Source organism: Aestuariibacter sp. A3R04, from assembly GCF_018860805.1.
Lineage (GTDB): Bacteria > Pseudomonadota > Gammaproteobacteria > Enterobacterales > Alteromonadaceae > Alteromonas.
In genome coordinates this window covers 691,186-776,325 of sequence record NZ_JAHKQR010000001.1, presented here as the reverse complement: position 1 = coordinate 776,325, position 85,140 = coordinate 691,186, and the positions used below count along the sequence as shown (strand labels likewise).

General features: G+C 47.6%; 79 protein-coding genes and 1 pseudogene. 50 read left to right on the top strand and 30 right to left on the bottom strand.

Going from position 1 to position 85,140, the window contains the following annotated elements; translation table 11 throughout:
- Window positions 1–252 precede the first annotated feature (252 nt).
- Window positions 253–798 (bottom strand): oligoribonuclease, encoded by a 546-nt coding sequence (gene orn / locus KO518_RS03315; protein ID WP_216024367.1) that lies wholly within the window; start codon window positions 796–798, stop codon window positions 253–255.
- An 84-nt stretch (window positions 799–882) separates the two neighbouring features.
- Between orn and rsgA the strand changes: the two genes are divergently transcribed.
- The 4 genes from rsgA to KO518_RS03295 all read left to right on the top strand — a co-directional run bounded on the left by rsgA (window position 883) and on the right by KO518_RS03295 (window position 4,497).
- Window positions 883–1,917: a small ribosomal subunit biogenesis GTPase RsgA gene (rsgA, locus tag KO518_RS03310; protein WP_216024366.1), complete on the top strand. Its 1,035-nt coding sequence runs from the start codon at window positions 883–885 to the stop codon at window positions 1,915–1,917.
- A 135-nt stretch (window positions 1,918–2,052) separates the two neighbouring features.
- Complete coding sequence (gene asd / locus KO518_RS03305; protein ID WP_216024365.1) at window positions 2,053–2,925, top strand: archaetidylserine decarboxylase; 873 nt, start codon at window positions 2,053–2,055, stop codon at window positions 2,923–2,925.
- 3 nt (window positions 2,926–2,928) lie between these two features.
- A complete protein-coding gene (locus KO518_RS03300; protein WP_216024364.1) occupies window positions 2,929–3,801 on the top strand; it encodes a DMT family transporter in 873 nt (290 codons plus the stop codon).
- Window positions 3,802–4,497 (top strand): glycerophosphodiester phosphodiesterase family protein, encoded by a 696-nt coding sequence (locus KO518_RS03295; RefSeq protein WP_216024363.1) that lies wholly within the window; start codon window positions 3,802–3,804, stop codon window positions 4,495–4,497.
- 3 nt (window positions 4,498–4,500) lie between these two features.
- On the opposite strand, the gene KO518_RS03290 is transcribed toward KO518_RS03295, so the two are convergent.
- The 4 genes from KO518_RS03290 to KO518_RS03275 all read right to left on the bottom strand — a co-directional run bounded on the left by KO518_RS03290 (window position 4,501) and on the right by KO518_RS03275 (window position 8,174).
- Entirely contained in the window at window positions 4,501–4,926 is a 426-nt protein-coding gene (locus KO518_RS03290; RefSeq protein WP_216024362.1) for a MerC domain-containing protein, read from the bottom strand.
- 78 nt (window positions 4,927–5,004) lie between these two features.
- A complete protein-coding gene (locus tag KO518_RS03285) occupies window positions 5,005–5,835 on the bottom strand; it encodes a divergent polysaccharide deacetylase family protein (protein WP_216024361.1) in 831 nt (276 codons plus the stop codon).
- 151 nt (window positions 5,836–5,986) lie between these two features.
- The gene (locus KO518_RS03280) at window positions 5,987–6,997 is read right to left on the bottom strand and encodes a D-cysteine desulfhydrase family protein (protein ID WP_216024360.1); all 1,011 of its coding nucleotides are present in this window, start codon (window positions 6,995–6,997) and stop codon (window positions 5,987–5,989) included.
- Between the two features lie 7 nt (window positions 6,998–7,004).
- Window positions 7,005–8,174 carry a murein hydrolase activator EnvC gene (locus tag KO518_RS03275; RefSeq protein ID WP_371742228.1) on the bottom strand — a complete coding sequence of 390 codons (1,170 nt, stop codon included), beginning with the start codon at window positions 8,172–8,174 and terminating at the stop codon, window positions 7,005–7,007.
- 203 nt (window positions 8,175–8,377) lie between these two features.
- Here KO518_RS03275 and KO518_RS03270 point away from each other — a divergent pair, with 203 nt between their 5' ends.
- From KO518_RS03270 to gpsA, 4 genes are all read left to right on the top strand, one after another.
- Window positions 8,378–8,803, top strand: a complete 426-nt coding sequence (locus KO518_RS03270) for a rhodanese-like domain-containing protein (protein WP_216024359.1) — start codon at window positions 8,378–8,380, stop codon at window positions 8,801–8,803.
- A gap of 11 nt (window positions 8,804–8,814) precedes the next feature.
- Window positions 8,815–9,072, top strand: a complete 258-nt coding sequence (gene grxC, locus KO518_RS03265; protein ID WP_216024358.1) for a glutaredoxin 3 — start codon at window positions 8,815–8,817, stop codon at window positions 9,070–9,072.
- A 63-nt stretch (window positions 9,073–9,135) separates the two neighbouring features.
- Complete coding sequence (gene secB, locus KO518_RS03260; RefSeq protein WP_216024357.1) at window positions 9,136–9,648, top strand: protein-export chaperone SecB; 513 nt, start codon at window positions 9,136–9,138, stop codon at window positions 9,646–9,648.
- Window positions 9,649–9,651: 3 nt separating this feature from the next.
- Window positions 9,652–10,656: an NAD(P)H-dependent glycerol-3-phosphate dehydrogenase gene (gene gpsA, locus KO518_RS03255; protein WP_216024356.1), complete on the top strand. Its 1,005-nt coding sequence runs from the start codon at window positions 9,652–9,654 to the stop codon at window positions 10,654–10,656.
- Window positions 10,657–10,713: 57 nt separating this feature from the next.
- On the opposite strand, the gene KO518_RS03250 is transcribed toward gpsA, so the two are convergent.
- The 8 genes from KO518_RS03250 to KO518_RS03215 all read right to left on the bottom strand — a co-directional run bounded on the left by KO518_RS03250 (window position 10,714) and on the right by KO518_RS03215 (window position 19,447).
- Window positions 10,714–12,078: a TolC family protein gene (locus KO518_RS03250; protein ID WP_216024355.1), complete on the bottom strand. Its 1,365-nt coding sequence runs from the start codon at window positions 12,076–12,078 to the stop codon at window positions 10,714–10,716.
- Entirely contained in the window at window positions 12,079–14,025 is a 1,947-nt protein-coding gene (locus tag KO518_RS03245; protein WP_216024354.1) for an ABC transporter permease, read from the bottom strand. It abuts the gene before it with no gap.
- Window positions 14,012–15,208, bottom strand: coding sequence for an efflux RND transporter periplasmic adaptor subunit (locus KO518_RS03240; protein ID WP_371742227.1), 1,197 nt, complete (start codon window positions 15,206–15,208; stop codon window positions 14,012–14,014). Before KO518_RS03240 ends, KO518_RS03245 begins: the two co-directional genes overlap by 14 nt.
- A gap of 109 nt (window positions 15,209–15,317) precedes the next feature.
- Window positions 15,318–15,782, bottom strand: a complete 465-nt coding sequence (gene trmL, locus KO518_RS03235) for a tRNA (uridine(34)/cytosine(34)/5-carboxymethylaminomethyluridine(34)-2'-O)-methyltransferase TrmL (protein ID WP_216024352.1) — start codon at window positions 15,780–15,782, stop codon at window positions 15,318–15,320.
- Window positions 15,783–15,895: 113 nt separating this feature from the next.
- Window positions 15,896–16,099 carry a hypothetical protein gene (locus tag KO518_RS03230; protein WP_216024351.1) on the bottom strand — a complete coding sequence of 68 codons (204 nt, stop codon included), beginning with the start codon at window positions 16,097–16,099 and terminating at the stop codon, window positions 15,896–15,898.
- A gap of 287 nt (window positions 16,100–16,386) precedes the next feature.
- A complete protein-coding gene (locus KO518_RS03225; RefSeq protein ID WP_216024350.1) occupies window positions 16,387–17,373 on the bottom strand; it encodes an alpha/beta fold hydrolase in 987 nt (328 codons plus the stop codon).
- A gap of 5 nt (window positions 17,374–17,378) precedes the next feature.
- Window positions 17,379–18,743 carry an ATP-binding protein gene (locus KO518_RS03220; protein ID WP_216024349.1) on the bottom strand — a complete coding sequence of 455 codons (1,365 nt, stop codon included), beginning with the start codon at window positions 18,741–18,743 and terminating at the stop codon, window positions 17,379–17,381.
- Window positions 18,740–19,447, bottom strand: coding sequence for a response regulator (locus KO518_RS03215; RefSeq protein WP_216024348.1), 708 nt, complete (start codon window positions 19,445–19,447; stop codon window positions 18,740–18,742). The genes KO518_RS03220 and KO518_RS03215 overlap by 4 nt, the downstream gene beginning before the upstream one ends.
- A gap of 307 nt (window positions 19,448–19,754) precedes the next feature.
- Here KO518_RS03215 and KO518_RS03210 point away from each other — a divergent pair, with 307 nt between their 5' ends.
- Complete coding sequence (locus tag KO518_RS03210) at window positions 19,755–20,537, top strand: Spy/CpxP family protein refolding chaperone (RefSeq protein ID WP_216024347.1); 783 nt, start codon at window positions 19,755–19,757, stop codon at window positions 20,535–20,537.
- 54 nt (window positions 20,538–20,591) lie between these two features.
- Here KO518_RS03210 and KO518_RS03205 read toward each other — a convergent pair whose 3' ends face one another.
- Window positions 20,592–21,002: a methylglyoxal synthase gene (locus KO518_RS03205; protein WP_216024346.1), complete on the bottom strand. Its 411-nt coding sequence runs from the start codon at window positions 21,000–21,002 to the stop codon at window positions 20,592–20,594.
- Window positions 21,003–21,375: 373 nt separating this feature from the next.
- Here KO518_RS03205 and KO518_RS20065 point away from each other — a divergent pair, with 373 nt between their 5' ends.
- The 8 genes from KO518_RS20065 (at window position 21,376) to KO518_RS03170 (ending at window position 29,883) form a co-directional block, all read left to right on the top strand.
- Window positions 21,376–21,501, top strand: a complete 126-nt coding sequence (locus KO518_RS20065; RefSeq protein ID WP_256444216.1) for a hypothetical protein — start codon at window positions 21,376–21,378, stop codon at window positions 21,499–21,501.
- A 109-nt stretch (window positions 21,502–21,610) separates the two neighbouring features.
- Window positions 21,611–22,630, top strand: coding sequence for an N-acetyl-gamma-glutamyl-phosphate reductase (gene argC / locus KO518_RS03200; RefSeq protein WP_216024345.1), 1,020 nt, complete (start codon window positions 21,611–21,613; stop codon window positions 22,628–22,630).
- Window positions 22,627–23,391 (top strand): acetylglutamate kinase, encoded by a 765-nt coding sequence (gene argB / locus KO518_RS03195; protein WP_216024344.1) that lies wholly within the window; start codon window positions 22,627–22,629, stop codon window positions 23,389–23,391. The genes argC and argB overlap by 4 nt, the downstream gene beginning before the upstream one ends.
- A 20-nt stretch (window positions 23,392–23,411) precedes the next feature.
- Window positions 23,412–24,323 carry an ornithine carbamoyltransferase gene (locus KO518_RS03190; protein ID WP_216024343.1) on the top strand — a complete coding sequence of 304 codons (912 nt, stop codon included), beginning with the start codon at window positions 23,412–23,414 and terminating at the stop codon, window positions 24,321–24,323.
- A gap of 13 nt (window positions 24,324–24,336) precedes the next feature.
- Window positions 24,337–25,539 (top strand): argininosuccinate synthase, encoded by a 1,203-nt coding sequence (locus KO518_RS03185; protein ID WP_216024342.1) that lies wholly within the window; start codon window positions 24,337–24,339, stop codon window positions 25,537–25,539.
- Between the two features lie 15 nt (window positions 25,540–25,554).
- A complete protein-coding gene (argH, locus tag KO518_RS03180; protein WP_216024341.1) occupies window positions 25,555–26,937 on the top strand; it encodes an argininosuccinate lyase in 1,383 nt (460 codons plus the stop codon).
- A 7-nt stretch (window positions 26,938–26,944) separates the two neighbouring features.
- Complete coding sequence (gene argA, locus KO518_RS03175; RefSeq protein ID WP_216024340.1) at window positions 26,945–28,258, top strand: amino-acid N-acetyltransferase; 1,314 nt, start codon at window positions 26,945–26,947, stop codon at window positions 28,256–28,258.
- A 611-nt stretch (window positions 28,259–28,869) separates the two neighbouring features.
- A complete protein-coding gene (locus tag KO518_RS03170) occupies window positions 28,870–29,883 on the top strand; it encodes an aldo/keto reductase (protein WP_216024339.1) in 1,014 nt (337 codons plus the stop codon).
- Window positions 29,884–29,932: 49 nt separating this feature from the next.
- On the opposite strand, the gene KO518_RS03165 is transcribed toward KO518_RS03170, so the two are convergent.
- Together KO518_RS03165 and KO518_RS03160 are read right to left on the bottom strand one after the other, a co-directional pair.
- Window positions 29,933–31,624, bottom strand: coding sequence for an NAD-dependent malic enzyme (locus KO518_RS03165; RefSeq protein WP_216024338.1), 1,692 nt, complete (start codon window positions 31,622–31,624; stop codon window positions 29,933–29,935).
- Window positions 31,625–31,678: 54 nt separating this feature from the next.
- Window positions 31,679–34,321 carry a penicillin-binding protein 1A gene (locus KO518_RS03160; RefSeq protein WP_216024337.1) on the bottom strand — a complete coding sequence of 881 codons (2,643 nt, stop codon included), beginning with the start codon at window positions 34,319–34,321 and terminating at the stop codon, window positions 31,679–31,681.
- Between the two features lie 141 nt (window positions 34,322–34,462).
- On the opposite strand from KO518_RS03160, the gene pilM reads away from it, so the two are divergent.
- From pilM to KO518_RS03110, 10 genes are all read left to right on the top strand, one after another.
- Window positions 34,463–35,530, top strand: a complete 1,068-nt coding sequence (pilM, locus tag KO518_RS03155; RefSeq protein ID WP_216024336.1) for a type IV pilus assembly protein PilM — start codon at window positions 34,463–34,465, stop codon at window positions 35,528–35,530.
- Window positions 35,518–36,102 (top strand): PilN domain-containing protein, encoded by a 585-nt coding sequence (locus KO518_RS03150; protein WP_216024335.1) that lies wholly within the window; start codon window positions 35,518–35,520, stop codon window positions 36,100–36,102. Before pilM ends, KO518_RS03150 begins: the two co-directional genes overlap by 13 nt.
- Window positions 36,099–36,707, top strand: coding sequence for a type 4a pilus biogenesis protein PilO (locus KO518_RS03145; protein ID WP_216024334.1), 609 nt, complete (start codon window positions 36,099–36,101; stop codon window positions 36,705–36,707). The genes KO518_RS03150 and KO518_RS03145 overlap by 4 nt, the downstream gene beginning before the upstream one ends.
- Entirely contained in the window at window positions 36,704–37,255 is a 552-nt protein-coding gene (locus KO518_RS03140; protein ID WP_216024333.1) for a pilus assembly protein PilP, read from the top strand. Before KO518_RS03145 ends, KO518_RS03140 begins: the two co-directional genes overlap by 4 nt.
- Complete coding sequence (locus KO518_RS03135) at window positions 37,248–39,029, top strand: type IV pilus secretin PilQ (protein ID WP_216024332.1); 1,782 nt, start codon at window positions 37,248–37,250, stop codon at window positions 39,027–39,029. Before KO518_RS03140 ends, KO518_RS03135 begins: the two co-directional genes overlap by 8 nt.
- Window positions 39,030–39,296: 267 nt before the next feature.
- Entirely contained in the window at window positions 39,297–39,812 is a 516-nt protein-coding gene (gene aroK / locus KO518_RS03130) for a shikimate kinase AroK (RefSeq protein WP_216024331.1), read from the top strand.
- Window positions 39,813–39,837: 25 nt separating this feature from the next.
- The gene (aroB, locus tag KO518_RS03125; protein ID WP_216024330.1) at window positions 39,838–40,905 is read left to right on the top strand and encodes a 3-dehydroquinate synthase; all 1,068 of its coding nucleotides are present in this window, start codon (window positions 39,838–39,840) and stop codon (window positions 40,903–40,905) included.
- 73 nt (window positions 40,906–40,978) lie between these two features.
- Window positions 40,979–42,760, top strand: a complete 1,782-nt coding sequence (locus KO518_RS03120; RefSeq protein WP_216024329.1) for an SPOR domain-containing protein — start codon at window positions 40,979–40,981, stop codon at window positions 42,758–42,760.
- Complete coding sequence (locus tag KO518_RS03115; protein ID WP_216024328.1) at window positions 42,760–43,212, top strand: YaiI/YqxD family protein; 453 nt, start codon at window positions 42,760–42,762, stop codon at window positions 43,210–43,212. The genes KO518_RS03120 and KO518_RS03115 overlap by 1 nt, the downstream gene beginning before the upstream one ends.
- A gap of 273 nt (window positions 43,213–43,485) precedes the next feature.
- Window positions 43,486–44,355: a Dam family site-specific DNA-(adenine-N6)-methyltransferase gene (locus KO518_RS03110; RefSeq protein ID WP_216024327.1), complete on the top strand. Its 870-nt coding sequence runs from the start codon at window positions 43,486–43,488 to the stop codon at window positions 44,353–44,355.
- Between the two features lie 33 nt (window positions 44,356–44,388).
- Here KO518_RS03110 and KO518_RS03105 read toward each other — a convergent pair whose 3' ends face one another.
- The 3 genes from KO518_RS03105 to KO518_RS03095 all read right to left on the bottom strand — a co-directional run bounded on the left by KO518_RS03105 (window position 44,389) and on the right by KO518_RS03095 (window position 45,910).
- Window positions 44,389–44,604: a DUF2970 domain-containing protein gene (locus KO518_RS03105; RefSeq protein WP_216024326.1), complete on the bottom strand. Its 216-nt coding sequence runs from the start codon at window positions 44,602–44,604 to the stop codon at window positions 44,389–44,391.
- Between the two features lie 14 nt (window positions 44,605–44,618).
- Window positions 44,619–44,903, bottom strand: a complete 285-nt coding sequence (locus tag KO518_RS03100) for a hypothetical protein (RefSeq protein WP_216024325.1) — start codon at window positions 44,901–44,903, stop codon at window positions 44,619–44,621.
- A gap of 263 nt (window positions 44,904–45,166) precedes the next feature.
- The gene (locus KO518_RS03095) at window positions 45,167–45,910 is read right to left on the bottom strand and encodes a TorF family putative porin (RefSeq protein WP_216024324.1); all 744 of its coding nucleotides are present in this window, start codon (window positions 45,908–45,910) and stop codon (window positions 45,167–45,169) included.
- Window positions 45,911–46,244: 334 nt separating this feature from the next.
- Here KO518_RS03095 and rpe point away from each other — a divergent pair, with 334 nt between their 5' ends.
- The 8 genes from rpe (at window position 46,245) to KO518_RS03055 (ending at window position 54,802) form a co-directional block, all read left to right on the top strand.
- Window positions 46,245–46,925 carry a ribulose-phosphate 3-epimerase gene (gene rpe / locus KO518_RS03090; protein WP_216024323.1) on the top strand — a complete coding sequence of 227 codons (681 nt, stop codon included), beginning with the start codon at window positions 46,245–46,247 and terminating at the stop codon, window positions 46,923–46,925.
- A 30-nt stretch (window positions 46,926–46,955) separates the two neighbouring features.
- On the top strand, window positions 46,956–47,966 hold the full coding sequence (trpS, locus tag KO518_RS03085) for a tryptophan--tRNA ligase (protein ID WP_216024322.1): 1,011 nt from the start codon (window positions 46,956–46,958) through the stop codon (window positions 47,964–47,966).
- 24 nt (window positions 47,967–47,990) lie between these two features.
- A complete protein-coding gene (locus tag KO518_RS03080) occupies window positions 47,991–48,584 on the top strand; it encodes an aminodeoxychorismate/anthranilate synthase component II (protein ID WP_216024321.1) in 594 nt (197 codons plus the stop codon).
- Between the two features lie 115 nt (window positions 48,585–48,699).
- Window positions 48,700–49,923 carry an HDOD domain-containing protein gene (locus tag KO518_RS03075; protein ID WP_216024320.1) on the top strand — a complete coding sequence of 408 codons (1,224 nt, stop codon included), beginning with the start codon at window positions 48,700–48,702 and terminating at the stop codon, window positions 49,921–49,923.
- Window positions 49,924–50,223: 300 nt separating this feature from the next.
- Complete coding sequence (locus KO518_RS03070; protein WP_216024319.1) at window positions 50,224–51,429, top strand: aspartate aminotransferase family protein; 1,206 nt, start codon at window positions 50,224–50,226, stop codon at window positions 51,427–51,429.
- 25 nt (window positions 51,430–51,454) lie between these two features.
- Window positions 51,455–52,492 (top strand): arginine N-succinyltransferase, encoded by a 1,038-nt coding sequence (astA, locus tag KO518_RS03065; protein ID WP_216024318.1) that lies wholly within the window; start codon window positions 51,455–51,457, stop codon window positions 52,490–52,492.
- A 15-nt stretch (window positions 52,493–52,507) separates the two neighbouring features.
- On the top strand, window positions 52,508–53,977 hold the full coding sequence (gene astD, locus KO518_RS03060; RefSeq protein WP_216024317.1) for a succinylglutamate-semialdehyde dehydrogenase: 1,470 nt from the start codon (window positions 52,508–52,510) through the stop codon (window positions 53,975–53,977).
- Between the two features lie 18 nt (window positions 53,978–53,995).
- Window positions 53,996–54,802, top strand: a complete 807-nt coding sequence (locus tag KO518_RS03055) for a DUF1338 domain-containing protein (protein ID WP_216024316.1) — start codon at window positions 53,996–53,998, stop codon at window positions 54,800–54,802.
- Between the two features lie 93 nt (window positions 54,803–54,895).
- Here the strand turns inward: KO518_RS03055 and KO518_RS20160 are convergent, their stop codons facing one another.
- The 3 genes from KO518_RS20160 to parC form a co-directional block, all read right to left on the bottom strand.
- Entirely contained in the window at window positions 54,896–57,040 is a 2,145-nt protein-coding gene (locus tag KO518_RS20160; RefSeq protein ID WP_371742225.1) for a putative bifunctional diguanylate cyclase/phosphodiesterase, read from the bottom strand.
- Window position 57,041: 1 nt separating this feature from the next.
- Window positions 57,042–57,581 carry a heme NO-binding domain-containing protein gene (locus KO518_RS03045; protein ID WP_216024315.1) on the bottom strand — a complete coding sequence of 180 codons (540 nt, stop codon included), beginning with the start codon at window positions 57,579–57,581 and terminating at the stop codon, window positions 57,042–57,044.
- Between the two features lie 83 nt (window positions 57,582–57,664).
- The gene (gene parC, locus KO518_RS03040) at window positions 57,665–59,965 is read right to left on the bottom strand and encodes a DNA topoisomerase IV subunit A (RefSeq protein WP_216024314.1); all 2,301 of its coding nucleotides are present in this window, start codon (window positions 59,963–59,965) and stop codon (window positions 57,665–57,667) included.
- 188 nt (window positions 59,966–60,153) lie between these two features.
- Between parC and KO518_RS03035 the strand changes: the two genes are divergently transcribed.
- On the top strand, window positions 60,154–63,285 hold the full coding sequence (locus KO518_RS03035) for a hybrid sensor histidine kinase/response regulator (protein ID WP_216024313.1): 3,132 nt from the start codon (window positions 60,154–60,156) through the stop codon (window positions 63,283–63,285).
- A gap of 9 nt (window positions 63,286–63,294) precedes the next feature.
- Here the strand turns inward: KO518_RS03035 and KO518_RS03030 are convergent, their stop codons facing one another.
- The gene (locus tag KO518_RS03030) at window positions 63,295–63,990 is read right to left on the bottom strand and encodes a DUF2982 domain-containing protein (RefSeq protein ID WP_216024312.1); all 696 of its coding nucleotides are present in this window, start codon (window positions 63,988–63,990) and stop codon (window positions 63,295–63,297) included.
- A gap of 297 nt (window positions 63,991–64,287) precedes the next feature.
- Between KO518_RS03030 and KO518_RS03025 the strand changes: the two genes are divergently transcribed.
- The 3 genes from KO518_RS03025 to KO518_RS03015 are packed head-to-tail and all read left to right on the top strand — an operon-like array spanning window position 64,288 to window position 67,693.
- Window positions 64,288–65,307: an aspartate carbamoyltransferase gene (locus KO518_RS03025; RefSeq protein ID WP_216024311.1), complete on the top strand. Its 1,020-nt coding sequence runs from the start codon at window positions 64,288–64,290 to the stop codon at window positions 65,305–65,307.
- Window positions 65,307–66,590, top strand: coding sequence for a glutamate-1-semialdehyde 2,1-aminomutase (hemL, locus tag KO518_RS03020; RefSeq protein ID WP_216024415.1), 1,284 nt, complete (start codon window positions 65,307–65,309; stop codon window positions 66,588–66,590). The genes KO518_RS03025 and hemL overlap by 1 nt, the downstream gene beginning before the upstream one ends.
- An 11-nt stretch (window positions 66,591–66,601) precedes the next feature.
- Window positions 66,602–67,693, top strand: a complete 1,092-nt coding sequence (locus KO518_RS03015) for an adenylate/guanylate cyclase domain-containing protein (RefSeq protein WP_371742233.1) — start codon at window positions 66,602–66,604, stop codon at window positions 67,691–67,693.
- Here the strand turns inward: KO518_RS03015 and KO518_RS03010 are convergent.
- Window positions 67,683–68,618, bottom strand: coding sequence for a Dyp-type peroxidase (locus tag KO518_RS03010; RefSeq protein ID WP_216024310.1), 936 nt, complete (start codon window positions 68,616–68,618; stop codon window positions 67,683–67,685). The genes KO518_RS03015 and KO518_RS03010 overlap by 11 nt on opposite strands.
- Window positions 68,619–68,686: 68 nt before the next feature.
- Window positions 68,687–70,390 (bottom strand): gamma-glutamyltransferase, encoded by a 1,704-nt coding sequence (gene ggt, locus KO518_RS03005; RefSeq protein ID WP_216024309.1) that lies wholly within the window; start codon window positions 70,388–70,390, stop codon window positions 68,687–68,689.
- A gap of 148 nt (window positions 70,391–70,538) precedes the next feature.
- Between ggt and KO518_RS03000 the strand changes: the two genes are divergently transcribed.
- Window positions 70,539–71,564 (top strand): glycosyltransferase family 2 protein, encoded by a 1,026-nt coding sequence (locus tag KO518_RS03000; RefSeq protein ID WP_216024308.1) that lies wholly within the window; start codon window positions 70,539–70,541, stop codon window positions 71,562–71,564.
- A 102-nt stretch (window positions 71,565–71,666) separates the two neighbouring features.
- Here KO518_RS03000 and KO518_RS02995 read toward each other — a convergent pair.
- The 3 genes and pseudogenes from KO518_RS02995 to glnK all read right to left on the bottom strand — a co-directional run.
- A pseudogene (locus tag KO518_RS02995) lies at window positions 71,667–71,937 on the bottom strand (catalase-related domain-containing protein); the annotation flags it as partial.
- A gap of 366 nt (window positions 71,938–72,303) precedes the next feature.
- Window positions 72,304–73,539, bottom strand: a complete 1,236-nt coding sequence (locus KO518_RS02990; protein ID WP_216024307.1) for an ammonium transporter — start codon at window positions 73,537–73,539, stop codon at window positions 72,304–72,306.
- A 30-nt stretch (window positions 73,540–73,569) separates the two neighbouring features.
- Window positions 73,570–73,908, bottom strand: coding sequence for a P-II family nitrogen regulator (gene glnK / locus KO518_RS02985; RefSeq protein WP_216024306.1), 339 nt, complete (start codon window positions 73,906–73,908; stop codon window positions 73,570–73,572).
- A 257-nt stretch (window positions 73,909–74,165) separates the two neighbouring features.
- Here glnK and KO518_RS02980 point away from each other — a divergent pair, with 257 nt between their 5' ends.
- The 4 genes from KO518_RS02980 (at window position 74,166) to KO518_RS02965 (ending at window position 76,759) form a co-directional block, all read left to right on the top strand.
- A complete protein-coding gene (locus tag KO518_RS02980) occupies window positions 74,166–74,966 on the top strand; it encodes a hypothetical protein (RefSeq protein ID WP_216024305.1) in 801 nt (266 codons plus the stop codon).
- A 68-nt stretch (window positions 74,967–75,034) separates the two neighbouring features.
- Window positions 75,035–75,952 carry a DUF808 domain-containing protein gene (locus tag KO518_RS02975; RefSeq protein WP_216024304.1) on the top strand — a complete coding sequence of 306 codons (918 nt, stop codon included), beginning with the start codon at window positions 75,035–75,037 and terminating at the stop codon, window positions 75,950–75,952.
- A 15-nt stretch (window positions 75,953–75,967) separates the two neighbouring features.
- A complete protein-coding gene (locus KO518_RS02970) occupies window positions 75,968–76,105 on the top strand; it encodes a hypothetical protein (RefSeq protein WP_216024303.1) in 138 nt (45 codons plus the stop codon).
- Between the two features lie 360 nt (window positions 76,106–76,465).
- Entirely contained in the window at window positions 76,466–76,759 is a 294-nt protein-coding gene (locus KO518_RS02965; RefSeq protein ID WP_216024302.1) for a hypothetical protein, read from the top strand.
- A gap of 208 nt (window positions 76,760–76,967) precedes the next feature.
- Here KO518_RS02965 and mrcB read toward each other — a convergent pair whose 3' ends face one another.
- Window positions 76,968–79,298, bottom strand: coding sequence for a penicillin-binding protein 1B (gene mrcB / locus KO518_RS02960; protein WP_371742224.1), 2,331 nt, complete (start codon window positions 79,296–79,298; stop codon window positions 76,968–76,970).
- Between the two features lie 152 nt (window positions 79,299–79,450).
- On the opposite strand from mrcB, the gene KO518_RS02955 reads away from it, so the two are divergent.
- On the top strand, window positions 79,451–79,687 hold the full coding sequence (locus KO518_RS02955) for a DUF6489 family protein (RefSeq protein WP_216024301.1): 237 nt from the start codon (window positions 79,451–79,453) through the stop codon (window positions 79,685–79,687).
- Window positions 79,688–79,702: 15 nt separating this feature from the next.
- The gene (locus KO518_RS02950; RefSeq protein ID WP_216024300.1) at window positions 79,703–81,478 is read left to right on the top strand and encodes a class I poly(R)-hydroxyalkanoic acid synthase; all 1,776 of its coding nucleotides are present in this window, start codon (window positions 79,703–79,705) and stop codon (window positions 81,476–81,478) included.
- A 54-nt stretch (window positions 81,479–81,532) separates the two neighbouring features.
- Here KO518_RS02950 and KO518_RS02945 read toward each other — a convergent pair whose 3' ends face one another.
- Entirely contained in the window at window positions 81,533–81,931 is a 399-nt protein-coding gene (locus KO518_RS02945; RefSeq protein WP_216024299.1) for a DUF4168 domain-containing protein, read from the bottom strand.
- A 223-nt stretch (window positions 81,932–82,154) separates the two neighbouring features.
- On the opposite strand from KO518_RS02945, the gene phaR reads away from it, so the two are divergent.
- The 4 genes from phaR to KO518_RS02925 all read left to right on the top strand — a co-directional run bounded on the left by phaR (window position 82,155) and on the right by KO518_RS02925 (window position 85,041).
- Window positions 82,155–82,571 (top strand): polyhydroxyalkanoate synthesis repressor PhaR, encoded by a 417-nt coding sequence (gene phaR / locus KO518_RS02940; RefSeq protein ID WP_216024298.1) that lies wholly within the window; start codon window positions 82,155–82,157, stop codon window positions 82,569–82,571.
- 172 nt (window positions 82,572–82,743) lie between these two features.
- Window positions 82,744–83,349, top strand: a complete 606-nt coding sequence (gene phaP / locus KO518_RS02935) for a TIGR01841 family phasin (RefSeq protein ID WP_216024297.1) — start codon at window positions 82,744–82,746, stop codon at window positions 83,347–83,349.
- Between the two features lie 26 nt (window positions 83,350–83,375).
- Window positions 83,376–83,723, top strand: coding sequence for a phasin family protein (locus KO518_RS02930; RefSeq protein ID WP_216024296.1), 348 nt, complete (start codon window positions 83,376–83,378; stop codon window positions 83,721–83,723).
- A 100-nt stretch (window positions 83,724–83,823) separates the two neighbouring features.
- A complete protein-coding gene (locus KO518_RS02925; RefSeq protein WP_216024295.1) occupies window positions 83,824–85,041 on the top strand; it encodes a polyhydroxyalkanoate depolymerase in 1,218 nt (405 codons plus the stop codon).
- The last annotated feature ends 99 nt before the right edge of the window (window positions 85,042–85,140 follow it).

Sequence of the window (85,140 nt, the reverse complement as noted above, 5' to 3'; positions counted from 1 at the left end):
CCAACTGAGCTATTCCCGCTTTGTTTGCAAGTCTAGTGTTAATCAAACATATTTCTTCGTCACCTTGCCAAGCTTGGCAATCACTTCGTGACGAGGTACATGCTCTACCAACTGAGCTATTCCCGCATTACTACAAAACTTTCAGTCAAATTCACGAAACAGGTGCCTTCGCGAAAGTGGAGCGCATTTTACAAAAATAATAACAATGCGCAACCCTTATTTTGCTTTTTTTTGGAAAAAGAGAACTTTCGGTTAAATCGTAAACACTTTTTCCCGATAGAATTTTAACTCAGCAATGGATTCGCGAATATCGTCCAGTGCCAGGTGCACTCCCTGCTTCGTAAAACCGTTCAAAATTTCCGGCTTCCACCGTTTAACCAGTTCTTTGATAGAACTGACATCAATACTGCGGTAGTGAAAATATGCTTCCAAGGTTGGCATATATTTAACCATAAAACGACGATCCTGGCCGATAGTATTTCCACACAACGGAGACTTGCCTGCCGCAACATACTGGCTCAGAAAGGCAATAGTTTGTTCGGCAGCTTCAGCTTCGCTAATCATACTCTCTCGACACCTCGCGGTTAAACCACTGTTGCCGTGCACCCGCGTACACCATTCATCCATACCGTCGAGAATATCGTCGGGCTGATGTATAGCGATTACCGGCCCTTCAGCCAGTACGTTGAGTTGGGGGTCAGTTACGATTGTGGCAATCTCAAGCACTTTACAGGTTTCCGGGTCGAGTCCCGTCATTTCCATATCTATCCAGACTAAGTTGCCATCGTTTATTGTCATGCTTTATTCCTCGTGATTAGCGTGGCACACCGGCCAGACAAACGGTATCATGGATGATAGTATACGTTAACTTTGCAGGAAATCGTGGCAAAAAAACCAAAACTAACCCAGCGCCAAAAACGTCAGGTGGCAGCGAATAGAGCCCGCAGGCTCAAAGACAAAGTCCTGGAATCGAAAAACGACCTCGATACAGCAACGCTCACCCCAGGGCGCGTAGTGGGGCGTTTTGGAAAACACGCTGATGTGGAAAACGCCGAAGGCACTGTTTTCAGGTGCCACATTCGTCGCACTATTGATTCTGTCGTCTGTGGCGATGATGTACTCTTTGACACCGGAACTGAAGGTGATTCAGGTGTCAGCGGCGTCATTGAAATTGTGCGCGACCGTCGCTCTGTTCTTACGCGGCCCGATTATTACGATGGTGTGAAACCAATCGCAGCCAATATCGATCAGATCATCGTAGTAAGTTCAGTGAAACCAGACTTATCGCTGAACATCATCGACCGTTACCTCGTTGCTTGTGAAGACATTGGCATCTCTCCTATCCTCATTCTGAACAAAACTGAATTACTCACCGATGAGGAATTCATAGACGCTAAGCGTCAACTGACCATTTACGAAACCCTGGGTTACCCCCTTGTGTATACCAGTTGTAAACAAGGCGATGGTATTGCCGATCTCAAAGCTTGCTTAAATGACAAAGTAAGTGTGTTTGTTGGCCAATCAGGGGTTGGAAAATCCAGTCTAATAAATCAGGTACTGCCTGATGCCGACGAATTGGTAGGGGAAATCTCAGATAATTCAGGCTTAGGCCAACACACCACTACGGCGGCTAAGCTATTGCATTTTCCCGACGGTGGGGATCTTATTGATTCGCCCGGCGTTCGTGAATTTAGTCTGTGGCATATGCCCATCGAGCGGATCACATGGGGTTTCGTCGAATTCCGGGATTATTTGGGCGGCTGTAAATTTCGCGATTGCAAGCACCTTAACGACCCGGGCTGTCTCATACGCTCAGCTGTTGAGGAGGGCAAAATCAGCCAAGCGCGATTTGACAGCTATCACCGTATTTTGGCGACCATGGACGAGCATCGCCCAAGTTACACAAATCCATTTTAAACAGTTGATTAGCGATTCCAAAACGGCTTATATCAAACTTTGATGGTCCATAACTCGAAAGTGCATAATCCCAACGGATTTTGCGCTACAATTGCCCGCTGAAAACCCTCACATTTGTCATTATCTGGAGAGCTTGTGCTGGATTGGTTTAAAGTTAACTTACAATACGTGTTGCCCAAACATTTACTGTCCCGACTGGTTGGAAAATTCGCCGCCGCTGAAGCTGGCAAACTCACAACATTATTCATCAAATTCTTTATAAAAAAATACAACGTGGATATGGATGAAGCCTTGTATCCTCACCCTGACCATTACAAAACGTTCAATGAGTTTTTTACCCGGGAGCTAAAATCAGACGCTCGGTCCATAGCCGAAGGTGATGACGTAATTGTTCAGGCAGTTGATGGCACCATAAGCCAATTTGGTAATATTCGCCATGACAGTCTGTTTCAGGCCAAGGGACACGATTACAGTTTAACTACCTTGCTAGGTGGTAAACCCGAACTGGCCCAGCCATTTAAAAACGGCAAGTTCGCCACCGTTTATCTTGCCCCCCGAGACTACCACCGCATCCACATGCCGTTGGACGGCACGCTTACCGACATGGTTTACGTGCCGGGAGAGCTTTTCTCCGTAAATCCATTGACCGCAGAAAATGTGCCAGGGTTGTTCGCTCGCAATGAACGCGTCATCGCGTTTTTCGATACGCCGGCAGGAAAAATGGCGATGGTTCTGGTTGGTGCTACCATAGTGGCGAGCATTGAAACTGTTTGGGCTGGTACCGTCACGCCGCCAGCAGGTAAAAACGTTCAACACTGGCAGTACGAGCAAGACTCAGAATCAAGCGTGTCTCTGGAAAAAGGGGACGAGTTGGGACGTTTCAAACTGGGCTCGACCATTGTTGTGTGCTTCGAAAAAGACAGTATTGCATTTGAAGATATGTCACCCGGAATGGTGACTCGTCTTGGAGAGCCTTTCGCAGTTATGCCAGTAAAAGAGCCTTCTTAACGAATGGACCCCGTTAAACGGAGTCTGATAACGCTTCATTTCACCGTTATCTTACTAGGAGCAACTGGCTTATTTGCCAGTATTATCCCCTTGAGTGCGACCGATATTACCTTCGGTCGTTCTTTTTTCGCATGCATTTGCTTGTTTCTCTTTCTACGCTTTTCCAAAACCTCGATGAGGCTAAAAACCGCCAGGGACTACGGCACAGCAATGTGTCTGGGTGTAATCATGGCTGTTCACTGGGTGACGTATTTTGCCGCTATGCAGCACGCCGGGGTGGCCGTGGGTATGATAGCGTTATTCACTTTTCCGGTAATTACGGTACTCATCGAGCCCTTATTTGAAAAGATCCAGCTCGTCTGGCAAGACCTGTTTAGCGCCTTAACCGTACTGGCAGGCGTCGCCTTGTTGGTACCTGAAATATCGCTTGAAAACGACGTAACTTTAGGTGTGATGATCGGTGTGTTTTCGGCCGTTCTCTACGCATTGAGAAATCTACTGCACAGACAGCGTTTCTCCCATTACTCCGGCGCGAAAGCCATGGCCTGGCAAATCCTTATTGTTGCGGTATGCCTGTTGCCCTTTTCAAGCCCGGAACTACCGGATGCAAAAGTGGAAACCTGGTTGCTTTTATTGCTTCTTGGTTCGTGCTTTACCGCCTTGCCCCATGCACTCGTTGCCAGCTCACTGCGTTATTTACGGGCTAAAACATTTTCGCTTATCGCCTGCATGCAACCCATGTACGGGGTATTGCTCGCCATTGTTCTATTACAGGAGTCACCTGGCTGGAAAGCACTGATAGGCGGCGTATTAGTCACTTCAGCTTCGTTGTACGAAACGCTGAACGCTCACAAGCTCCACAAGAGAAGTAACTAAATGGATATCTTCGCCCATCGCGGTGCTAGCGGCGCCGCACCTGAAAATACACTACAGGCTTTTACGTTGGGCTTTGCACACGGCGCAACAGGTGTTGAGTTCGACACTTATGAAGTGGAAGACAAGATTGTGGTTATTCACGATCGTCATCTCAATCGCACCACCAATGGCACGGGAAGGGTTGAAAATGCTACGTTGAGCTATTTGCGGTCGTTGAACGTCGGCGGCGGCGAACCCGTACCATTTTTAGAAGAAGCGCTGAATACAGTGCCCGAGGGAAAGTACTGCAATATTGAAATAAAGGCAGTAAGGTGCGTTGAATCTTGGGCATCCATTTTCGAACAGGCCTGTGAAACGTCAGCTATGGCGGCAGAGAATGTTATAGTTTCCTCGTTTAATCACCCCGTGTTGCGCAAGCTTACTCGCTTGCGCCCAGACTTAAAAATAGGCTTGCTCACCGCCAGCTACGAACTCGATATTCCCACCTTTGTAAAGGCACTAAACCCATGGTCAGTAAACGTGGCTCTGGACGTAGTATCTCAGCCCTTAGTCGACGCCATTCACAGGCTGGGATGTCGGGTATTTGTATATACCGTGGATATGCCTGAAGACATCTTACTGATGAACAACTGGGGTGTAGATGGAATTTTTACCAACTATCCAAAACGCGCCACCACACTTCTGGCTGCGTGTTAACACTTACTTAGTTGCGTGAGCAGAAAACAGACTGTTGCGACAACATTCACATTGACGGCACAAGCGCATGTTAATCCAGTGACCGGAAACTATTAGCAGGGCACCAGCAGTAATGGTTAGTGGCTCAAAATGATGTCCGAAAATATCTTTGAACCAATAAATTAGTCCGCCGCTAAACAGCAAGCCAAGAGGATAGAATTGCCCGTGAAAACGCAGGGCGCCATTAGTCAAAGCCACCGCACCTATGAACATAGAAATGGTTAAAATAGTTCGTTCAAACCAAACCTGTGCAAAAAAAGTGGAGCCTATGAGAGGAATGAGTGGCAGCAACACAGGTAATGACAAGCAATGCAGCGCACACAAACCGGATATCCACATACCCAATCTGTCTAATTTCGTCGAGTTGTCAGCTTCGTCGATCGGCGTCATAGTCCTGCTCATCATCAAAAGGGACGTTATACTATAACAACCCGAGAGAAAAGCAAAATAACAATCGTCCTTTTTCCGCTAATTTGGCGCAACTAGTGGTGCTGTAACAGTATTTTGTTTTGCCATCATTGTTCCCGGACGCGATGTGAACAAATCACTGACTGAGGCCAATCGAACCCCCGTTGTTTCCAGCTCTGGTAGCTTCTTTCGCAAAAAACGCAACGTACTTGGATGGGGATGTGCAATAGCCACTGCAACGCCCTGCTTTTTAGCTAATAGCAATAGCCGCTGATACTCTTTTTCCATGGCTTCATCAGTTCGTACATGATCTAAAAAAACATGACGTCTCGCCGTTGGTACACCTGCGTGTTGAGCTGCATCTTCGGCCACGGTGTTTACTGACGTACGGCTGTCGATAAAAAACAAATCCCGTTGTTTAATCATCGTCATCAGCGACTGCATAGGGCCAACAAGGCTGGTTAGCCTGCTCCCCATGTGATTGTTCACACCAATCGCATACGGAACCTTTGTAAGGGCCTGCTCAAACAGCCGCTGCATCTGCCTGTCATACATTCCCACTTTGAGGCCATCGGGGCCCATGTCCTGGCCATCATATGACTCCATCGGCATGTGCAACATGATGTCCCGCCCTTGGGCATGGGCCAGTTCAGACAATTCGGCAGTCAGTGGAGCATCAGGTAAAATCGAGAACGTCACTTCCCTGGGCAGGTCCAAGGCCCTGTGATCAGAGTCGCGATGTCCGATATCGTCTAAGATCAAGACGATTTTTGGTTGGACACTTGCAGCTGTAACTGGCAGACAAAAGAGTGTAAACAACACACTCAAAAACAACGCAAACCAATCAAACAACTGACGGTCAGTTCTTTTGAGTAAACAAATTTTTAGCAAGCGCACGCCTATTATAATTGTAAAGTGCCCGTATTCCTTTTGGGCGATTTTATTTAGTATTTAGATCCATACACAACGAGAATAACAGCGATTTTCAAAATTTGAAGGTTGATAACAGATTTTTTTGCACTTTTTTTGTAAAAAACAACGTTTAAACAGGCTGCAGTGTATCGGGATAAGCATGTAGTGCAGTGGCGCCCCCCGTGTGTAAAAAAATAACCTTGTCTGAGGTTTCAAAGTCCCCTCTACGAAAGCCGGTAACAACGGCAGCGAGTGCTTTAGCTGAGTATACCGGATCGACCAAAATCCCTTCAGATCTGGCCATCAATTGAAGGGCCTCGTTACCTTCCTGTGTGGGAATGCCGTAGGCCTCTCCCTGGAAGCCTTGCACCAACTCAAAATCAGGTTTAGCCTGCAGAGATAATGAAAAGGTCGATATCATTTCATCAACAATGCTTTTCACGTTGTCAAGTACAGCTGCGCGGTCTGGTTTATATACATTTACACCAATCACTTTAAAGGGGTTTCCCAATATAGCGTTGCCAACAACCAGGCCCGCTTGAGTTCCACCGCTTGCACTAGCGTGAAAAATAAAACATCGCCCCCGCCCAAGGAATGCATCACACTGCTGGGCCAGCTCTTCCACAGCGTTAGCGTAACCGAGGGCACCAATGGCATTCGATCCTCCCGTGGGAATAAAATACGGGCGCTTGCCTTGTCGCGCTTTGTGTTCGATAAGTTCTGTTACTTTTTGTTGCTGCATCGCGGTGTTGTCAACGCGGTGAATAGTCGCACCGAGAAACGCGTTCAGCAGTAAATTGCCATTGTGCTTGTATACATCCAACGTCCTGGGCACCGACGTTGTTAACACGACATCGCATTCCAGCCCCAGCGATGCGCAAGCCGCTGCCGTTTGCCTGACGTGATTCGACTGTAGCGCACCAACGGTTATTACAGACGTTGCCCCTTTTTTTAGGGCATCACCCAGTATAAATTCCAGCTTGCGGGTTTTATTTCCCCCTTGCGCCAGACCCGTGCAATCGTCCCGTTTAATCAGTAGTGACGAAGCAGGCGCCCCTATTTCACCAGCAAAACGAGAAATAGCCGATAGTGGTGTGGGTAAAAATGCCAACGACGTACGTGGCAACTCGGAAAGTTGCATAAAATGCCTATAAATCAAGCCAACTCGAGGGGTTTAGAGCCTTGCCCTTGTGACGAATTTCAAAATACAAATTGGGCGATGTCTGCCCACCACTTTGCCCAACCAAGGCGATAGTTTCACCACCGGCAACCATTTCGCCAGCCTGTTTGAGAAGGGCCTGGTTGTGCCCATAGACGCTCATGTACCCTTTCCCATGATCGATAATGGTAACCAAACCAAACCCCCGCAACCAGTCAGAATATAACACTCTGCCGCGAGACACCGCCCTCACTGAACTGCCTTCAGCGCCTTCAATGATAATCCCTTTCCATCGAACCTGCCCTTGCCGGCGGGAACCAAAGAGCCGTTGTACTCTGCCTGACACTGGCTTTAACAACTTACCTTTGGAACCGGAAAGGCCCTCCAATTCAGTATTGGCAAGCTCAGCACTGCGCCGCGCTTCCTCGATGGCGGTGACCAATGCGGCTTCATTCTGTTTTAATTCATTGACCTTAGCTGCATCAGAGGCGATTTTTTGATTGAGTTTTGCCAGTGTGCTTTTTCTGTCTTGTTGTCTGGCAAGCATCACTTCTCGTTGCTGTTTTTGTGTGGTCAATAGTATGCTGAGTTCTTCTGCCTTCTTCGCCAACCCCTCGGTGACTGTTTCCAGCCTGGCCACGTTAGTTTTGAAGCGAGTGATTTCTGCCAGTCTCGCCTTACTTACGTACTGGTAATAGGTCAGTACCCGCTCGAATGTACTGGCCTCATCCTGATAGAAGAGCATTTTGGCATAATCGTAATTTCCGGCCATGAATGCACTCCTTAGTTGGCTTGCCAGGGCATCCTGTTGCTGAACAATGGCTTTTTTAAGCGCTCGCTGCTCCGCTGTCAGTCTTTCTTGCTGAACCCGATTGTCAGCCAAAGCTTCCGAGGTGGAATTCAGTGCCCGCGCCACTTCTGCAATCTCCAGTTCAGATCGCTTTAAAGCACTCATCAATTCATCCGCATTAGCTTTGTTGGCAGCCAGGGTAGCCTGACGCGCTTTGAGTTCGGCCTGTAACTCAGCAAGCTTCGCCTCGGCCTGCTCTTGAGCAAACACGGGGGTTGACATCAGCAGCAGGCAATTGAGCAGGCACAGTAACGTCAGCCCACATATCCGGGGAAAAACAGAGCGAGAATGATTACTGTGATATGTCATGGTATCCGCGTACAGTCTTTGCGCACTTTTTTCCGGCGAGCATAAGGAATTTGTTTTAGTAACACCATAATATATCAACAAGATAGAGGATTCATCTGCATTCTACTGTATATCGTTAAGCGTCAAAGCTGGTTTCTAACCCATTTTTCTATATACTTTGCAGTCGTTTTTAGTCGTCCAAGCACATTAAAGGTTTTTTTGAAATGGAACAGCTCGTCGAATTCGCTGGCAATAACATGTTACTGGCTGGCGCCTGGGTTGCCTTAGTTGGCATGTTGATCTTTAGCTATGTCTCAGCCATTGGCTCTTCTGTAAAAGAAGTGAATACCCATGAGATGACCATGCTAATAAACAAAGAAGACGCCGTTGTTCTGGACACACGAACACAAAAAGAATTTAAAGCCGGTCATATTTTAGGTGCAAGGCAAATTAAGCCAGAAGAACTACGCGAGAAAAACTTTAAAAAACTTGAAAATGCAAAGGACAAACCCATTATTGTTGTTTGTGCTATGGGTAACACTGCACGAGGCGTGGCTAGCGCGATGACGAAAGCCGGCTTTGACAATGTCAAAGTACTCAAAGGCGGCATGAACGCCTGGTCTTCTGCAGGGCTCCCCGTTTCTAAGTAAAGGAGCTATTTGTGAGCAAAGTTGAAATTTACACCAAAGGATATTGCCCTTATTGCCACCGAGCTAAGGCTTTGCTATCTCAAAAAGGTGTTGAATTTAAAGAAATCGCCATCGATGCTGACCCAAGTATGCGCGAAGTGATGATAGACCGAGCGAATGGCGGCTATACGGTGCCACAAATATTCATCAATGATACCCACATAGGTGGATGTGATGATTTGTTCGCCCTCGAATCAAAAAACAAACTGGATGCGTTACTGGCTCAGTAGTGCTCCAATCTATACATTTATTGCAATCCAGCAAGTATTGACGTTACAGGATCAAAAATAATCATGGCTGAAGAAAATCAAAACACAACCGGTGCAGATGCGGGCCAACAACAAGCCGCACCTCAGTTTAATATCCAACGTGTTTACACTAAGGATATTTCGTTTGAATCACCCAATGCACCAGCAGTGTTTCAAAAGGAATGGAAACCAGAAATTAAGCTGGATATCGACACTTCAACGGACAAAATGGCAGAAAACGCTTTCGAGGTTGTGTTATCAGTTACCGTTACTGCCACAATTGGCGAAGAAACTGCGTTTTTGTGCGAAGTAGAACAGGCTGGAATTTTTGCCGTTGCCCCAGAAATGCCTGATCAGGCGAAAGCACACCTGTTGGGTTCTTATTGTCCTAACCTACTGTTTCCGTACGCACGCGAAGCAATCTCTAACTTGGTTAACCGCGGAACATTCCCGCCACTGAATTTGGCGCCTGTTAACTTTGACGCTATTTTTGCTGCGTATATGCAGAAGCGCGCACAACAGGCACAAGAGGAAGGCGCTCAGAAGCTGGACGCATAATCAATGTTGAACGCGCGTTCAGTATCAGTGCTCGGGGCGGGGTCGTACGGCACCGCCCTCGCTTTTTGTCTTGCCCGCAATGCTATCCCTACTTTCATTTGGGGCCGTGACACTGCGCACATGCAAGCATTGGCGAATGACCGGGAGAACGCACGGTATTTACCCGGCGCCGCGTTTCCCGACAGTCTGCAGGTTGAGCCTGATTTAGTTGCTGCCATAGCGGCAAGTAGAGATATATTAATTGTTGTACCAAGCCATGCCTTCAAGGATCTGCTGGTTACCATTAAACCCATGTTGAAGCCGGAACACCGATTAATATGGGCGACCAAAGGGCTTGAACCCGGCACGGGCAGACTACTTCGAGACGTCGCCTTAGATGTCCTTGGGGAGGCCTATCCCCTGGCGGTTTTATCCGGACCAACCTTTGCCAAAGAGATGGTAGCAGGCTTACCTACCGCTATTTCTTTGTCGTCTACCAGTCAAGCATTGGTTGATGATTTTGCCCAGAAATTGCATTGCAGCCGATCGTTCAGAGTTTACAAAAACCCTGATTTTATTGGTGTTCAGTTAGGGGGCGCAGTCAAAAACGTCATAGCCATTGGCGCAGGACTTGCCGATGGTCTGGGCTTTGGCGCAAATGCGAGAACAGCGCTCATTACCCGGGGGCTTGCTGAATTAACCCGACTGGGCGTGAAACTCGGCGCTCAACCCGAAACCTTTATGGGGATGGCAGGCCTTGGCGATTTGGTGCTAACCTGCACCGATAACCAATCTAGAAACCGTCGCTTTGGATTAGCCCTTGGCAGCGGAAAAGACGTAGAAACTGCCATTCGAGACATCGGGCAAGTAGTTGAAGGTTACCGCAACACTGAGGAAGTTCACATTCTCGCCGAAAAATACGGTGTTGAAATGCCCATATGCGAACAAATTTACGCGGTGCTCTATCATGGGAAATCACCAAAAGAAGCTGCACTGGCTTTACTCGCCAGAGATTTAAAAGCCGAATAAACCTGCAGCGCGTGCTGAAGGTATTGCCTACAGCACATTCTCGTTAACGTTAGACAGTCATTCCACTACAGGTCTTCCACCTGCCTCGATATACACATTAACAGCGGCGTTTAGCGTTTGCTGATAACTGCTGATCAATGCCAATTGTGCCTGAAACCAGCTTCTCTGCGCGCTCAGCAAATTCAAAAAATCAGTATCGCCCGCTTTGTAGCGAATTTCCGCCAAGCGATACAAGCGTTCATTATTAACAACCGATGCCTCATTTAAGGCATAACTTTGCTTTTGAAATTTGTAATTATCAAGAGCATCGAGAAGGCCCTTAGCAGCATTTAAGGCAGTGACGCGATAATTATTCCACGCCAGTTCCAAATCAGTATCCGCGATTTTTTTACCAGCCTCAATTCTGCCTCCAGCGTAAAGCGTAGCAACACTGCTTAACGCGGCGCCCAAACTCCAGCCAGATGCCAAATCCAGGATTTCACTTACTCCGACGTCGGCACTTAAACTCAGCCCTGGCAAACCTTGTATGCCCGCCTGATAGACGCCAATATCAGCCTGGCGCAATGCAATATCCGCTATTTGCATATCAGGTCGCGACATAAGGACAACCGCAGGTTGGTAGAGTTCAATTTCCGGCAGTGACAACGCCTGTATTGTTGCTTGCGGCAACCTAGGTGCCATACTTTCATCACCGAGTAAAACGGCAATTGCACGCCCACTGAAACTGCGTTCATTGTGAAGCCTGAGTAATTCGCCTTTCGCTGAAAGTAAAGTATTTTGCTGTTGACTTACTTCAATGCCTGATGCGTCACCCTCCTCGAAGCGGATGTTCACTAAATCATATAGCCGTGTCGCAGCTTCAAGGTTCTGTTCCGCAATCTTTATTCGCTGACTAAGCGACAACCAGTTCACGTACTCGCTTATCAGCAACTGCTGAACTTGTAGCGCTACGTGTTTCATCGAATACGATTGAACATCTATATCCAGTGCTGCTGCTAATTGCGATGCTTCCCGGCTTCCCCATATATCCAGGGTATAGTTAAACCCAACCCCCGCTGAAGATGAATTTGTTGTTCTACCTGAATCCAGTTCTTCACCACTTCGACCGTTCACTGATGCGCTAATGGCAGGCACATTGTCGGCTTCAGCCTGCCTGAGCAATAGTTTCATTCTCTCTAACCTGAGGGCTGCTTCATCCAAGGACAAGTTATTTTCCATTAACCTGTCCATCAGCATGTCGATATTGGGTGAAGTGAACACATGCCACCATCGCGCCTCGACGCGAAGGTGCTCAACATCCTGTCTGTAGGGAGCAAATACTTGTTCAGCCACATCCGATTTCCGGTTGTCAAATTGTTGCGGTTGGTAGGCACAGCCACTAAGCAGCAACGCCCACAATAGACATGCGGATCTCTTCAACATCTAATCCTCTGATAATGCGTCAATGGGGTTGAGTCGTGACGCCTTGAGTGCCGGTGCATAACCAAACAAGACCCCGACAATCAGTGAGGTGAAAAATGCCAGTACTGGGGGCATCAGGGTATACGCCACGGTTATAGACAATTGGGAGACAATAAAAATCACCACGTAACCAAGTACAATGCCAATAGCACCACCCAAAATACATACTACCCAAGCCTCAATATTGAATTGCTTGAGAATGTCAGAAGGTTTGGCCCCGGTTGCCATTCGAAGTCCAATTTCCCTTTTTCGTTCTGACACATTGACCAACATAATATTCATGACACCAATGCCGCCTACGAGTAGGGATATGGCAGCCACGGACGCAAGCAACCAGGTAAGCGTATTCTGCGTCTCTGTAACAGCTTCTACTAAGGAGTCTGTGGTAAATACCATCACGTCTTCTTTGCCATGACGTTGGGTGATTGTGGCGAGAATACGGCTTTTGAGATCTGCGGCCACATCTGCGCCGGACGCTTTGACGGTGATGCCAGAAAGGTAATCCCGGCCAAATACTTTTAAGCGACCTGTCGATATGGGAATAAGGACTTCGTCATCCTGATCGTCGCCCCCCGCGCTTGCGCCTTTTGACTTGAGTACCCCAATAACCTGATACAAGCTATTGGACATCAATATGTACTCGCCAACCGCACGTGTGTTGTCATCAAAAAGGGTTTCTGCAACGGTGTCACCAATGACTACCACTGGCGCAAATGTAGCAACATCTTCTTCCGAGAAGAACACCCCTTGGGCCATTTCCCAGTCTTTGACTTTTAAATAGTCCTGATTGGTACCTTTAATACGGCCGGAAAAATTATTTTCGCCAAACCGAATGGTATTTCTCGATGATCGCTCCGGTGCCACATAGAGCACACCGGGTAGTTCCCGTAGCGCTTCTGCGTCATTTAACGTCAGCGTAGCGATATCTCCCGTGTTGCGCATATTGCCACCGCCGGGGCGCACAGATAACAGGTTAGTACCGATGGCTTCGATACGCTTTAGTACATCGGCTTTGCCACCTTCACCAATGGCCATCATGGTGGTAACAGCTGCAACTCCGATGATAATACCCAGTAGCGTTAACAATGTACGAAACCAATTAAGACGCAGTGACGAATAAGCCATGATGAGCGCGGCGAAACCGGAAATAGAAGGGAATGGATCAATGTTACCATGACCCGATGACTTTGATACTGGCGGTGAATGCGCTGACGTATTCTGACTATCAGCCACTATTTTGCCGTCGAGCAAATGAATTTGGCGTTCAGCATGGTTCGCAACGGCAGCATCGTGAGTAATAAGAATAATGGTCACGCCTTCGCCGTGAAGAGATTTAAGCAAGTCAAGAAGTTGCTCACCACTGGCAGAATCCAAGGCACCTGTCGGCTCATCAGCCAGAATCACTTCCGCGCCATTAATGAGTGCTCGAGCAACAGAAACCCGCTGTTGCTGGCCCCCGGAAAGCGCTCCGGGGCGGTGATCCGCACGATCGCCAAGCCCTAACTTGCTAAGCAGTGAACGAGCGTGTTCTGTGCGTTCAGCTTTTGGGGTATTGCTGTAAACAGCCGGCAAAGCCACGTTTTCTATTGCCGTTAGCGACGGCAACAACTGATAGCGCTGAAACACAAAGCCAAAGGTTTTCAGTCGCAGCGCAGAAAGCTGCTCAGGGCTCAGTGTACTGACATCATGGCCGTTAATAATGTACTGGCCGGAACTCGGCACATCCAGACAACCGAGAATATTCATTAGGGTAGATTTTCCTGATCCCGATTGGCCCATAATCGCGACAAACTCGCCTTTCTGAATTGTGACAGACACATCGTCTAAGGCGGTGACCTCTGTCCCTTCTCCCTTATAAGATCGGGTAACGTTACGCAAACACAGAAGTGCTGTTTCAGATTTTGCCACGGGGCCTCCTTGGCATTGAAGGAGGTCCTCCCATGGCCCCCATTCGCCTGTTGTTCCCAGACATTTGCGCACCGGTGGAGCGCTGCCCCACAACGATAGTTTGCCCTTCTTGTAAGCCAGAGATAATTTCAACTTCGGTGCGGTTTTTAATGCCCGTCTGTACTGGCGTTCTAACGAGTTCCCCTCCCTCTTGTACTAACACAAAGGGCCTTCCCGGCGGGCCTTTAAGCGCTCCAAGTGGAATCACCAACGCTTCGTCTTTGGCATCTTCAACAAAGAAAACCTGGGTTGTCATTGCATCCATTAACGCGCCGTCGGGGTTCTCCACATCAATTAGTACCTGATACAACACGACGTCGTTGACTTCTGTGGGTGTCGGCAATACCTGGCGCACCTTGGAGTGGTAGAATTTTCTGGCGTTACCGAGCGTGGAAAAGTACACCGGCATCCCCCGATAAATTGCATCGACATCGGCCTCCGATACCTCAGCGCGGAGTGTCATTGTAGTAAGGTCGGATATCTGTAGTAGCTCTGGAGCATTTTGATTTGCGTTTAACGTTTGCCCTTCCCGCACGGCCACAGAGGCGATAGTACCACTTATAGGCGCGTAAATTTTGGCAAACCCAAGGGTTGCTTTGTCGCCATCAAGCGATGCTTCATCTGCTTTTATTTGCGCGATACTTGCCGTTATTTTTGATTCCAGTACCTTTACGTCAATACGACTGCTAATAGCGACATCTTCACTAACAGCATTTTGCGCAAACAGATTGCGATTTCGTTTCTCTCGCAATTCTGCCAGCTCCTTTTCTGCCTGAAGTTGTGCAAGCTGCGCTTTTTTCGCTTCCAGAGCAGCTTCAGCAGTTTGTACCTGTGTTTCAAACACTGTGGCATCGATTTCCACCAGCAAAGTGCCACTGTCAACGACATCCCCTTCATCTACATGAATAGTTTCGACCTGACCTGACACCTGTGCTCCCACAACAACGTAGCGCTTGGGCTCCAATTGACCAGTCGACACAATGCTCTTTTCGATTTTATTGCGTGTGACTGTCCCGTATAACGCGTTGTCAGCTGGCTGGGAAGAAGAAGAAGAAAAGTAGTACCACGATGCGAAAATGACGGCGATGAGGCAAAGGCCCGCCAACCCTTTTGCTATCCATCCCTTGCTTCCTTTTACTGGCACGATGCCCTCCTTTTGTAAAAGAACTAACATAGCACACACGCCCGAATGAGAATAATTATCTTTACCCTAATTTACGTTGTGATTATCCCGGTTAAGAACGCGCCACGATTTACCGAGCACCTTCGTATCCCAGTTGCCGCCAGCTTTCATACACGAACACCGACACAGCGTTAGACAGATTCATACTGCGACTGCCAGGCGACATGGGGATCCGAACACGCTGCTCCGGTGGTAACGACTGAATAATATCATCTGGCAAGCCCCTTGTTTCCGGGCCAAACAACAAAGCATCGCCTTTTTGATAATGAACGTCACTGTGAAAAGACTTTCCTTTTGTAGTGCAGGCGAACAACCGTTGAGGCGTTGCGTCACGAAGATAGGCATCCAGGCTTGAATGGCGTTTTACATCGACAAACTCGTGATAGTCGAGGCCGGCTCGACGAACCCGTTTATCGTCCCACTCGAAGCCCAGTGGTTCGATCAGGTGTAACGCAAACCCTGTATTTGCGCAAAGCCTGATGATGTTACCTGTGTTTGGGGGAATTTCCGGTTGGTAAAGAATAATGTCTAACATGCATGCCACCGCTTATATATTCAAGGCGCGGTAGCATAAGCCTAGCGGGAGCGCGATACAAGTACCGCTCCCGGTTGTAAGCATGCAGTGCTTAATTTTGGTGCGCCCGTGCCTTATTCTGGGTGCAGATCCCGGCTTGTGTTACATTGTGCCAACCAGCGCCGGGCACGGCGTTGAGCAGACGAAGAAGGTAATACACTGGGAAAGCTCAAGGAGACTGGTAACGTCGTTTCCATGGAATGGCCGTAAACACTGCCAAGCCCGGTATCGCCCACAGCCTGTAATTTCATGTGTTTTAGCTTTGTGTTTCGTTTCATTTTATTCTGCCTTTGTTGTACTGTTAGTGCCACTGCGGGCACTTTTTTGTTCCACCTGTTGCATAACACACCCTACCGTCGACGGATACGTATATCGTTGCTTCCGTATAGACTGTGCCTGCTGTTGACAGGTATTGCACAACCCGTTCCTATTTTTACCTTCTTAGTAAAAGTTCATAAAAATTAACTATTTCAAAGCCCTGCTCATACCAATAATACACAGCGTGAAAAATATCACCAAGCACACTATTCAATACGTGTAAATATTCTTCACAACGTGTAAGATTTTACAAACTGGCAGTAGGAAGAGGTTCGGACAAAAAATCGAGAATAAGCGTCATAACCGGACAACGAATATCATCCGTTTCGATGAGTAATTCGTGACGCGCATTCGAAATAGTATGCAGCGACCCCATTGGCAGGCGCCCTGCTACCCGAATTTGCTTGCGATTGTCCACGACTTCATCTGCGCCCGCGCTTAGTACAAGACAAGGTGCAGACAGCCCCCCAATACGGTTTTCAATTTCGCGCATTGCTGACATAGCGGCTTTCAACCAAGTCACGGTTACGCCGCCGAGCTGGATTGATGAATTTTCTTTATAAAGCTGTCGAAACAACCCATAGCGGACCTGACTGTGTGTCAGCTTGTTCCTGTTGAAAGGAACCGGCGCATAGTCTCTTTGCCCAAAAAAATAACCAGTCTGCCTGCCTTTACGCGTGTGTTTGCGCATTGATGCGTTTAACAACGCACTTGTCATCCACTCGGGCAACGCAGGCCGAATTCCGAACATGGGCGAACACAAAACCAAACGCTCGAATGCATCAGGAGCGCGCAGTGCAGTCAGAACACCAATGGCAGCCCCCATACTATGAGCAAGCAGGTAGCGGGGGCCTTCCGGAGCAAGTACGCGCACAACATTATCGATAAACAGCAGCAGATCGGCCACGTAGTCATCAAATGATGATACATAACCGTGATGGGGATTCTCGCTCATGCGTCCAGACAGCCCTTGGCCTCTGTGGTCGTGGATAAATACCGCAAAGCCATTGTTGTAAAAATCGTAAATGACTTCTTTGTACTTTAAATAGGCTTCAATACGGCCAGAGCTGATGACGACCGTCCCTTTCGGTGACGCAGGTACACACCATGCGTAGGCAAGTGGCACGTCATCGACACCGGGTATAGTACCGGTAACCACATGCTCAGACCAAAACGCTGCTATCTCAGGTAACGCACTGTCTAATTGTGCTTCTGATGTTATTTTCCAGGCCATAACACTCAAATATTGCGCGGTAAGGCGATCTCCACCCGCAACCCGCCGCGTTCGCTGCGGCTCGCAACAATGTGGCCATGATGCATGTCCACAGCGGCTTTTGCAATGGCAAGTCCAAGCCCGACTCCGCCGGACTCTCGCTCCCGGGCAAGGCTTGCACGATAAAAAGGCGCAAATACTGCCTCACACTCTTCCTCAGACAAGCCGGGGCCATCGTCGTCAATTGCAGCCCACCAACGTTGATCGTCTGCATACACGCTCAATTCTACCGTTTCATTTGCATGTCGCAGCGCATTTCGCAGTACGTTTTCTACCGCCCGGCCGATCAACGTAGCATTCACCGGTACGTCGTCGTCAGGCATAGGGGACACCACGAGTTGCTTTTTCAGGTTTGCCGCCTCAAACCTTGCGTCGGACACTATTCCATCCATTAAGACGTTTATTGGAATACGGTGTATTTCGGGCTTACTCGCCCCCGCTCTGGTGAGCTGTAAAAGCTGACTTATAAGGTTTTCCATTCGCTCTGCTTCGCGTTCTATTCGGCGGAGAGACTGTGGGTCAACCCCTTTTTGATGGGCTAAGCCCACCGCCATTTGCAAGCGCGCTAATGGCGATCGCAGCTCATGAGAAATGTCCGCCAATAAACGCTGTTGGCCCTGCCACAGCTTTTCAAGCTGAGCGGCCATACTGTTGAAATCCCTAGCCAGATGCCCTAGTTCGTCTTTGCGCATTGCGGGTTTTTCCACTCGGGTTTGCCAGTCGCCCAAAGCCAGTTTTTTGCTTGCTTGTTGCAGTTGGTCAATTGGCTTAACCAAAGAGCGGGCAAACAGGTACGAGAGCAATACAGTTACAACTAGCGCCGTAGTTAAAAAATAGATAATAGGACGCTGGGTATTCGGAGGCCCTCCGGGCAACCCTACGAATACCGCGTATTCCTTGTTGCTAGTTGTAATTTTCGCCGGTCCTACAGCGCGAAACCCACCTCTTTTCAGAGTGATAGGTTCATCTTCATAGGCGAGTTGCAAAAAGCCTTGGCGTTCCAATAGTGGCATGGGAGGACCGCCGTCACGGATAACCTGCCCGGTTGTCAAATCGACGGCAATAACCATATGCCGGCCCCCCCGGTCGGCCCGGCTTAACAGTTTTCGCATAGGCTGTGTTTCTGTTCGCTGAGCGCGCAGTATATTCTTCACCGTCCTCTGCATTACATTTAATTCCTGCTCGCTAGGAGTTTCAATAGATACCGCTTCACTAAAAAAACGCACTGCGTAGAAAGTAATGGCTGCAGTGGCAATGAAGGTAACCCAAAACCACAAAAATAACCGACCGACCAGCCGCCTGGCGGGATTCACCTGATTCAACCAGTTCATGACGATAGTCGAAGCAGGTAACCCGCTCCCCGGATCGTTTTGATTTTCTCGTCAGATGTGGTTTCTGCCAATTTTTTTCGCAGGTTACTCACGTGCATATCGATGCTGCGATCAAACGCCTGAAGCGGTTTTCCCAGTACTTTTTGGCTAATATCTTCCTTAGTCACCCGCTCTCCGGCGTTAACCATAAGGAGTTGTAGTATGGAAAATTCCGTGTTTGTAAGCGTAAGTGGCTGGCCGTGACACAGGGCAGTTTGTCTGGCATTACTCAATTCTATGCCATTGACGTTAAGATCCTGCTGCTGACGCGACTGACTGCTTAAATCAAGGCGGCGGAATATGGCCTTTACCCTCGCCACCAGCTCCCTATGGTTAAAAGGTTTTGGCAGATAATCGTCTGCCCCAAGCTCAAGGCCGAGAATGCGGTCATAATCATCGCCTCTGGCGGTCAGCATTAAAACTGGCGTTAAATGAGTAATGCGGAGCTTTTTCAGTACTTCGAAACCATCGAGCCCCGGCATCATTACATCTAACAATATTAAATCGACTTTTTCACTGGACGTGGCCCGATTCAAACCTTTTACGCTGTCATTTTCCACAATAACTCGGTAACCACTACCTTCGAGATAGGCTTCGAGCATATCTGTCAGTTCGCGATCATCATCAATAATAAGTATGGTTTGACTTACGGCACTGGCAACCATTTTATTTCCTCCTGACGACTGTGTGACAAAAGCGCTGCACTTTGTAAAGGGGCATTGAGCGCAAGACGGACCTTGAAAAAGCGGACTCTGCCACGGAAATCTCCTGATTATAGTTTACCCCAACAAGACTAGTGTAAAGACGTATCAATCGCTTTTTTACGAAAGCTTTACAGTACCTGGTCACACATTTTCAAAATTTGCCCATACACTTAATTCGACACATGAAAAAAGCACATTTATGTTTTTTTCCGGTTTAACTGGCAACCAGCCACTATAAGCCGATATTTTCACTAAGTGGAGAAATACGATGAAAAAACGACTGATAGCTTCATTGATTGGCGGCATTCTTTTGGCGAGCCCTGTTTTTGCGAAGCCTGGCCCAAACGCACCTGAAGGCATGGTCTTAATGCATACATTGCAACAACTGGATCTGGAAAGAGACCAGAAAAAGGCCCTAAGACAACTCGTCAGAGCCTTTCACGAAGAACAAAGCGGTAATAAAGACGGCGCTCGCAAAGGCAAGCGTCGTGGCGAATCCAAAGGAAATTTGACCGAACTAAGCGAAACAGAAATAGCTCAGCAGGCAGCTGAAAAGTGGGCGAAAACCAAAGCCCATCGCATCGCTCTGGCAGAGCTGAAACACGATGCATGGCAGCTTCTGACCGATGCACAACGCGTGCAGCTCGATGAGGTAATGGAAGAGAGAAAAGCAGATATGCAAGCGCGTATAGCCTCGAAAAAAGAAAAAGGCGAATTGCCCCGGCCGTTTTCTCAACTCGATCTTAGCGAAGAACAGCAAACACAAATCGCCGAAATCTTGGCTTCTCACAAGTCTCAAAAAGAGGCAGAGCGTGACGATTGGGAATCGTTAAGAGAACAGGAACAAGCGATAATCAGACAGACTGCATTTGATGCCGAAGCACTGTCAGCCCTGCTAGACAGTCATAAACAACAATTTGTTCAACGAGCTATAGAAAAAGCGCAGATGCACGCCAGTATTTTAGCACTACTGAGCGAGGAACAAATTGAAATCCTACAGGACAGGCGCCCCATGCATGGCCCTGGTAAAGGTCGTCGTTATCACAGCTAATACTCTGCAGATACTAAAACCACAAAACAGCCCGCATACGGGCTGTTTCCCCATTTAATAGTCGGGCTTAAACGGAATGTGGTCCGGGGAGAAAAACAACGGCGACGTAATAACTAAATCAGCGGTAGCAGAGGTACATGCCACAGGAATGTTCCACACTGAACACAGTCTTAGCAACGCCTTAACATCAGGATCGTGTGGGGCAGGGTTTAATGGATCCCAAAAGAAAAACAACGCGTCGAGCTTTCCCTCTGCGATAAGCGCACCTATTTGCTGATCACCGCCAAGGGGACCGCTTTTGTAGCGTTCAACTTCCAAGCCAGTATTATCAGCAATAAGGCCCCCCGTTGTACCGGTTGCCACCAGGTTACACTGCTTCATCGCTTCTATATGCTTTTTTACCCACGCCAATAACTCTGGCTTTTTATGATCGTGAGCCACCAGTGCAATTGTCTTTTTATTCATATTGTGTCCTTAAAAAATACGTGTACTGCTCAGCTTTCCGATATCGTAGAAAAAGGTAAACACAGAACCCGTGAAATTGGTATATCAGGAGTCAGGCAGAAACACGGGCTTCTTTTTCCGGTGCTTTTTTGTTTGCATTCACAAATATTACGCTAACTGTCAACGCTTTGTCACAGTTTATCGCTTTACTGTTTTAGTTTAGCAGTACAACTACGACCAGATAAAATAATTATACATAAATATTGCATAATTATTCTCAATGAGTATGATAGCACACGGTTTAGTAATCTCTGCAGAAAACGATAGCTGTTTAAAGCCAGCCTTAGCGCTGTTTTTCTTTCGTTGAAGACAGAGAATTTGACAGGAAAATCTCATGATTCAATCAACCAGCAGGCCCGACCAGCAGGTTGTTAAGGTAAAACAGTTTAGCTCTCCCCTGGCTGGCTACACATCGCATATTCCATACCGACGATTTGGTATGGTTGTGCTTTTGCGGTAGCACACTTTTTACCTTTGTACGCGACGCGAGTGAAAACCAGTATCCCTTTCATTCGTGTACAAAGGTAGAAAGTGATTTTTTTTTCGTTTTTATAGTAATCATTCCCACTATGTTAAAAGTATCAATTATCGGAGCCAGTGGTTATACAGGCGCTCAACTCGTTGATTTAGTTCATCGCCATCCGTCAATGGCCCTGGCAGGTACCTACGTATCTGAAAAAAGTGCTGACGCGCATAAATCGCTGGCATCACTGCACGGTCAGTACGCGCACTTGAGTAATTACACACTCACCCCCATGCAAGACAGCACACTGAACGAACTGGCAAATTCAATGGATCTGGTCTTTTTGGCCACCCCCCACGAAGCCAGTCACGACTGGATGCCAGCGCTGAGTGCTGGCAAGGCGAAAATACTCGATTTATCTGGGGCATTCAGGATAAAAGACACAACAGTGTTTGAGCAATTTTACGGTTTCCCTCATACTGCCACCGACAGTCTTGCGCAAGCGGTATACGGGTTGGCAGAATGGTATGCAGACGACATAGCTGCGGCTCACATTGTTGCTGTACCCGGCTGTTATCCAACCGCCGCACTTAGCGCTTTAAAGCCACTCGTGTCCGATGGACTCATAGATAACAGTATGCGCCCAATTATCAATGCCGTCTCTGGTGTAAGCGGTGCGGGACGAAAAGCAGCATTAGCAAACAGTTTTTGTGAAGTTAGCTTACAGGCGTATGGTGTATTGGGTCATCGCCACACCCCTGAAATTGAGGCCTGGCTAGGCACAGGTGTGATTTTCACGCCCCACCTTGGCAACTTCAAGCGGGGCATACTCGCCACAATTACTGTAAAGGTGAAAGCTGGCACCACCTCAGACCAACTTAACAAAGCCTATCAGCAAGCCTACAACGGCAAGCCTGTGGTTCGTCTGCGCGACAGTTTCCCGAAAATTGATGACGTGGTAAATACCCCCTTTGTAGATCTGCATTGGAAACTCGACGAAGCATCTGGTTATGCCGTTATTACCAGTGCCATCGACAACACTATGAAAGGCGCGGCTTCTCAGGCGATGCAATGCGCCAATCTGTTGAGTGGCTTCTCCATTACTGAGGGATTGTTACCAGCATGAGCCTTTCTCCGATTGTAATAAAAGTGGGCGGCGCATTACTTGAAGAGGAATCTGCAGCCCTTAAACTTCTCGCTTCAGTCAAACAAGTCATGACGCAACGTGCGGTTATATTGGTTCATGGTGGTGGACCGCTGGTTGAAACACTCATGGCAGCGTTGAATTTGCCCAGTCAGAAAATAGACGGGCTTCGTGTTACGCCCGACGAACACATGCCCTATATTTGCGGTACGTTGGCTGGCAGCGCAAATAAAGCGTTATGCGCGTTGGCAATTAAAGCCGGAGTGACACCGGTGGGACTGTCCCTGTTAGATGGCAGTATGGTAACGTGTGAAGTACTCGATGAGAAATACGGCGCTGTGGGTGTGCCGGCCCCGGGTAATCCGTCGTTGTTGAACAGTCTCACTGAACAAGCGCTTCTACCAGTGGTAAGCTCTATTGGTGCAAACAGCCATGGGCGTTTGCTGAATATTAATGCCGATCAGGCCGCTACCGTTGTCGCTCAGCTCGTACAAGGCGAATTATTGCTGCTATCCAACGTGAAAGGCGTACTCGATGCAGACAAACAATTACTTAGCAACCTCAATCAGCAACAAATTGACACACTGGTGGCTAGCGGTGTCATCACAGACGGCATGAAGGTTAAAACCGATGCTGCTTTATTCGCAGCGAGCTCTCTTGGGCGTCCGGTAACCATTGCCAGTTGGAGCGATGAAATCAGCACAATATTGAATCAGGACACAGGTACGCGCATTGCGCCCTAGCGTATCTTTAGGAGAAAAGAATGAAACAGGATTTACTGACATTTGCAAGCTGGTCTCCCGAAGAGGTGAAATCTCTGTTGGAGCTGGCCGTTACAATTAAACAAACCCCCACTGCATATAATCAGGTGCTCGCGGGTAAGTCTATTGTTGCTTTATTTGAGAAACCGTCATTGCGCACCCGTGTGAGCTTTGACATCGGCATTAACAAGCTGGGTGGGCACATGGTCTACCTCGATGCACAAAGCGGAAAATTAGCCGGCCGTGAAGACAATGTAGACACTGCGGCAAACCTTGCGTGCTGGGCCGATGCCATTGTCGCCAGAGTGTTTTCCCATGAAACACTGGAGCAATTTTCCAGCGCGGCAAACATTCCTGTCATCAACGCACTATGCGATAAATATCATCCGTGTCAGGGACTTGCCGATTATTTGACGATGTTCGAAGCATTTGGCAAGACAGAAGGCCTGACGATGGCCTACATTGGCGACGGCAATAACGTTACCCATTCCTTGTTAATTGTCGGAGCATTATTAGGGTGTCACCAGGTTGTCGTAACGCCTGCAGGCCATGAAGCTGATCCAAGTATTGTTTCACAAGCCCAGGACATTGCGGCGCAAACTGGGGTCAAAATTGTCCAGAGTAACGATATTGACGCAGCTATTGGCGCAGATGTACTTTACGCGGACACATGGCTATCTATGGGCGACGATACTCCTTTGGAAGCTATAAAAGATAAATTTATGCCCTATCAGGTCAATGAAGCCCTGATGGAAAAAACCGGTGCTAAATATGTGATGCATTGTCAGCCAGCTCACAGAGATCTGGAAATTACCGGCTCACTTATCGACAGTGACAAATCGCTGCTGATGCAAGAAGCGGAAAACAGAATGCACGCACAAAACGCCATATTAACTAAACTACTCGGTTCCTAAGAGGACAGGTTTAATGAAAAAAATCAATAAAGTCGTGCTCGCGTATTCAGGCGGGCTTGATACCTCGGCCATCATTCCTTGGCTTAAAGAAAACTATGGTTGTGAAGTAGTAGCTTTCGCTGCTGACGTAGGTCAGGGCGACGAAGAGCTTGAAGGCTTGCACGAAAAGGCCATCGCTTCCGGCGCAAGTGAATGCTACATAGTCGACCTTAAGGAAGAATTTGTAAGCGAGTACATCTTCCCTACAATTACTACCGGTGCGGTTTATGAAGGCGAATACCTGTTGGGTACGTCAATGGCCCGCCCGGTTATCGCTAAGGCGCAAGTGGACGTTGCGCGAAAGGTTGGCGCAGACGCACTGTGCCATGGTTGTACCGGCAAAGGGAATGACCAGGTTCGCTTTGAAAGCACGTTTGCCGCCCTTGCGCCAGAACTTCAGGTTATTGCGCCATGGCGTGAATGGGACATGGTATCCCGTGAAGATTTGCTCGCATACCTGGCAGAGCGCAACATCCCAACTACAGCGTCAGCCACCAAAATTTACAGCCGTGACGCAAACGCTTGGCATATTTCTCATGAGGGTGGTGAACTCGAGGATCCGTGGCAAGAACCTACCAAACAAGTATGGACATTAACCGTTGATCCGGAAGATGCCCCGGATGAAGCCGAGCGCGTAACGCTGTCTTTCGAGAAAGGCCGTCTGACTAAAGTCAACGATGAAGCCCTGTCTCCCTATGAGGCGCTGGTTAAACTTAACACCATTGCCGCTGCCCATGGTGTTGGGCGCATCGACATCGTCGAAAACCGCTTGGTAGGTATGAAATCACGCGGTTGTTATGAAACCCCGGGCGGCACAGTGTTGCTAAAAGCCTATAAAGCATTGGAAACCATGGTATTGGACAAGGCTTCCTTCAAATACCGTGAGCAAATTGCGCTTGAATACTCACACGTCATGTACGACGGCCGTTGGTTCACGCCATTAAATGATGCACTACTCGCAGGTGCTGCCTCCTTTGCCAAGCGCGTAACCGGCGACATTGTTGTGAAGCTTTATAAAGGACAAGCTACCGTGACGCAGCGCCGTTCACCTAACAGCTTGTATTCCGAAGACTTCGCGACCTTTGGCGCAGACGATGTATACGATCAAAGTCACGCTGAAGGCTTTATTCGCCTGTTCAGTTTGTCCAGTCGCATTGAAGCGCTGAAAAAGCAGTAGTAACAGGAGAATATCATGGCATTGTGGGGCGGCCGTTTTGCGGCAGGTAGTAGTAATATGTTCAGGCAGGTGAATGACTCCCTGCCTTTCGACCGGGTAATGGCAACGCAGGATTTGCAAGGCTCAATTATCTGGTCTCGCGGACTCAAAAAAGCCGGTGTACTGACAGAAGAAGAACAGGCAAAGCTGGAAGCAGCACTGCTTGAGCTTAAGACTCAAGCCGAAAACGATGAGCTGGACTTTGACGCCAGCGAAGAAGAGGACATTCACAGCTTTGTTGAAGCTGCACTTATTGACAAGCTGGGCGACATTGGTCGTAAGCTGCACACAGGTCGCAGCCGCAACGATCAGGTAGCCACGGATTTTCGTTTGTGGGTGCGCGAGCACGTGGATTCACTTAAGGCCGATCTGAAAGCGCTAATTCGTTCGTTGCTCAACACTGCCAGCCGTCATCAACAAGCCATTATTCCCGGGTACACCCACTTACAACGGGCGCAGCCTATCCATTTTGCACACTGGTGTCTGGCCTATGTTGAAATGTTTAAGCGCGATCTTGACCGCATGCGGGATCTCAAGAAACGTATGAACCAGTGTCCTCTGGGATCTGGAGCCCTTGCCGGTACGACTTACCCGGTAGACCGTGAAGCTCTGGCTGAAGAACTGGGTTTTGATTCGCCCTGTCTGAACAGCTTAGATGCAGTTTCGGATCGCGACTTCGTACTGGAGTTGTTGTTTTGCGCCTCCACCAGCATGATGCACATTTCCCGTATGGCCGAAGACCTGATCTTCTATAACTCCGGCGAGGCGGGTTTTTTACAACTGGGCGATGCGGTCACCTCGGGCTCATCCCTCATGCCGCAAAAGAAAAACCCAGACGCTCTGGAGCTAATGCGCGGCAAATGCGGTCGGGTATTTGGCAGTCTTCAAGGCCTGTTAGTTACCATGAAGGGGCTGCCGCTGGCATACAACAAAGACATGCAGGAAGACAAAGAGGGGGCCATTGACACCGTAAATCAATGGCATATTTGTTTGTGTATCGCAGTGGAAGTGCTCGATTCACTCTCGCTCAATGAAGACCGTTGCCGCGAAGCAGCAACACAAGGTTTTGCCAACGCCACAGAGCTGGCCGATTACCTGGTTGGAAAAGGTATTCCTTTCCGCACTGGGCACGACATTGCAGGAAAAGTTGTCCTCGCGGCTATCGACAAAGGGTGTGCTATTGAGGACTTACCGCTGTCGGATTTACAGGCCATCTGTGAGGTTATCGACGACGATGTTTACCCCGTATTGCAACTGGAATACGGGGTCAATCAGCGCAGGATATTAGGCGGTACCAGTCAGGAAACAGTGACAAAAGCACTATACCGGGAACTGGAAAATCTGGATAAGCTGGAGTAACGCGTAAATGGTGTTAGCTCATCATGAAGGTATAAAACTGTTCAGGAGCTCTCTGCCGTACATCAATGCACACCGGGGTAAAACCTTTGTACTGATGTTTGGCGGAGAAGCCATTGAACAAAACAACTTTGCCAACATTATTCACGATATTGCTTTGCTAGCCAGCTTAGGTGTGCGTTTAGTGTTGGTGCATGGCGCAAGACCACAAATTGACGAGCGCGTTGGCTTGCGAGGCATTGAGAGCCGCTTTCAGGATGGCGTCCGCATTACCGACAGACAAACACTGGAATGCGTAAAAGATGCCGCTGGCTCAGTGCGCAGCCACGTTGAAGCCCTGCTCACCATGGGTTTACCCAATTCACCTATGCACGGCGCGCAAATTCGCGTTTGCACCGGAAACCTTGTGGTTGCCAAACCCATGGGTGTGCGCGGCGGCGTCGACTTTGAAAGTACCGGACTTGTTCGCCGCATAGATACTACAGGTATAAGCGATCACTTAAACGATGGCTCTATTGTGCTGCTTTCACCCATGGGGTATTCCACCACAGGTGAAGTGTTCAATTTGTCCCATGAAGACGTGGCTACGCAGGCTGCCATCGCACTGAAAGCGGATAAAATAATTGTTTTCTCAAAGGACGACGGTATCCGCCACAACGATGGCAAGTTACTTCGCACCATCGAACGCCCGCAGCTAGAACAGCTGATATTTGAAGAGCAAATACAGACGGAAAATACCGTACTTAGTGCCCTGACAACCAGTGTTGCAGCTGGTGTACCCCGGGCACATTGTATCAGCTATGAAACCGATGGCGCGCTACTGCAGGAATTGTTTACCCGCGATGGTGCCGGCTCTCTGGTACTGGAGCATCACTACGAACAATTGCGGGGGGCGACCATTGAAGATGTTGGTGGTATCATCAACCTTATCAAGCCCTTGGAAGAAAGCGGCGCATTGGTAAAACGCTCTCGGGAACGCCTTGAGAACGAAATCAACCAGTTCATCATCATTGTTCGCGATGGCATGATCATCGCCTGTGCTGCACTATTTCTCTATCCGGAAGAAGGAAAAGCAGAGTTGGCATGTGTGGTAACTCACCCCGACTATCGCGGAAAGAATCGTGCGGAACGCATTTTAGATGAAGTGAAACGCCGGGCGTTGGATGCAGGCATTCACACTTTGTTCGTTTTAACGACACTCACCGCCCACTGGTTTTTAGAACACGGTTTCCGTCCGTCTGATCTCAGTGAACTCCCTCAGGCAAAAAAAGAGTTGTATAACTTTCAGCGCAATTCGAAAATATTTACTCTCGCCTTAGCATAAGCCCTTGCAGGGCAACATTGCCATCTTTTGCGGGCCTGTTCGACAGGCCCAACAAGCTTCGCTCTGCCTGAATATCAAAAGGGCGGGCATTCCTTTGCCCGCAAACAGGCTCAATTGTAAAACTTCAGGCCATCGTGTAGTTGGCGATATTCCAGCTACATCAAAACCCATGCCAAATTTTTTTAATTTTAATTTTCAATTAGTTACAATAGAAACTCCCCAATAGCGGTCGATTTGATATCAACAGGCGTTGCAAGATGAAGACAACCTCCTTTAAACACAGTAATGGAATGTGTTCTCACGTGTTTCGAGACTGAAACAGTGGTGACTATTTTAAAAGAACGTTAATCTTCAAAGCATCAGGTGAAAAATAAAACCATCCTTTCACTTTCTGTATAGTTTTCACTCACACCTGTTGGACTGACGTGTACCCATATTCATACATCGTATTGGAGAGGGTTTCGAGAGCGTGTAACAACTGAACCGATTTCGAATATAATTATATGGTTGTGTAGGATCGTACAATTAGTGTTTGATACTTGCACTTTTAGTGCATAGTGTGATGTCCTGAATGTTTTGTCATATTACCCCTATTAATGTCAGGTATAAGCATGGATATAAACGACAAGTCCGGTTATCAGCACTACACGCCAAACGAGAACCGATATCACAACATCAACTACAAGCGCTGTGGGCAGAGTGGTATTACTCTGCCTCTGATTTCCCTTGGTCTGTGGCATAATTTTGGTCACGCTGACGACTTACTAAAAGGCCAGGATATCCTGCGCACTGCGTTTGATTTAGGTGTTGTACATTTCGACCTTGCCAACAACTACGGCCCGCCCTACGGTGCAGCAGAAACAAATTTTGGCAGGCTGATGAATACGGACTTCACACCCTACAGAGACGAGTTATTTATATCGAGTAAAGCAGGCTACGATATGTGGCCCGGTCCGCACGGTAACTTTGGCTCCCGAAAACACTTGATAAGCAGTTTGGATCAAAGCCTCAAACGCATGAATCTTGATTACGTTGATCTTTTCTATCACCACCGTCCTGATCCTGAGACACCGTTGTATGAAACCATGTGTGCGCTGGATTACATTGTGCGTTCCGGCAGAGCCCTTTACGTGGGCATTTCTAACTATCCTGCCGATATGGCCTCTGAAGCGATAGACATCCTGGATTCACTGGGAACACCTTGTTTAATTCATCAAGCCCGATACTCTATGTTCGACAGATGGGTTGAAGACGACTTGCTAGATACACTGGCGCAAAAAGGGGTTGGCTGTATTGCTTTTAGTCCACTTGCTCAGGGGATGCTGACCAGTAAGTATGTAGACGGCATCCCTGAACGGAGCCGTGCTGACAACCCCATGACTTACTTGCAAAGAGAAACCGTAGAGCAACAGCTCCCCAGAATAAAAGCACTAAATAAAATAGCCTTGGCAAGAGGGCAATCGTTGAGTGACATGGCCATTGCGTGGTTACTGAAAGACCAACGTGTATCCTCTGTACTGGTTGGAGTTAGCAGTGCTGAACAACTCAGACAGAATGTTGCGGGACTGGGCAAAACCCAGTTTAGTGAAGACGAACTGACCGCCATAGCGCGTATACTTGCTTGAGTAAATTAGCCGTGCATTTGCACGGCTATGCCGCAATTGTCAGTACGGTTTAAATACTCACGCGTTTGTACGGGCGGTACTCTGCTTGCCAAAAGTTCTTATCAATACTGCTTTTCAACGCCTCATCTGACATTTCTAATGCCAGACCCTGTGCCATCGCAATCTTACCCACGGCAAAGGCAATGTCTCTGCTCAGTGAAGCAATTTCAGTGAGTGGGGGTAACAAGCCTCCGTCTCGGGTATTTGCAAGAGGAGAGGCCCCTGCTAACGCATTACTTGCCGCCATCAGCATTTCATCACTGATAAGTTTGGCTTTACTGGCAATAACACCCAGACCAATGCCCGGGAAAATATAGCTGTTATTACACTGAGCAATGGGAATGCTCTTCCCGTTGTATTCAACCGGCTTGAACGGGCTGCCAGTAGCAATTATCACGCCCCCATCTGTCCATTCAATGACCTGTTCCGGACGAGCTTCTACCTGCCTGGAGGGGTTACTAAGCGGAAATATAATTGGCAAATCGCAATGAGCTTTCATGGCTCGAATAACTTGTTCGGTAAACAAACCTGGTTGCCCAGAAACACCAATGAGTACATCGGGTTTAGCGCAATGCATAACATCGAGTAACGATGGGTACTCACCAGAATAGTTCCACCCTTCAATACTCGCTCTGTCTTGCTGCAACTTTTGCTGGAAATCCCGCAAACCTTCCATACCCTCCGTGAGGAGACCGTAGCGATCTATCATAAACACTTGTTTTCGTGCTTGGTTGTCGGTGATCCCCTCAGAGACCATTTGTTGTATAAGCATCTCAGCAATACCACAACCGGCAGAACCGGCGCCCACAAACACGACTCTCATTTCGGACAATTTGCGCTGTGTCGTTCTACAGGCAGCCAAAATGGTACCTAATGTTACAGCAGCAGTCCCCTGGATATCATCGTTAAAACAACAAATTTCGTTTCGATATCGCTGCAATAAGGGCATGGCATTAGGCTGAGCAAAATCTTCGAACTGAATCATCACCTCGGGCCAACGGCGTTTGACCGCCTTAATAAACATGTCCACAAACTCATCGTATTCATCCTGCCCGATACGGGGATGTCTCGCCCCCATGTACATGGGGTCGTTAAGGAGTTTTTCGTTGTTCGTACCCACATCCAACATCACAGGTAGTGTGTATGCAGGGCTGATGCCACCACAGGCGGTATACAGGGATAACTTTCCAATTGGGATCCCCATCCCCCCGATTCCCTGGTCGCCAAGACCCAATATCCTCTCGCCGTCGGTGACGACAATAACTTTTACTTTGCGCTTAGTGGCATTGCGTACGATGTCATCCAACTGATGACGCTCTTCCCAGGACACAAACAAGCCCCGTGAACTGCGATAAATATCGGAGAACTGCTCACACGCATCGCCTACGGTAGGAGTGTAAATGATGGGCATCATTTCTTCGATATGAGACTGGATAAGGCGATAAAACAAGGTTTCGTTGTTATCCTGAATAGCTCGCAGATAAATGTGCTTATTCAATGCATCATCAAAAGAACTGTATTGTAAAAAAGCCCGCTCAACTTGCTCTTCAATGGATTCATACCTGGGCGGTAATAAACCAGTGAGGTTAAATGACGCACGTTCTCGCGCCGTAAAAGCACTGCCCTTGTTTAACAAGGGCGTTTCTAATAGTGAAGGGCCAGCGTGGGGTATATATAGATATCGGTTTGACTCGTCTGACATTGTTTTTCCGATTTATTGTTGGCAATTTAGCCCGGCCATAAAAAACCTTCTCGCCTAAAAAATTTCCTCTGGCTCGGGCGCTGAATTTTCGTCACCTTGAGCTGGGTCAACCACTTCGTCATCTAGTACGAACACCTTAGGTTCAGTGCCCTGCTTAAAGTATTCGAACAGTGTCGTATGGTCTGTGCGTCGGGTCAACTTCCCTGTGGTTCTATCTATGCGAACTCGTACCACTCCATCGGGAATCGCCATAGGCTGTTCTGGCACGCCGTCAAGCATCTTTTGCATAAACCTGATCCAAGCAGGCTCTGCTGCTTTCGCACCATCTTCACCGCCAATCATAGCATTTCCAAACCAATTAAATTTTTCAGGATTCCGATTAATAAGGTTTTGGTTGCGGGTTGCACGCCCTAAATTTCGGTTCATATCATCAAAACCCACCCAAGCTGTTGCGATGATATCCCTATGAAATCCGCTGAACCACGTGTCGCGGGCATCATTCGTCGTACCGGTTTTGCCGGCCAAATCATCACGCTGAAGAATATTGCGCGCGCGCCACCCAGTACCCATCCAATAGGTTTTCTTGTTCCAGCTACCGTTTGCCCGTACGCCCGTTCTCATCATGTCAGCCACGAGAAAAGCATTTTCGGCACTGATAACCTGTGGAGCAGAGCGCTTTTCAGGCGCATCAGGTTGATTGCTCGGAATAGTGGCAGCCAACCCACCTTCTTTGTTCAATTGCGCTTCCAACAAAGCTTCGAGATTTTCCTCCTGCTCAATGACATTCCCCTGATCGTCACGACAGGGATTACAGGCCCAGGTGGGTTCCGTTTTCCACAGCACTTCACCGAGCTCATTTTCCACCCGATCAATAAAATAAGGGGTAACTAAAAAGCCGCCGTTGGCAATCACCGACATCGCTCTTACGACCTCAAGAGGGGTATGAGAACCAGAACCTAAAGATACTGTTTCATCATTGGGGATCTCGTCAGGATCAAAACCAAATTTTGCCAAATGTTCCCGGGCCTTTTGCAAGCCTACACCACGCATTAGACGCACTGAAACTACGTTTTTAGATTTACCCAGAGCCACTCGCATACGTATGGGACCATCATACTCAGGTGGTGAGTTTTGCGGACGCCATGCCACACCAGTTGACGCGTCCCACTGATTAATCGGCGCATCGTTAATCACCGACGCCAGTGTGTAGCCGTTTTCTAAAGCGGCGGAATAAATGAAGGGCTTGATGTTCGAGCCAACTTGGCGCTTTGCCTGTGTCGCCCGGTTAAATTGACTCTGGTAAAAACTGTAGCCCCCCACAACTGCCTGTACCGCACCATTGTGTGGATTGAGAGCAATGAGCGCACCACTAACGGCCGGCACTTGTGATAGCTTCCACAGGTCGTCTTCTTTGCGAATGTAAATTACAGCGCCAGGTGACAATATGTCAGCGGCTACCTCGGGTTCTTTGCCCTGCCGCGAATCAGTGATATAAGGCCGGGCCCAGTCAAGCCCTTCCCAGTTTAGCGTTCTGGTTTCTCCGTTGAGATCTAATACTGTTGCCGAGTTTTCCGCAACTTCTGTTACTACAGCAGGCACCAGCGGGTGGAAATGGGGAACACTGTCCAGAACGGTTTTTATCTCTTCAAGAGTCCAGTCCGCTTTCCCTTTAGGTTCAAACTGAGGGCTGTCTGCCACTGTTTTTGCCTCTTCAGGACGATTCCACAACCAGGTAACCGGACCGCGATAACCATGACGCTCATCGTAATCGTGAAGGTTGCGCACTACGGCTTGTTGTGCTGCCAGTTGTGTTTCTGAGGGCACCGTAGCGTAAACCTGATACCCACCAGTTTCCGCCTCTTCTTTACCGTACAGCTCCACCATTTCATTATAAATGTAATCTGCCAGGTAAGGCGCATCTACGTCAATTTCAGCACCGTGTTTTCTGGCGGTAACCGGCGCCGCCACCGCTTCGTCAAATTCAGCTTTAGTAATAAAACCTTCATCAAGCATCCGCAGTAAAACAATACGTCTGCGTTCAACGGAACGCTCTGGTCGACTCACTGGATTGAGCACTGAAGGTGCCTGAGGTAATCCGGCAATGGTAGCCAATTGAGCTAGCGTAAGATCCTTTAAGTTCTTTCCGTAGTAAACTTGCGCAGCAGCGCCAAAACCAAACGCTCGGTGACCCAGTTCTATTTTGTTCAGGTACAGCTCCAGAATCTCTTCTTTCGTCAATACCTGTTCCATATGAATGGCAATGAATATTTCTTTAATTTTGCGGATAAAAGTTTTGTCACGGGTCAGAAAAAAGCCCCGGGCCAACTGCATTGTGAGCGTGCTGGCCCCTTGCTGCTTCTCTCCGGTAAGCACCAGATTTATTGCAGCCCGTGCGACCCCAATGGGGTCGATGCCGTGATGCTCGTAAAAGCGACTGTCTTCTGTTGCGATCACCGCTTCGATTAATTTTTCCGGAACATCCTCAAGTTTTACCGGGATCCGCCGTTTAACTCCATATTGAGAAATCAATTTTCCGTCTTGGGTATAAATTCTCATAGGTGTCTGCAAACGAACGTCCTTCAGGACAGTGACGCTAGGCAGGTCTGGTTTGATATAAAAATAAATACCAGTTAACGCGGCAATTCCGAGAACGCCGCCTATAATTATCAATAAAAATAGGGGTTTGATGTACTTCACGAGGTTGCTATTACCCAGAGTGTTGTGTCAGTTAGACCGAAAAAATTATACCTATGTACCGGTATTAGAACCATACAGTTTAAATGTTTTACGATACATTCTACTTTAGAGCATTAATTTTCGAGATTCGGACGTCTGCAGATGAAATCGCTGTTTAAGAAAAAGTTAGCGCCTATTGTGGGCCTCGACATAGGTACGCGTCAAATAAAAGCGGTACTTATTGAGCGCTCGGCGAAAGGATTTGTTCTACAAGCGTACGCTTGTGAACCCATTGTGAAACGCGCATTCGCCGAACGGGAAATTAAAGATTTCGACGCGATAAGCCTGACCTTAAAAAAAATAAAAAAGATCCTGAAAACCAAGGTTAAAACTGTATCTATTGCCGTTGCCGGTTCCTCTGCCCTAAGTAAGATCGTCCACATGGACCCAGATCAAACTGACTATGAGCTCGAAGGCCAGATTGAAATTGAGGCAGACAGCCTTATTCCCTATCCGCTTGAAGAAGTGTACTTGGATTTTGAAGAACTCGGGCCGAGTCAATCCCACCCGGGAAAAAACAACGTACTGCTCACTGCTGCACACAAAGATATGGTAGACAGTCGCATTACCCTGGTACGTGAAATCCCGTTCGAACCCAAAATCGTCGACATGGAAGGTTATGCTCTGGGCAACGCGCTGTTCTATTTTAACCCTATCGAAACCGAAGACGAGCGAGTATGTTGTATTAATCTTGGTGCATCTTTGCTGCAATTGTGCGTGTGGCAAAACGGAGAAGTCATTTATACAAAAGAGCATGCTTTTGGCACTAATATGCTGATGCAGGACCTCGCTGCGATTAACATGCTGGATGCCGAAGAAGTTGAAAAACAGATATTAGCCGGTTCGTTACCTGGCAACTGGGAACAGGATACACTACCGATTTTTGCGGCCAACTTACAGCAGCAGATTAATCGAGCTATTCAAATGTACGTTTCTACCCTGCACGCGGAACGTCCCGAACGTATATTGCTATGTGGCGGCGGCGCCACCATACCCGCCTTAGTAGATACGATTCGTCAGGATATCGGCATGGAAGTGAGTGTGTTTAACCCCTTCGAGGGCATGGCGATTAACCCCAAACTCAACCGTGACAGACTAAACCAAATAGCACCCCAACTGGCACTTGCTGCCGGTTTGGCCAGTCGGAGCTTTAGCGAATGGCACATGTAAATTTACTTCCCTGGCGGGAGAAACAACGGCAACAGCAAAAACAAAACTATTTAGCCAGCTTGCTGGGAATAGCCATGCTCGTGGGTGCTGTTTTCTGGCTCATTGGTCAAGCGATAGACAACCAAATCAGCAATCAGAATTCACGGAATAACTACTTGAAGCAGGAAATAGCCGCGTTAGACAGTCAAATTGCAGAAATTCAAAAAATCAAAGAAAGTAAAAAAGCTATAGAACAACGCATGGCGTTAATAGAACAGCTTCAGATCAGCCGCAACGTTGCGCCAAAGGTATTCGATGAGCTGGCCAAAATTGTTCCGGCAGGCGTGTCTTTTCTGTCAATGAAACGCAGAGGCAACCATATTGAAATTCAAGGATTAAGTGACTCCAATAACCGCCTTTCCGATTTTATGCGCCGCTTGGAAAATTCAGAGGTTTTCACTGGTGGCGAGCTATCTTCTATAAAAGCTGACACGTCAGCGCGGGACGCGGTGAGCGATTTCACACTGACGTTTGTTATCAGCCCAAGCGTATCTCCGACACTTGAACAGGCACCCACAGGAGCCAACCCATGAGCTTCGACGTACACAAGCTAAAAGAACTCAACGAACTCGATTTTGATCAGGTGGCAATTTGGTCAAAAGAAGTGAAAATTGTGGTGGCCCTATTCGTTATGATTGTAGTTGGCGCTTTGGGATACTGGTTCATTGTGAAACCCAAACTACCGATACTCGATCAGGTTGAAATTGAAGAACAGGAACTCAAATTACAGTTCCAGGCCAAATATCGCATTGCTGTGAACTTAAACGCCTATAAAGAACAACTCAAGCAAATAGAGGCCGACTTCTCCACCATGCTTCGTTCTTTGCCAACCAATAATGAAACCCCGGGGTTACTCGATGATATTACCTATGTGGGTACAACATCCGGCCTGACTTTCAAACTGTTAAACTGGCAACAGGAAATACCCAAAGAATTCTATACAGAATTGCCCATAGAAATAGAGGTATCCGGGGGATACCACAACTTCGGAGCATTCGTTTCAGAGGTTGCTGACCTACCGAGAATTGTAACGCTTCACGATTTTGAGATTATTCACGAAGGCAATAGACTAAACTTGCAGATGCAGGCCAAAACATACCGCACTTCAATGTCCGACCAACCGGAGGTACAGCAATGATACACGCCAACCTTCGCATAGTTATGATCTTGGTTATTGGTCTGCTTAGCAGCGGCTGCGCGCCAAAAATCGATGATTTAGTCGCCTATACCGCTCAAGTGAAAGCGACAACATCGGTACAAGTGGATCCCTACCCTGAGTTCAAGTCGCAACCGGCATTTAAGTACGATGCGAGTTCGTTTCGCAGCCCCTTTGCCAGACCTCAGGACCGAACGTCACCGGTAGTGGCAGCCACGAGAAACAACTGCATTCAGCCCGATTTCGACCGAAAAAAAGAAAAATTAGAGAAGTATGGTCTTGATTCTTTAACGTTATCTGGCACATTTAGCACGCAAGGTGTACGCTGGGTATTGTTTAAAACAACCGAAGGTGCGCTCTTAAAAGCCCGAAAGGGGAATCACGTCGGCTTGTTTTATGGTGAAATCACCCATATTGGTGACGACGCGATTATTATTGAACAATTGCTGCCCGATGGAGCGGGATGCTGGCAACGGGAAAAAACCACGCTGATGATGAACACGTCAGCAGGAGATAATAAAAATGTCTGAGCGATACGTATTCAATAGCCCACAGCTACGGAGTAAAAGATGGGTCTGGCTTTGTGGGAGCCTGCTGCCCTTTGTAATCGGCGCCTCTTTTGCAGAGCCTTTGCCAGCTCCGGCACAACAAGCCGAAGCGGTGCTACTTGACCCATATGCAGAAGAAGAGCAAGCTTTTGCATCCACACTAACCAACATTGATTTTTCCCGGGAAAGCGACAGACTTGCCATTACTACCCTTGCTTTTGACAACGATAAAGTCAATGCACAGTTAATTGAAGCACAGGGACGTCTGACAATTATGCTTCCGGAAACCACTCTGGCAGAAGACCAGTTGGTAGAATTGGATGTTTCTCAGTTCAGTACCAGTGTTAAAACCATCGAAACTTTCCAAGAAGCAGACCATGCCAGAGTGGTTATTCAGTACGATGGCAATGTCCTGGCGAGACACCGTAAACAGGGTGACTCATTGCGCATCGAAATTCAGCCGATGACCAAAGAAGAACTGGCGGAAATTGACAAAGATCCAACCTATTCCGGTAAGCCTATCTCGCTGGATTTCCAGGATGTTCCAGTACGCCAGGTTTTGCAAATTATTGCACAAACCAACGGCTTTAACCTTGTGACTACCGACACTGTGACCGGGAATGTCACTATTCGTCTGGAAGGCGTTCCCTGGGATCAGGCGCTAGCCATGATCCTTAAAATTAAAGGCCTTGATAAACGAATGGAAGGCAATATTTTGCTTGTTGCCCCTGCAGAAGAACTCACCGCAAGAGAGACGGCGCAACTGCAATCGGTTAAGCAAAAATCAGATTTAGCCCCGTTACAAACCGCCAACATTACAGTGAACTATGCGAAAGCTGAAGCCCTCGCGGTAATTTTAAAATCCCAGGATGGCGGCATTCTATCCGAACGCGGTTCAGTCACCGTGGACGAAAGAACAAACACATTACTCATACGCGATACGCAACTCTCCATCGATGAAGCAAGAGCGGTGATCAACGCGCTGGATATTCCGGTAAAACAGGTGTTGATTGAATCTCGCATGGTAACGGTGAGAGACAATGTGGACGAAGAGTTAGGTGTGCGCTGGGGATTCACTGACACCCAAAGCAACGGAGCCATTTCTGGCTCGATTGAAGGTGCAGATTCTGCGTCGTCTGGCGTTGTTCCTTCCATTGATAACAGATTAAATGTGAACCTCCCTGTTTCCAATACATCAGCCGGGCGAATAGGTTTTCAAATTGCAGAATTAGTAGACGGTACGATTCTCGATTTAGAACTTTCCGCATTGGAATCAGAGAACAAAGGTGAGATCATTGCCAGCCCGCGTATTACGGTAGCGAACCAGCACGAAGCGTACATTGAGCAGGGTACAGAAATTCCCTATGTACAGGCCACCTCAAGCGGTGCTACTTCGGTCGAATTCAAAAAAGCTGTATTGAGTCTGAAAGTGACGCCTCACATTACACCGGATAACCGTATTATCCTGGATTTAGTTGTTACTCAGGATACTCGTGGTGAAACCGTCTCCACTTCAACAGGTCCTGCGGTGGCAATTGATACACAAGAAATTAAAACCCAGGTATTAGTAGACAATGGTGAAACGGTAGTATTGGGAGGCATATTTCAGCAAACCGACACTAATGACATCACCAAAGTGCCTCTGTTTGGCGATTTACCAGTAGTGGGAAATCTGTTTAAAAATACCTCGACGGTTTTTCAAAAACGTGAGTTACTGATTTTTGTCACCCCCAAGATCGTCACTGATTCATTGTAAAATGGGACGTTAAAAGTAAAACTTAAGGAAAAGGGCTTTTTAAAGCCCTTTTCAGTTTTTTATAACCTACTGTTTTCTAAGTTGATAGATTAAAAGTACAACAAAACTTGCATCGCCGGCAGTGAAACTGAGATAATCGCGCTCTCGAAATTAAAGCGAGGTTTTAAGTGTTGTGCTCGTTAGTACAAATAACAGGCGCAAGTGAACGGGTAGCGAAGAAGCAAGACAACTACCCTTAACAGTATAAAAGTTGTGATATAAGCAAATATGGCTGAAAAACGTAATATCTTTTTGATTGGCCCAATGGGTGCCGGTAAAAGCACAATCGGCAGACACCTTGCAGACGAACTCCACCTTGATTTTTATGATTCCGACCAGGAAATCGAACGCCGTACAGGCGCGGATATCACTTGGATATTCGATTTAGAAGGTGAAGAGGGTTTTCGCAAACGCGAAGAAAACGTCATTAATGATTTGACGGACAAGCAAGGCATCGTCCTGGCTACTGGTGGAGGTTCAGTCACCAATAAGGCCGTGCGTAACCGTTTGTCTGCACGCGGCATCGTGGTTTATCTCCAGACAACCATCGATAAGCAGGTTGCGCGTACTCAGCGCGACAAGCGCCGGCCGTTGTTGCAGCAAGGTGAACCCGAGCAAATTCTTCGGGATTTGGCCGATGAACGCAACCCCTTGTATGAAGAAGTCGCGGACTATATCGTTGATACCGATGACCAATCTGCAAGAGCAGTGGCAAACCAAATCATCAGTAAAATCGGATTATAAGTAACATTTAGTACGGAGCTACGTGATGTCGACGTTAACTGTAGAACTCGGAGATCGTAGCTACCCGATCCTCATTGAAGCGGGTCTGCTTTCTCAACCTCAGTTATTTAAACCTTTCATTAAAGGTCCTCTGGCGGTCATCGTTACCAATGATACTGTCGCCCCACTTTACCTGGATAGAATTAAAGCCGCTTGTGGTGATGTCAGGGTGGAAACCATCATTATTCCCGATGGGGAGCAGCACAAGTCTCTTGAGCAATTCAATGTCATCATGACCCGCTTGTTGGAGATGAATGCAGCCAGAGACACGACACTCATAGCATTGGGCGGAGGTGTTATCGGTGATTTATGCGGTTTTGCTGCTGCTTCATATCAACGCGGCGTACCGTTTATACAAGTGCCCACTACGCTACTTTCCCAAGTCGACTCTTCTGTGGGTGGAAAAACCGCGGTGAATCACGCCCTTGGAAAAAACATGATTGGGGCCTTTTATCAACCAATATTCGTTGCCATTGATACCCAGACCTTATCTACCCTGCCAGCCCGGGAGTTTGCCGCCGGAATGGCCGAAGTGGTGAAGTACGGTATCATTTATGACAAAGATTTCTTCAAGTGGTTGGAAGAACATGCCGATAACCTGAAAAAGCTCGAATCACAGACTCTTGCAGAGGCCATTTACCGGTGTTGTGACATCAAAGCTGATGTAGTGGCAAAAGATGAGCGAGAGGGGGGCTTGCGCGCCATACTCAACCTCGGTCATACCTTTGGTCATGCAATAGAAGCAGAGCAAGGCTACGGCAACTGGTTACACGGTGAAGCTGTTGCTGCAGGAACAGTACTTGCATGTCAGACAGCAGAAGCACTTAATTGGATGACGGCGTCAGAAAGCCGACAAGTTAAAGCATTGCTTGAAGTATTTGATTTACCGGTTTCAGGCCCCGACAATATGTCGAAAGAAGCTTACATGAAACACATGCGTCGCGACAAGAAAGTTGAAGCTGGAAACATTAGGTTTGTCATACCCAAAGGAATTGGCCACGCTGTGGTGACTAAAGAAGTGAGCAACGACATCCTGAACCGGATTCTCAACTAACGGCAGTGCCAACGGTAGGTTGCTGAGGCAGTCACTGCAATCGTCTAACAGGCAGTGAGCAACAGAGGGTGTAATGGTGCAATCTGAATTGCATGAAAGACTGGAATACCTGGTCAATTATTCTTCACAACTGATTTTTGTCAGCGGGGATTCCGTTGCACAACAAAAGAAAACCCTGGAGTCATTTGTATTCCAGCAGCATGACGAAACGGAAATAGCGTATTTGTCAGCAAAACCAGATATGGACTTGTCTGACTATCGACGTGAGCTTTGTAAACAGCTTTTGGGTACCCTTGTTGGTAGCTATGTTCGCCCGCTAAATGAATTACTGGCAGGCTTAAACGAACATGTGGGCCCCATTCTGATTACAATAACGCAAGCGGAACACGTACCTGACGCCCTGTTGCAGGAATTGTGGGATCTTGTACTTCAAAGCCGGTTCGCTGGGAACAAGCAACATCTCAATGTATTATTGTTTGGCGAAACACAGTGGGCTGAGAAGGCAAAAAAATGGCTGCCTGCAAAGAATACCGAAACGCCTCTGCTAATAAGCAGTCAATCAGTGGCGGCTCAACAACCTGGCTCAGAGTTAGATATTATGATTGAGAACCGACGTAAAGCTTTCCACGAACATTTAGCAAATCGCGATGGATACAAGGGTCACATAGAAACTAAAAGTGCCAGTAAATTAAGCTCCCCACTTTTTATATCTCTGGTCGTCATACTTTTCGTTTGCGTCTTTGGCGGTTTAGTGTACTGGCAGTATAGCGATGACATCAATGCCCTGTTCACTCCCATCGAGCAACCTGCTCCCGTTGAAACATCGGTTCAACCTGGCTCCGCTTTCAATGAATTGCAATCTGGTGATACCGAACAGGATGTGGCAACCACAGGCACTGACAACAAGGTGGTTACAAGTTGGGACGATGCTGTAGCCGCAATTGATAATGCTCCGAAAGATGCCGAAGCAGCCGCACAAGGGCAACTGGCGACAGAGGAAAACGAAGACTTGCTGGCCTTTATTGAAGATGTCACATCAGAGCCCGTTGCCAGCGACACAGTAGTTGCCGGTGACGACATAGCGACATCTCCTGAACTTTCTGAAGAAGAAGCCAACAGCAGTGTTGCAACAGATGACAGTGACCCTGCTAACCGTTCCGCATTTGCAGACAGCGTAGTCGACTCTGTCTCTTCCAATGATGCTTACAATCTATCAAGAGAGCCCCTCTCTGCCTCCGGTTTTTCTGATATGACAGTGAGCAAAGCTCCCGTCGCAACATCTTCTAAAAAGCCTGAGGGTAACCAAGACAGTAGCGTTCTCTCCCCATCGGTAGATGAATTGCAGTCAGATGGGCAGACAGGCGAATCGCCTCTGTTGGAGAACAACAGCGCTGAAGCACAAATCGCTCAAACAACAGCCCCGACTACCACCATCGCCCCGACAGATTCAGTGGATAATGCAGAGGAACCAACAAGTACCCGCATTGTCGAAGACGCCCCTTTAACACTACCAACCGGAACTTCACAAGCATCTTTTGGCTCAAAAGATTACGACAACCAGGAGTTGTCGGAAATCATCGACGCCAAAGACTATGTAATCCAGTTAGCCGGTTTAAAAGACGAAGCACTGATGCTTGAGTTTATTAGTGATAACAATCTGAAACCCTACATTTGGGTTTACCGCACACAGCGTTATGGCGGAGACTGGTATGTGCTTATTTTTCGTCAGCAGTTCGATAGTTTTTCTGCCGCCAGTGCAGAGGTGACTAACTTACCTCCGTTTCAGGGCCGGGAAAATGCGTTTATAAAACGAGGGCAGAACATCCTTGATGAACTGAAGATTGGCGCGAACTGATGCCAACACAAATTTGGGTTGACGCTGATGCATGCCCGGTGGTGATCAAGGAGATATTATTCAAAGCTGGTCACAGAGCAAAGGTTATGGTGACGTTTGTAGCCAACCACAGCATTCGCGTTCCACCTTCTCCTTGGCTCAAACGTTTGCAGGTAGAAAAAGGGTTCGATATCGCCGACAACGAAATTGTAAGACGCGTGAATAAGGGCGATTTGGTGATCACCTCTGACATTCCCCTAGCCGATGAAGTCATTACCAAGGGAGCTGGGGTACTTACCTCTCGCGGAGAGCAATTGACGAAGGAAAATATTCGGTCGCGACTAAACATTCGTGATTTTATGGATACGATGCGCGCAAGTGGTGTGCAAACATCAGGCCCTCCGCCATTATCCCCAAAAGAGAAGCAATCCTTTGCCAATGCATTGGACCGCTTTTTGGCGCATCGCGACTAAGAACCCGAACGGGAATTGTGCAATTTTTGTCACAATGCACATCGCGCGAGCGATTGCAGGTTGTGGCTACCAACGATGACAGATACAATTGTCAGTGTTGTCCCTCATAGGATTTTATCTCGGCATTGTATAAAGCCCCTGCGATTTTCCGAGTAGGACATAACACTGTATTGGTTCTGTTCGTCGGTTGAATTCCAACGGGCCTGGGAAAATCTACTAATAACATCCTTTTCACGTTAATGACGTGGTGCGCGCAGGTATTATTCAAAGAGCATGAAGCAGAAAAAAAACCGGGCATTTTTGAAGTGGGCCGGAGGCAAGTATAGTCTGGTAGAAAATATCAATGCCAAGCTCCCACAGGGTAACAGGCTCATTGAGCCCTTCGTAGGCGCCGGCTCTGTTTTCTTGAATACCGACTTTAAACGTTATTTGCTGAATGATATCAACCCTGATCTCATCAATTTGTACAACTTTCTTAAAGCCCAGCCCGATGCGGTTATCCACGATGCCTCTCGTTTTTTCACTCCTACACACAATGACGAGGCTACATACTACGCATTGAGAGAAGAGTTTAACCAAACCACGGATGAATATTACCGTGCGATCTTATTTCTCTATTTAAACCGCCATGGATACAATGGGCTGTGCCGCTATAGTTTGACCGGACGATTTAACGTGCCTTTTGGCCGGTATAAACAACCTTATTTCCCCCACGAAGAAATGCTGGTGTTTGCGGAAAAATCCCAAAAGGCCGTATTTACGTGTTTGCCCTTTGAAAAAGTTTTCAGTAGAGCCAGAAGAGGCAACGTAATTTACTGTGACCCGCCCTACGCGCCCATCAGCCAAACTGCTGCATTTACGAGCTATGCAGCAAAGCATTTTGGTATAGACGCACAACACAAGCTGGCCTCTTTGGCCATTCGCGCGTCAGCGGTGAGAGGGATCCCGGTTTTGATTTCTAATCACGACCTTGCGCTTACTCGTTCGCTATATGAGATAGCGGAAATGTCGGCGTTAACGGTGAAGCGTTCAATTAGCAGAAACGGGGCAAAACGCCAGCCGGTTGAGGAATTACTGGCGTTCTTTCCGCCCAATCCAGACCTACCGCCGCCAAAAAGAAGAAAGACGCGCACAGCAAAATAGCGCTTGATTGCGGCAGGTATTGACGGGTATGACTCAGGCGAGAATAAGCTTGACGATTAAAGCAAGGGTTATAACGAGCAACGCAACAAATACCACCCCCATGACGACATAACTTGCCACTTTTCCATGATTGAAATCTCGCTCATAATTACTGTGACTTTGCACGCCAAAGGCACTGGCCAACACGCTAAGCATCATCGACCATAAACCTGGAGATGACTTGTGCTCTATAACACTGAGACGAATCATGGCGACGCCTTTTTCTAACGGTATTTAAATATTGAGCTGACGCTATCCGGTTTGCCGTACAGCAATTCGAGTAAATCAAAAAAATGAAACTGATAGGACGGCGATTTGCCAGAAAACCATTCAAGCCAACTCACTTCACTCACCACTGCCGCGCTACAATGACTCATCATCTGAGCGGCGGGTAACGCTTGGTTGTAATCACTCGTGCTCGCAGGCTCATATTCACAGACAGCCATAGCCTGAGTACCCACAAATTCCTGGCCCAGAAACAAAAAAGTCGCCACGAAAAAAAACAGCATTGTGGTTTTCTTGCAGAGAAAATCCCGTGAATTCGTACTTCTTGTGCTGCCCATAAGCTATTACCAAGGTTATTTATTAATCATAGTATAACGCTTTAAATCACGTGAACAAGCGTTAACGCTTAAGGTTACAAAAAGAAACAAATTCCCTCCTTCAAGCGAGCGATAACCTAGCAGTACTGCCATTTTGTTTTGCAATAAAAAAAGCCGAAGCAATAAATGCCCCGGCTTTGACCTTCAACATTATACTCTTTGCTGCGCTGTTACAGTTCGAAGTCCATTCCGTAAGCAACAACAAACTTCACAGAATCATTGTCATAGGCGTCCGCACCAGTGTCGTCCAGGTCAGTACCCGTTACTGCAAAGCTGAAACCGTCTTTGGCAATAGAGATCGCCCAGTCTGCATAACCATCTGGTACGCCGTTAAAATCTTCAGCAAAATCCCCTTGGTGATAACCTACGTGCAAACCCAACTCAGCGCCAGACGCAACTGGCATTGCGTAATCTAAGGAAATATAAGACGCCGAACCGAAACCGTAATCACGCTCGATGGTACCATCATCAACAGCCATTGTTTCGTCGTGCTCTGTGTTTGCCAGCAGTGATAAAGTCGCGCTAAAGCCACCGTAACCAATGCTACCGTATACTTCACCGAAATCGAAATCAGCCTCGTCATCGTAGTTATAGTACAAGTAACCTACGTCATAAGTGAAATCACCCGCCTCACCAGAAAAACCGAAATAAAGGTCGTGCTCATAAGAATAAACGTCATCGGCACCATAGTTCACGTTCGACGCCCACGTACCTGCGTAAAAACCACTTTCGTGTGCGTAGTCGATACCGCCTTGAACCGCCGCGTCATTAGTTGTTTGAGTCAAACCACGCCAAATGTAGTTGTTGGTAACACTCACATTGGCACTGAGCTCTGCAAAAGAAGGCGCTGAAGCTAACAGAGTAGCTGAAGAAACGGCAACAGCCAGCAAAGTTTTTTGGATACGAGTTTTCATGTGTTCTCCGATAATTTTTAATATATCTAGGTTTTATGCGATTTGTGTTTTTATTGTTTTTATTAGGTTTTTCTATCTCTTTGACTTAACGCAAAAGTGATGCCCACATGACCATTTTTTTTGAACATTAAGAAATCAGGAATAACTAACTGAATAAAATAGATTTTTATTCATCAGTAATAATTTTCAGGCCAGTTTATTGGCGAAGGCACCAACATGGATCGCACCAACTTGGTACGCAATCACACAATTGGTGCAATCCCGGTGCAAGACAAATGACTTAGCACGGGGTATTATCCGCATCGTCTTGTCGCCATAGATAAAGGTAATGATAATGAACGACTATTTAATCGCCCCTTCTATTCTTTCCGCGAACTTCGCGCGTTTGGGTGAAGACGTTGATAATGTACTTGCGGCAGGCGCAGACGTGGTGCACTTCGATGTCATGGATAATCACTATGTCCCTAATTTGTCTTTTGGCCCTATGATTTGTAAGGCACTCAGGGAGCATGGCGTAACAGCGCCCATCGATGTACACCTTATGGTGTCCCCCGTTGACGATCTCATTCAGCAATTTGCAGATGCCGGCGCAAGTTATATCAGTTTTCACCCTGAGGCATCCGCGCATATAGACCGCTCTTTGCAGTTAATTATTGACAATGATTGCCAGCCAGGTCTGGTGTTCAATCCTGCCACACCACTGCACTACCTCGACCACGTCATGGACAAACTCCATCACATTTTGATCATGTCGGTGAATCCTGGTTTCGGCGGCCAGTCATTTATTCCTTCAACGCTAGATAAGGTAAGAGCGGTGAAACAACGGGTAGAGGAAAGCGGCAGAAATATCAGAATTGAAATTGACGGCGGGGTAAAAGTCGATAACATTCGAGCCATTGCACAAGCAGGGGCTGATATGTTCGTAGCCGGCTCGGCAATTTTCAACGCGCCGGATTACAAACAGGTGATAGATTCAATGCGGGAAGCATTGCGCTTAGCCCGCGAGCAAGCATAAATTTTAAGATTTTCACACAGGTAAAATGTAATGAGCAAGAAACCGATCGTACTTAGTGGCTGTCAGCCATCAGGACAACTCACCATAGGTAATTATATGGGTGCACTCAAGCAATGGGTTGCCATGCAAGATGATTATGACTGCCTTTATATGTTGGTCGATCTTCACGCCATTACAGTAAGACAAGAACCGACTGCACTTCGCGAAGCCTGTCTTGATGGTTTGGCGCTCTATCTTGCCTGTGGCATTGACCCTGAACGCAGCACTTTATTCGTTCAGTCTCACGTCCCCGAGCACGCGCAATTGGCCTGGATCCTCAATTGCTATACCCAAATGGGTGAATTAAATAGAATGACGCAGTTTAAAGATAAGTCGGCCAAAAACGTCAGTAATATCAATGCAGGGCTTTTCACCTACCCTGCGTTGATGGCTGCAGACATCTTACTCTATCAGGCAAATCAGGTGCCTGTGGGTGACGATCAAAAACAACACCTCGAATTGTCCCGCGATGTGGCAACCAGAATGAATAACCTGTACGGTGACATGTTTACCGTACCTGAGCCTTATATTCCTGAATTTGGTGCCCGCATCATGAGCCTTCAGGATCCATCGAAAAAAATGTCTAAATCAGATGACAACGCGAATAACTTTATTGGGTTACTGGAAGATCCCAAAAAACTGGCTAAGAAAATTAAACGCGCTGTAACCGATTCAGACGAGCAGGCACGCATTTACTTCAATCCCGAGGAAAAACCCGGCGTATCTAACCTTTTAACCTTACTTTCTCTGTCTACTGGACGGAATATTGATGCCTTGGTCCCGGAGTATGAAGACAAAATGTACGGTCATCTCAAAGGCGACGTGGCCGATGCTGTGGTCAGTCTTCTTGAGCCGGTACAAGCCCGATTTAAAGCAATACGTGAAGACCGTGCTTACCTGGACAAAGTGATGAAACAAGGTGCGCAAAAAGCGTCTGAGCGCGCCGCCGTCACACTGGACAAGGTGCACGATACACTCGGCTTTATACCTCGCCCTCGTTAATAGCGGGGCTTGACGTAACACGCTGTGTTGTTATTAATTGATAACTTCGATTCTTTTACTCACAATTTGGCCCGTTATTTTGAAGAACTGGGTCAGCGAGTCCATGTGGTGAGAAACGACGCACTCACCCTAGCGGATATCGAGGCAATGTCTCCAAAACGCCTGGTGTTTTCACCAGGCCCTTGCACACCTGACGACGCAGGCATCACCCTTGATGCCATTGAGCATTTTGCCGGTCGCATTCCCATGCTCGGTGTTTGTCTCGGTCACCAGTCCATCGGCCAGGTATTTGGGGGTAGAGTCATCACAGCCAGTGAAATTAGGCACGGAAAAACATCTCCTCTGTACCATACTAATAGAGGTTTGTTTTCTGCCTTGCCTCAAGGTTTTTCTGTTACCCGCTATCACTCTTTGGTTGTAGAGGCACAGTCGCTTCCCGCGACACTTTGTGTCGATGCGTGGTGTGAAAATTCTCATGGCGAACGTGAAATCATGGCGCTCAGACACGTCACCCTGCCCGTGTGGGGCGTGCAGTTTCATCCAGAATCTCTGCTTACCGAACACGGCCATCGGGTTTTAAAACGGTTTCTGACACTTTCAGAAGCATTACTCTGTTGAGCCCTTCTCCCGGTAAAAACTCGCACCTGTAATGTGTAAGCGGTAAGTAATTTATCAATATTTTTTAGAGATCTGCCGATAACAAAGTAATATTATCAAAACACGGTGGGATGACATGTTGTCAGACTCAATTGCAGATAAGCGCCTGGAACGACCTCTTAAAAGCCGGAGCAACACGTTGGTAAAAGAAACCACTCCCCAACTCCCATCTGTTGATGAACGGTTCAACAATTTGTTGATCTCAAGCGACAGGGTAGCAAAGATGATGGGACGGCGTAGTCCTGGAGAGGTGTCATTTTATGAATCAGAACAAAATAATGCCCGGCGATTGTTACTTCAGGTGGAAAAAAACGCCATAAAAACTAAGCAGATTGAAGCTGAAACTGCGGCGTCTTACCTGGAGCAGGTCAGTGCCCTGCTTCACCAACGCCTGTTCGGTGAAATACAACGACAATCTGAAGATACACTTTCTGTTCTTACCCAGGCTGTGAACCTGAACGAAAGCGTTGCTCCCTTGCTCGATACACTGTCAGTAAGAGCCACGTCTATTTCCCGAATTGAACCACTCGCTGCTGCATTGCCCTGGCTATATGAAGATCTTATGGCGGTAGTGAATACACCAAAATTTCGCCGAAAAGATGCCCGCGGAAAAATAATCCCTGTAGAAACCCTGAGAACAGCACTGAGTTTTTTGGGCATTGACAACCTTAGGTTGCTTATCCCGTCGATGATTTTTAAACGGGCGGTGCCCAAAATTACCGATCCATTTCCAGAAATCAAACATCGTTTAATTCAATATGCGCAGGGCACGGGATTGTGTATGCGCGCGCTGGCAGAAACCCATGGTCAATTGCCTCATGAAGCCTTCGCTGTTGGCTTGTTTTCCCAACTTGGACGCTGCGCCATTATCCGACTGTACTTCAAGTTCTTCGAACAGCAACGCATAGAAATGTTACAAGAAGCAGAAGCGGAACGGGACATCGAATTACACAGCGCACTGGGCCAGATACACCCATCTGCCAACTATTTGATTGCTGTACAGGATGCATACTCAACCAGATTAACCGAACAGTTACTAACCGCTATGCAGTTCAAACGCTTAAGGCTTACACTGCCAGTTATCGAAATACAGGCGCGAACATCCCCTTCCCACCCACTTACGACGCTGCTCTCAGGGACAAGGGCCTATTGCGCTATTCGCATGCTGCATGCCAGTAAATTTATCAACAAAGAGGAAACACCAGAGGCTCTGAGCCGCACAGGACTCACCCGATCAGAGCGTGATGTCCTCAAAATGCTGGATATTTTCCAGTTACCGCTTACTGAAAACACAAAATAAGATTAATTTTTGTGGATATTCATTCACACTGGTGAATATCCGCACCTCCCTCACCCAACTCCTATAACCCTAATCTCTCACGTTATTAACAATTAGAATGTGCTTCAGGGTTGCATCTAAATAGTTATTCACTTTTACTGCAAATTAAGCCAAAGCCCTCTAAAAACAAGGCCTTCAGCTACATATGCATGGTTACAAAGCGGCGAAATAAATGGCATACTGATATGCTATGAAGTGTTTTTTGTATCCAGGGTTTCCGTGCACCGGTTTCTGGATCACCCGATAACAGAGGTAACGAAAATGAAAGTAACTCGCGCAACCTTCGATGAGGTCATGGTGCCAAACTACAACCCTGCCAGTATGATACCGGTTCGTGGTGAGGGCTCTCGCGTATGGGATCAGGACGGTGCTGAATACATTGATCTTGCGGGCGGTATTGCGGTAAACGTGCTGGGCCACAGCCACCCTGCTTTAGTTGCTGCATTGAACGAACAAGGTAGTAAACTCTGGCATCTCAGTAATGTGTTTACCAACGAGCCGGCACTTCGGCTGGCAACCAAGCTTACCAATGCCACGTTTGCAGAGCGGGTATATTTTGCAAATTCAGGTGCTGAGGCCAATGAAGCGGCGCTGAAACTAGCCCGCCGCTTCGCACTGGAAAAATTCGGTGAAGAGAAAAACGAGATCATTGCGTTTAACAAAGGCTTCCACGGCCGTACTTTCTTTACGGTTACTGTTGGAGGCCAGGCTGCATATTCAGATGGTTTTGGACCGAAACCCGGCGCAGTTGTACATTGTAATTACAATGACTTAGCGGCGTTTGAAAAGTTAATTTCCGATAAAACCTGCGCCGTGATGATGGAACCACTGCAAGGAGAAGGTGGTATTATTTCTCCTGATCCGGCTTTCGTAGAAGGTGTTCGCGCCCTTTGCGATAAGCACAACGCCCTGCTGATTTTCGACGAGGTGCAATCAGGTGTTGGACGCACAGGTCACTTGTATGCATACATGGGTCTGAATGTGGTCCCGGACATTCTAACGACAGCCAAATCTCTTGGTGGCGGCTTTCCTATCGGCGCGATGCTTACTACCGCCGACATTGCCGCACATCTCAAGCCAGGTACCCACGGCAGCACGTACGGCGGAAATCCATTGGCTTGTGCTGTAGCAGAAGCAGCATTTGATGTTGTTAATACCCCGGAAGTACTCGCTGGCGTAGTCGAGAAAGAAGCCCTGTTCCGTGATTTACTAACCCAAATTAATGACAAGTATCACGTCTTCGATGAAATCCGTGGCAAAGGCTTGCTACTAGGTGCAGCACTTAATAAAGACTATGAAGGCCGGGCCCGCGATTTCCTTGTTGCATCGACAAATGAAAAACTCATGTGTCTGGTTGCCGGTGCAAACGTTGTTCGTTTTGCGCCATCGCTCATTATTTCCGAGCAGGAAATTCGCGAGGGGATGGCAAGATTTGAGCGCGCTGTTGCTCACGTCGTATCAGCCTAACCGGTCTTTAACAGAGTAAGCGTTTATGTATATTATTCGCCCAATCTCAAGTAACGATTACGCGGCACTGCATACCATTGCCGTTGAATCCGGCATCGGCTTTACGTCGTTGCCGGTGAACGAAGCGTTACTTCAGAAAAAAATCAGCCGTGCGGAAGTGGCCTTCTCATCATCGGTAAACTCACCGGGCAACCAGTCTTACCTTTTTGTGTTGGAAGACACCAGCACTAATACAGTAGTTGGCACAACCGGCATAGAGGCAGCTGTTGGTCTCGATGACGCGTTTTATCACTATCACGTGGGAAAGGTGGTACATGCTTCAAGGGAATTAAACATCCACAATACGGTGGATATTCTTTCGGTCTGCAACGACTACACGGGTGTGACAGAAATATGCACACTCTTTCTCAGAGAGCAGGCTCGCGGCGGCATTAACGGGCGTTTTCTGTCTAAAGTACGCTTTCTGTTTATGATGGAACACCGAGAGCGCTTTTCTGAAACCATTATCGCAGAAATGCGTGGCGTCAGTGATGAGCAGGGAAAATCTCCCTTTTGGGCTTGGCTGGAAGAACATTTCTTTTCGCTGGACTTCCCAACTGCTGATTACCTCACCGGTATAGGCAATAAACGCTTTATTGCAGAGCTCATGCCCAAATACCCGATTTACGTAAACCTGCTTAGTAAAGAAGCCCAGGCTGTAATTGGTCAGGTTCACAATAAAACCAGGCCTGCATTACAACTGCTTGAAGAAGAGGGATTCGGTTTCAGAGGGTATGTTGACATTTTTGACGCCGGCCCGACAGTTGAGGCAAACCTCAGTCACATTCGAACGGCGCAACTCAGCAGAAAACTACCTGTTGTTATCGACGATCAAAGCGCCGCTCAGAATGGGCAAACCAATTACATTATCAATACTTCAGTGAAAGACTTCAGAGCGGTTGCCACCGATTTAGCCGTCAGTGAAGAGAGACAGATCGCCGCCATTTCCCACCATGCGGCCACTGCGCTGAACGTAAAAGAAGGTGACATGGTGCGCTTTGCGCCTGTTCACTATCGCGACTAACCACAGGATTAATTCATGCAAACTACACACTTTATTAATGGTGAGTGGGTCGCCGGACAAGGGCACACTATTCAATCGACCGACCCTGCGAAAAATCAAATCATTTGGGAAGGACTTTCCGCTTCGGAAGCTCAGGTAGATAAAGCCATTCACGCCGCTCGTCAGGCTGCACCTGCCTGGGCAGCGCAAACATTTGACGCGCGTCTTGCAATTATAAAAGCCTACGGCGAATTACTGACTGAAAACAAACCGGCACTGACAAAAATTATCGCCAAAGAAACCGGAAAACCCGAGTGGGAAACGGCCACTGAAGTGGGTGCAATGATAGGTAAAATCGGCATTTCTGAAAAGGCCTATCACGAGCGTACCGGTACGGTCGAAAACCCGATGCCCGTTGGACAAGCGTTTATCCGTCATAAACCCCATGGCGTAGTGGCTGTATTTGGGCCTTATAATTTTCCCGGGCACTTGCCAAACGGTCATATTGTTCCGGCTCTGATGGCAGGAAATACGATAGTGTTTAAACCCAGCGATCTTACCCCAATGGTTGCTGAATTCATGGTTCAATTATGGGAAAAAGCCGGTTTGCCAGCGGGTGTACTCAACCTTGTTCAGGGCGAAGTAGACACAGGTAAAGCACTGGCATCACACCCTGGCATTGATGGACTATTTTTCACCGGCAGCTCTCGTACCGGAAAAATATTACACGAACAATTTGCAGGTCATCCAGGCAAAATACTGGCCCTCGAAATGGGCGGAAACAACCCGCTAATCGTTAAAGATGTTGCTGACACCGACGCCGCTGTTCACGACATTGTACAATCGGCTTTTGTTACATCGGGACAGCGGTGCACGTGTTCACGTCGTTTATTCCTTCCCGCCGGCGCAGAGGGAGACAAAATCCTCACGCGTTTGATAGAGGTAACAAAAAACATCAAAGTGGGTGAATACGACGCTGAAGAACAACCATTTATGGGAGCCATGATATCCGCCAACGCGGCAAATATGATGGTAAAGGCACAGGCTGAACTGATTGCACTGGGTGGTAAAGTACTACTCGAGCTAACACAACCCGATACCAGTAAAGGCTTTGCAACTCCGGGGATCATTGATGTGACGGGTATGCTTGAGTCACTGCCCGATGAAGAGCATTTCGGCCCGCTGCTAAAAGTCATTCGCTACAGCGATTTTGATACAGCGATTGAAGAAGCGAACAACACCCGTTACGGCCTCTCAGCTGGTTTCCTTGGTGACAGTGAAGAAGATTACCGTTATTTCTACCAACGCATTCGCGCGGGAATTGTCAACTGGAACCGTCCCATCACCGGTGCCAGTAGCGCGGCACCTTTTGGTGGCGTGGGCGAGAGTGGAAATCACCGCGCCAGTGCCTTCTACGCGGCAGACTACTGCGCGTACCCGGTTGCGTCGGTGGAGCTCAACAAAGTTACATTGCCAGGCGCACTTAACCCTGGTCTGACCTTATAAAGAAGGATTTTCAATATCATGCATACCGATGTAGATACACTATTCGCCCGGCTGTGGGACAAATATGTCGCGATTACTCCCTCAGCCCATAAAATTCATCAATTGCTGGCCGGCGAAGAAAAAAGCAACGAGATCGTCAATGACCACGTTGCCTTCAGAACATTTAATCTGGAAAAAACATCCTTAGACAAACTGGCCGCGCACTTTCTGGCTCTCGGCTACGAAGCCAAAGGCAATTACGATTTTGAAGCCAAAAAACTCGACGCCAAGCACTTTGAGCACCCAGATAAAACCAAACCCAAAGTGTTTATCAGTGAATTGCGAGTTGGTGAATTATCAAAACGCGCACAGGAAATTATCGGCGATCTGGTTAAACAAATGGACCCAGCGTCAGTAAATAGTGAGAACTTTCTATACTCAGGCCCACAGTGGAAGGTTTCAAAAGCAGACTACGAAACTCTACTCAATGAATCTGAGTATGCGGCTTGGTTAGCAGCGTGGGGCTTTCAAGCAAATCACTTTACAGTAAGCGTAAATTATCTACAACAAACGCAATCTCTGGCGGATGTCAACACACTGTTGAAAGATGCGGGCTTTGTGCTCAATACATCAGGTGGAGAAATTAAAGGTGGCGAGGATGTATTCCTAGCCCAATCCTCAACCATGGCCGATAAAGCCAGCGTTGAAATGACAGATGAAACCGTTACTGTTCCTTCGTGTTTTTACGAATTTGCCCAGCGCTACGAAATGCCCGATGGCAATCTCTATCAGGGATTTGTGGCGGCCTCGGCAGATAAAATTTTCGAGAGCACTAACGCCAGATAATCTCAAAGTATTCTACCTTATTGAAAAAGGGCGTTGAGCCCTTTTTTTATGCGCCTATATCACCGGACAACACGCGCTAATTTAGCCATTGTACTAGTCATAAACCCGTGTGGGCAGTTTTATCAAAAACTCGCGAAACGGTGATGGTTTGTCGAAGTAGTACCCCTGTAACAAATCGACACCTGCGTCCCGCAGAATCGGCAGGTACTCAGATAACTCCACCCCTTCAGCTACTGTTTGAATTTCCAACCGCTTTAGCATGGCAATGATACCCTGAAAGAGAGCCAGTGCTTTTTGGTCATAGTGAATGTCTTTCAGTAGGCTGCGATCGAGCTTTACAGTAGTGAAGGAGAACATTCGCAGATAGCTAAGTGCAGAAAATCCACTGCCAAAATCATCCATCGCCAGGCTGAACCCTTTGTTTCGCAGTAAGGATAAGGCTTCGATAGCGCGCTCGGCATCTTGAATGAAGATGGACTCTGTTAGCTCAACTTCAATGAGTGCTGGTGAGATATTGTGCTCGCGACAAATGGCCGCGGCCTGACTGGGAAACAGAGGGTCGAGTAACTGATTGACACTAATATTTACAGCCAACTGCACAAGCTCTCGTTCGGCATCGAGTTCTTTCAAATATTCACAGGCGCGATGTAAACTGAGCAATCCAATGTGAAAATCGAGTTTATTTTCCTCTGCCAAGGGAATAAAAACGTCTGGTGGCACATTACCGTGCAGCGAAGAATGCCATCTGCAAAGCAACTCTCCCCCCTTTAATACACCGTGCAAATCGTATTTACCCTGAACATAAAATTCCAAAGCCTCCTGATTAATTGCCTTGCGCAAATCCGAAAGAAGACTGACTTTGGCTTTTACACTTTCCCATAAACCATCTTCATAGACACTAATCTGACCTTTCCCGCGGCCTTTCGCAAGATACATGGCGGCATCAGCATTTTGAATCAAGCGCTCTGCGGTGGTGCCATGGTATGGGTAACTTGCAATACCAATACTGGCTGAAAGGGCTAAATCGCTGTCTTGAGTTTCAAGCGTGAGCCCCTCAATGGCAGTAATGATGGCATGAGCAAAATTGACCGCTGTTTCAGGCTTGCTTCCGGGCAAAATAATTATAAACTCATCACCGCCCCAACGCGTGACCACTTTATTTATCGCTGGTGCAACTTCCATGACCTTTGCAACTTCTTTAAGACATCTGTCGCCTGATTCATGCCCCGCGCCGTCGTTAATTAGCTTAAAGCCATCGAGATCGACAAACAGCAATGAAAAGTCACTATTGCCCTGTAGATAGTGCTTCAACACGTCGTTGAGACCATTGCGATTAAACAGTCCGGTTAACGGATCGTATAGCGCCATTTGCTTTAAACGGGTTTCATTGAGTTTTCTCTCTGAAACATCTCTAATTGTGGCAATGATGTAAGGCTTTTTTTGATAACGCGTTTCAAACTTTGCCAATGATACATCTACTGTTAGTTGCTTCTTCGAGGTGACTTTGAGCCTGGTCTCGAATCTGATGGGATGCTCATTGAGCCTGTCAGTATGCTCATCAGCATCTGCGAGCAACATAGATAGTGGCCAGCCAAAGCACTCTGATTTTTCTCTTAAATTCAGCATACTCAGGAATGCATTATTACATTCGGTTACCGTAAAGCCAGCAGACAAAACCAACATGGGTTCTCTGGAACTGGCGAAGGCTGACGCCATGAGGTGAAAACTCTGTTCAGCTTCACGCTCGAGAGTAATATCCCGAGTGGTGCCTACAATTCGAGTTGCTGAACCAAATGCATTGCGTTCTAATACCCGGCCCCGCAATCGCATCCACAGGTATTCCGCCTTATGGCGATAACGGAAAGAGACTTCAAGGTGCTCTTGCTCACAATGCAACACTAACGCCCACTGAAATTGCAGATAATGTATATCGTCTTCGTGGATGTAAGTTAACAGTGAGAAAGGATCACTTTCAATAATGGTTTCTTTAACGTCGTGGAGAGAAAATGCGCGAATAGAAATTCGATCAGAACTGGCATCCCATTCCCAAAGCGTTTCTTGTGCTGCCCAAAGTGCCAGTTTCAACCGTTTTTCGGTACTTTGGCTTTCCTGTAGGGCTCGAAAAAGCGCCTCACTCTTTTCCGTTAAAAGTGATTCGGCCTGAAGTCTGGCCTGCTTTTCACGATTGAGTCTGCGTTTTAAAGATGAAACTTCCTTGCTTTCTCCATGCTCAGACACATTAGTCCTCCACAGTAATAGAGAATTCGTACGTGTGTGCTTGGTCTAATTTAACAGTAGTACGTGAAATACGTTGCCCGAAATGAGCCGCTGCACCATCCATCAACCCCTCTGCGAGCGATGCAAGTTCCCGAGTCGAGTAATATTGCAACCGCATGGTCTTGTCTGTTTGCGCCACTACCTTGAAAGTGGGCAAATCAGCATCTGGGTACAACTTGCGCACTTGCACGTGAATGTCATTGTCCAGAACCGAAAGAGCATCCAATATGCCATCTCGTCCGGCCATTACCTGTCCATGGGCCTTGGCAAGCTTTCCAAACAGATAAATGCCGAATTCGTATAATAATACATCCACAGGTTTGCCAGTTTTGTTCACCAACACGCCCACGAGTTTTTGTAATTCTGAAAACGGGTAGTAGCCAACCGCAGTATAAGCACCATCATTTTCGAGCTTTGCCTCGGTGATCACCTCATCGGCAAACTCGGGAGATACTTTTTCTTCCAGCATCTCTATAAGCGTTGTAAATACAATTCCCAGCATAACCTAACCTGATTCATCCCCATTCTGGCCAACTATCAGTGTAGTGCATGGCACTCATTAGACAAGCTAACCATTGGTATGAATTATATGTCAGAGTCAGACTCTGCTTCACTTTCCGGTGTTTCTCCAAGAGAGTGTTCCACAACAATGTCATCTACCCGCTGTAGTCCGCGGGGCAATTTATTCCCTCTACGGCCTCTTTCTCCCTGATAATGTACTAAATCGGACGGCGTTAACGTCATACTTCGCTTACCTGCAATCACTTTCACCGATGCCCCCTCTGGCACAACAGTTACGGCTGACATAAACTCTTCTCGGGTTTGCGCTTTGGCAGTAGGAATATTAATGAGCTTGTTGCCCTTTCCCTTCGCCAGACTCGGCAAATCACGCAACGGAAACAGTAGCATTCGACCTTCATTGCTAACAGATAAACACCAATCTGACTCGATGTTGTTCACTTTTTGTGGAGACATCACTTTCGCGGCTGTGGGTAGGGTAAGAAACGCTTTACCGGCTTTATTTTTGCTGATCATATCAGCAAATTTGCCCACAAAACCGTACCCCGCATCAGACGCGACAAGATACCGCTGGTCTTCATCACCCATGATCACATCAATAAAGTGCTCGCCCCCAACCACACTGAAACGACCGGTTAACGGCTCACCTTGACTTCGAGCTGAAGGCAGGCTGTGTGCATCACAAGAGAAGGCTCTTCCGGAGGAATCCAAAAATACCGCGGGTTGATTACTGCGCCCTTTTGCACTGGCCAAGTAACCATCTCCGGCTTTATAACTCAGTGCTTGTGCATCAACATCATGGCCTTTGGCACACCGCGCCCATCCTTTCTCAGACAACACGACAGTAACCGCTTCGGAAGGAATAAGCTCTTTCTCAGACAAGGCTTTCGCTTCTCCACGCTCCACCAGGGGCGAACGACGATCGTCGCCGTATTTTTCAGCATCCGCCAGTATTTCTTTTTTGATCAGCGTTTTTAAACGACGATCTGAACCCAGCAATGTTTGCAGGTGTTCACGCTCCTTTTCCAATTCATCTTGTTCACCTCGAATTTTCATTTCTTCGAGTTTCGCCAGGTGACGAAGTTTGAGTTCAAGGATCGCTTCTGCCTGTTTATCGGAGAGTGAGAAACGGCGTATTAATTCTGCCTTTGGTTCTTCGAAGGTTCGAATGATCTCGATCACTTCGTCAATATTCAAAAAGGCTATCATTAAGCCTTCGAGAATATGTAAGCGCGCCATTACCTTGTCAAGACGATACTGAAGCCTACGGATAACGGTATTTTTCCGGTAAACCAACCATTCGCTGAGAATGGTTTTCAGATCTTTAACTTGTGGTCGGCCATCCAGACCAATCATGTTTAAATTAACCCGGTAGCTTTTTTCTAAATCTGTGGTAGCAAACAAGTGTTGCATCAGCTGTTCACTGTCCACGCGATTAGAACGGGGGGTAATAAGGAGCCGCGTTGGATTCTCGTGGTCCGATTCGTCCCGAAGATCACTCACCATAGGTAGTTTTTTTGCCTGCATTTGGGCGGCAATTTGCTCGAGCACTTTGGCTCCCGATGCCTGATGAGGCAAGGCAGTAACAACAATATCACCATTTTCTTCATGATACACAGCGCGCATTTTTACCGAACCTCGCCCGGTTTCGTACAACTTGCGAATATCACTTCGCGGCGTGATAATCTCCGCATCAGTTGGATAATCAGGCCCTTGAATGTGGGCCAGAACATCCGTCAGTTCCGCTTTAGTGTTGTCGAGTAACATGGCACAGGCATTGGCCACTTCTCGCACATTGTGAGGTGGAATGTCTGTAGCCATCCCTACGGCAATGCCCGTCACGCCGTTGAGCAAAATGTGAGGCAGGCGTGCAGGTAGCACCTTGGGTTCCTTTAACGTGCCGTCAAAGTTAGGCGCCCAATCAACCGTACCTTGGCCCAGTTCATTCAGTAACACCTCACTGAAACGGGAAAGCCTTGCTTCGGTGTAACGCATAGCCGCAAATGACTTTGGATCGTCCGGTGCCCCCCAGTTTCCCTGGCCATCCACCAACGGATAGCGATAAGAAAAGGGTTGTGCCATCAGCACCATTGCTTCGTAACAAGCGGAATCACCGTGAGGGTGGAACTTACCCAATACATCACCCACAGTCCGGGCAGACTTTTTATACTTCGCGGTGGCACTGAGCCCGAGATCACTCATGGCATAAATAATGCGTCGCTGTACTGGCTTAAGACCATCTGAGATATGTGGTAGCGCCCGGTCCATGATGACATACATGGAATAGTTCAAATAGGCGTCTTCGGTAAATCTGCGCAAGGGGAGTTGTTCTACACCTTCCCCATTAATGATAATGTCGTCGCTCATGCGTGCTTTTCGTTATTCGGTGGTTAACTGCTTTTTAGCCATTGTGAGCCAAACCCTGACGATTCGCAATACACTCCTTGCTCCTCCTCTCCAAGAGGTTAAATCAGAGACCTGTTACCGGTTACTTTTGTACAAATAGATACGGTAATGGTTTAATACCCGTTAACAGGAATAATGAAAATAATACTATGCGCGCAGCTCTCTTGCCCTGGCTCTTTTTACTGACTTTATTGTTGGCTTCGTCTGCTCCTGTGCAGGCACAATCAACATTGCAGCTTATTAATGAAGACACAGAAACTCATTTAACTGACAACTTCGAAATCTATTACGAGAGTGATATTCAGCTCACCATTAGTGAGGCGGTAAAGCGGAGACCAGATTTTCGTTGGTACAGCAACAGCAATCCGAATTTTGGGTTTCAGGCTCGTGGGCTGTGGTTGGTAACCCGGCTGAGCAACGCCAGCAATATCGAAGACTGGGTGTTCAATATTAATTTTAGTCAACTCGACAAAGTAGATATGTATCTGGTGCAAAACGGCCAAGTACTGCAACAAAGTCACCAAGGAAAGCTACAAAAAGAACAGATCTTTCGCACACCCACGCTGCGCTCCATTCTACCGGTGAATCAACCTCTGGATCTGTACATCCGCGTGGAAAGTGCCTCATCCGGCCTAATCGTACCTTTAACGGTTATGCCGGAAAAACTACACAGCTATAGCACTCAACTCGACAGTCTGCTTTGGGGGCTTTTTTACGGTGGGTTGATCATACTCGCTATCTATAATTGTGTACTTTTCCTCGGCGCCCGAGAACCCGCCCTGCTCGCCTACGTTGGCTACATTATTGCCGTTATACTCTGGCAATTCGTCTGGGGAGGCCACGTACATCTGCTCTTCCCTAATGGCGTTGAGCCATGGTTTGCTTTGCACACGGAACTCATTTTCGTTTTGATCGGTATAAGTTCCGGCGTGTTTACAATGACATTTTTAGAAACCCGTATCCATTGCCAAAACGCTCACCCTATTATTGCGATGCTGTTGGGGCTGCAACTTATGGTCGGCATGAGCTGCGCACTGGATATTCTGCCTCATATCTGGAAAAACAATCTGGTTTACGGCGTGGGCCTTATAGCTATATGTAGCTACATTTATGCCGGTTTTGAAGCCTTCCTCAACCACTTCAAACCAGCTCGTTATTTTATCTTTGCCTGGACTATGCTGGCATTCGGCGCGGCCATTGGGATGTTAAGTCTCATTGGAATTTTGCCATCCAACGACTTCACAACCTACTGTTTTCAAGTGGGCGTATTTCTCGAAGCCGGCCTGTTTTCTTTTGCGCTTATGGACAAAAGCCGCAGTCAGCTTGAATCAGAAGTCGATCAGGCCACCAATGATCTGCGCAACAACATGGAGCTCATAGAAGAACAGAATGCCCGGCTGGACATCGCCCGAAAAGATGCCATTAAAGCCAGCAATGTAAAATCACAATTTTTGGCAAACATGAGCCACGAAATTCGCACGCCACTCAACGCAATCCTCGGCTTCAGCAAAGAGCTTACCCATGCAGCACTGCCAGTGGAACAGCAAGAACAGGTGAGAATTATTAATACCGCGGCCGACAACCTGCTGAGCATTGTCAATGATGTACTTGATTTCTCGAAAATTGAAGCCGGTAAACTCACCATTAATAATCAGCCGTTTTCTCCCAACCAACTGTTGGAAGACATGGTGACGCTGATGTCAAAATCCGCCCATTCGAAAAAACTGGAGTTTGTATTTAATTTAACCCCTTTGCCAGAAAAGCTCATTGGTGATGTTTTCAGAATTAAGCAAATTCTGAACAACTTACTAAGCAACGCACTAAAATTCACACCCAGTGGCAACATTACCCTCTCGGCTACGGGGAAATCACTGCCGCATGGTATTTATGAACTTGCGTTTAGAATTGAAGACACCGGCATCGGTATTAGCCGCCAAGATAAGAAAAAACTCTTCAACGCATTTTCTCAGGTCGATGATTCCCTCAACAGAAATTATCAGGGCACTGGCTTGGGATTGGTCATCTGCCGGGAACTCGTCAGGCTAATGCGCGGCGAGCTGGAGTTAAAAAGTGCGCCAGGACTGGGAAGTGTATTTGATATTACACTAAGGACCAATCAGCTTAGTCAGAAGTTTTCTTTAGGCCCTCATGCTGAGTGGATCGGCAAACGGGTAGTGGTTTTCGACCCTATACCCGACACTCGACGGGCAACCGTGAGTATGCTGACCCACATGGGCGCCAAGGTAACCAGTGTCGAAACTGTTGCTTTTTTGCGTACGTTAACCAGTCAGGCTGATTTACTCTTCGCAACCCTGCCCGGCTCTCGTCTTTCCCAACGCAATGCATACTTAGCTGAACTCGTGGAGTTTCCCGCTAAAAAACGCATTTTGTGGTATTCAGGCCAGGAGCCGTTTAATCAACTCCCCAGCCTGACCCAGCACTTCCACGAACAGGTGAGAATGCCAGTTACCATCAGCAAGCTGGAAAGCATTCTCCATCACAAACTGGCGAAAAAGAAAAACCCCTTGCACGAAAAGGTAAATACATTACCTGCAGTGCGTATTCTGGCGGTAGACGACATGGAAATGAACTTGAAGTTGCTCGACGCCTGGCTGGGTAACTCGCCGGTGTCACTCACTACGTCGATGAGCGGCCAAGACGCCGTAAATCATTGTAACAGTACAGAATACGACCTAATTCTAATGGATGTACAAATGCCAGGGATGGATGGCCTCCAAGCCTCACGACTCATTAGAAAAACCGCGCTTAACATGGGCACCCCCATTGTCGCCGTTACAGCACATGCCTTTAAAGAAGAACAGGAGCGTCTTCTGGCTTCGGGGATGGACGACTATTTACCCAAACCCATGGAAATGGGTCAGCTACTTGATCTCATCAGGCGCTGGTGTCAGAGCTGCGAACCTGCAGCCCTGGCGCTGCCGTCCATGGATTGGCAACTGGCCGTCAAGCGCACAAATCATCAGCCTGAAACAGCAAAGATGATGCTGCAGGACTTCAAAGCACTGTTACCAGAAACAATAGCGACTTTGAAACAGTTGTGGGAAAAAAGAGATTTTGAAGGACTGAAAGCTGAAGTTCACAAGTTACACGGTGCGTGCTGTTATACAGGCGTCCCCAAGTTACAGGCTCTGGCCGATGAACTGGAAACCGCTCTCAAGTTGGATCAGAAGTTTCTCGTGGCTGAGCACCTGCCTGCACTACTAACTGAAGCAAATGTTGTTATTTCCGAAGTCGACGGCTTTATACACGACATGACGTAACACACTGAATTATTCAACTGACAACAGTCTCGCCTGCTGGCATTCGCGAAGTAGAACCACAAAGGCAGGGGGATCGCGGTCAATATCTGCAGCCGATATATAGATGTCGTATCCCAGCGATGCGCGCAGTGTTTGCATGCGGTTTGCCAACATGGCTTTAACCCCGGTAAATGTTTCACCTTCGGGCGTAGAAAACTGCTTATCGTCGAACATAGTGTGGTTGTAACACCCCCCGGTAGCACAACTTTCTTCCTTGCTGTGCATTAACAGTGGGCGTTGTTCCATGAGCAGGTGCGTAGCCAGACGCGGAGAAATAGTGCGCAGAAAATCAGCATAATTTATGATTTTTATCCCCACCGCTTCTAATTCCACATGCTCAAGCCCCTGCTGAACACGAGGGCAATCTATTCGTTGGATATTGTCCCAGTGAAGAAACCAATTGCCCAATCGGTGGTGGTAACGAATTTCCTCAGGTGATATCTCAATGCTGTACTGAGGTTCGCGAATTTTAAACCAACCTATGAGCAGGGAAACAATAGACGCGCTGGTAAGAAAAATACCAGCTAAGAACAACCACTCAGGCATGTATTTTAACCAAAATGCAGAGAGCAAAAGCCCAGAGCCCCCTAGCACACAAGCTGTAATTCCATTGCTCTTGGAGGTTGCCCTTACAAGGATAGGAGCGGCAGAGTTAATTCCAGACATAAAAGTACACCACAAACATAATTATTGCCCAAATCAGGATAAGCCGGATGCGCTGACACTGTGGACAATTAGTCTGCCAGCCATATTTGCGCAGCCGTTCACCATGAACGCTTTTTTTTTCTTTCATGTCTCTACGCTGAAGATGCGTGTGTTGTTCTTACCTGTCAGCATTGTAACGCAAAAAAGCGCCAACAGCGCAAGCTCACCTTGTCGTTGTGCAATCCTTAACAAAGTTTGTTCTACAGCCTAGTTTGAATTTGATAGACTAAGCGGGTTTACTTCATTTTTGAGAGCACTATGTCACAATTTACTGGCAATCATGTCCTTTCGGTCAATCAATTCGACCGCGACGCCATCGAAAAAATCTTCCACGTGGCGCACTCTATGGAACCCTACGCAAGGCGACAAAAACGCACCACAGTTCTGGACGGTGCGATTCTGGGCAATCTGTTCTTTGAGCCGAGTACTCGCACCAGAGTAAGCTTTGGGACGGCATTTAACCTGCTTGGCGGTGAAGTAAGAGAAACCACTGGTATGAGCAGTTCTGCGCTGGCAAAAGGAGAATCGCTGTTTGACACCGCCAGGGTACTCAGTGGCTATTCAGATATTATCGCCATGCGTCATCCCCAGGCGGGCTCTGTTGCCGAGTTTTCAGAAGGCAGTCGCGTACCTGTGCTGAACGGCGGCGACGGGGCAAATGAACACCCCACTCAAGCATTGCTGGATCTGTTTACCATTAAGCGAGAGTTAGAGTACAACGGAAAGCAAATTGATGGCTTGCACATCGCCATGATTGGCGATCTGCGTTACGGTAGGACCGTACACTCTCTGTCAAAGTTACTGTGCTTATACAAGAATATTCACTTTACCCTTATCTCACCAAAAGAATTAGCCATGCCGGACAATGTCATATCTGCCATTGAAAACGCCGGTCACAAGTTAACAGTAACGAACCAGATTGAAGGAGTAGTGAATGCCGATATTTGCTACCAAACCCGAATTCAGGAAGAACGTTTTACTTCTCAGGCAGAAGCCAACAAATATCGCGGACGATTCCGCTTAAACCAGTCTATTTATACCCGCCACTTTCAGTCCAAAACCGTCATTATGCACCCCCTTCCCCGGGATTCCCGCATGGAAGCGAATGAACTGGACAACGATTTAAACTCGAACCCGAATCTTGCCATTTTCCGACAAGCGGATAACGGGGTCTTAGTGCGTATGGCGTTATTTGCCCTCACTCTCGGTGTTGATGATCTTGTGAGCAAATACGAGCGCGAAGTTGTGTGGTATACCAACAAGAGTCAGTCATTATGATTTCAAAATCTGAAGCCCTTTTTAGCCGCGCGCAAAAAACTATTCCCGGCGGCGTAAATTCTCCGGTACGAGCATTCAAAGCGGTAGGTGGAACGCCTCGTTTTATCACCAAAGCCGATGGCCCCTATATTTGGGATGCTGATGGCAACCAGTACATCGATTACGTCCAGTCTTGGGGGCCGATGGTATTAGGGCACAATAACCACGCGATTCGCGAAGCAGTGATAAGCGCAGCGCAAAACGGCTTGAGCTTTGGCGCCCCCACGGAAGCGGAAATCATCATGGCTGAAAAGGTCAGTGCCATGGTGCCTTCTATGGAAATGGTACGCATGGTGAATTCCGGAACAGAAGCCACTATGTCGGCCATTCGTTTGGCAAGGGGCTTCACCGGCAGAAACAAACTGGTGAAGTTTGAAGGTTGCTATCACGGCCATGCCGATTCCCTGTTGGTTAAAGCTGGCTCTGGTGCACTTACCTTTGGTGTACCCAGCTCACCGGGCGTTCCTGCCGACGTTGCCCAGCATACACTGACCGTTGAATATAATAACCTCGACAGTGTTGCCGAAGTATTTTCCGTCCACGGCGATGATATCGCCTGTATTATCGTTGAGCCGGTTGCCGGTAACATGAACTGCATTCCACCTGTAGAGGGGTTCCTGGAAGGCCTGCGAAAAATCTGTGACGACTATGGCTGTGTGTTAATTTTCGATGAAGTGATGACAGGCTTTCGGGTTGCAAAAGGCGGTGCACAGGCCTATTACCAAGTTAAACCCGATTTGACCTGTTTAGGTAAAGTCATCGGTGGTGGCATGCCGGTTGGTGCATTCGGCGGGCGTCGTGAAATTATTGAACACATCTCACCTACAGGCCCAGTCTATCAGGCGGGGACACTGTCGGGCAACCCGGTTGCCATGGCCGCCGGACTCGCCGCTCTGGCCCAGCTTGATGACGACGTTATGTACCAGGGTATTTTTGCACAAACCCAGGCTCTGGCAGAGGGCATGGAGGACATAGCCAAAGGTCATGGGATCCCGATGAGTACCAATGTTGCAGGCAGCATGTTTGGGTTGTTTTTTACTGATATCCCGCGGGTGACAAACTACCAGCAAGCGATTAATTGCAACCAAGAACAGTTCAAGGTGTTTTACCACGGTATGCTGGATCATGGTGTTTATTTGGCGCCCGCTTCTTACGAAGCAGGCTTTGTCTCGAAGATGCACAGCGCAGATATCATTGACAAAACACTAGCAGCCGCAGATAGTGTGCTTGGCAAACTGAAGTAGTTGTTGGGGGCATTGTGAGTTTATCTGTTTTTTTTACCATTGTTGCGGTGATTTACGCTTGTATCATCACCGTTGTGTATATTAAAAACAGACGGCAGAACCACGAATTGCTCGACATCATCGCGCATACAAGCCCCCGCAACACCCCCATTTTAGAGTCAGACCAGGAAAGAGAAGCCAGCTATCTGGAAAAAGCCAACGAAGCGATGCAACTCAGTCAAAATTTCCAGAAATTTGTCCCCAGACAATTTGTCGAACACTTTGCTAAACACGGCAGTAGCGCTACTCTCGAGCTTGGCCATGCGGATGAAGACGAAGTAGCGATTCTTTTTTGTGACATCAGAGGCTTCACCGGGTTGTCAGAACGCCTAAAGCCGCAGGAACTTATGCGTTTTCTCAATTCGTACTTCCTGCGTATGAACGACCCCATACACCAAAACCGGGGCTTCATTGACAAGTTTATCGGTGATGCCATTATGGCGCTGTTCGACCATCCCGGCGGCTCAAATCAAGACAAAGCCCGAGATGCGCTAAAAGCCGCTATCGACCTAAGAAAAGCCTTGGAAATGTACAATTCACACCGGGACAATTGTGAATATGTGCCAATTAACATGGGAATTGGTATTCACTATGGCCCAGTGATCATTGGTACAGTTGGGTCGGACGATCGCATGGACACGACAGTCATTGGCGATTCCGTAAATATCGCTTACCGCCTTGAATCCCTCACCCCAAAATACAATGCAGATATTATTGTCAGCGCCCAACTGCTGGAAACCGTTGGTGCAGATTACCCTATTAAAACCCGGCTGCTCGACTGGGTAAGAGTGAAAGGGCGCCGTAAGGCCATAGAAGTTTACGAAGTGCTTGAGCACTTAAGTGAGCAGGAGCAGCGTGAACGTTTGGCTGTGCAGACACAAATCGCAGCAGGTCTGGCTTGTCGGATACGACAAGAATGGGATGAAGCTCTGGCACACTTCATGAAAGCACAGGAAATCAGCCCGAACGACATGCTGCCGAAACACCATATTGACGTTTGCCTGCAGTACCGGGGCACAAAATTGGAAAAAGACTGGGACGGTGCCCTCAATATCAATCGTTAGTTGCCTCACTGCGCTTAGCCTGAGCCCGAATGAAATGCAGGGACGGGGCAAAAAACGCGCAGCCGGTTTCAGCGCTGGTGTAATCAAGCCAACGGTCGTAATCCCCTTCCCCCGTGCCAAAGACCTGGCTGTACAGCATGGCTTTAAATGGTCTGGCGCTGGCGGAACAACTCACAAAGAACAACCCCTGTTTGGTGAGATCTCCGTAGGGCATGCCTTGCTTTATTAACCCGGGCAAATCACTGTCACCTGCAATAGTGTTGGCACGAATGCAATGTGACATCGGATTCTGTTCCGAGCTATTGAGGTTGTGCTCTCTCGTTTTGCCCATAATCTGTTCTTGCTGCCGCACCGACAAACTTTCCCAGCGGCGCAAATCATGACGAAAACGCTGAACATGCACATAACTGCCGCCCACAAACTCACTTTCGTCTTCTTCAATAACCGCAACTTTTCGGCGTAACATGCCCCGCGGATTATCCGCGGCATACACATAACCATTTAAATCACGCCCATCAAGAAATCTGAATCCTCTGACTTCCTCCACCAGCTCAACATGTAAACGCAATAGTTCCATTACTTCCATACCAACGGCATGACAAATATCCAACCTGTCTGCGCGGATCTGTATAAATAAATCACAGGGCGTTGACGGCGCGGTTCGGTCTTCGCATTGCATATCGGGAAAAGGCGCTAGTTCAGATGGCAATAATCCCGGATAGAGCTCTGGCCAAAAAGCAGACCCTATGGCGACCATGCCGGTAAGCATCGCTTCATAATGTTCGTTTTCGTAATGCTCAAAGATATCCAGTACACGAGCGAGTTTACCGCGTACAGTATCCGCATCGTCATCGACTACATTGAGCAACAGGTATTGCGCGTGTAAATTAGGCTCCGCACATACCCCTTTTTGAGGTTGACTCATGGTTCTGTTCCATTCGCCTTTAGTTATTGAGCTCTGGGCTCTTTTTAGGCAATTGCCCTAAGTGTGGCTCAATAGCCTGCGGCTTGTCCATCTTTTCGACTTTCCGACGCGCCGATATAAATTTTTCGCTCATCGTCCCACATTATTGCCTGGTAGCCGCCATAAATTCCTGTGGCAGGTGACAGTTTATGGCCCTTTGACATCAGCGCCCGTTTAACTTTCTCGTCAATGCCCGATTCCAAGTGCACTTCGCCACCGCCCATCATTAAGGTTCCGGTGGGAGTGCTTGAGCCAGAGTGCAATACCCGCGGCGCATCACCGGCTTCTTGCACGTTCATTCCGAAATCGATAAGGTTAACAATAATTTGTGCATGCATCTGGGGTTGCGTGGCTCCGCCCATCACTCCGAAACTTAGCCACGGCTTGCCATTGCGGCTAACGAACCCGGGAATTATTGTGTGGAATGGTCGCTTGCCCGGCGCGTATACGTTGGCATGACCGTCCTGTAGGGTAAACAATTCCCCCCTATTTTGCAGAATGAAGCCAAGTCCCGGGGGCGTCATACCCGAGCCCATTCCCCGATAATTACTTTGTATTAGCGACACCATATTGCCTTGTTGGTCTGCTGCTGTGAGGTATACAGTATCGCCCTCGTATACACCGGCATCTACGGTTTTTGCTGCTTTATGAGGCTGGATTAACGCTTGTCGCTCAGCAGCGTACTCTTTGGATATCAACCAGTCTACAGGCACGTCATTGAATGCCATATCGGCGTAAAATTTTGCCCTGTCTTCGAAAGCCAGTTTTTTAGCCTCGACAAACGTGTGGATATAGTCAGCAGAGCCAAAACCCATACTTTCTAAATCATAGTGCTCGAGGATATTCAGTATTTGTAACGCAGCGATCCCCTGTCCGTTAGGGGGTAACTCCCACACATCATAACCGCGATAATTTGCATAAACAGGCTCAACCCAGTCAGATGTGTGGGTTGCGAGATCTTCATAGCGTAAAAAGCCCCCCTGCTCTTTCATATAAGCGCTTATCGTGCGGGCGATATCGCCTTTGTAGAATGCATCCCGCCCGCCAGTGGCTATTTTTTCATAAGTAGCTGCCAAAGCGGGATTTTTAAACACGTCCCCTTTTCGAGGCGCCCTGCCATTAGGCATAAATATGTCAGCAAAGCCATCATAGTGACCAATACGATCCACATTCATCTGCCAATAGTGCGCAATAACCTCTGACACCGGAAAACCGTTTTTTGCATATTCTATGGCAGGGGTTAGCACTGCCGTCATGGGAAGTGTTCCAAACTTATCATGTAGCATAAACCAGCCGTCTACCGCTCCAGGAACAGATACCGGCAGTGGACCGAAAGAGGGTATGCTAGTCAACCCTCTGGCAACAAACTCTTCTTTCGTCAGCGCCTTAGGAGAACGCCCTGATGCATTTAACCCATAGAGTTTCTTTTCTTCAGCAACCCAAACAATCGCATAGAGATCGCCACCAATACCGCTGCCTGTAGGCTCGACCAACCCAAGCATGGCATTTGCAGCAATTGCTGCATCAATGGCGTTTCCTCCTCGCTTTAGGACATCCAACCCCACTTGTGTAGCCAGAGGCTGACTGGTTGCTACCATGCCATTTTGGGCTATGACTTCAGAGCGACTGGCGAACATTTCTCCCGTAATTCTGTCGTACGCGAATGCAGAACCACACACATACCAACTAATGAGGAAACTGATAAATATGACAATAGTGTTCTTGGTAGACATATGGGGATCAAGCACCGTGTTGCTCTCCGCTTATTGAAGGCTGTAAAAATTTCCGGTTGTCTGTAATTTACTGTTTATCACAAAGCCCAGGTTGATGCAGCCATAGCAGGCTGCATGGTTAATATTTTCCAATATCTCTGGTAGTTAAATGTCATTTCTACGGAAAACGGACAACCTGGCGCTAAGTTTGCAGCAAGTGGCGGGGTCTGGTTATTTTTTCCAGATAGACTGGCCACTACAACCGTATCTGTGGAATTTATCTTATCCGTCCATTAGGGACAACAACCGACAGAGAGACGACGTCATGAGCACTGAATTTAGTATCGTTACTATTGTTAAGCGACGTACACAGCAGTTGTCTAAATTGATTGGCAGTATTGAAAGCTCAGAACAGTTACCCAAAGAAGTGGTGATTGTGTGGATGGCACCTCCCAGTGACGAATCACTATTAAGTAGCGAGCATTTCCCCATTCTGCACCGTTTTGCTGCAAGTGAAGCGTTTCCCATCGCCAAGGCGCGTAACCGAGGGTTTGATACGTGTAAAACCGATAAGATTATCTATTTGGACGCAGATTGCATCTGTCCCGACAGCCTGTTAGGCGCTATGACTTCATCTTTAACTGCAGGCAAACTCGTTACGGCCAACGTTCATCAACTCAGTCAAACCGTTGACAGTAAAAGTGAAAATCACTTACAGCAACTCGTATCTTTGCAGCAAAGTACGGTGGAAAAAATCCCCTTTATCGAATTCGATACAACAATTTTTGGTATCACCAGGGAAGATTATGAACGTGTAGGGGGCTTCGATCTTGATTATTGCGGGTACGGTCTTGGTGACCTGGATTTCGCTGCCCGTTGTAGCCAGGCAGGACTCTACTTACTCAACACCGGCCGATATGTTTACAAGCAGTTTCATGCTCATTACCATCCACCAGTAAACCACTTATGTGATATTGTTACCAATGCGGAAACCTTCAAACAAAAGTGGGGAACCTATCCCACAAGCAAGGTATTTGCTCAGTTCGCTGAATTACGGCTGATCAATAGCGACTATGAACAGACTGGCATGCGAATAACCCGCTTGCCCGACGACGACGAAATGGCAGAGTTTTTCATTGAGGCGCCTGTGGAAAAGTCACAGCGCGACGCTATCGCCTTGCGGCAAAGTGCATAAACAGCTTGTAATCTAAGGTTTACAAACGCACCTTCACAAAAAAACAAAACGCCCGGTCAACAGTTACTTTGACCGGGCGTTTTTCTGGCTGGTATTATCGGCTTAGTTATCTTCCAGTGGTGTTTGTTCTGTCCCAGGTACTGCATTAACGTCTGTGTCCCGGGTTTCCACGGCCTTTTTCACACCGGCTGCGTAATTAGTGGGCTTTTTCTAACACAGCGTACCAACGCGCTTTGACACCGTCAGAGCATGGCCCCATTGCAGCAGCATAGTTTATATACAAACCTTCTTTTTGTTCGTCAGAAAACATGTTGTAAAGGGCTCTTGGCTGTACGTAATCAATATCACTTTCTACCTGACAATATCTGTCAGCAGTGCAGGTCCTCAGGGATCAGCTGTTCGTGTGGTCTCATTTGATTCAACTGGTGCCCCAGCACTGGCAGTGAGTGTTGGCTTATCGCTCGTCATGCTCTCCTAAATCAAATGTCTGTACCCAGTTGTGCTAGCAGTTGTTGTTTTCAACACGGTGATGCTTTCCAGGGGGATGTCCAATTCGATCAGGTTTTGAACATGCATGGTGTGGAAATCGGTCAATCTAATTTTCAAAAGCATTGCACTTATTTCATAGATAAACTTAAAAGGAGAAATAAAAAGCCCCGCATAAGCAGGGCTAAATAATGGTGAGTTGAGCATTATTATTGTTAGTTATGTTTGCCCAATCGAGACTTCAGACTGAAGTCTAACGACCTGAGGTAAAGTCAGGATATGCTTCCAGACCACACTCACTCACGTCGACGCCTTCAAACTCTTCTTCTTCTGTCACTCTTACGCCGATGATGGCTTTAATTGCTACCCAAACGATAAGGCTGGTAATAAATACCCATACAAAGATAGTTGCAGCGCCCAGTAACTGACCACCCAGACTTGAACCGTCGTTGGTGAAAGGAACCAGGATCAGACCTAATAAACCGACAACACCGTGTACAGAGATAGCACCAACGGGATCATCAACCTTAACTTTGTCGAGGAAAACAATTGACAGTACCACCAACAAACCACCTAAAGCACCGAACAGAGTTGCTTGAAGTGGGGTAGGCGTAGAGGGCTCCGCAGTAATTGCCACCAGACCAGCCAGCGCACCGTTAAGCACCATTGTCAGGTCGGCTTTGCCAAACATGACACGTGCTAAGATAAGGGCCGCAATAGCGCCACCCGCGGCAGCAGCGTTCGTGTTCATGAATACAACGGCAACGGCATTAGCACTCTCAACAGTCGCTGTAGCCAGCACAGAACCACCGTTAAAGCCAAACCATCCCATCCACAAGATGAAAGTACCCAGTGTGGCCAGCGGCAGGTTGGCGCCAGGAATTGCATTTACTTTGCCATCTGCAGTGTATTTGCCTTTACGAGGACCAAGTACCAGCACACCCGCTAACGCCGCTGCTGCACCTGCCATGTGAACAATACCGGAACCTGCAAAGTCAGAGAAACCCATATCGCCCAATGTGTACATACCGAATACTGCATCGCCGTTCCAAGTCCAAGCCCCTTCCATTGGATAAATGAAGCCAGTCATGACTACTGCAAAGGCCAAAAATGCCCAAAGCTTCATACGCTCGGCAACCGCACCAGAAACGATAGACATGGCAGTTGCCACGAAAACTACTTGGAAGAAAAAGTCTGCAGAAGGCGCGTAGGTAGCCGCATCTTCAGCCACACCAGTAGCACCATCGGCGATAATGCCATCGAGGAAAATACCGCCACCGTACATGATGTCGTATCCGCAGATCATGTACATAGTGCAGGCAATCGCAAACAAAGCGACGTTTTTCGTTAATATTTCAGTTGTGTTCTTAGCGCGGACAAGGCCCGCCTCTAACATTGCAAATCCGGCAGCCATCCACATGACCAACGCACCGCAAATCAGGAAATAGAAGGTATCTAATGCATACCCGAGTTCAAATGTGATTTCCATTGTTTTCTCCGCAATTATTATTGTGTGGTTTTACAGTGCGTCAGCGTCTGCTTCACCAGTACGAATACGCACAGCGTGTTCAAGATCGTAGACAAATACTTTACCGTCGCCGATCTTGCCGGTTTTCGCTGCACCTACGATGGCCTCAACTAAACGCTCAACCTGGTCTGTCTGAACGGCAATTTCCAGCTTTACTTTCGGCAGGAAATCGACCTGATATTCAGCACCGCGGTATAACTCGGTATGTCCCTTCTGACGTCCAAACCCTTTCACTTCGGTGACAGTTAAACCGTCAATCCCGATTTCTGAAATGGCTTCACGAACATCATCCAGCTTAAATGGCTTGATGATAGCTGTGACTAGTTTCATGTGTTGCTCCCAAATAATGTTTGTCTTGTATTCGCACGTGGCGGGTACAGACTGCAACACAAGTCCTGTGCCATAAATATAAATACTTAAAAAACAAATAGTTACATTTATTTATTTTCAAAATCCATGCTTTTGATGCACCAAATTCATGCAACCAGAACAAAGCGCACCAAATGCGTGCACCGAGTTGTAAAAACGATTTCCCTTGGGAACTACTTGAGAGAAATGCGGTCTTTGTTTGCGTTATGGAAATCACTATGCAACCGGTACTCAGCCCAGAAAGGGCACATTTCATCCCTTCAGATCGTCCACGAGTGGGGCGAGTATTGCTTGCGTCTGCAGTTTTGCACTTCGCTCTTATAGCAATCCTTGCACTGCAGGAACGCAAGCCTGCCCCTGCACCGCCTGCGTATAAGCCGGCCATCGTGGCCACCCTTTATCAGGCGCAGCCACAAAAAGCTGCATTGGAAAATGTTCCGCCTCTCCCCGTCCCTGACATGAAGGGTGACGATACGCATAACCAACCGGCAGGCTCGGAACAAGACAGTCTTCCGATTGCTTCTGACAGCCCCCTTTCAAACCAAACCAAAGACAACAACGCACCAATTCTCCAGGTCCCCGATGCCCCCAGCCTCAATAAAGCGCCTGCATCATCGCCACTCACCGCACCTGTTGCAGTGGATGTTCCTTCGGCGCCGGTGTCAACTTCTACGGCTCCCAGGCTGAGTTCGCGACAGGCCCTGAACGGTTATTTTTCCCGTTTGGAAGCAGAAAAGCGCCAGGCGCAAGCAGAGCAAGCTGCACGAGACAGACGTGAACGACATCGGTCGCCGGTCATTACCGACACCCGTAAAGATGAGCCAGAAGAAGACACCAGTGCCCCCCCGCCGGTTAATGTAGACTGCAGTTCATCGGCAACCAAAACACTCAGTGTTATTTCCCGCTTTACCGGTGGGCGAGTCACCTGTTCGGACCGCGGAAACGGCTTTGACACCTTTATTGATGCCCGACTAAACAAGGGGGTAAAACCACAGGAAAATCCAGACAACAGACGGTGATTTAATTGTCAGTTGGGCAAACTGTGGTTAATCTACGTCAGACTCTATTTTTCAAGGATCTCATTCTCGTGGCCGCAGCAAATTTACTGGCACTTATCGATGATATTGCAACGCTGTTAGACGACATCTCCGTGATGTCTAAAGTGGCAGCAAAAAAAACCGCAGGTGTACTTGGCGACGATCTTGCGCTCAACGCAAACCAGGTACAAGGCGTCAGAGCTGAAAGAGAATTGCCAGTAGTATGGGCAGTGGCAAAAGGCTCATTGCTCAACAAGGTTGTCCTTGTACCGGCAGCATTACTGATCAGTGCAATTGTTCCCGTACTAATCACCATTTTGTTAGTGCTTGGCGGACTCTACCTGTGCTACGAGGGTGCAGAAAAAGTGCTCTATCGCTTTTTCCCCCACCATGACGAAGTAGAGCGAGAAACAAGGCTAACACAGCTATCCCAGGAAGATGTGGATCTTGTCGCCCTGGAAAACGACAAAATTAAAGGTGCCATTCGCACTGATTTTATTCTGTCTGCTGAAATTATTGTCATCGCGTTAGGGAGCGTGCAGTCTGCCGATTTGATTACCCAACTCGGTGTATTATGTGCCTTAAGTGTTGCTATTACCGCCGGTGTTTACGGCTTGGTGGCTGGTATTGTAAAAATGGACGACGCTGGTCTCTATTTACTGAGAAAATCACTCACAGGCAACTACAACCAGTTCCAACGACTCAGTGGACGTGCGTTGCTGATAGCAGCTCCGCTGTTGATGAAAACCCTTGCTTTTGTGGGCACTATTGCCATGTTCCTTGTAGGCGGCGGCATACTGACACACAACATTTCATTTCTCCATCACATGGCCCAGTCAATATCAGCGCTGATTCCTGCGCTGGAGACGGTGACTCCTATTTTTATCGACGGTGTGGCGGGTTTTATCGCTGGTTCTATCATCGTTACTTTAATGTCAGTATTTCGCAAAAAACAGGCGCCTCAATAAAGGACAAAAATGTGTATGGACACGCAATCTGCACTACTCAAACCACTTATTTTCGCGCTTTCTGGTTTGCAGGGTGTTGCCCTCACCCTGTTGTACTTTAGCGCGAAGGATCAGTGGTGGCCCGGCAGGAACCGATGTGGTTTACCTCTCTGACAACTTTTGCGATTAGCTTCCCACTGCTAATGCTGCTATCGGTAACAAAGGAAAATGCCCTTCATGCAGCAACTCAACGAAGAGGTTGCATATACATGCATGGGCGAACCTCTCGCTCGTGCTTAGCCGTGTCGTTAGTCCATTTAACCACCCCCTTAGTCAAATAAACTAAAGTTTAGTGTTCGCGTTTATCCCTACGCAACCCAATCCTTGAAGATAAATTAAAAAAACAAATAAATTCAACATCTTGCAAAAAAAATTCAACATGGCACAACTATCGCAAAAGTAATTGCGACTTAACGATTAACTGCCATGAAGTCAGTAGAAGTGCAGTTTATTAACACAATCTTTGGAGGAAACATGTTTACTTTACGTCGTCAAATTACCGCACTTACTATTGCAGCTTCAGCGGCGCTATCAGCCCCGGCCATGGCTGAGCAAAACACTCATTCACCGCTGCACCAATATCTGAACGCTGTGGTGTCACAGCATATTACAGACGTGCGCAGCGAGATTAATGTTGAAGTAGCCCAACTTATTGCAAGCGCCACTTATAACGCCGAGCCAGAGATCAGCGAACAGATTTTGATGGCAGAAATAACCGTCACAGACATTAGCGCACACGCCGAGCAGGAAAACAGCGAAGGAGAATAACGATGATGACATCCGGTGCACTGCTATTGCTTGCCCTTAGCCCGGTTGGCGCTTTTGTGGCAAGTGCAATGATTTTTAGCGGCTTAAAACTACTTAACGACCGCTTACACTAATCCCAACGAGCTCCCGTAGGGCCCTTCCCCCGGAGAGACATACAGCAGATACCAGTTTCACTCATGGGCTGTCATGTCTCACCCCGGGGGCTTTTTTAGTCATTCCCAAATAAACGTTCCCACCAGCTTTTTTTCTTTTTTTCTTTTCGGATCGGTTGTCCGTAACAATCCTGGCTCGCCGGGGGAAGTACGTCCAGTATGGCAGGGACACTCATGGAATCCGGACACCCGGCAATAACCACTTCACCGGTATCCTTGTCAAAATGGGCAATGCCAAGTCCCTCTGGAAAGCGCCTGGTCAAAGATTTTGGCTCCTGCAGCTTCTGATAGTTAATAAACACTGGCAATGCACCACCGGCTCCTGTTAGCAGTACCGGTTGGTTGTCGTCATTACCTACCCACACAGTAATGACATTGTTGCGGTCAAAACCGCTAAACCAACTATCGCGATAATCATCGGTAGTGCCGGTTTTCCCTCCCATATTAACACCTGGGAATGTACGGCCAACACGAGACGCCGTCCCCTCTGTGGTCACTTTATAAAGCGCGTAGTTGAGTAAATAGGTGGCAGCTTCATCAGCGCGCTGGGAATAAAATTCAGCGTGCTGCCAAATTAAACGATTGTTCGCCGATACCACAGAAGAAACCGTATGCAGCGGAATATAGCGCCCATTATTGGATATCGTCTGATACATCTGGTTGGTTTCAAAAGGCGTTAGCGACATAGCGCCCAGGGTCATAGCAGGCACTTCCTTGAAGTCACTTTCTACCCCCAGCCGACGAATGGTATCAGTAATATTCTTAAGGCCCACTTGCATACCCAGGTTCACCGTAGGCACATTTAACGAGTTTGCCAAGCCATCAATCAATGCTACCTGCCCCCGGAAAGTTTTATCTGCATTTTTGGGAGACCAGGTTTTACCGCTGGCGTTTTCCAGCGTGATAGGTTTGTCGGCCAATGGCGTCGCTAAATTGTACTCAACAGGGTCTTCCAAGGCTGTGAGGTAAACCGCTGGTTTAATAAGGGAGCCAACCTGGCGCTTGGCATCTAAGGCGCGGTTAAACCCTTTAAACCCTGTTTCACGGCTACCTACAATCGCCCTGATTTCACCACTTGCAATATCAGTAACCAACATAGCGCCCTGCAATACGGCCTTGCGATCAGACTGCAGGCCATTTAGTGTTTCCTTCATCGCTTTTTCAGCCCGGCGCTGCGCGTATATGTCCAGGGTGGTGAAGACTTTCACGCCGGAATCCCGCAGTTGTGGGTCAGCTAATATTGTCGATAACTCCCGTCGCACCTTGTCCATAAACGCGGGATGTTTACCACTGGCAAGGCTGGCACCAGAGGCCAACCCCAGCGGAGCGTTAATGTATTGCTGATATTCCCGCCGATCAATTTCATTCTCTTCAAAAAGAATACGCAATACCAGGTTACGCCGCTCCAGTACCCGCTCCTCATAACGACGGGGGTTGTAGTAAGACGGCCCTTTTATCATCGCCACCAGTGTAGCAATTTCCGGTGGGCTCATTTCGTTGGCCGGCCGGTCGAAGTAGTAATAACTGGCTAATCCGAAGCCGTGCACGGCCATTTTGCCGTTTTGCCCCAGAAACACTTCGTTCAGATACGCCTGGAGTATGTCATCTTTGCTGTAACGCGCATCGATGATCAAAGCCATTAATGCTTCTTTAATTTTACGCGTAATGGCTTTTTCTCTCGTCAGATAAAGGTTTTTAACCAGTTGCTGAGTAAGGGTACTGCCCCCCTGAACCGTTTTTCCTGCGCGAATATTTGCCACCAAGGCACGCAAGATCGACAACGGTGCCACACCGTGATGGTCATAGAAATCTCTGTCCTCTACCAAAATAAGCGCTTTCGGGAGCAATGCAGGCACATTATCTAATTGCACCAACATGCGATCTTCCTGACTACTGCTTACCATGCGGGTAACAAGCCATGGTTCTAAGCGAATACGACTTATTTTTTGTTGTGATGAACGATCTTCAATACTCGCTATTCGGTTGCTTTGCCAGGACACACGGATATGACGCAAGGGTTCATCGCCGTCGGGAAACGAAAACGCCCGTCGTTGTACCACCAGGGTACCGTTATTGTACTGATACTCACCACTGCTATCGGCGTTATTCACGCTTCGATAGCCTAACAGTTTCAACTCATCAAGCACTTCTTTTGGGGTGATTTCCTGCTCAACATTCAAAACCAGCGGACGGGCAAAGATCTGTGCTGGCACTTCCCATTTATTGCCGGAAAAGGTGTGCTTGATTTGTGCATCGAGATAAATCATGTACCCCAGAAGGACCGCCGTTCCCACCAGCAATAGCTTGAAGAAGAAACCAAGCCAGCGTCGCCGGGGTTTAGCACCTATTTTTTTGGGTTTTGTCACTTTCGTCTGTTTTTTAGCCACTTATCATGCCAATATAGAATACGTCAAAACGGATTCTGCGGGTTTCAGCACTGAATTTCCAGTGGCATTCTCAACCGCACCGTTTTGATAAAATTGTTTCAGCCATGGAACCCCGGTTCCATATGGTCTCGGTGACCAGCATGGAGAACAACATGAAAATATCCATCGACATCGATCTCTCACCTCAGGAGGCCCGCGAGTTCATGGGGTGGCCTAACCTGAGTAAACTTCACGAAGCCACACTCTCCCAACTCAGCGAACAAATTAAAGACGGCAACCAGGAAGCCATGATGACCATGCTAAAACCCTATCTGGATGGTAGTCAGCACGCCTTTTCTTATTATCAAAAAATGCTGGAATCCATAACCACTGCGACCAGCAAAAAATAATCACGGAGGCTCTCTGTGCACGAGCAGGACAAACAAGACATTTTGGACACGCTAAATCAGTATGCCCGGCAATTTAACGACATGGTTCACAGCATACTGACGAAAAAGAACCACAGCGAGGAGACCGCCGCCATGTTTGACCCGGAAAAACTGGGTTCGCTGTTATCAGGTGAATCCGTCGAAGTGGATTCAGCCCGTTTAATTCAAACCCAGATGGATTTTATGCGGCAGCAAACCGAGTTGTGGCAACAGGCAACGAAAGCGATGCTGGGAGAAAAGGTACAACCGGTTGTTGAAGAAGAGCGCAATGATCGTCGCTTTTCCCATACAGACTGGCAAGACAACCCGGTTTTTAGTTACCTGAAGCAGGCGTACCTGATTAATTCGAAAATGCTCCAAGGTACGATTGCATCGATGCATTTTAAAGATCCCAAATCAGCAGAGCAGGTCAAATTTTACACTCGCCAGTACATCAATTCTGTGTCGCCTACGAACTATTTGCTATCCAACCCTGAGGTCTGCGAGGAAATTCTCAAAACCAAAGGGCAGAACATGGTTAAGGGCATTGAGAACTTCATGCGGGACCTTGAAAAAAGCCCCTTGGAGGCGTTCAAAATAACGCAGACAGACATGGACGCATTTACCTTAGGCGAAAACCTCGCCACTACCAAGGGCGAAGTGGTCTACCAAAATGCGCTCATGCAGTTAATCCACTATTCGCCTAAACACGAGAAGACATACGCAAAACCCGTGCTTTTCGTCCCTCCGTTTATTAATAAGTACTACATTCTCGATTTAGAAGAAAAAAAGTCTGTGGTCAATGGCCTACTGGAAAGCGGTTTTTCTGTATTTATGATTTCCTGGGTGAACCCCGACGCCACGCTGGCGGACAAGGATTTTGTTGATTACATGAAAGCCGGTCCGCTGGACGCGCTCGATACCGTCTGCGCCATTACAGGCAGAGAAAAAGTAAACATGGTTGGCTTTTGCGTGGGCGGCACGTTACTCAGCACCGCTGCGGCTTATTTACGTGCCAAAGGAGATACGCGCATTGCATCTTTGACGCTACTGACAACCCTACTCGACTTTAGCGAACCAGGTGAAATTGGTAATTACCTCACCGAAGATGCGCTGCCCATCATGGAGCAAAATGCAGACATCAAGGGAATTTATGACGGCCGTATTCTGGGTTTGAGCTTTAGCTTGTTGCGAGAGAACAACCTGTTTTGGTCATACTTCATCAACAATTACCTCAAAGGAAAAGATCCTGCCGCCTTTGACATTCTGTTCTGGAATAGCGATGCCACCAACATTACTGCGGCTTGTTTCAAACAATATATCCGGACAACTTACTGGGAAAATAAGCTCAAGACTCCTGGCGCAGTAGTCATTGATGGTGTGCCCATTGATTTGTCTAACATTGACATGCCAGTGTATTTCCTCACCACTCTTGCTGACCATATCGTGCTTTGGCAAGGCGCCTATAAGGGCACACAGTTGGTCAGTGGAGATACCACTTTTGTGCTGGCCGGATCCGGTCATCTGGCCGGTGTTATAAATCCTCCCATTACGGGTAAATATCCACACTGGACCAATGACACTCTGCCAGCTTCAGCCAGTGAATGGTTTGATGGAGCAACCAAACAAGAAGGCTCATGGTGGCCTCACTGGCACGCTTGGTTAAAGCAACAGGGGAAAAACAAGGTAACCGCACCACAACCTGGAGCTAGCGACGCCTTTCCAGCCATTGAACCCGCCCCGGGAAGCTATGTTCTAAAACAGTTGGGCTGAAACAGTAAAAAGGGCGCGAAAACAAGCGCCCTTTTTTACGCCTGAGCGCTGAACCTAAGACTGGCTATTTTGCTTTTTCGCTATATTCAATACCCGTTCACGCAACTGCTCATTAGTTTGTACCAGTTGAGCGATGGTGGTGTAAGTATCAACCTCAAGCCCGGTTTTCTCTATTTCTGAGACCATCTCAGTTTGAGCGGCTTGTTGAATTTCTTTCATTTTTTCCGGTGATTCCTCACCGCTCAATGTCGACTGATATTTATCTGCAACTTCACTAACCGCATTCATGGCCACTGTAAATTTTGCTAACGTGGCATCATCAAAATTCTGATTTTGAGACATTCCAGGATTTCCCGCCTGAACCTCTTTGGTATTTTCAGCGGCCTGAGCGGAAAAGTGAATGGTGCAGGCAACGGTCAGGCTCATTACAACGAATTTGACAAGTTTAGTCATGGCTATACTCCGGTTTTTTTGAATTACCCGTAACGGGTCCTCAAAAGCACTGCAGCGATAAACATGCCAGTAACAAAAATCGACATTAAATCAACGTATTAACGAAGTCATCTTTCATTGTCACGTCTGCCACTGATAAAATGTGTCGCTTATTTTCACACCTGCATTGCTCCTGAGACCGTTAGTGCGCTACTCTTTCACAGACTAAGAAAAAGGTAATGTTATGATCATCATTAAAAAATACCCAAACAGAAGGCTCTACGACACATCCTGCAGCCAGTATGTGAATCTCGACTACATCAAAGGGTTGATTAATGATCGGGAAGAATTCAAAGTTATCGATTCAAAGACGGAAGACGACATCACTAAGTCGCTACTTTTGCAAATTATCAGTGAATCCGAAGCAGATCAAAATCAGTCTTTGCTCACCAACTCCTTGCTCAAGCAGCTTATTCGGTATTACGACACCGATATGCAATTTTTCCTCAGACAGTATCTCGAACAGTCACTGCTCGCGTTTATAGATCAGCAGGATCAAGTTCAGGGTCTGATGAAGAATATGATGGAGAACTCGCCATTTGGCCTGTTTAATAAAATGGTTGAGCAAAATATGGAAGCCTGGAAGAAAAATCAAAAGTAGCCCGCTTATGCTGCCATGCAGCATAATTAAACTATACATATTAAAAACTGTTCTAAAAAAACATTGCTGCAACGCAACATTCTTGTTGATCTCTTCGCCATAGCTGGTTAATATCTAATCAAATCTTGCTGCAGCGCAGCACGCATTCAACCATTTCTGTTGGGAGAAAGACATGTTTGGCTCATTTTCAGAACAATTGAAAAACTCCGGCAAACCAGTACACACGCTGTTTGCGGTAAATACAAAAACACTGGAAAGCTTGTCTGAACAACAAACCACATTAATAACCGGCTTGTTGAGCGATAGTGTTCGTTATCTTGAAGCAGTGGCGAAACAAACTGAACTTAAAGGCGTAATGAACGCAAACTCAGAACTTGCCGAGTCTGTGCGTGAACGAATGACCAGCGCCTCTAAAGACGCGTACTCTACAATGAATGCCATGCGTGAAGAAGTGGCCGAGATTATGGCAGTGTCACTGTCCACAGCAAGTGATGAAGTCAGTAAAGCCGCTGAAAAAGCTACAAAACCTGTAGCCGAAGCCACAGTAAAAGCATCGAAACAAACAGAAGAAGTTGCTGAGCAAACAGCAAAAACAACCTCAGCGGCAAGCAAAGTAACCGCTGAGAAAGCTGAAGACGCCACCGCTAAATCTGCAAGTGCAGAAACGAAAACTGCCGACGCTGCTGAGCCTGTTAAAAAGCCAGCTACGCGGACGCGCCGTACCCCGGCAAAGAAAACCACCACCGCAAAGTCTGCGGCTACCAAATCAACTAATTGATTCACACCAAAAACTGGAGAACGGTAATGTTTGAGCAAATGAATGAACAAATAAAAACAGCAATGAAGCCAATGTCTGACCTTGCATCATTGAACATGAGCACGATGCAGGAACTGGCTGAAAAGCAAAATTCACTGTATAAGTCGCTGCTTTCTGAAGGTATGTCTTACTTCGAAAAAGCATCACAGCAAAAAGATCTGATGAGCTTGGCCGATGCCAACAAAGCATATGCAGAAAGCGTTCAGGAAAAAGTATCTGACGTGGCAAAAAGCTCTTATGAAGTGTTAACTGAAGCGCAGCAAAAAGCGGGCGAAATGTTTAAAAGCATTAGCGATGAAATGACTGCTAAGTTTCAGGATGCAGCAAAAGCTTAACTGATACAGGGCGGTTGGCTGCCGCCCATTCCCTTCATAAAGTGAACCTTTTTATCCCCCTACAGGTCTTAGCCCCAGCCAGTATTTGAGGAGAGACGTAATGAATTACCAGGCATATGATTACCTGACCCGCGGTGCGTATATTATGCATGAGGGGTTCAGTCTGCTGAATGATATTGCGAACCATCCTTCCAATCTTCTTGCTCACACCTTACCCGGTCGCCTTACCCGCGCCTCGCTGGAAACTGCAATGCGACTGACGCAACGCTATGAAAAGCTGGGGTTTAACATTGATGAAATCAGAATTAATGATAAAAGGCACAAGGTGCGGGAAGAAATTGTTGTCACCAAACCTTTCTGCGATTTAATTCACTTTAATCGCGCAGGCGTAAAAGACGATCACAAAGTATTATTAGTCGCCCCGCTGTCGGGACATTTCGCCACATTACTGAAAGGCACGGTGGAAGCCTTGTTACCCGACCACGAGATTTATGTAACGGATTGGGCTGATGCCAGAGAAGTTCCCTTAGAAGATGGACCTTTTACGTTTGACTGCTATGTTAGCTACCTGATTGAATTCATGGAATACCTAGGGCCTGGCGCCCATTTAATGGCCATTTGTCAACCCACAGTACAAGCATTAATCGCTACTGCTGTCATGGCTGAACAAAAGAATACCTGTGTTCCAAAATCTCTGACTGTCATGGCTGGACCGTTAGACTGTTCCAAGAACCCAACACGCGTTAACGAGTTCGCTGAAAAACATCCCATGAGTTGGTTTCGAAACGTTGCCATCATGAAAGTTCCCTACGGTTACCCTGGTGAAGGCAGAGAAGTGTATCCCGGATTCATGCAGCTCGGTGGATTTATCAGCATGAACCAACAGTCTCACATGAAGAAGTATCAAAACTTTTTCCAAAATCTTGTATTTGGTGAAGAAGAAGATGCCGATCGCTTTCGTGCATTCTATGACGAATATATGGCAGTGTTAGATATGCCAGCGGAGTTTTATTTGGAGACCATCGAACGGGTGTTCAAAAACAATGAAATTGCCCGTGGAGCAATTACCTACCAGGGCAACCCGGTGAACTTTGAAGCGATCGACAATACTGCTCTGCTAACCGTGGAAGGTGCCGATGATGACATTTGTGGGCTCGGTCAAACACAAGCGGCCCAAGATATTTGTCGAAATATACCGCGTAAAATGCGCAAACATCACGTACAACAGGGGGCTGGCCATTACGGAATTTTCAGTGGCTCCAAGTTCCGTAAAAACGTACGTCCGATAATTACCGAATTCATCCATAAGTACGCATAGCTGCGCTGATTACTGCACTCATCGCAGGCAAAAGCGCAAATTGTCTGCGATTTTGCCTTTTCCCCCCTCGCACCCTCCCCCTCACTTGAGGTAGCATGC

Excerpts from the sequence above, each read along its gene's own strand:
- orn (WP_216024367.1), bottom strand. The coding sequence starts at position 798 with ATGACAATAAACGATGGCAACTTAGTCTGGATAGATATGGAAATGACG.
- KO518_RS03300 (WP_216024364.1), top strand. The coding sequence starts at position 2,929 with ATGGACCCCGTTAAACGGAGTCTGATAACGCTTCATTTCACCGTTATC.
- KO518_RS03295 (WP_216024363.1), top strand. The coding sequence starts at position 3,802 with ATGGATATCTTCGCCCATCGCGGTGCTAGCGGCGCCGCACCTGAAAAT.
- KO518_RS03290 (WP_216024362.1), bottom strand. The coding sequence starts at position 4,926 with ATGACGCCGATCGACGAAGCTGACAACTCGACGAAATTAGACAGATTG.
- KO518_RS03280 (WP_216024360.1), bottom strand. The coding sequence starts at position 6,997 with ATGCAACTTTCCGAGTTGCCACGTACGTCGTTGGCATTTTTACCCACA.
- KO518_RS03275 (WP_371742228.1), bottom strand. The coding sequence starts at position 8,174 with ATGACATATCACAGTAATCATTCTCGCTCTGTTTTTCCCCGGATATGT.
- KO518_RS03270 (WP_216024359.1), top strand. The coding sequence starts at position 8,378 with ATGGAACAGCTCGTCGAATTCGCTGGCAATAACATGTTACTGGCTGGC.
- secB (WP_216024357.1), top strand. The coding sequence starts at position 9,136 with ATGGCTGAAGAAAATCAAAACACAACCGGTGCAGATGCGGGCCAACAA.
- gpsA (WP_216024356.1), top strand. The coding sequence starts at position 9,652 with ATGTTGAACGCGCGTTCAGTATCAGTGCTCGGGGCGGGGTCGTACGGC.
- KO518_RS03250 (WP_216024355.1), bottom strand. The coding sequence starts at position 12,078 with ATGTTGAAGAGATCCGCATGTCTATTGTGGGCGTTGCTGCTTAGTGGC.
- trmL (WP_216024352.1), bottom strand. The coding sequence starts at position 15,782 with ATGTTAGACATTATTCTTTACCAACCGGAAATTCCCCCAAACACAGGT.
- KO518_RS03230 (WP_216024351.1), bottom strand. The coding sequence starts at position 16,099 with ATGAAACGAAACACAAAGCTAAAACACATGAAATTACAGGCTGTGGGC.
- KO518_RS03225 (WP_216024350.1), bottom strand. The coding sequence starts at position 17,373 with ATGGCCTGGAAAATAACATCAGAAGCACAATTAGACAGTGCGTTACCT.
- KO518_RS03220 (WP_216024349.1), bottom strand. The coding sequence starts at position 18,743 with ATGAACTGGTTGAATCAGGTGAATCCCGCCAGGCGGCTGGTCGGTCGG.
- KO518_RS03215 (WP_216024348.1), bottom strand. The coding sequence starts at position 19,447 with ATGGTTGCCAGTGCCGTAAGTCAAACCATACTTATTATTGATGATGAT.
- KO518_RS03210 (WP_216024347.1), top strand. The coding sequence starts at position 19,755 with ATGAAAAAACGACTGATAGCTTCATTGATTGGCGGCATTCTTTTGGCG.
- KO518_RS03205 (WP_216024346.1), bottom strand. The coding sequence starts at position 21,002 with ATGAATAAAAAGACAATTGCACTGGTGGCTCACGATCATAAAAAGCCA.
- KO518_RS20065 (WP_256444216.1), top strand. The coding sequence starts at position 21,376 with ATGATTCAATCAACCAGCAGGCCCGACCAGCAGGTTGTTAAGGTAAAA.
- argC (WP_216024345.1), top strand. The coding sequence starts at position 21,611 with ATGTTAAAAGTATCAATTATCGGAGCCAGTGGTTATACAGGCGCTCAA.
- argB (WP_216024344.1), top strand. The coding sequence starts at position 22,627 with ATGAGCCTTTCTCCGATTGTAATAAAAGTGGGCGGCGCATTACTTGAA.
- KO518_RS03190 (WP_216024343.1), top strand. The coding sequence starts at position 23,412 with ATGAAACAGGATTTACTGACATTTGCAAGCTGGTCTCCCGAAGAGGTG.
- KO518_RS03185 (WP_216024342.1), top strand. The coding sequence starts at position 24,337 with ATGAAAAAAATCAATAAAGTCGTGCTCGCGTATTCAGGCGGGCTTGAT.
- argH (WP_216024341.1), top strand. The coding sequence starts at position 25,555 with ATGGCATTGTGGGGCGGCCGTTTTGCGGCAGGTAGTAGTAATATGTTC.
- argA (WP_216024340.1), top strand. The coding sequence starts at position 26,945 with ATGGTGTTAGCTCATCATGAAGGTATAAAACTGTTCAGGAGCTCTCTG.
- KO518_RS03170 (WP_216024339.1), top strand. The coding sequence starts at position 28,870 with ATGGATATAAACGACAAGTCCGGTTATCAGCACTACACGCCAAACGAG.
- KO518_RS03165 (WP_216024338.1), bottom strand. The coding sequence starts at position 31,624 with ATGTCAGACGAGTCAAACCGATATCTATATATACCCCACGCTGGCCCT.
- pilM (WP_216024336.1), top strand. The coding sequence starts at position 34,463 with ATGAAATCGCTGTTTAAGAAAAAGTTAGCGCCTATTGTGGGCCTCGAC.
- KO518_RS03150 (WP_216024335.1), top strand. The coding sequence starts at position 35,518 with ATGGCACATGTAAATTTACTTCCCTGGCGGGAGAAACAACGGCAACAG.
- KO518_RS03145 (WP_216024334.1), top strand. The coding sequence starts at position 36,099 with ATGAGCTTCGACGTACACAAGCTAAAAGAACTCAACGAACTCGATTTT.
- KO518_RS03140 (WP_216024333.1), top strand. The coding sequence starts at position 36,704 with ATGATACACGCCAACCTTCGCATAGTTATGATCTTGGTTATTGGTCTG.
- KO518_RS03135 (WP_216024332.1), top strand. The coding sequence starts at position 37,248 with ATGTCTGAGCGATACGTATTCAATAGCCCACAGCTACGGAGTAAAAGA.
- aroK (WP_216024331.1), top strand. The coding sequence starts at position 39,297 with ATGGCTGAAAAACGTAATATCTTTTTGATTGGCCCAATGGGTGCCGGT.
- aroB (WP_216024330.1), top strand. The coding sequence starts at position 39,838 with ATGTCGACGTTAACTGTAGAACTCGGAGATCGTAGCTACCCGATCCTC.
- KO518_RS03120 (WP_216024329.1), top strand. The coding sequence starts at position 40,979 with ATGGTGCAATCTGAATTGCATGAAAGACTGGAATACCTGGTCAATTAT.
- KO518_RS03115 (WP_216024328.1), top strand. The coding sequence starts at position 42,760 with ATGCCAACACAAATTTGGGTTGACGCTGATGCATGCCCGGTGGTGATC.
- KO518_RS03110 (WP_216024327.1), top strand. The coding sequence starts at position 43,486 with ATGAAGCAGAAAAAAAACCGGGCATTTTTGAAGTGGGCCGGAGGCAAG.
- KO518_RS03105 (WP_216024326.1), bottom strand. The coding sequence starts at position 44,604 with ATGATTCGTCTCAGTGTTATAGAGCACAAGTCATCTCCAGGTTTATGG.
- KO518_RS03100 (WP_216024325.1), bottom strand. The coding sequence starts at position 44,903 with ATGCTGTTTTTTTTCGTGGCGACTTTTTTGTTTCTGGGCCAGGAATTT.
- KO518_RS03095 (WP_216024324.1), bottom strand. The coding sequence starts at position 45,910 with ATGAAAACTCGTATCCAAAAAACTTTGCTGGCTGTTGCCGTTTCTTCA.
- rpe (WP_216024323.1), top strand. The coding sequence starts at position 46,245 with ATGAACGACTATTTAATCGCCCCTTCTATTCTTTCCGCGAACTTCGCG.
- trpS (WP_216024322.1), top strand. The coding sequence starts at position 46,956 with ATGAGCAAGAAACCGATCGTACTTAGTGGCTGTCAGCCATCAGGACAA.
- KO518_RS03075 (WP_216024320.1), top strand. The coding sequence starts at position 48,700 with ATGTTGTCAGACTCAATTGCAGATAAGCGCCTGGAACGACCTCTTAAA.
- KO518_RS03070 (WP_216024319.1), top strand. The coding sequence starts at position 50,224 with ATGAAAGTAACTCGCGCAACCTTCGATGAGGTCATGGTGCCAAACTAC.
- astA (WP_216024318.1), top strand. The coding sequence starts at position 51,455 with ATGTATATTATTCGCCCAATCTCAAGTAACGATTACGCGGCACTGCAT.
- astD (WP_216024317.1), top strand. The coding sequence starts at position 52,508 with ATGCAAACTACACACTTTATTAATGGTGAGTGGGTCGCCGGACAAGGG.
- KO518_RS03055 (WP_216024316.1), top strand. The coding sequence starts at position 53,996 with ATGCATACCGATGTAGATACACTATTCGCCCGGCTGTGGGACAAATAT.
- KO518_RS03045 (WP_216024315.1), bottom strand. The coding sequence starts at position 57,581 with ATGCTGGGAATTGTATTTACAACGCTTATAGAGATGCTGGAAGAAAAA.
- parC (WP_216024314.1), bottom strand. The coding sequence starts at position 59,965 with ATGAGCGACGACATTATCATTAATGGGGAAGGTGTAGAACAACTCCCC.
- KO518_RS03035 (WP_216024313.1), top strand. The coding sequence starts at position 60,154 with ATGCGCGCAGCTCTCTTGCCCTGGCTCTTTTTACTGACTTTATTGTTG.
- KO518_RS03030 (WP_216024312.1), bottom strand. The coding sequence starts at position 63,990 with ATGTCTGGAATTAACTCTGCCGCTCCTATCCTTGTAAGGGCAACCTCC.
- KO518_RS03025 (WP_216024311.1), top strand. The coding sequence starts at position 64,288 with ATGTCACAATTTACTGGCAATCATGTCCTTTCGGTCAATCAATTCGAC.
- KO518_RS03010 (WP_216024310.1), bottom strand. The coding sequence starts at position 68,618 with ATGAGTCAACCTCAAAAAGGGGTATGTGCGGAGCCTAATTTACACGCG.
- ggt (WP_216024309.1), bottom strand. The coding sequence starts at position 70,390 with ATGTCTACCAAGAACACTATTGTCATATTTATCAGTTTCCTCATTAGT.
- KO518_RS03000 (WP_216024308.1), top strand. The coding sequence starts at position 70,539 with ATGTCATTTCTACGGAAAACGGACAACCTGGCGCTAAGTTTGCAGCAA.
- KO518_RS02990 (WP_216024307.1), bottom strand. The coding sequence starts at position 73,539 with ATGGAAATCACATTTGAACTCGGGTATGCATTAGATACCTTCTATTTC.
- glnK (WP_216024306.1), bottom strand. The coding sequence starts at position 73,908 with ATGAAACTAGTCACAGCTATCATCAAGCCATTTAAGCTGGATGATGTT.
- KO518_RS02980 (WP_216024305.1), top strand. The coding sequence starts at position 74,166 with ATGCAACCGGTACTCAGCCCAGAAAGGGCACATTTCATCCCTTCAGAT.
- KO518_RS02970 (WP_216024303.1), top strand. The coding sequence starts at position 75,968 with ATGGACACGCAATCTGCACTACTCAAACCACTTATTTTCGCGCTTTCT.
- KO518_RS02965 (WP_216024302.1), top strand. The coding sequence starts at position 76,466 with ATGTTTACTTTACGTCGTCAAATTACCGCACTTACTATTGCAGCTTCA.
- KO518_RS02955 (WP_216024301.1), top strand. The coding sequence starts at position 79,451 with ATGAAAATATCCATCGACATCGATCTCTCACCTCAGGAGGCCCGCGAG.
- KO518_RS02945 (WP_216024299.1), bottom strand. The coding sequence starts at position 81,931 with ATGACTAAACTTGTCAAATTCGTTGTAATGAGCCTGACCGTTGCCTGC.
- phaR (WP_216024298.1), top strand. The coding sequence starts at position 82,155 with ATGATCATCATTAAAAAATACCCAAACAGAAGGCTCTACGACACATCC.
- phaP (WP_216024297.1), top strand. The coding sequence starts at position 82,744 with ATGTTTGGCTCATTTTCAGAACAATTGAAAAACTCCGGCAAACCAGTA.
- KO518_RS02930 (WP_216024296.1), top strand. The coding sequence starts at position 83,376 with ATGTTTGAGCAAATGAATGAACAAATAAAAACAGCAATGAAGCCAATG.
- KO518_RS02925 (WP_216024295.1), top strand. The coding sequence starts at position 83,824 with ATGAATTACCAGGCATATGATTACCTGACCCGCGGTGCGTATATTATG.